At 59.4% G+C, this 115,343-nt stretch carries 98 protein-coding genes and 1 pseudogene (2 of these 99 running past the window's edge); 48 read left to right on the forward strand and 51 right to left on the reverse strand.

The genetic code is table 11. The annotated features are described in order from the left end of the window. The 8 genes from GSF27_RS06730 to queA form a co-directional block, all read right to left on the reverse strand. Positions 1–124: the start of an ABC transporter permease gene (locus GSF27_RS06730; protein ID WP_160966951.1), read on the reverse strand. The gene continues 590 nt to the left of window position 1, outside the view; only the first 124 of its 714 coding nucleotides appear in the window; its start codon is at positions 122–124; its stop codon lies beyond the left edge, outside the window. A gap of 17 nt (positions 125–141) precedes the next feature. Continuing rightward, on the reverse strand, positions 142–897 hold the full coding sequence (locus tag GSF27_RS06735; RefSeq protein ID WP_160966953.1) for a transporter substrate-binding domain-containing protein: 756 nt from the start codon (positions 895–897) through the stop codon (positions 142–144). Positions 898–931: 34 nt separating this feature from the next. Continuing rightward, positions 932–1,705 (reverse strand): ABC transporter ATP-binding protein, encoded by a 774-nt coding sequence (locus GSF27_RS06740; RefSeq protein WP_160966955.1) that lies wholly within the window; start codon positions 1,703–1,705, stop codon positions 932–934. Between the two features lie 160 nt (positions 1,706–1,865). Then, positions 1,866–2,249, reverse strand: coding sequence for an ACT domain-containing protein (locus tag GSF27_RS06745; RefSeq protein WP_237457357.1), 384 nt, complete (start codon positions 2,247–2,249; stop codon positions 1,866–1,868). 698 nt (positions 2,250–2,947) lie between these two features. Then, the gene (secF, locus tag GSF27_RS06750; RefSeq protein WP_160966959.1) at positions 2,948–3,871 is read right to left on the reverse strand and encodes a protein translocase subunit SecF; all 924 of its coding nucleotides are present in this window, start codon (positions 3,869–3,871) and stop codon (positions 2,948–2,950) included. 34 nt (positions 3,872–3,905) lie between these two features. Continuing rightward, entirely contained in the window at positions 3,906–5,777 is a 1,872-nt protein-coding gene (gene secD / locus GSF27_RS06755; RefSeq protein WP_160966961.1) for a protein translocase subunit SecD, read from the reverse strand. 127 nt (positions 5,778–5,904) lie between these two features. Then, positions 5,905–7,017 (reverse strand): tRNA guanosine(34) transglycosylase Tgt, encoded by a 1,113-nt coding sequence (tgt, locus tag GSF27_RS06760; protein WP_160967562.1) that lies wholly within the window; start codon positions 7,015–7,017, stop codon positions 5,905–5,907. Positions 7,018–7,045: 28 nt separating this feature from the next. Then, positions 7,046–8,113 carry a tRNA preQ1(34) S-adenosylmethionine ribosyltransferase-isomerase QueA gene (queA, locus tag GSF27_RS06765; protein ID WP_160966963.1) on the reverse strand — a complete coding sequence of 356 codons (1,068 nt, stop codon included), beginning with the start codon at positions 8,111–8,113 and terminating at the stop codon, positions 7,046–7,048. 204 nt (positions 8,114–8,317) lie between these two features. Between queA and GSF27_RS06770 the strand changes: the two genes are divergently transcribed. Continuing rightward, positions 8,318–9,340 (forward strand): AraC family transcriptional regulator, encoded by a 1,023-nt coding sequence (locus GSF27_RS06770; RefSeq protein ID WP_160966965.1) that lies wholly within the window; start codon positions 8,318–8,320, stop codon positions 9,338–9,340. A 27-nt stretch (positions 9,341–9,367) separates the two neighbouring features. Here the strand turns inward: GSF27_RS06770 and glk are convergent, their stop codons facing one another. From glk to GSF27_RS06785, 3 genes are all read right to left on the reverse strand, one after another. After that, positions 9,368–10,354 (reverse strand): glucokinase, encoded by a 987-nt coding sequence (gene glk, locus GSF27_RS06775; RefSeq protein ID WP_160966967.1) that lies wholly within the window; start codon positions 10,352–10,354, stop codon positions 9,368–9,370. A gap of 33 nt (positions 10,355–10,387) precedes the next feature. After that, entirely contained in the window at positions 10,388–11,056 is a 669-nt protein-coding gene (locus GSF27_RS06780; protein ID WP_160966969.1) for a porin family protein, read from the reverse strand. Positions 11,057–11,182: 126 nt separating this feature from the next. Beyond that, entirely contained in the window at positions 11,183–12,307 is a 1,125-nt protein-coding gene (locus GSF27_RS06785; protein WP_160966971.1) for a phosphoribosylaminoimidazolesuccinocarboxamide synthase, read from the reverse strand. Positions 12,308–12,570: 263 nt separating this feature from the next. On the opposite strand from GSF27_RS06785, the gene GSF27_RS06790 reads away from it, so the two are divergent. Continuing rightward, on the forward strand, positions 12,571–15,405 hold the full coding sequence (locus tag GSF27_RS06790) for a valine--tRNA ligase (RefSeq protein ID WP_160966974.1): 2,835 nt from the start codon (positions 12,571–12,573) through the stop codon (positions 15,403–15,405). Between the two features lie 174 nt (positions 15,406–15,579). Here GSF27_RS06790 and GSF27_RS06795 read toward each other — a convergent pair whose 3' ends face one another. The 4 genes from GSF27_RS06795 to GSF27_RS06810 form a co-directional block, all read right to left on the reverse strand. Next, positions 15,580–16,602, reverse strand: a complete 1,023-nt coding sequence (locus tag GSF27_RS06795; RefSeq protein WP_202410278.1) for an alpha/beta hydrolase — start codon at positions 16,600–16,602, stop codon at positions 15,580–15,582. 187 nt (positions 16,603–16,789) lie between these two features. Then, positions 16,790–17,227 (reverse strand): OsmC family protein, encoded by a 438-nt coding sequence (locus GSF27_RS06800; RefSeq protein WP_160966976.1) that lies wholly within the window; start codon positions 17,225–17,227, stop codon positions 16,790–16,792. 116 nt (positions 17,228–17,343) lie between these two features. After that, positions 17,344–18,519, reverse strand: coding sequence for an acyltransferase (locus GSF27_RS06805; RefSeq protein WP_160966978.1), 1,176 nt, complete (start codon positions 18,517–18,519; stop codon positions 17,344–17,346). A gap of 395 nt (positions 18,520–18,914) precedes the next feature. Then, complete coding sequence (locus GSF27_RS06810) at positions 18,915–19,862, reverse strand: alpha/beta hydrolase (RefSeq protein ID WP_160966980.1); 948 nt, start codon at positions 19,860–19,862, stop codon at positions 18,915–18,917. A 108-nt stretch (positions 19,863–19,970) separates the two neighbouring features. Between GSF27_RS06810 and imuA the strand changes: the two genes are divergently transcribed. The 9 genes from imuA to moaE all read left to right on the forward strand — a co-directional run bounded on the left by imuA (position 19,971) and on the right by moaE (position 29,731). Continuing rightward, positions 19,971–20,753: a translesion DNA synthesis-associated protein ImuA gene (gene imuA, locus GSF27_RS06815; protein ID WP_160966982.1), complete on the forward strand. Its 783-nt coding sequence runs from the start codon at positions 19,971–19,973 to the stop codon at positions 20,751–20,753. A gap of 2 nt (positions 20,754–20,755) precedes the next feature. Next, the gene (locus tag GSF27_RS06820; protein ID WP_160966984.1) at positions 20,756–22,264 is read left to right on the forward strand and encodes a DNA polymerase Y family protein; all 1,509 of its coding nucleotides are present in this window, start codon (positions 20,756–20,758) and stop codon (positions 22,262–22,264) included. A 23-nt stretch (positions 22,265–22,287) separates the two neighbouring features. Then, the gene (locus tag GSF27_RS06825) at positions 22,288–25,410 is read left to right on the forward strand and encodes an error-prone DNA polymerase (RefSeq protein ID WP_160966986.1); all 3,123 of its coding nucleotides are present in this window, start codon (positions 22,288–22,290) and stop codon (positions 25,408–25,410) included. 193 nt (positions 25,411–25,603) lie between these two features. Further along, positions 25,604–26,170: a porin family protein gene (locus GSF27_RS06830; RefSeq protein ID WP_160966988.1), complete on the forward strand. Its 567-nt coding sequence runs from the start codon at positions 25,604–25,606 to the stop codon at positions 26,168–26,170. A 164-nt stretch (positions 26,171–26,334) separates the two neighbouring features. Then, positions 26,335–26,928: a YceI family protein gene (locus GSF27_RS06835; protein WP_160966990.1), complete on the forward strand. Its 594-nt coding sequence runs from the start codon at positions 26,335–26,337 to the stop codon at positions 26,926–26,928. A 115-nt stretch (positions 26,929–27,043) separates the two neighbouring features. Then, complete coding sequence (hemN, locus tag GSF27_RS06840; protein WP_160966992.1) at positions 27,044–28,429, forward strand: oxygen-independent coproporphyrinogen III oxidase; 1,386 nt, start codon at positions 27,044–27,046, stop codon at positions 28,427–28,429. Positions 28,430–28,513: 84 nt separating this feature from the next. Further along, positions 28,514–29,005: a cyclic pyranopterin monophosphate synthase MoaC gene (gene moaC, locus GSF27_RS06845; RefSeq protein ID WP_160966995.1), complete on the forward strand. Its 492-nt coding sequence runs from the start codon at positions 28,514–28,516 to the stop codon at positions 29,003–29,005. Then, positions 29,002–29,256 (forward strand): molybdopterin converting factor subunit 1, encoded by a 255-nt coding sequence (moaD, locus tag GSF27_RS06850; protein WP_160966998.1) that lies wholly within the window; start codon positions 29,002–29,004, stop codon positions 29,254–29,256. The genes moaC and moaD overlap by 4 nt, the downstream gene beginning before the upstream one ends. 1 nt (position 29,257) lies before the next feature. Continuing rightward, on the forward strand, positions 29,258–29,731 hold the full coding sequence (moaE, locus tag GSF27_RS06855; protein WP_160967000.1) for a molybdopterin synthase catalytic subunit MoaE: 474 nt from the start codon (positions 29,258–29,260) through the stop codon (positions 29,729–29,731). Between the two features lie 6 nt (positions 29,732–29,737). On the opposite strand, the gene GSF27_RS06860 is transcribed toward moaE, so the two are convergent. Beyond that, the gene (locus GSF27_RS06860) at positions 29,738–30,916 is read right to left on the reverse strand and encodes an amino acid aminotransferase (protein WP_160967002.1); all 1,179 of its coding nucleotides are present in this window, start codon (positions 30,914–30,916) and stop codon (positions 29,738–29,740) included. 333 nt (positions 30,917–31,249) lie between these two features. Here GSF27_RS06860 and GSF27_RS06865 point away from each other — a divergent pair, with 333 nt between their 5' ends. Beyond that, positions 31,250–31,741: an Lrp/AsnC family transcriptional regulator gene (locus GSF27_RS06865; protein WP_160967004.1), complete on the forward strand. Its 492-nt coding sequence runs from the start codon at positions 31,250–31,252 to the stop codon at positions 31,739–31,741. Between the two features lie 4 nt (positions 31,742–31,745). On the opposite strand, the gene GSF27_RS06870 is transcribed toward GSF27_RS06865, so the two are convergent. Continuing rightward, positions 31,746–32,267, reverse strand: coding sequence for a shikimate kinase (locus GSF27_RS06870; protein WP_160967006.1), 522 nt, complete (start codon positions 32,265–32,267; stop codon positions 31,746–31,748). 494 nt (positions 32,268–32,761) lie between these two features. On the opposite strand from GSF27_RS06870, the gene GSF27_RS06875 reads away from it, so the two are divergent. Then, complete coding sequence (locus GSF27_RS06875; protein ID WP_160967008.1) at positions 32,762–32,974, forward strand: cold-shock protein; 213 nt, start codon at positions 32,762–32,764, stop codon at positions 32,972–32,974. Between the two features lie 214 nt (positions 32,975–33,188). Here GSF27_RS06875 and GSF27_RS06880 read toward each other — a convergent pair whose 3' ends face one another. From GSF27_RS06880 to pdxH, 3 genes are all read right to left on the reverse strand, one after another. After that, entirely contained in the window at positions 33,189–34,376 is a 1,188-nt protein-coding gene (locus tag GSF27_RS06880; RefSeq protein ID WP_160967010.1) for an acetyl-CoA C-acyltransferase family protein, read from the reverse strand. 235 nt (positions 34,377–34,611) lie between these two features. Further along, positions 34,612–35,601, reverse strand: coding sequence for an NAD(P)H-quinone oxidoreductase (locus GSF27_RS06885; RefSeq protein ID WP_160967012.1), 990 nt, complete (start codon positions 35,599–35,601; stop codon positions 34,612–34,614). Positions 35,602–35,630: 29 nt separating this feature from the next. Then, positions 35,631–36,266, reverse strand: a complete 636-nt coding sequence (gene pdxH, locus GSF27_RS06890; protein WP_160967566.1) for a pyridoxamine 5'-phosphate oxidase — start codon at positions 36,264–36,266, stop codon at positions 35,631–35,633. A gap of 109 nt (positions 36,267–36,375) precedes the next feature. On the opposite strand from pdxH, the gene GSF27_RS06895 reads away from it, so the two are divergent. Then, positions 36,376–36,996: a molybdenum cofactor guanylyltransferase gene (locus tag GSF27_RS06895; RefSeq protein WP_255493711.1), complete on the forward strand. Its 621-nt coding sequence runs from the start codon at positions 36,376–36,378 to the stop codon at positions 36,994–36,996. 5 nt (positions 36,997–37,001) lie between these two features. Here the strand turns inward: GSF27_RS06895 and GSF27_RS06900 are convergent, their stop codons facing one another. From GSF27_RS06900 to GSF27_RS06940, 9 genes are all read right to left on the reverse strand, one after another. After that, complete coding sequence (locus GSF27_RS06900) at positions 37,002–38,753, reverse strand: bifunctional protein-serine/threonine kinase/phosphatase (protein WP_202410279.1); 1,752 nt, start codon at positions 38,751–38,753, stop codon at positions 37,002–37,004. 106 nt (positions 38,754–38,859) lie between these two features. Next, a complete protein-coding gene (locus tag GSF27_RS06905; RefSeq protein WP_160967016.1) occupies positions 38,860–40,335 on the reverse strand; it encodes a NarK family nitrate/nitrite MFS transporter in 1,476 nt (491 codons plus the stop codon). A 242-nt stretch (positions 40,336–40,577) separates the two neighbouring features. Beyond that, positions 40,578–41,933 (reverse strand): dicarboxylate/amino acid:cation symporter, encoded by a 1,356-nt coding sequence (locus tag GSF27_RS06910; protein WP_370462573.1) that lies wholly within the window; start codon positions 41,931–41,933, stop codon positions 40,578–40,580. Positions 41,934–42,068: 135 nt separating this feature from the next. Continuing rightward, positions 42,069–43,487 carry a pyruvate kinase gene (pyk, locus tag GSF27_RS06915; protein ID WP_160967018.1) on the reverse strand — a complete coding sequence of 473 codons (1,419 nt, stop codon included), beginning with the start codon at positions 43,485–43,487 and terminating at the stop codon, positions 42,069–42,071. 90 nt (positions 43,488–43,577) lie between these two features. Then, positions 43,578–43,886: a lipid asymmetry maintenance protein MlaB gene (locus GSF27_RS06920; protein WP_160967020.1), complete on the reverse strand. Its 309-nt coding sequence runs from the start codon at positions 43,884–43,886 to the stop codon at positions 43,578–43,580. After that, positions 43,886–44,620 carry a phospholipid-binding protein MlaC gene (locus tag GSF27_RS06925; RefSeq protein ID WP_160967022.1) on the reverse strand — a complete coding sequence of 245 codons (735 nt, stop codon included), beginning with the start codon at positions 44,618–44,620 and terminating at the stop codon, positions 43,886–43,888. The genes GSF27_RS06920 and GSF27_RS06925 overlap by 1 nt, the downstream gene beginning before the upstream one ends. After that, on the reverse strand, positions 44,620–45,084 hold the full coding sequence (gene mlaD, locus GSF27_RS06930) for an outer membrane lipid asymmetry maintenance protein MlaD (RefSeq protein WP_160967024.1): 465 nt from the start codon (positions 45,082–45,084) through the stop codon (positions 44,620–44,622). The genes GSF27_RS06925 and mlaD overlap by 1 nt, the downstream gene beginning before the upstream one ends. Then, positions 45,085–45,867, reverse strand: coding sequence for a lipid asymmetry maintenance ABC transporter permease subunit MlaE (gene mlaE, locus GSF27_RS06935; protein ID WP_160967026.1), 783 nt, complete (start codon positions 45,865–45,867; stop codon positions 45,085–45,087). Continuing rightward, the gene (locus GSF27_RS06940) at positions 45,868–46,692 is read right to left on the reverse strand and encodes an ATP-binding cassette domain-containing protein (RefSeq protein WP_160967028.1); all 825 of its coding nucleotides are present in this window, start codon (positions 46,690–46,692) and stop codon (positions 45,868–45,870) included. It abuts the gene before it with no gap. Positions 46,693–47,002: 310 nt separating this feature from the next. Between GSF27_RS06940 and GSF27_RS06945 the strand changes: the two genes are divergently transcribed. Next, entirely contained in the window at positions 47,003–47,200 is a 198-nt protein-coding gene (locus GSF27_RS06945; protein ID WP_237457358.1) for a DUF2892 domain-containing protein, read from the forward strand. 101 nt (positions 47,201–47,301) lie between these two features. Here GSF27_RS06945 and GSF27_RS06950 read toward each other — a convergent pair whose 3' ends face one another. From GSF27_RS06950 to cobA, 5 genes are all read right to left on the reverse strand, one after another. Further along, positions 47,302–47,754, reverse strand: a complete 453-nt coding sequence (locus GSF27_RS06950; protein ID WP_160967030.1) for a DUF2721 domain-containing protein — start codon at positions 47,752–47,754, stop codon at positions 47,302–47,304. 532 nt (positions 47,755–48,286) lie between these two features. Then, positions 48,287–49,006, reverse strand: coding sequence for a hypothetical protein (locus GSF27_RS06955; protein WP_160967032.1), 720 nt, complete (start codon positions 49,004–49,006; stop codon positions 48,287–48,289). An 88-nt stretch (positions 49,007–49,094) separates the two neighbouring features. After that, complete coding sequence (gene nirD, locus GSF27_RS06960) at positions 49,095–49,424, reverse strand: nitrite reductase small subunit NirD (RefSeq protein WP_160967034.1); 330 nt, start codon at positions 49,422–49,424, stop codon at positions 49,095–49,097. Positions 49,425–49,555: 131 nt separating this feature from the next. After that, on the reverse strand, positions 49,556–52,090 hold the full coding sequence (gene nirB, locus GSF27_RS06965; protein ID WP_160967036.1) for a nitrite reductase large subunit NirB: 2,535 nt from the start codon (positions 52,088–52,090) through the stop codon (positions 49,556–49,558). Positions 52,091–52,107: 17 nt separating this feature from the next. Then, positions 52,108–52,938 carry a uroporphyrinogen-III C-methyltransferase gene (cobA, locus tag GSF27_RS06970; RefSeq protein WP_202410280.1) on the reverse strand — a complete coding sequence of 277 codons (831 nt, stop codon included), beginning with the start codon at positions 52,936–52,938 and terminating at the stop codon, positions 52,108–52,110. A 555-nt stretch (positions 52,939–53,493) separates the two neighbouring features. On the opposite strand from cobA, the gene GSF27_RS18085 reads away from it, so the two are divergent. From GSF27_RS18085 to GSF27_RS07005, 7 genes are all read left to right on the forward strand, one after another. Beyond that, positions 53,494–56,178 (forward strand): nitrate reductase, encoded by a 2,685-nt coding sequence (locus tag GSF27_RS18085; RefSeq protein WP_160967040.1) that lies wholly within the window; start codon positions 53,494–53,496, stop codon positions 56,176–56,178. 178 nt (positions 56,179–56,356) lie between these two features. Continuing rightward, entirely contained in the window at positions 56,357–57,343 is a 987-nt protein-coding gene (gene moaA / locus GSF27_RS06980) for a GTP 3',8-cyclase MoaA (protein WP_160967042.1), read from the forward strand. A gap of 34 nt (positions 57,344–57,377) precedes the next feature. Next, positions 57,378–57,920 (forward strand): molybdopterin-guanine dinucleotide biosynthesis protein B, encoded by a 543-nt coding sequence (gene mobB / locus GSF27_RS06985; RefSeq protein ID WP_370462574.1) that lies wholly within the window; start codon positions 57,378–57,380, stop codon positions 57,918–57,920. A 30-nt stretch (positions 57,921–57,950) separates the two neighbouring features. Then, positions 57,951–58,454: a molybdenum cofactor biosynthesis protein B gene (gene moaB, locus GSF27_RS06990; protein ID WP_160967044.1), complete on the forward strand. Its 504-nt coding sequence runs from the start codon at positions 57,951–57,953 to the stop codon at positions 58,452–58,454. A gap of 96 nt (positions 58,455–58,550) precedes the next feature. Next, complete coding sequence (locus GSF27_RS06995) at positions 58,551–59,015, forward strand: hypothetical protein (protein ID WP_160967046.1); 465 nt, start codon at positions 58,551–58,553, stop codon at positions 59,013–59,015. Between the two features lie 72 nt (positions 59,016–59,087). After that, entirely contained in the window at positions 59,088–59,837 is a 750-nt protein-coding gene (locus GSF27_RS07000) for a DUF4126 domain-containing protein (RefSeq protein WP_160967048.1), read from the forward strand. Between the two features lie 9 nt (positions 59,838–59,846). Continuing rightward, on the forward strand, positions 59,847–60,518 hold the full coding sequence (locus GSF27_RS07005) for a ceramidase domain-containing protein (protein ID WP_160967050.1): 672 nt from the start codon (positions 59,847–59,849) through the stop codon (positions 60,516–60,518). 60 nt (positions 60,519–60,578) lie between these two features. Here GSF27_RS07005 and GSF27_RS07010 read toward each other — a convergent pair whose 3' ends face one another. Then, positions 60,579–60,860 (reverse strand): hypothetical protein, encoded by a 282-nt coding sequence (locus tag GSF27_RS07010; protein WP_160967052.1) that lies wholly within the window; start codon positions 60,858–60,860, stop codon positions 60,579–60,581. A gap of 142 nt (positions 60,861–61,002) precedes the next feature. On the opposite strand from GSF27_RS07010, the gene GSF27_RS07015 reads away from it, so the two are divergent. From GSF27_RS07015 to GSF27_RS07030, 4 genes are all read left to right on the forward strand, one after another. Further along, positions 61,003–62,016: an oxidoreductase family protein gene (locus GSF27_RS07015; RefSeq protein WP_160967054.1), complete on the forward strand. Its 1,014-nt coding sequence runs from the start codon at positions 61,003–61,005 to the stop codon at positions 62,014–62,016. A 356-nt stretch (positions 62,017–62,372) separates the two neighbouring features. Beyond that, the gene (locus GSF27_RS07020) at positions 62,373–63,119 is read left to right on the forward strand and encodes a glycosyl hydrolase 108 family protein (protein ID WP_160967056.1); all 747 of its coding nucleotides are present in this window, start codon (positions 62,373–62,375) and stop codon (positions 63,117–63,119) included. A 16-nt stretch (positions 63,120–63,135) separates the two neighbouring features. Beyond that, the gene (locus tag GSF27_RS07025) at positions 63,136–64,239 is read left to right on the forward strand and encodes a hypothetical protein (protein WP_160967058.1); all 1,104 of its coding nucleotides are present in this window, start codon (positions 63,136–63,138) and stop codon (positions 64,237–64,239) included. A gap of 39 nt (positions 64,240–64,278) precedes the next feature. Continuing rightward, on the forward strand, positions 64,279–67,128 hold the full coding sequence (locus GSF27_RS07030) for a hypothetical protein (protein ID WP_160967060.1): 2,850 nt from the start codon (positions 64,279–64,281) through the stop codon (positions 67,126–67,128). Positions 67,129–67,260: 132 nt separating this feature from the next. Here GSF27_RS07030 and GSF27_RS07035 read toward each other — a convergent pair whose 3' ends face one another. Together GSF27_RS07035 and radA are read right to left on the reverse strand one after the other, a co-directional pair. After that, positions 67,261–67,785: a VC2662 family protein gene (locus GSF27_RS07035; protein ID WP_160967062.1), complete on the reverse strand. Its 525-nt coding sequence runs from the start codon at positions 67,783–67,785 to the stop codon at positions 67,261–67,263. Between the two features lie 184 nt (positions 67,786–67,969). Further along, positions 67,970–69,346, reverse strand: a complete 1,377-nt coding sequence (gene radA, locus GSF27_RS07040) for a DNA repair protein RadA (protein WP_160967064.1) — start codon at positions 69,344–69,346, stop codon at positions 67,970–67,972. A gap of 199 nt (positions 69,347–69,545) precedes the next feature. Between radA and GSF27_RS07045 the strand changes: the two genes are divergently transcribed. Both GSF27_RS07045 and GSF27_RS07050 read left to right on the forward strand, forming a co-directional pair. Beyond that, positions 69,546–70,667 carry a DnaT-like ssDNA-binding domain-containing protein gene (locus GSF27_RS07045; protein WP_160967066.1) on the forward strand — a complete coding sequence of 374 codons (1,122 nt, stop codon included), beginning with the start codon at positions 69,546–69,548 and terminating at the stop codon, positions 70,665–70,667. A 28-nt stretch (positions 70,668–70,695) separates the two neighbouring features. After that, positions 70,696–71,259: a replication protein P gene (locus GSF27_RS07050; RefSeq protein ID WP_237457359.1), complete on the forward strand. Its 564-nt coding sequence runs from the start codon at positions 70,696–70,698 to the stop codon at positions 71,257–71,259. A gap of 151 nt (positions 71,260–71,410) precedes the next feature. Here the strand turns inward: GSF27_RS07050 and GSF27_RS07055 are convergent, their stop codons facing one another. The 3 genes from GSF27_RS07055 to GSF27_RS07065 form a co-directional block, all read right to left on the reverse strand. Then, positions 71,411–72,529, reverse strand: a complete 1,119-nt coding sequence (locus GSF27_RS07055; RefSeq protein ID WP_160967070.1) for an alkaline phosphatase PhoX — start codon at positions 72,527–72,529, stop codon at positions 71,411–71,413. Beyond that, complete coding sequence (locus GSF27_RS07060) at positions 72,526–74,454, reverse strand: phytase (RefSeq protein WP_160967072.1); 1,929 nt, start codon at positions 74,452–74,454, stop codon at positions 72,526–72,528. Before GSF27_RS07060 ends, GSF27_RS07055 begins: the two co-directional genes overlap by 4 nt. 127 nt (positions 74,455–74,581) lie before the next feature. After that, positions 74,582–77,122 carry a TonB-dependent receptor gene (locus GSF27_RS07065; RefSeq protein ID WP_202410282.1) on the reverse strand — a complete coding sequence of 847 codons (2,541 nt, stop codon included), beginning with the start codon at positions 77,120–77,122 and terminating at the stop codon, positions 74,582–74,584. A 398-nt stretch (positions 77,123–77,520) separates the two neighbouring features. On the opposite strand from GSF27_RS07065, the gene GSF27_RS07070 reads away from it, so the two are divergent. The 6 genes from GSF27_RS07070 (at position 77,521) to GSF27_RS07095 (ending at position 82,946) form a co-directional block, all read left to right on the forward strand. Then, complete coding sequence (locus tag GSF27_RS07070) at positions 77,521–78,429, forward strand: GGDEF domain-containing protein (protein WP_160967074.1); 909 nt, start codon at positions 77,521–77,523, stop codon at positions 78,427–78,429. A gap of 14 nt (positions 78,430–78,443) precedes the next feature. Further along, positions 78,444–79,484 (forward strand): AraC family transcriptional regulator, encoded by a 1,041-nt coding sequence (locus GSF27_RS07075; protein ID WP_160967076.1) that lies wholly within the window; start codon positions 78,444–78,446, stop codon positions 79,482–79,484. A 251-nt stretch (positions 79,485–79,735) separates the two neighbouring features. Next, complete coding sequence (locus GSF27_RS07080; RefSeq protein ID WP_160967078.1) at positions 79,736–80,224, forward strand: helix-turn-helix domain-containing protein; 489 nt, start codon at positions 79,736–79,738, stop codon at positions 80,222–80,224. Between the two features lie 23 nt (positions 80,225–80,247). Further along, a complete protein-coding gene (locus GSF27_RS07085; RefSeq protein ID WP_160967080.1) occupies positions 80,248–81,549 on the forward strand; it encodes a Rieske 2Fe-2S domain-containing protein in 1,302 nt (433 codons plus the stop codon). Positions 81,550–81,551: 2 nt separating this feature from the next. After that, positions 81,552–82,100, forward strand: coding sequence for an aromatic-ring-hydroxylating dioxygenase subunit beta (locus GSF27_RS07090; RefSeq protein ID WP_160967082.1), 549 nt, complete (start codon positions 81,552–81,554; stop codon positions 82,098–82,100). 12 nt (positions 82,101–82,112) lie between these two features. After that, positions 82,113–82,946 (forward strand): SDR family oxidoreductase, encoded by an 834-nt coding sequence (locus GSF27_RS07095; RefSeq protein WP_160967084.1) that lies wholly within the window; start codon positions 82,113–82,115, stop codon positions 82,944–82,946. Between the two features lie 18 nt (positions 82,947–82,964). On the opposite strand, the gene GSF27_RS07100 is transcribed toward GSF27_RS07095, so the two are convergent. The 3 genes from GSF27_RS07100 to GSF27_RS07110 form a co-directional block, all read right to left on the reverse strand. Then, complete coding sequence (locus GSF27_RS07100; RefSeq protein WP_160967086.1) at positions 82,965–84,056, reverse strand: polysaccharide deacetylase family protein; 1,092 nt, start codon at positions 84,054–84,056, stop codon at positions 82,965–82,967. Positions 84,057–84,060: 4 nt separating this feature from the next. Continuing rightward, the gene (gene parC / locus GSF27_RS07105; protein ID WP_160967088.1) at positions 84,061–86,310 is read right to left on the reverse strand and encodes a DNA topoisomerase IV subunit A; all 2,250 of its coding nucleotides are present in this window, start codon (positions 86,308–86,310) and stop codon (positions 84,061–84,063) included. Between the two features lie 311 nt (positions 86,311–86,621). After that, complete coding sequence (locus GSF27_RS07110) at positions 86,622–87,797, reverse strand: acetyl-CoA C-acyltransferase (protein WP_160967090.1); 1,176 nt, start codon at positions 87,795–87,797, stop codon at positions 86,622–86,624. Between the two features lie 207 nt (positions 87,798–88,004). On the opposite strand from GSF27_RS07110, the gene GSF27_RS07115 reads away from it, so the two are divergent. The 3 genes from GSF27_RS07115 to GSF27_RS07125 all read left to right on the forward strand — a co-directional run bounded on the left by GSF27_RS07115 (position 88,005) and on the right by GSF27_RS07125 (position 93,454). Beyond that, positions 88,005–88,601: a LemA family protein gene (locus GSF27_RS07115; RefSeq protein ID WP_160967093.1), complete on the forward strand. Its 597-nt coding sequence runs from the start codon at positions 88,005–88,007 to the stop codon at positions 88,599–88,601. A gap of 60 nt (positions 88,602–88,661) precedes the next feature. Further along, on the forward strand, positions 88,662–90,590 hold the full coding sequence (locus tag GSF27_RS07120) for a M48 family metallopeptidase (RefSeq protein ID WP_160967095.1): 1,929 nt from the start codon (positions 88,662–88,664) through the stop codon (positions 90,588–90,590). A 128-nt stretch (positions 90,591–90,718) separates the two neighbouring features. Continuing rightward, positions 90,719–93,454 (forward strand): ATP-binding protein, encoded by a 2,736-nt coding sequence (locus GSF27_RS07125; protein ID WP_160967097.1) that lies wholly within the window; start codon positions 90,719–90,721, stop codon positions 93,452–93,454. Here the strand turns inward: GSF27_RS07125 and GSF27_RS07130 are convergent. From GSF27_RS07130 to GSF27_RS07145, 4 genes are all read right to left on the reverse strand, one after another. Further along, complete coding sequence (locus tag GSF27_RS07130; RefSeq protein ID WP_160967099.1) at positions 93,442–95,568, reverse strand: TonB-dependent receptor; 2,127 nt, start codon at positions 95,566–95,568, stop codon at positions 93,442–93,444. The two genes, GSF27_RS07125 and GSF27_RS07130, sit on opposite strands and share 13 nt — an antisense overlap. Before the next feature lie 216 nt (positions 95,569–95,784). After that, complete coding sequence (gene bfr, locus GSF27_RS07135; protein WP_160967101.1) at positions 95,785–96,267, reverse strand: bacterioferritin; 483 nt, start codon at positions 96,265–96,267, stop codon at positions 95,785–95,787. Between the two features lie 4 nt (positions 96,268–96,271). Next, positions 96,272–96,742, reverse strand: a complete 471-nt coding sequence (bfr, locus tag GSF27_RS07140) for a bacterioferritin (protein ID WP_160967103.1) — start codon at positions 96,740–96,742, stop codon at positions 96,272–96,274. A 257-nt stretch (positions 96,743–96,999) separates the two neighbouring features. After that, positions 97,000–98,358 (reverse strand): MATE family efflux transporter, encoded by a 1,359-nt coding sequence (locus GSF27_RS07145; RefSeq protein ID WP_160967105.1) that lies wholly within the window; start codon positions 98,356–98,358, stop codon positions 97,000–97,002. Positions 98,359–98,484: 126 nt separating this feature from the next. Between GSF27_RS07145 and glp the strand changes: the two genes are divergently transcribed. Genes glp through GSF27_RS07160 form a run of 3 tightly spaced genes read left to right on the forward strand, consistent with a single transcriptional unit; the run spans position 98,485 to position 100,999 of the window. Beyond that, positions 98,485–99,783, forward strand: coding sequence for a gephyrin-like molybdotransferase Glp (glp, locus tag GSF27_RS07150; protein ID WP_237457360.1), 1,299 nt, complete (start codon positions 98,485–98,487; stop codon positions 99,781–99,783). Between the two features lie 35 nt (positions 99,784–99,818). Continuing rightward, entirely contained in the window at positions 99,819–100,112 is a 294-nt protein-coding gene (locus tag GSF27_RS07155; RefSeq protein WP_160967107.1) for a DUF1244 domain-containing protein, read from the forward strand. Positions 100,113–100,141: 29 nt separating this feature from the next. Next, entirely contained in the window at positions 100,142–100,999 is an 858-nt protein-coding gene (locus GSF27_RS07160) for an MOSC domain-containing protein (protein ID WP_160967109.1), read from the forward strand. A 73-nt stretch (positions 101,000–101,072) separates the two neighbouring features. On the opposite strand, the gene GSF27_RS07165 is transcribed toward GSF27_RS07160, so the two are convergent. Further along, entirely contained in the window at positions 101,073–101,348 is a 276-nt protein-coding gene (locus GSF27_RS07165; RefSeq protein WP_160967111.1) for a hypothetical protein, read from the reverse strand. A gap of 205 nt (positions 101,349–101,553) precedes the next feature. Here GSF27_RS07165 and GSF27_RS07170 point away from each other — a divergent pair, with 205 nt between their 5' ends. Continuing rightward, positions 101,554–104,607, forward strand: a complete 3,054-nt coding sequence (locus tag GSF27_RS07170) for an FAD-binding and (Fe-S)-binding domain-containing protein (RefSeq protein WP_160967113.1) — start codon at positions 101,554–101,556, stop codon at positions 104,605–104,607. Positions 104,608–104,724: 117 nt separating this feature from the next. On the opposite strand, the gene GSF27_RS07175 is transcribed toward GSF27_RS07170, so the two are convergent. Further along, positions 104,725–105,222 (reverse strand): DUF1772 domain-containing protein, encoded by a 498-nt coding sequence (locus GSF27_RS07175; RefSeq protein WP_160967115.1) that lies wholly within the window; start codon positions 105,220–105,222, stop codon positions 104,725–104,727. 130 nt (positions 105,223–105,352) lie between these two features. Here GSF27_RS07175 and GSF27_RS07180 point away from each other — a divergent pair, with 130 nt between their 5' ends. From GSF27_RS07180 to GSF27_RS07210, 7 genes and pseudogenes are all read left to right on the forward strand, one after another. Continuing rightward, positions 105,353–106,240 (forward strand): DMT family transporter, encoded by an 888-nt coding sequence (locus tag GSF27_RS07180; RefSeq protein ID WP_160967117.1) that lies wholly within the window; start codon positions 105,353–105,355, stop codon positions 106,238–106,240. A 258-nt stretch (positions 106,241–106,498) separates the two neighbouring features. Beyond that, positions 106,499–109,294: a monovalent cation/H+ antiporter subunit A gene (locus tag GSF27_RS07185; RefSeq protein WP_160967119.1), complete on the forward strand. Its 2,796-nt coding sequence runs from the start codon at positions 106,499–106,501 to the stop codon at positions 109,292–109,294. After that, a pseudogene (locus tag GSF27_RS07190) lies at positions 109,294–109,611 on the forward strand (Na+/H+ antiporter subunit C); the annotation flags it as partial. The gene GSF27_RS07185 and the pseudogene GSF27_RS07190, both read left to right, overlap by 1 nt. A 116-nt stretch (positions 109,612–109,727) precedes the next feature. After that, positions 109,728–111,233 carry a monovalent cation/H+ antiporter subunit D gene (locus GSF27_RS07195; protein WP_160967123.1) on the forward strand — a complete coding sequence of 502 codons (1,506 nt, stop codon included), beginning with the start codon at positions 109,728–109,730 and terminating at the stop codon, positions 111,231–111,233. Continuing rightward, positions 111,226–111,714 carry a Na+/H+ antiporter subunit E gene (locus tag GSF27_RS07200; protein ID WP_202410283.1) on the forward strand — a complete coding sequence of 163 codons (489 nt, stop codon included), beginning with the start codon at positions 111,226–111,228 and terminating at the stop codon, positions 111,712–111,714. Before GSF27_RS07195 ends, GSF27_RS07200 begins: the two co-directional genes overlap by 8 nt. Beyond that, the gene (locus tag GSF27_RS07205; protein WP_160967127.1) at positions 111,708–111,977 is read left to right on the forward strand and encodes a K+/H+ antiporter subunit F; all 270 of its coding nucleotides are present in this window, start codon (positions 111,708–111,710) and stop codon (positions 111,975–111,977) included. Before GSF27_RS07200 ends, GSF27_RS07205 begins: the two co-directional genes overlap by 7 nt. Before the next feature lie 46 nt (positions 111,978–112,023). Next, entirely contained in the window at positions 112,024–112,377 is a 354-nt protein-coding gene (locus GSF27_RS07210; RefSeq protein WP_202410284.1) for a Na+/H+ antiporter subunit G, read from the forward strand. 395 nt (positions 112,378–112,772) lie between these two features. On the opposite strand, the gene GSF27_RS07215 is transcribed toward GSF27_RS07210, so the two are convergent. Both GSF27_RS07215 and GSF27_RS07220 read right to left on the reverse strand, forming a co-directional pair. Next, the gene (locus GSF27_RS07215) at positions 112,773–114,548 is read right to left on the reverse strand and encodes a sugar phosphorylase (RefSeq protein ID WP_160967131.1); all 1,776 of its coding nucleotides are present in this window, start codon (positions 114,546–114,548) and stop codon (positions 112,773–112,775) included. Beyond that, positions 114,545–115,343: the 3' portion of a glycosyl transferase gene (locus tag GSF27_RS07220; RefSeq protein WP_160967133.1), read on the reverse strand. 428 nt of this gene lie beyond the right edge of the window; the window shows 799 of its 1,227 coding nt (coding positions 429–1,227); its start codon lies off the right edge, out of view; the stop codon is at positions 114,545–114,547. The genes GSF27_RS07215 and GSF27_RS07220 overlap by 4 nt, the downstream gene beginning before the upstream one ends.

A 115,343-nucleotide genomic window follows, 5' to 3' on the forward strand; every position in this document is an offset into this window, starting at 1 on the left:
TCAATTTGGCCAGTGCGCCGGCCAGCCCCAGTACCACTGCCAGCAGCAGTGACAGCAGCGCCACCTGGATGGTCAGCCAGGCACCGCCGAGAATTGAGGGGCCGTAACCGTGCAGATCCAGCATCAGACTCTGTTCCAGCCTCAGACTTTAATATCGTAGGCGAAGTACTTCGCACGGATCTGGTCGTAGACGCCATTGCTTTTTACGGTTTCAAACGCGGCATCCAGTTTGGCCTTAAGCTCGGCATCATCCTTGCGGACGGCAACACCGACACCCTCGCCAATTTGCAGCATGGCACCGGCCTGACCGTACTCACTGCCCTTATCACCGTTGAGGATGGTGCTCTCACCCACAGGGAAGTCCAGCAGTACTGCATCCAGGCGACCGCCGTAGAGATCAATCACCAGTTCATCGGCGGTAGCGTAACGCAGGATTTCAGTGTCCGGCAGATTCTTGGTGGCGTAGTCATCCTGCACCGTACCGCGCTGCACACCGACTTTCTTGCCAGCCATGCCCGCAGGGCTGGTCACATCCAGCTCAGCACCGGCCTTGGCGAACCAGGCAGACGGGGTGTTGTAGTAGGCCTTGGAGAACAGCACCTTTTCCCGGCGCTCGTCGTTGATCGACATGGACGACATGATCATGTCGTATTTGAATGCCAGCAGGCCCGGAATAATACCGTCCCAACCCTGCACCACCCACTCACACTTGATCGCCATCTCCGCACATACTGCATTACCGAGATCGATTTCAAAGCCGGTCAGGCTGCCATCCGGGGCCTTGAACTCAAATGGCTCATAGGGCACATCCACCCCGATTTTCAGCACCGGCTCGGATTCCTGCTGTGAACAGGCCGCCAGGAAAACGACACACAGACCAGCGATAACCTTCTTCATGTTGCACCTCGTATATGCAATTGCAATGGAAAATTCAGCGGTTCTGGGCCGCCATAAACTGTCTCACACGTTCCGAATCCGGATTGGTAAAGATCTTTCCGGGATCACCCTGCTCTTCAATTTTGCCTTGGTGCAGGAACAGGACCTTATTCGAAACATCCCGTGCGAAGTCCATCTCATGCGTCACCAGGATCATGGTACGCCCCTCTTCCGCCAACCCGCGCATCACGCGCAGCACTTCGTTGACCAGTTCGGGATCGAGCGCCGAAGTGGGCTCGTCAAACAACAGCACCTCCGGATCCATTGCCAGCGCGCGGGCAATGGCGGCACGCTGTTGTTGCCCGCCGGAGAGGTGATTGGGGTAGTAGTTTTTGCGCTGCAGCAGACCAACCTTATCGAGCAGCGCCTCGGCCTTTTCGATAGCCTGCTTTTTGGGTTGACCGAGGACGTGAACCGGAGCCTCAATGACATTTTCCAGTACCGTCATGTGGGACCAGAGATTGAACCCCTGGAACACCATGGCCAGGCGTGAACGGAAATTCTGTACTTGCTGGGGGCTGGTCGGCACGCGTTCACCGCGCACCATACGGAAGCGCACTGGCTCACCGCGCAGTATTACTTCGCCCTGTGTGGGAATTTCCAGCAGGTTAATGCAGCGCAATAAGGTGCTCTTGCCGGACCCGGATGAACCGATAAGGGTGATCACTTCACCGCTCATGGCATCGAACGAAATACCCTTGAGCACTTCGTTGTCACCGAATGTTTTATGGATATTGGATACCGACAGCTGAGGTGACTGGACCTCCATCTATACGCCCTTATTTCTCTGATTCATGAAACTTGTTGTATTGCCTGGACCCAAGGCGTGTACCCGTAACCCGGACTCGCTGCGACAGCCCCAAAGGCGATGCCCGGCTTTTAACGGCTGTAAAGACCAAAAGTATAGAGCATATACCCAACCTGCCAAATCAGCCCCCCAGTTCCCGCAAGGCCTGCAGGGCCTCTTCTGCACGCGCGGCCGGGACAAAAATATGGTCGTGATAATAGGCCGCTATCACATTGGCACTGATCCCCCTGGCTGCCAGCTGGGCCGAGACCGACGCCGTCAGCCCCACTGCCTGCAGGTTGGAGTGCACCCGCAAGGTAATCTGCCGGAACACCCCGTCAAACACCAGGCCGGCCAGCTCCGCCTCCTGTTTCGGCAATACCAGGGTCAGCCCCTCCCGCTCACGGAAAGTGGCAACCGGCTGCAATCCCCGGGAATCTGTCCACGCCAGAGCAACACTGCAGAACACAAACTCGCCGGCGACCAGCTCCGGGTCCAACGACGCCAGCAGCTGCTTCAGATCCATAATCCCCGGCATCCGATTTAGTCCTGTTGGTCATCCTGATAATCTGCGACTGAGCCCCGGAGGGAATGAAAACCTGAGGCCTGCCAGCTGCTGCATTCTAGCAAGAGGCGCACCAATATTCTTGACACTTTTAGCTTCTCGTCAAAAATATTTGACGAATCTCTCGCCGGACCACCCGTAACCGGCTCCAGCGCCGCCAGAGGTTTTTGGCCAGGCAAAAAAATAGCCCCGACAGGCGGGGCTAAAGCTCAGAGAGATCTACGTTAAGCCTGTCGCTGACCAGGCGGATGAGCAGACCAGCGACGTTTGCAATTCAGTACCTGGCGTTACAGCACAGGTCTCGCAGGCATCCGGCGAAAAAGCTGCCCTGCCGAAGCAGGGCCACAAGCTCAGAGAGTCATGGCCGGCGGTCAACCCCGGAGAGGCTGGCCGCAGATCATGTGCCTACACGTTTAATAGAGCAAAGCCTGTGCCAAGTTGTAAATCGCGCTATCGGGGCCGGTCCGGCCGTTTCCACCGCCACAGATTGCACCACCACTGACCACCCGCTCAAAACAGGGCATTTATGCAGCACCAGTTCAGGGCGCGGCTGCGGCAGGCGAAAACCGCCCCCCCAAAAGCAAAACACCCCCTGGGCTGCTAGCCGAGGGGGTGTCGGGGCGAGTCCTGCGGGACTCTGATCCTTTTGTGAGCTGCGCTTAAGGCACCTCGTCCAGCTCGGCGTTCTCTTTCACCGGCGGCATCAAATCCTCTTTGCTGATATGCATCAGCAGCAGGATATTACTGGCCACGTAGATGGAGGAGTAGGTACCCACAAAAACACCAATCAGCAGCGCCGTGGCAAAGCCGTGAATCAGCTCACCGCCAAAGTAGAACAGGGCTACCAGCACCAGAATGGTGGTCAAGGAGGTAATCAAGGTACGACCCAGCGTCTGGCTGAGGGAGATGTTAATGACATCCAGCGGCTCTTCGCCCCGCAACTTGCGGAAGTTTTCACGGATGCGGTCAGCCACGACGATGGTGTCGTTGAGGGAGTAACCGATCACCGCCAGCACCGCTGCCAGTACGGTCAGGTCGAACTCCAGATGGGCAATGGAGAAAATACCCAGCACGATGATCACGTCGTGGATCAACGCTGCCACTGCACCAATAGAGAACTTGTACTGGAAGCGCATGGCCACGTAGCCCATCACCACCACCAGCGCGAACAGCATGCCGATACCACCTTCATCGCGCAGCTCCTCGCCCACCTGAGGGCCAACAAACTCTACCCGGCGCAACTCAATAGCTCCCGCCTCTCCCTGTTGCAGGGCCGCCAGGATCTGATCACCCAGGCCCGGCTCAAAGCCCCGCTGCAGGCGAATCAGAACATCGGTCTCAGCGCCGAAGTAGACCACAACGGCCCCTTCAAAACCGGCACCGGAGAGTTTCTCCCGCACACTGGCCAGGTCCGCCGCCTGCGGGTAGCCCACTTCGATCTGGGTACCACCGGTAAAGTCCAGGCCAAATTGCAGACCGTTCACCGCCAGCGAGCCAATGGAGGCCAGCAGCAGCAGGACAGAGAAGGCAGCGGCTATTTTGCGCCAGCCCATGAAATTAATGATTTTGTCTTCTTGTGCCATGTTCAATTCCTCTCAAATCGTCTCGTGTGCCCGCTTAAATCCACAGTTTTTCTACGCGGGCGCGACGACCGTAAATGAGGTTAATGATCGCGCGGGTGCCAACAATGGCAGTAAACATAGAGGTCAGGATGCCGATGGAAAGCGTGACCGCAAAGCCCTGCACCGGACCGGAGCCAATGGCGTAAAGAATCACCGCCACAATCAGGGTGGTGATGTTGGCATCCAGGATGGTGGTGAAGGCGCGATCAAAACCGGCACTGATAGCTGACTGTGGCGGCATGCCATTGGCCAGCTCCTCCCGTATGCGGGAGAAGATCAGCACGTTGGCATCCACCGCCATACCCACCGTCAAGACAATACCGGCGATACCCGGCAGCGTCAGGGTGGCGCCGAGGATCGACATGCAACCCACCAGCAGCACCAGGTTCAGAACCAGCGCCACGTTGGCGGCAATACCAAACACCTTGTAGTAGAGCAGCATAAAGATCAGTACCAGCGCCAGGCCGATCTGTACCGACTTCACACCCACCTCGATGTTATCCGCACCCAGTGATGGACCGATGGTACGCTCTTCCACGAAATACATAGGCGCCGCCAAGGCACCGGCGCGCAGCAGCAGCGCCAACTCGGAGGCCTCTGCCGGGTTATCCAGGCCGGTAATGCGGAACTGCACACCCAGTGCACTCTGGATGGTGGCCAGGCTGATCACCTTGCGCTCCACCACCTGATGCGGCACCGCCACCTGCTCGCCCTGCTCGTTGGTGACGTAGTCCATGCGGGTCTTGTACTCAATAAAGAGCACACCCATACGACGGCCCACGTTGTTGCGGGTAGCGCGGTGCATCTTGGTACCACCAACGCTGTCGAGGGTAATGTTCACCTGCGGCTGCGACGTCTGGCTGTCGAAACTGGACTGGGCGTTGGCGACGTGGTCGCCGGTGAGGATCATGCTCTTCTCCAGCCAGGCGTCGCCAAAGCGACGCTGGTCCAGCTCGCTGCGGAAGCCGAAAGCCTCCTTGCGGGTCACCAGCTCGGAGGGCTTGGCCTCCAGGCGGAACTCCAGGTTGGCAGTCTTACCAATGATGCGCTTGGCTTCGGCAGTGTCCTGCACACCCGGTAATTCAACCACCACGCGATTGCGCCCCTGGCGCTGCACGATAGGTTCGGACACACCCAGCTCATTAACCCGATTGCGCAGAGTGGTGAGGTTCTGGCTGACGGCGTAGTCTTCAATCTCGCGGATTGAGGCTTCGCTCATGGTCATCTCGATCAGGAAACGTTCGCCGTCGGCTTTTTCTTCGCGCACCAGCTGCGGATAGTCACTGCGCAGCAGTGCACTGGCCTGATCGCGGGTTTCGGCATCGCCAAACACCGCGGTGACCACATTGTTCTCATCCAGCCGTACCGACATGTAGCGCAACTTGGCCTTGCGCAGCGCCGATTTCATGTCATCGACCGTGGATTCAAGACGCTTGGCCACCGCCGACTGGGTATCCACTTCCAGCAGGAAGTGCACACCACCGGCCAGGTCCAGGCCCAGCTTCATGGGCTCGGCGCCCATACTGCGCAGCCACTCCGGTGTGGTCGGCGCCAGGTTGAGAGCCACCACGTAGTTGTACCCCATGGCGCTCTGGATCGCCTGCTTGGCGGCCAGTTGCTGCTCGGTCTCCTTCAACCGCAACAGCGCACTCTTGCCATTGTGCTCTTCACCGAAATAGGCGATGCCCGCCTCATCCAGTGACTTGGTGGCCATGGAGAGCGCGCGCTCATCAATCACCGTGGCGCTGGACTGGCCGGAGATCTGGATCGCCGGATCCGGGGCGTAGAGGTTGGGGGCGGAATAGATGATGCCGAGAGTGGCGATTATCACCACCAGCAAATATTTCCAGAGGGGAAAACGATTCATAAAACTTTCCAGAGGGGCTTGTGGCCCGATTGCTTTGCTGTACGTTTGCCGTGCTTATTATTGAGTCAGCGCCAAGGCTCTATCATTAGGCCCGCTGGCTGAAAGTGGGCCATTGTACACAGGATTGTTACAACGGCGGTACTTCAAGCCCCTGCAGGGCATAAAACTCAGTCACATACTCATCCAACTGCTGGTTGGCAATCGCCTCCCGCAGACCCGCCATCAGATTCTGGTAAAAACGCAGGTTGTGGATGGTGTTGAGCTGGGCACCGAGGATCTCGCCGCACTTGTCCAGGTGGTGCAGGTAGCTGCGGCTGAAGTTGGTGCAGGTGTAGCAGTCGCAGCGGCTGTCCAGCGGCGAGGTGTCGTGACGGTGTTTGGCATTACGGATCTTGATCACCCCTTCCGAGGTAAACAGGTGGCCATTGCGGGCGTTGCGGGTGGGCATCACGCAGTCAAACATGTCGATGCCCCGGCGCACGGCTTCAACGATATCCGCAGGCTTGCCCACCCCCATTAAGTAGCGGGGTTTGTCCGCCGGCAGTTCGCTCGCCAGGTTGTCGAGGATGCGGATCATGTCCTCTTTGGGCTCACCCACCGACAGGCCGCCGATGGCGTAGCCGTCAAAGCCGATCTTCTCCAGCCCCTGCAGCGACTCGCGGCGCAGGTGCTCGTACATACCACCCTGCACAATACCGAACAGCGCCGAGGGACTCGCTCCGTGAGCGTCCTTGCTGCGCTGTGCCCAGCGCAGGGAGAGCTCCATGGAGTCGCGGGCCTGCTTTTCGGTAGCGGGGTACGGGGTGCACTCGTCAAAAATCATCACCACGTCAGAGCCCAGGTCGCGCTGTACCGCGATGGCCTTCTCCGGGTTCAGCTCCACCTTGCTGCCATCAATGGGCGAGCGGAAGGTGACACCCTCTTCGGTGATCTTGCGCATTTTGCCCAGGCTGAACACCTGGAAACCGCCGGAATCGGTGAGGATCGGTTTCTGCCACTGGGTAAAGTCGTGCAGGTCGCCGTGCTCCTTAATAACCTCGGTGCCGGGACGCAGCATCAGGTGGAAGGTGTTGCCGAGAATAATGTGGGCACCGATCTCTTCGATATCCCGTGGCAACATGCCTTTGACGGTGCCGTAGGTGCCCACCGGCATAAACGCCGGCGTTTCCACCACACCGCGGGGGAATTTCAGACGCCCGCGACGGGCCTTGCCCTGGGTGGTATCCAGTTCGAAGTCCATAAAACAGGACTCGCGCTTGTGTGACGCATCAGCGCTCAAGACCAATCTCCTCGGTAGTGGCATTGGGGTTGCGGGTAATAAACATGGCATCGCCATAACTGAAGAAACGGTAGCGCTCGGCCACCGCTTCGTCGTAGGCCGCCATGGCATAGCGGTAACCGGCAAAGGCGGACACCAACATCAGCAGGGTGGATTCCGGCAGGTGAAAATTGGTCACCAGCGCATCCACAATCCGGTACTGATAGCTGGGGTAGATAAAGATGTTGGTCTCCCCCTGATAGGGCCGGATCTCGCCGCTTTGGGACGCGGTCTCCAGGCAGCGCACGCTGGTGGTTCCCACGGCCACCACGCGCCCACCGCGGGCTTTGGTGCGCTGCACCTGCTCACACACGGTGGCGTCCAGCTCCATGATCTCGCTGTGCATGTGGTGTTCTGTGATGTTGTCCACCCGCACCGGCTGGAAGGTGCCGGCCCCCACATGCAGGGTTACGAAGGCCATTTCGACGCCCTTGAGGCGCAATTGTTCCAGCAACGGCTCATCAAAATGCAGCCCGGCTGTAGGTGCCGCTACGGCGCCGGCCTTGCCCGGGTCACTGTAGACCGTCTGGTAGCGTTCGCGATCACCCAGGTCGTCCTCGCGGTCGATGTAGGGCGGCAAGGGCATATGACCGATGGCCTCCAGCACCTGCAGGGCCGGTTTGTCGGCGGGGAATTCCAGTTCGAACAGGGCTTCCTGGCGTGCGCTGACAGTCACCGCGGTGTCATCTTCCAGCAGGATCTGACTGCCCACCTTGGGGGAGCGGCTGGCGCGGGTATGGGCCAGCACCCGATGGCTGTCCAGCACCCGCTCCACCAGGATCTCCACCTTGCCGCCGGAGGGCTTCTGGCCATAGACCCGGGCGGGGATCACGCGGGTGTTATTGAACACCAGCAGGTCACCGGCATTGAGCCAGTGCAACAGATCCGGGAACTGCCCGTGCTGCATGGCGCCGGTCTCACCCTCCAGACGCAGCAACCGACTGCCACTGCGCTCAGCCGCAGGCTGGCGGGCGATCAATTCATCCGGCAGATCATAGTAAAAATCCTGGCGACGCATCCCGTGAATACCCTGTAATACCTTGTGAAGGCCCTGTGATTTCAAGGGCTGCAAGGGTATAGGAAAACCGCCTCAGAGGCCATTCGGAGGGGCCGTTTTGTAGCCGTGGAATTTTTGCTTGCTGGCCAGATTCGACGCGGGTAAGGTTGGCGTATAAATAAACAATAATAAGAATGGCGACCGCACCGGCCCGCCCTCCCAGCTATGCGTGAATCACTCCCAGACCACTTTGCCATCACCCTTGCCCGGGTTGTCTCCAGCTTTGGAACCTCCCTGGAGCGACTGTTGCGCGAAGCGCCACTGGCCACCCCATTGCCGGTACCTACGCCCAGCCCGGCCGAACTGGAGTGTACCGCCGATGAATTCGCGGCGTTGCTGCAAACCGCCATCCAACTGACCGGCCACCGGGCACTGGCCCTGCACACCGGCCTGCAGATCCCCCTGACCCGGCGCAGCGCCTTCAGCTACGCCCTGCTCCACTGCAACAACCTGGAGCAGGCACTGGATATGACCCTGCACCTCTACGAGCCACTGATCGGTCGGGCGCAGAGCAGCCGCCAGGGCAACCTGCTGCTGGTGTCCTTCAGCAGGCCGGCGTCGCTGCAACTCAAAAGACTCTCGTCCGAGTGGTTCTACAGCGGGCTGGTGAGCGTACTCAAGCACTGCAGCGGCCGCCCCCTTACCGGGGTGCAATTACAGCTGGACTACCCCGCCCCCACTTACCGCGCGGCCTACCAGTCACTGCTGGACTGCAGTGTCAGCTTTGATGCCAGCTACTCCCGCCTCTGTATTCCCGTTGACCTGCTGCAGCGACCACCGCAGCTGGGGGCAGCCATACTGCCCATCTACCAGCAGCAGTGCGAAGCCATTGAACGCCATCTGGCGCAACACAGTACCAACATCGCCCCCGGCTCCCTCAGCGCCAGGGTGCGCAGCCACCTGATTTACAGCACCCGGTTTCCAACCCTGGAAGAGTGCGCCAGCCAACTGTTGATGAGTGCACGCACCTTCCGGCGCCACCTGCAGAAAGAGGGCAACAGCTACCAGCAAGTGCTGGATCAGGTGCGTCTGGGACTGGCGGGCATCTATCTGCGCCATGCCGCTATCAGTGTCCGGCACACCGCCAGCCTGTTGGGATTTCACGACACCGCCAATTTCCGCCGTGCCTTTATTGGCTGGTCAGGTCAGTCACCCGCCAGTTATCGACGCCAGCAACAGGCCGGCTAAGCCTCGCGCCCCGCCTGCCGGATGGCATCAGCCGTTGGCATTGACCAACTGTTGCTGCAGCCAGGCAGCGGCGCCGAGAAAGGCCGGGTATGGATGGGTAATCAGGAACACCGGAATATCGGCCATAAACGCCGTCTGGCGGCCCCGCTCCCGCAAGCGTTTCTCAAACCCGGTGCGGACGAGGAAGTCCGCAATACGCGGCACAATGCCCCCGCCCAGATAAATGCCCCCCTTGGCGCCATAGAGCAGCGCCGCGCTACCGACAGCGGTGCCGAGGCTATCGCAGAACATCTGTAACGCTTCCAGCGCCAGCGGCTGCTGCTGTTGCAGCGCCAGATCCACCACCTCTGCCGCCTCGCTGGCACGCTCCGCCAGACCATCGATTTCCGCCAGGCTGTTGTAGGTGAGTACCAGACCTCCTCCGGAGACCAGGGCCTCGGTATAGAGGTACATGCGCGGCTGCAACAACGCCGCCACCGCCAGCTCGCGGGGTGACTGTGGTGCGTAGGCGGTGAAGCCCCCCTCCCCCGGCACCGGCCACCAGCCCACCGGCGTGTACACCAGCGCCGCCACCCCCAGCCCGGTACCCGGGCCGACAATGGCCTTGGCTGCCCGGGGCACAACCGTGCCGGGTAATAATGGCTGCATATCCGCATCGGCGAGGTGGGGCATGGAGCAGGCCAGCGCGGCAAAATCGTTCAGCAGGCACAGCTGATTCCAGCCCAGTTGCTGCTGCAACGCGGAGCGGGACAAGTGCCAGTCGAGATTGGTAAAGGAGACCTGATCCCCCACCACCGGTCCCGCCATGGCAATGCAGCCGGCACAGACGGATTTGCTGAGCGCAGCCGGCAACTGTGCCAGGTAAGCCTGCAGGCAATCCTCAAAGCGGAGGTAGCCTGCGGTGGGCAGGGTTTGGGTGTGTTCAAATTGAAAGCCGCTGCCATCCTCTGCAGTAACCAGGCTGAAGCGTGCATTGGTGCCGCCAACATCGGCGACCAACCATGGGAATGTCATTGTTATTATCCTGAATGTATCCGAATTACAGCCTCAGCGACGCCAGACAAATTCCAGCAGGCCCACATAGCTATCGACCGTTTTGTCCACCCGGTCGAGGTCCATCCAGCGCTGGTTGATACTGGCCTTGAGAGAGAAACTGGAGCCCATATCCCAGCGCAGGCCGGCGCCAAGGTTGTAGCTGAAGGAGGTTTCGGAATAGGTGGAGTAGTAGTTGGAGCAGACGTAGCCCCACCAGGGGTCCCACCAGCAGACCACGCCGCTATCACCATCGGAGACATTGCTGTCCAGGTCGCTCCAGCCCAGTCCCGCCGTGACAAACGGTGTCAGCTCACGGGCCAGCAGGTGGTAGGTCATATTGAGGGCGAAGGTGTCGTTGGTGAGTTTGTGATTCAGGGTTGTGGCGGGCCCGGCCGGGTCCTGGGGGACAATGGTGAGATCGTAGGACTGGTAGTTGTGGGTAAAGCCAAAACCAAAATTGAGATGTTCGTTGACGTTATAGCCCACGGAGAAACCCCAGCCGGTATCCGCATCAACGTCGACAGAGGAACCGTTTTCCCCGGACACCTCCCAGTCGCCCATGCGGTTCACCAGCAGACCCAGCTCCCAGGTGTTGGCGCGATCCGATGGCTGCCCCAATTCCAGAGACCAGCAGGTACTGGTCAGTGACAACAACACCATCGTCATCAGGATCTGCTTCATGGTTTGTTCTTCCTCCGTTGAATGGTCCACACACCCAATCGCCGTGCCGCAGGAGCCCGGTCCCTAGTCCCTAGTCCCTAGTCCCTAGTCCCTAGTCCCTAGTCCCTAGTCCCTAGTCCCTAGTCCCTAGTCTACAAGACCATACTGCTCCCGCAGCACCTCGACAATCTCCGCCTTGGGGTTGTCCGACAGCACGATCTTCTGGCCGGTGATTTTCTCGGCAATGCCGGTGTAGGTGGCCGACACTGCCAGCAGCGACTCCAGCGGCAGCTCGTTATCTCGGGCCAGGGCGCTGCGCTCCGGCATGCGATCCTTGTTGAGCAGGATATCCGGATCGGGGAAGTGGTTGAGCAGGAACTGGCGGAAGCCCTCCTTGGAGTTCTCCACAATCTTGCCGTCGCGGTAGCTGGGGCCATCCCAGATGCGGGAGGAGTCCGGCGTTCCCACCTCATCCATATAGATCAGCTTTTCGTTGCCCGCCTTGTCGGTGACAAAACCGAACTCAAACTTGGTGTCCACAAACACCTGGTCCAGTTGGGCCAGGTCGCCGCTGATCACGCCGAAGCCCTCTTTCAACAGCTTCTCGTAGGTGGCCACATCGTCGGCACTGCGGAAGTTGAAGGCGGCAAAATTATTGGTGATGTCCGCGCGGGTAATGTTCACATCGTCCGCCTCCGGCACGCCGGGGATACCGCGCAGGATGCCCTTGGTGGAGGGGGTAATCAGCAGCTCCGGCAGCTGCTGGTCTTTCTGCAGGCCGTCGGGCAGCTGGATACCGCAGAACTCGCGCTCGCCCTTGCTGTAGGCGCGCCACATGGAGCCGGTGATGTACTGACGGGCGATGGCCTCGATCATCACCGGTCTGGCTTTCTGCACAATCCACACAAACGGGTGCGGGATATCGAGGATGTGGCTGTCCGCCAGCCCCTCTTCACGGAAGCGGCGGAACCAGTGGTTGGAGATAGCGTTGAGAGCCGCGCCCTTGCCCGGCACACCGGCCACCCCACCCTCACCGCGCCAGATGCAGTCAAAGGCGGAGATTCGGTCGCTGATTACCATGATCGCCAGCGGCGCATCGGCGGCCACGTCGTAGCCCTTCTCTTCGATCAGGCGACGACTGTCAGCCTCGGTCAACCAGTAGACGGAACGCACCTTGCCGCTGTGCACCGGCTTGTCGGTGCGGATGGGCAGGTCATCGTTCACGGCCAAAACCGTGTCTTTCAGGCGTTGCGGGTCGGCGGCCAGGCTCATATAAGGCAGTTCCTTGACAGGTAATACCCCATGGCAGCAAAAGCCCCGGGGCAGGAAAGCTGGCTATTCTACCAGAAGCCCTCCCCCTGAGAAGACAAACCGGGCAGAGGAGGAAGGCCACCCCTGCCGCTGTCACGGCCGCCTTTACCCTCCCAACCCCCGGCCGAGGCATGTATAATCCCGCCTCTTTTACCCCTTTATTTATCCGTGGCCACCGCCAACCGCAACGGTCACCACAAGACAACCGGCAGATTGTTGATCCTATGGACAAAACCTACCAACCCAGCGCGATAGAAACCCAGTGGTACAAGACCTGGGAGGAGAAAGGCTATTTCAAGCCTTCCGGCGACGGTGCCCCCTACTGCATCATGATTCCGCCGCCGAACGTCACCGGCAGCCTGCACATGGGCCACGGCTTCAACAACGCCATTATGGATACCCTGGTGCGCTACCACCGCATGAAGGGCCACAACACCCTGTGGCAGGTGGGTACCGACCACGCCGGTATCGCCACCCAGATGGTGGTGGAGCGTCAGTTGAGTGCGCAGGGCGTCTCCCGCCACGACCTGGGGCGCGAGAATTTCCTCGATAAAGTATGGGAGTGGAAAGCGGAGTCCGGCGGTAACATCACCCGCCAGCTGCGTCGCCTCGGCTCCTCCGTGGACTGGAGCCGTGAGCGTTTCACCATGGACCCGGGCCTCTCCGACGCGGTACAGGAAGTGTTCGTACGCCTCTATGACGAAGGCCTGATCTACCGCGGCAAGCGTCTGGTGAACTGGGACCCCAAATTCAACACCGCCATCTCCGACCTGGAGGTGATCAGCGAGGATGAGCAGGGCTCCATGTGGCACTTCCGCTACCCGCTGGAAGACGGCTCCGGTCACCTGGTGGTGGCCACCACCCGTCCGGAAACCATGCTCGGCGATACCGCCGTAGCGGTCGACCCGGAAGATGAACGCTACCAGCATCTGGTGGGCAAAAATATTGTGCTGCCCATCACCGGGCGCATCATTCCCATTATTGCGGATGAATACGTCGACAAAGAGTTCGGTACCGGCTGCGTGAAGATCACCCCGGCCCATGACTTCAACGACTACGAAGTGGGCAAGCGCCACAACCTGCCGCTGATCAACGTCTTCGACCGCAACGCCCACATCCTCGGCGAGTTCACCGTACTCACCTTCGATGGCTACGAGAGCAGCCACGGCGAGAAGGCGCCTGAGTCCTACGTGGGTGTGGAGCGTTTTGCCGCACGCAAGCAGATCGTTGCCGAGATGGAATCCCTCGGCCTGCTGGAGAAGATCGAGCCGCACACCCTGAAAGTCCCCCGCGGCGACCGCTCCGGCGATGTGATCGAGCCGTGGCTCACCGACCAGTGGTACGTGAAAACCGCCGACCTGGCCAAGCCTGCCATCGAGGCGGTGGAAGACGGTCGCATCCAGTTTGTGCCCAAGCAGTACGAGAACATGTACTTCTCCTGGATGCGGGACATCCAGGACTGGTGTATCTCCCGCCAGCTGTGGTGGGGCCACCGCATTCCCGCCTGGTACGACAACCACGGCAACGTTTACGTCGGCCGCGATGAAGCCGAAGTGCGCAGTAAATACAGCCTCGGTGACGACGTCAGCCTGCAGCAGGACGACGACGTTCTGGACACCTGGTTCAGCTCCGCCCTGTGGACCTTCTCCACCCTGGGCTGGCCCGAGCAGACGCCGGAACTGAAAACCTTCCACCCCACTGACGTGCTGGTGACCGGTTTTGACATCATCTTCTTCTGGGTGGCGCGCATGATCATGATGACCATGCACTTCATGAAGAATGAGGATGGCACGCCGCAGATTCCGTTCAAGACCGTTTACGTACACGGTCTGGTGCGCGACTCCCAGGGACAGAAGATGTCCAAGTCCAAGGGCAACGTGCTGGATCCCATCGACCTGATCGACGGCATCGACCTGGAAGCACTGGTGGCCAAGCGCACCAGTGGCATGATGCAGCCGCAGCTGGCGCAGAAGATCGAGAAGCAGACCCGCAAGGAGTTCGCCGATGGTATCGCCGCCTACGGCACCGATGCCCTGCGCTTCACCTTCTGTTCGCTGGCCGCCACCGGTCGCGACATCAAGTTCGACCTGGGCCGTATCGAAGGCTACCGTAACTTCTGCAACAAGATCTGGAACGCCACCCGCTATGTGCTGATGAACTGTGAAGATCAGGATTGCGCGCAGGATGGCAGTGACGACTTTGAGCTGACTGTGGCCGATCGCTGGATCATCAGCCAGCTGCAGGAGACCGAGACCGCCGTTGCCCACGCCATCGAAACCTTCCGTTTTGACCTGGCCTCACAGGCCCTCTACGAGTTTGTCTGGAACCAGTACTGCGACTGGTACCTGGAACTTTCCAAACCGGTACTGTGGGACGAAAGCGCGTCCGAGACACTGAAGAAAGGCACCCGTCGCACCCTCATCCGCGTGCTGGAAGCGATCCTGCGCATGGCCCACCCGATGATGCCATTCATCACCGAAGAGATCTGGCAGACCATCAAGGGTCTGGCGGGCAAGAGTGGCGACTCCATCATGCTGCAGCCTTTCCCACGTGGCGAACTGGGCAAGGTGGATGCCGAAGCGGTGGAAAACATCGAGTGGCTGAAACACGTCATCGTCGGCCTGCGCAACATTCGCGGTGAAATGAAAATCGCCGACAGCCGCAAGATCACCACCCTGTTCCGCAACGGCAGTGCCGCGGATCAACAGAGACTGGAAACCAACCGCCAGTTCCTGACCCGTCTCGCCAACCTGGAAGAAGCCACCTGGCTGGAGGCTTCTGCCGAGGCACCGCTGTCCGCCACCGCGCTGGTGGGCGACATGGAGATCCTGGTGCCCATGGCGGGCCTGATCGATGTGGCCGCCGAAACCGCACGACTCACCAAAGAGATCGACAAGCTGCAGAAAGACATGGCGCGGGTGGAAGGCAAGCTCAACAACCCGGGCTTTGTCGACAAGGCGCCGGCGGAAGTGGTGCAGAAAGAGAAAGACAAGCTGGCCGACATGAGCAGCACCGTCGGCAAGCTGGAAGAGCAGGTCGCCAAATTAGCGGAGCTTTAATTCCGGCGGCATTGGCTGCAACTCTTGCTACAAATAAAAAAGGGACAGAGCGCAAGCCTGCCCCTTTTTTATTGGCAATCTGCACCGCAGTTCAAAGCAAGCCACGCGGCTTCAGCCAAGCCCTGTAGGAGCCCGCTCCCGCAGGCGATCTCTTACCTGTCAACGACTGATCGTTTATTCACGCAGAATACTGCTCTTGCGCCTCTCATCACCCGGGAAGGCACGACCCGACAGGATGCATTCAAAGATGTGCTGAAACACCAGCCCCGGCTTGCCCTTTTCCGTACCCGAGCGGAAGTAGGAGTGTCCCTTGGGAAAGTCGTACAGGTTGTTCACATCGTCACAGTCCACTGAATATACGTTGGCCGGAGTCTTGTTCATATCCTCCGGCCCGGTATGCCCCAGACGCCTTGAGGCGATCTTGTTTTTCAGGTTCGAGACCTTGCTGGCCCGCAGTGCCAGGTCGTCCGAGGCGTGATAGACAATCACATTGCGCGAGGCGTGGCTGATCAGCTCTCCGGGATGGCCGTGGTGCAGGGATTCATTAACAATATCCGCCGCCACCAGAAAAGTATTGCGGAACAGCAACGGCACACCGTCGGCCAGGTCGTAGCGATTCCAGACACTCAGGGTTTCCCGCAGCACCCGGTTGCCCATGGAGTGGGCCAGCACATTGATGCGTTTCAGGCAGGGATCGTCCTGCGGGTTCTGCTTGTCGGAGCTGCGCCACTCCAGGAACTTGCCCAGCACCCGGGCAAAGGAGAAGGCACTGGAGTCGGCCGCCTTCTGGTCGTCCCAGTAATCCTCCACAATGCCGCGGTCGTTGTCGCAGGGCCAGATCATCGGCACCACCAGTACTTCGTTGGCTCTGGCCTTGTCACACAACTTCTGAAACTCCTCCACCGCATCAAACACATCCTCCGGCAGGTTGGAAAAGCCGTGAATGTAGATCAGCAACTGCCGGTAACCGGACGACTTCAGACGCGCCATAAAAGGTGTGCTGCCCAGCTCGACGCAGTTTTTTCCCCCCACCTGCTCGCAGAAAAATACCGAGTTACTGGAGGCGTTGTTATCGAGATCAAAATCGAATTTGCGCCCGCTGCGGGAGCGAATACTCTGCTTGGGGAAACGGTTGGTGATAAACAGCATGACACTCTCCTCCCTGAGAAACAGCACGATAGCCTGTGTCATTAACATAGATGGTGCCGGGAAAAATGCACAGCCGGCACACGGAGGCAGATTAGATTTTTTGGTTTTATCAGCGGTTTTAAACTGCACTTTTCAGGCAAGACTTCTGCCACCGGCCAACACCGGCAGCCACACAGGCCCGATATAAAAAAGGGCGACTACAGTCGCCCTTTCTTCTGTGGCCGGTCACTGGCGCTTAACCCTCAGTCTGCACATCCATCTCCAGATGCACAGGGCAGTTGAGGGTGTTACTTACCAGACAACTGTCCTCGGCTTTCTGCAACAGTCTCTTACCTTTTTCGATATCAACACCAGCCGGCAGTACCAGCTTCACCCGGGAGGTCATACTAGTGAACTTGATGGTGCGCTCCTCCTTGTCCAGGGTACCCTCGGTGGCACACTGCAGGGAGACCCACTCCAGGCGTGACGCCCTGGCGATGGCCCGGAACGAGAGCGCCAGGCAGTTGGCGGTAGCAGCCAGCAGCAGGTCCTCGGGCGACCAGTCACCACCCTCACCCCCAAACTGTGGCGGTGGCGAGGTCAGCAGTTCTGGTACATCGTGGCCGGTAGTGGACAGCTTGCCTTCCGGTGCAGCGGTCACTGACACCGCATAGTGGTGTGGTAAAGGTTGCATAACATCTCCCCTGCAATAACGAATATCGGAATCAATTCAAAACGGCGCGTAGTGTAACACCATTGCCCGGAACCGTGCCGGTTTGGCCAAACCAGCGGCGTCTGCTGCCCCGCTGCTCACGGCAGGTGATCAGACTCACTGCGGGACAGACCGTCATCACCGGCCCGGGGATGATGCCGTCCTGCCGGCAATACCTGCTTTTGCATCCGGATGTACCTTTGGCTCATAAAGGGGCGCTCCACCCACAGGTAAAACAGGTAACACAGGAACAGTGTGCCCCCTATACTCAGCACACCAAAGATCACCGTGTTTTCATCCACCACTTGCCGCACAAACATGGCCGGTAAGCGAAACAGGTTAACGTGCAGCAGATACACCGAGTAGGACATGGCCCCCAGGGCAACACCTCCCTCCAATACCCAGTAGGAAACCGAACCACGCCTCTGCTTGACCCGTTCCAGCAACGCCTCCAACGGAGCAATAAACCATAGTAACAGCGCAAACAGTCCGGCAAACAACAGCCCACCAAACTCATCACTGAGGTTTTTGGAAGCAAGCCAGACAACGATCACGCCCCCCACAGAGGAAGCCACACAGAGTGATTTACCGGCAAGCAGATTGCGCACAACATAACCGCGCTTAAACAGCCATGCCAGCAACATACCCAACGCAAACGAGGGCCAGTAGTAAAGAAACAATCCCTGGTGCACCCCCAGGGGATAGAGCAGGTTGACCATGGCAAACAGAGTCAGCACCGTGAGCGCCGGGCGAAAGTACCTGCCGGTATACATCAAGGCACAGACGACAAGGTAAAACTGGAATTCGATGGCAATACTCCAGTACACCGCGCTGATTGCGCTGAACTGGGCCTGCAGGTCGCCCCCCTCGGCGTAAAACACCTTGGTCAGCAGCAGAAAGTGCACCCACTCACCGGGGCTGTAGCTCGCCAGCAGATTCTCCGGAGCCTGAAAACTGCCGGATTTGATCGCACTCACCACCTCCAGGACACCAGGCAGCAGCAGAGCCACCGCTACCGACGCCCAGAACACGGGGTAAATCCGTAAAAAACGCCGTTTGAGAAAACCGAGCGGGCTCTTTCCGGCGTTGAGCGTGGACTCCGCCGAATAGGTAATCACAAACCCGGAGATCACAAAGAACATGGGCACGCCCATGTAACCATAACTGGCCAGCTGATAAAGCGGCTCGCAGACACCGGAGAAATATCGTTTGGTATGGAACAGAAACACCCAGAGCGCCGCCAGGCCGCGTGCAATTTCCAGCACAATAACCATGTCAGCCCCCAGCCGCGACCGGCTCACCATCCCGGCCATCGGCAAGACCGGAGTCAGGCAAGGAGAGACGTTGTCTGGTTGGCAAAGTGTGGCAGAGAGCGGACACCCTGTGTGATCTGGCACGATCGAAACCGGCCAATGGCCACGGCGGGCAAAATCCTTTTTTCACCGGCAATTCCTTTGAACAGTGGGATAACGAAGACAACCCGCTGAGCCTGTCGCAGCTTCCGATTTACAGCGCAGCCCTCTCACCAGGGAGATCAGGCAACTGAGTCCGGATAAACCAGAAGGCGCTACGACCCCAGCCACCCTGCGGGGAAACCTCAGTCTGACCCTTGCCGCCCCGGAAGTAAACTTGATCTGCGATCCGCTGAACCAGCCTCCTCCCACCGTTATCAGGGCAACGGGCACTCCAGCACCCGCGCCAGAAACGCACGATAGGAGCTGATCATCACCTGCGACACCGGCGCCTTGGGCACAATAATGTCGTAGGCGTGAGGAGCCTGCGGGCCGACCAATACCTCGCACGCCACATCAGCGGCCTGCAGCCGGCGCACATAGGCAATATCTTCCTCGTAAAACAGGTCCAGCTCGCCTACCCCCAGCCAGGTCTCGGGCAGGCCGGAGAGATCCCGCCGGCGCCCGGGGGCAGCGTAATCCGGTAACTCGGCCGCACCCGCCGGCTGCCCCAGGTACCAGCTCCAGGCGGCGCGGTTGTTTTTATTACTCCACAGCTTGTGACCCATAGGATCCAGCGCGCGGTTAGCGCCGGTACGGTCATCCAGCATGGGGTACATCAGTACCTGCGCCGCCGGCTGCTGACCACCACCATCGGCGATACGCTGCACCAGCCCCGCCGCCAGACCACCGCCGGCACTCTGGCCGGCAATGGCAATACGGGCGGGATCGATGCCCAGCTCCGCTGCGTTATCGAGCATCCACTGCCAGGCTTCAAAGCAGTCATCCAGCGGCGCCGGGAAAGGGTGTTTGGGGGCCAGGCGATACTCAACTGACACCACCGCCACCCCCAGCTTCTTCACCAATCCGACACACTCGCGGTCGTTGGTGGAGACATTACCGATGATGTAACCGCCGCCGTGGATCCACAGGACTGCGGCGCCATTACCCGCCTGTCCGCCCCCCGGCTCCGGCCGATAAACCCGTACCAGGCCGTGACTCAGGGGACGGTCCTCAATGCGTATACCGGGCACCGGTCTGATCTTGTTGGGCATCAGTTTCTGCAACAGGCTGATCACCGTGTAGATAACGCGATTGTGAAACGGCACCGCGGGGATACGGCCGTAGGCCTGGCGCAGTTCCGGGTGCAATTGTTCTATTTCCATATGAATCAATAGCCTGCAGTAAAAGCCGGTAACTCTATAACACTGCCATGCAATGCAACACCCCTCCCCAACTTGAACACTGTACATACATACAGTATAAATATACCTATGAACGAGACTCTCCCCGACCCGATTGCCCGCCTGCTGCAGCACCCCCTGGTGTGGCAAGGGCGCCATACCCCCAGCCACCAGCACAGCCGCTCTACCGGCCACCCGGCGCTGGACGATGCCCTGCACCTGCATGGCTGGCCACTGGGGGCCAGTAGTGAGCTGTTGCTGACACACCCCTGCGGCGGCGAGCTCAGCCTGCTATGGCCACTGTTGCAACAGTGCCATGAACGCTGGATCTGCCTGATCGACCCACCACAACTGCCGTTTGCCCCGGCCTGGGAGCGTCTCGGCATCAACACCCGTCAGCTGCTGCTGGTGCACTCCCGCAGCCAGCAGGAGCAGCTGTGGAGCAGTCGCCAGGCGCTGCTCTCCGGCGCCTGCGAGGTGGTGATCAGCTGGAATCGCTACCGCCAAATCCGCAACCGCGAACAGCGCCAGCTGCAACAGGCGGCGGCGGATGGCCGCAGTATTCATGTACAGGTCAGTCCACAGCAGTACCGGTACAATCCCTCTCCCTGTGCCCTGCGCCTGCTGTTGCAACCGCTCCCGGGATCAGAACCACAACAGTTGCAGATCACCGTGCTGAAACAGCGCGGCGGCTGGAGCGGGCAGACACTGCAGATCCCCCTCCACCATGGACAGCGGCCCTCACACCGGATTGCCAGCGCCCCCCGGAGTGGTCCCTTTGCCCTGCCCAACCCCTGGCATCCGGGGCAGGCTACCTACCCCGCCGCGCCGAACGTGGCTATACCACCGTCCAGCTCTGCTCCCGGCCACTGACCATGCCCCACACCCGGCCCCCGCGCCAGTTGTGGCTCTGCCTGCGCTTTCCCCACTGGCCTCTCGATCTTCTCCCCGCCACGCCCGGCCAGCCCCGGGTCGTGGTAGAGCAGCAGCAATTGCGCTGGCTCTGCCCACAGGCGTTGGCGCTGGGACTGGAGCCGGGCCAGAGTGTCAGCAACGCCCTGCTATTACTGGACGACCCGCAAGCCCTGCAACTGCACCAGCGCGATCGCGAACTGGAACTGCAGGCCCTGCGGGGAGTGGCACAGCTCTGCTACGACTTCACCCCCCATGTCAGCCTCTGGCCCCAACACAGTGACAGGCGGGACAGCGATTTACTGGAGTGCCACCAGCTGCAGCTGGAGATCAGCCGTAGCCTGAAGTTGTTTCACGGGCTCCCCTCTCTGTTGCAGCAACTGCGGGATCACCTGCAACAGCGCGGCTTTACGCCACTGGCCAACCTGGGCCACAGCCCCAAGGCCGCCTGGCTGCTGGGGCAGGAGCACGACCTATCCTGGCCTGCAGCAGAGACAGTACCCACCGAAGACGACTTTATGCGGCAGTTGCAGGACCTGCCCCTGCAGTCACTGGCGCCCCTGCACCCCACAGCCCGCCAGTGGCTGCCACGGCTGCAACAGGTCGGTATTCACTCGCTCCGGCAGCTGCTGGAACAACCGCGCCGGGAGCTGGGCCAGCGTTACGGTACCGGCCTGCTACAGTGCCTGGATGAGATCAGTGGCACACGCCCGGAGCCGCAACTGGAGTTCCAGCCGCCGCTGCGCTTCAGCTGCCAGCGACAGCTCAACTTCGCCGTCGACAACTGGTCCCTGCTCAACTATCCGATGGAAGCGATGCTGGAAGAGCTGCAGCAGTTCCTGCGCCAGCGGCAACTGCACTGCAACGGCCTGCAGTGGCGCTTCCTGCACACCGATCGCAGCTGCAGTGAGCGGCAACTGCAACTGTCGGAGCCACTGAACATTACCGCCCCGCTGCTGCGCCTGAGCCAGCTGCGACTGGAACAACAACCCCTTCCCCGGGCGGTGGAGAGCCTGATACTCGAGAGCGAACAGCTGCACTACAGTGCCCTGCTCAACCACAGCCTGTTTCGCGAACTGGGAACCGCCAGCAACTGCAGCATTAACCCGTTACTGGACCTGCTCAGCGCCAAGCTGGGACGGGAACAGCTGAGCCAGCTGCAGCTGCTGGATGAACACCTGCCCGAGTGCCAACAGCAGCTGATTGACGCCGGCACACCTCTGCCGGCCAATAGCCACACACTGCCGGCGCCCCTGCCTCTGCCCCTGTGGCTGCGGTCACAACCACAAGCGGTAGCCGCTCCCTGGCGCGGTGGCCCGACCCTGCTGAGTGATCCGCTGCGGCTGGAGAGCCACTGGTGGCAAACACCACAGCAACGCGACTACTTCGTCGCCCGCGACCAGCGCGGCCTGCACTGGGTCTATTGCGACCGCCACACCGGCCAGTGGTTTATCCACGGCCACTTCGGCTGACCCTGTAGACGCGAGGTACCTGCATGAGCTGCGATTACGCCGAACTGCACTGCGTCAGCCATTACACTTTCCTGCGCGGCATCTCCAGCCCCGCCGAGCTGGTGACACGCGCCGCCGAGCTGGGTTACCGCGCCCTGGCGCTCACCGACGAGTGCTCGCTGGCGGGCGTGGTGAAAGCACACGTGGCGGCGAAGGAGCACAACCTGCACCTGATTATCGGCAGCCAGTTTTTTCTCGATGACGACACAGAAGAACGCACTTGCCAGCTGGTGCTGCTGGCCCCGGACAAACGTGCCTACCAGGAGCTGTCGCTGCTGATCACCAAGGGCCGTCGCCGCAGCGCCAAGGGCGAATACCAGTTGAGTCTGGCGGACCTGCAGTTCGGCACCCAACACTGCCTCGCCATCTGGCTGCCGGACAACGACCGGCAGCCACTGAACGACAAACACGCCCAAACCCTGAGCCGTTACTTCCGCCAGCGCCTGTGGCTGGGCGTGACGCTGTTGCAACAGGGCAGCGACAGCAACCACTACGCCCACTGCCACCAACTCAGCCAGCAACACCACCTCCCCATGCTGGCCTGCAACCAGGTTCACATGCACTGCTGCAGCCGCCAGCCGCTGCAGGACACCGTCACCGCCATTCGCCTTGGTACACCGGTACAACTGCTGGGACGGCAGCGCTCTGCCAACGCCGAACGCCACCTGCGTCCGCTGCCGCATCTGCAACAGCTCTACCCGTCTGCACTGCTGGCCGAGAGCTGGCGGCTGGCACAGCGCTGTCATTTTTCCCTCGACGAATTGCGTCACGACTACCCCCGCGAGCTGGTGCCGGCATCCCTCAGCGCCAGCGAACACCTGCGCAACCTCGCCCTGCAGGGCGCACAGCAGCGCTGGCCCCACGGCACCCCGAAGAAAGTCGCGCAGCAGTTGCAGAAGGAACTGCTGGTGATTGAGGAGCTGGGCTATGAGCACTATTTTTTAACCGTGGCGGACGTGGTGCACTTCGCCCGGCAACAGAACATCCTCTGTCAGGGGCGCGGCTCGGCGGCCAACTCGGTGGTCTGCTTCTGCCTGTTTATTACCGAGGTGGACCCGGAACACAGCTCGCTGCTGTTTGAACGCTTTATCTCCCGCGAGCGCAACGAGCCGCCGGACATTGATGTGGACTTCGAGCACGAGCGACGCGAAGAGGTGATCCAGTACATCTACCGCAAATACAGTCGCAAACGCACGGCACTGACCGCCACCGTCATCAGCTACAGGCTGCGCAGCGCAGTGCGCGATGTGGGCAAGGCACTGGGGTTGGACGACCTCATGCTGCAGCGCCTGTGCAGTGACCTGAGCGGCTGGGACCGGCCGGCGCAGTGGCTGCAGCGGGTACAACAACAGGGTGGCCTCTCCCATCAACTGGGGCAGCGTTTTCACTCGCTGGTGCAGCAGCTGCTGGGCACCCCCCGTCACCTGTCGCAGCATGTGGGCGGTTTTCTCATGACCGAGTCCCCCATCAGCAACCTGGTGCCGGTGGAAAACGCGGCCATGCCGGAGCGCACCATCATCCAGTGGGACAAGGACGACATTGAAAGTCTTGGCCTGCTGAAAGTGGATGTACTGGCACTGGGTATGCTCACCGCCATCCGCAAAACCCTGCGACTTGTAAGCGACTACAGTGGCCAACCCATGGGGCTGGCAGACATTCCCAACAGCGATCCCGGCACCTATCACATGCTCTGTCAGGGCGACAGCATGGGCGTGTTCCAGGTGGAGTCGCGGGCACAGATGTCCATGCTGCCGCGGCTGAAACCGCGCTGCTATTACGACCTGGTGGTGCAGGTGGCCATTGTCCGCCCCGGTCCGATACAGGGGGATATGGTGCACCCCTACCTGAAGCGTCGTAACGGCGAGGAAGCGGTGCACTACCCCAACGCAGCGGTAAAAGGCGTACTGGAACGCACCCTCGGCGTACCCATCTTTCAGGAGCAGGTGATCCAGCTGGCAATGGTGGCGGCCGGGTTCAGCGGCGGCGAGGCGGACCAGCTGCGCCGCGCCATGGCCAGCTGGAAACGCCATGGCGACCTGCAGCGCTTCCGGCAAAAGCTGATCGACGGCATGCTGGCCCGCGGCCACGACGCCGACTTTGCCGAGCGCCTGTTTAACCAGATTCTCGGCTTCGGCGACTACGGTTTTCCCGAATCCCACGCCGCCAGTTTTGCCCTGCTGGTGTACGCCTCCGCCTGGCTCAAGTGCCACCACCCGGCGGCCTTTTACTGTGGCCTGCTCAACAGCCTGCCCATGGGTTTCTATTCTGCGTCGCAACTGGTGCAGGACGCCCGCCGCCATGACATTGAGGTACGCCCCATTGATGTGGCCCACAGTGGCTGGGATCACCGGCTGGAGCCTTTTACAGCCCGCTGCGGCGATACCCACTACGCCCTGCGGCTGGGACTGCGGCAGGTGAAAGGGTTGCGACGGGAAGCGGCGCAGCGTATTGAACAGTGCCAGCAGCAGACGCCTCTGCCAGACACCATTGCCCGCTGGGCGGCACAGGCACAACTGCGCGACGACGACCTGCAGCAGCTGGCCGCCGCCAGCGCCTTTGCCGGACTCAGTGCCCACCGTCGCCACGCCCACTGGCAGGTGCAGGAGGTGGAACCCTGGACGCCCCTGTTTCAGCGCAACGAACAGGAGACCAATAGCAGCGATGTACTCACTCGCCTGCCGCCCCCCTCCGATGAAGAGAATACGCTGGAGGATTACCGCGTTACCGGTTTAACCCTCAACCAGCACCCCATGTCCCTGCTGCGCCAGCGCCCGGCCTTTCAGCGCTGTAAAAGAGCCATTGACCTGCTGCAGGTGGAGCACGGCCGCTTTGTGCGCATTGCCGGCGTTGTCACCGGCCGCCAGCGCCCCGGCACCGCCAGCGGCGCCCTGTTTATGACGCTGGAAGACGAGACCGGCAACATCAACGTGATCCTCTGGCGTGCGCTGCAGGAGCGCCAGCGACAGGAGGTGCTGCGCAGCCGGGTGCTGATTATCAAAGGGGTGCTGGAGAGAAAGGAGAACGTGGTGCATGTGATTGCCGGCCATTTGCAGGACATGAGCGATGAGCTGGCACAGCTGCAGCCCCACTCACGGGACTTTCATTGAAAACTGTCACTGAAAAAAGATTGTCTCTAAAACAGAAGCTATCGCCCGGTGCCCACTGCATCACCACTCCCCCGAGTGCAGGACCAAGGTTGTTATGGCACATTTTTCTTTATAGCATACCTGCGCCTGCACAAGGCGCCCGCACCAGACTGCGCCGTGCAGGCAGGAAAAAAACAACATTAAAGGAAGATCCATGAAAGCAACAAAGACCGTCACCCTTGGAGCCCTGCTCTCTCTTCTCACCGCTACTCCGGCCCTGGCCCTGGATTCCGGCTGGTACGCCGGCGCCAGCTACGCCCAAACCAGCTACAAGGAGAGCGGCTTGTCCGAGCTGGACCTCTCTGCGCTCCAGGCACAGGGAGGCTATCGCCTGACTCCGCACCTGGCACTGGAGACACGCTTGGGCCTGGGCGTTGGCGATGACAGTACCCGTGAATCCATTTACGGCGAGCGGGTCGACGCCACGGCGGAGATTGATTACGTGGTCTCCGGATTCGCCAAAGCCATCCTGCCACTGGACGCCGTTGAGCTCTACGTGATCGCCGGCGTGACCTACGCCAGTATTGAGTACGATGTACGCTTGGTTGACTACGGCTATTCCGCCAGTGGCGACGACTCCGGCAGCGACTTCTCCTATGGGGCAGGCCTGGCAGTCAATCCCAACGACAACGTCAGTGTCTTTATCGAGTACGTCAACTACTACGACAAGGACGAGGTAGAAATCGACGGTTACAACGTCGGCGTCAACTTCTATTTCTGATCAATTCCCGGCCCGCGCACGCGGGCCAACCCATCCTCACTTCCCACCTCCGGCAAGCGGATACAGCGCAAATCACAATAGCACCTGACGCTCCCCCACCACTGCGCTATGATCAACGCCGATAGCCAACAGAATACGGCCTGGATTGATAACAAGGAGCCTCTATGAATTACCGCCGCACACTCAAACACGCCGCCGCCCTCTCCCTTAGCCTGCTGGCAGCCAGCAGCTGGGCCGATTGGATTCTCGACAACAAGCAGACCAGTCTCAATTTTGTCTCCATCAAAAAAGGCTTTATCGGTGAAGTGCACAGCTTCAAAGCCCTGCAGGGAACCGTCAGTAAATCCGGAGCCGTCACTCTCACCATCGACCTCAGCAGCGTGGCCACCAATATCGATATCCGCGACCAGCGCATGAGCGATATGCTGTTTGAAGTAGATCAGTTTCCAAACGCCACCATCACCGCGCAACTGGACCCGAAAAGCTTCAAGGACCTGGACGACGGCGACACCACACTGCTGCCGGTGGAGCTGAGCCTCAACCTGCACGGCGTAACCAAAGTACTGCCCGCTACGTTGCGTATTACCGGCCTGGACGATGATGCCCTGCTGGTGACCACCGAACAGCCTATTGTCATCAACGCCACCGACTTCAATCTGGTGAATGGTATTGAGCAGCTGCGTGAAGTCGCAGGCCTGCCTTCCATTGCCATCGCCGTGCCTGTCACTGCTTCCATGGTGTTCAGCGAAAGTCCCTGATAACCCGGGGCCTGCCAACCTCCTGCGGCACCCACCCGGGTGCCGTTGACGCACATCAAGGCGCTCCCCGCCCACCCCTCTACAATGCCTCGCTGAACCTGTTGCCGAGGCGCCTATGTCAATCTCCAAGCTGCAATGGAACCAGGCCATGATCCAACGCTACGATCTGGCCGGCCCCCGTTACACCTCCTACCCCACCGCCCCGCAGTTCGTGGAGAGCTACCCGGCAGGCGAAGTGGAGGCAGCCATCCATCGCAGCAACGAGGCAGCACGCCCGCTGTCGCTCTATTTCCATATCCCCTTCTGCGACACCATCTGCTACTACTGCGGCTGCAACAAGATTGTCACCGCCAACCGCAAACGCGCCCGTCCCTACCTGGACAGTCTGTTTAAAGAGATCGAACTGCGTGCGGCGCAGTTTGATCGCAGCCGCCCGGTGCACCAGTTGCACTGGGGCGGCGGTACCCCCACCTACATCAGCGACACCGAAAAACGTGAGCTGATGGCGGAGACCCGCAAGCACTTCACCCTGCTGGACGACGACAGCGGTGAGTACTCCATCGAGATTCACCCCGGCGGCCTCAGCCCCGACACCCTGGCGGTGCTGCGGGAGCTGGGCTTCAACCGCCTGAGCATGGGTGTGCAGGACTTCAACCCGCAGGTGCAGAAAGCGGTCAACCGCTTTAACAGCGTCGAAGAAGTGGCGGCCCTGAGTGAGCGTGCCCGGGCTGAGGGTTTCCACTCCCTGAGCATGGACCTGATCTACGGCCTGCCCCACCAGACCGAAGAGACCGTGGCCGCCACCCTGGAGCAGGTAATCGAGCTGGGCCCCCAGCGCCTGTCACTGTTCAACTACGCCCACCTGCCCCACCTGTTCAAGAGCCAGAAGCAGATGGACGCCTCGGCGCTGCCGGAGCCCCAGGTGAAGCTCAATATCCTGCGCCACGCCATCGAACGCCTGCAGGCTGCCGGCTACGTCTACATCGGCATGGATCACTTCGCCAAACCCGACGACCCGCTGGCCATCGCCCAGGAACAGGGCCTGCTGCAACGCAACTTCCAGGGCTACGCCACCCACGGTAACTGCGACCTGCTGGCCTTTGGTGTCTCCTCCATCAGCGCCATCGACTCCATCTTTGTGCAGAACTACAAGGATATTCCCAGCTACACTGCCGCTCTCGACGCCGGCCGCGCCCCCTCTTTCAAGGGACTGACCCTGACCGACGACGATCTGTTGCGGCAGGCGGTGATCAACCAGCTGATCTGTCACTTTGAGCTGGACTTCCACCCCTTCGAACACGCCTACGGGATCAATTTCCGCGATTACTTCGCCGGTGCCCTGCAGGAGCTCAAGCCGCTGGCAGACGATGGCCTGATTACCCTGCACGAGCAGGGTCTTCAGGTCTGCAGTGAGGGTCGCCTGCTGATCCGCCGTATCTGCATGGCCTTTGACGCCTACCTCAAGGCACCGCAGCCGGTCAGCTACTCGCGCATACTCTGAACCAGCCCTATCGCCCGGCCCTTACCTCGAATTGCAACAGGGCATGGGCTATGATGGCCGCTCATTCAGACCGTGCTGTTAACTATGAGCAAACTTACCCATCTGGACGAGCAGGGCCAGGCCCACATGGTGGATGTGGGCCACAAACTCCCCAGCCAGCGTGAAGCCACCGCTGAAGGCTTCGTCACCATGCAGCCCGCCACGCTGCAGCTGATCCTTGAAGGCGGCCACAAGAAAGGCGATGTACTGGCTGTAGCCCGAATCGCCGGCATCCAGGCCGCCAAGAAGTGTTCCGACCTTATCCCGCTGTGCCACCCCCTGATGCTGAGTGGTATTAAGGTGGAGCTGGAGCCCCAGCCCGAACACAGCCGTGTACGCATCGAAGCCACCTGCAAACTCAGCGGCCAGACCGGGGTGGAAATGGAGGCCCTGACCGCCGTCTCCGTCGCTGCCCTCACCCTCTATGACATGTGCAAGGCCGTCGACAAGGGCATGGTAATCGGCGACCTGCGATTGCTGGAAAAGATCGGTGGTAAATCCGGTCACTGGCAGGCTGACGGGAGCACCCCGGCATGAACCTGACAATCCTCTACTTCGCCCGCCTGCGGGATGAACTCGGCCTGGGCGAGGAGCAGCTGGAGTTTACCCCCGCCATCCGCACCCTGGGCGCCCTGCGCGACCAGCTCTGTGAACGCGGCCCCCAGTGGCGCAACTCATTGCGGGCCGACGGCATCTTTGCCGCGGTAAACCAGGGCATCGCCGACTGGGACACCCCTTTACAGGGCGGTGAAGAGGTTGCTTTCTTCCCCCCGGTCACCGGAGGTTGAGATGAGCCAGAGTGAAGCCTGCCACATTGAGGTGATGGTACAGAGCGCCGATTTCTCCCAGGCGGAGCTGTACGAACGCCTGCGCGCCGACAGCCCGGCCATCGGTGCCATCTGCAGCTTTGTGGGTCTGATGCGTGACTTCAACCAGGCCAGTGAAGTGCGCTCCATGTTTCTGGAGCACTACCCCGGCATGACTGAGAAGGTGTTGCAGGATATCGCCAGGCAGGCCAGCGAACGCTGGCAGCTGCGACGTATTGTGATCCTGCACCGGGTGGGGGAACTCCTGCCCTCGGACCAGATTGTGTTCGTGGGGGTTTCCGGCACCCACCGCGGTGAAGCCTTTGCCGCCTGCGAATTCATCATGGACTTTCTCAAGACCAAAGCCCCCTTCTGGAAGCGGGAGCAGACTGACAATGGCCAGCGCTGGGTGGATGCCCGCGACAGCGACCAGCAGGCCGCCGATCGCTGGCGATAGACCTTCTTACAACACCTTGCCAATTGACTCAGCCAGGTACGGCAGGTTGGCGGCGTTGATGCCTGCCAGGTTGACGCGGCTGGAGCCCACCATATAGACACTGAATTCCTGTTGCAGGCGCTGCACCTGGGCTTCGCTCAGGCCAAGGAAAGAGAACATACCGCGCTGCTGGGGAATGAAATCAAAGTCGCCATAGGGACGCAGGGCATCGGCCAGCTGGTGGCGCAGGCTGTGAATACGCTCACGCATGCCCTGTACCTCCAACTGCCACTGCTGGCGCAGTGCGCTGTCCGACAAAATCATCTCCACCAGCGACGCGCCGTGCGCCGGCGGCATGGAATAGATACCACGGGCGATACTTTGCAAATGGGTGAAGGTGTTTTGCGCCTGGGTTTCGTTGGCTCCCATCACGGCAATGGCGCCGGTACGCTCGCGGTAGAGGGCAAAGTTTTTCGAGCAGGAACTGGCCACCAGCATCTCCGGCACCTGGGCCGCCAGCAGGCGCACGCCATAGGCGTCCTCATCCAGCCCATCGCCAAAGCCCTGATAGGCCAGGTCGACAAAGGGAGTGAAGCCCTGGCGATTGGCCATGTCGGCGATCTGCTGCCAATCGTCGTGGCTGAGGTCGGCACCACAGGGGTTGTGACAGCAGCCGTGCAGCAGCACCAGGTCACCCGCCGGCACCTGCGCCAGGGTCGCCATCATCTCGTCCCGCTTGAGACCTTTGGTGTCAGGGTCGTAATAGGGGTAGGTACGAATCTGCAGACCGGCACTGCCCAGCAACGGAATGTGGTTGGCCCAGGTGGGGTCGCTGACCCAGATGGTAGCGTCGGGACTGGCTTTCACAATCAGCTCCGCCGCCACCCGTAATGCGCCGCAACCACCGGGAGTCTGCAGGGTACGGATGCGGGCTTGCTGTGGGCTGTCAGCGCCGAAGATCAGCGCCTGCAGCAGGGCATTGAACTGCACGTTGCCCGCCGGGCCCTGGTAGCTCTTGGTTTCTTCCGCCTCGTGCAGTCGCAATTGGGCGATACTCACACTCTCCAGTACCGGCGTGCGCCCCGCTTCATCCTTGTAGACCCCTACGCCCAGATCCACCTTGTGCGGGTTGGTATCCTGTTGGTAGGCGAGGGAAAGACCCAGAATCGGGTCGGCAGGCAGGGGCTGAAACACGTCAAATAACATAGCAAGTTCTCTGCGAAGCGGAAGATAAGGCGCCGGCAAGCTCCTGGCGTCGAGGCCGCGTATCTTACACCATCCCTCCACCATCCGCTGCCTGCCCTGCCACGCAAACCGCCCTCCCGGACACCCCCTATCCGTCGCCAGACACAACGCCGGATAAAGCTCTGTCCTCCCGCAGAGAAGATCTCGGGGATACTTTACCGGACAGCGTCTATACTAAGCTGCAGCAGAGTTCGCTTACTGCCCGCCAATGGCGGCAGACACAACTCCTTCTATACTCAGACTCTGTCAGGGCCGGCGCATACGGTCAGCTCACCAGACAATAAGAGGCACCCCATGGCTGACACCCACCAGCTGGATGATTTTGACATCAAGATCCTGCGCGCACTGCAGGAGAACGCCGACTACTCCATGAACGAGCTGGGGGATTTGGTCGGTCTTTCCCACACTCCTTGCTGGAGGCGGATCAAACGACTCGAGAATGACGGTTTTATCCGCGGCAAAGTCACCCTGCTGGATGCCAAGATGTTACGCCTGGGCGTCACCGTGCATGCCTACCTGACCATCAAGAGCCACGACGAAACCTCCCTCAACGCCTTTGAGACAGCCGTGCAGGAGGTGCGGGAAATTGTCGAATGCTACTCCACCACCGGCGACAAGGATTACATGCTGCGTGTAGTAGTAGAAAGCGTAGATCACTATGAGCAGCTGCTTAAGCAAACGCTGGTACACCTGCCCAACGTGGCCTCCATCAATTCCACCTTTGCGCTGAAACAAGTCAAGTACACCACTGCGCTGCCGCTGGAATCCGCCAGCCGTAACAACTGATGCCTCAAGCCCTGGCCTGGAGTTCCGCCAGCACCCGCTGCAGGGCCTCCTGCTGGGAACAGTCCCCAACGTCAACGGTGATATCGGCAAAACGTTGATAGAGCCGCTGTCGCTCGGCGAACAGATCGGCAAAGGGCTGACCCGGTAGCGCCGCGATACCCCGGGTCTCGTAATCGGTGATACGACGGCGCAGCTCCCCGATAGGCACCTGCAGGTAAACCAGTACTCCGGTGCGCGCCAGATGCTCCATGGCAGCTTCGCTGTAGACGGCACTGCCGCCGGTTGCTACCACCTGATTGTGAAACTGGTGTGATAACAGGGTCTCTGCTTCCAGTTGCCGCAGTACCAGATAACCCTCTTCATCGAGAATTGACTGCAATGTTTTACCGGCCCGGTTCTGGATCAGAAGATCGGTATCGACAAAATCCTTGGCCAGGGTCTTGGCCAGCATCACACCCAACGTACTCTTGCCGGCACCGGGCATACCAATCAGGACAACACAGCTTTTTTCCACCGCCTGCTGCATGCTTTTTTTACCTCCAACGGTGTCCGGATAACACCATATAGCGCTTCATTATAAATTACTCGTTTTAGCACCGTTTTTGATCGAACAAAACGTGCTAAAAACTGATCATATTCTAACTAGGCAAATCCATATTTCTCTTGCTACGATCTTTCGGGAGAATTATTGGTTTTGCGAACAGCAATTCTGCTACCAACAAAATCGGTTCTCGTGAAATCTTTTCCCAGAAAGTTTGGTTGGTAAGAAAAGCTGCGCCGTTATCTATGCTAGCTGTGTTAAAGAAGCACCGATCAGCGACACGCAAGACCGAAGCCTCTGCCCGCAGATTCTCCGGCTCTTTTTGCAGTGGTCGTCTGACACTCCCCGTTAAAACACGACCTCCTGCAGCGCCGTTCGGCACCTTCTTGTCTCGCTCTTCTGATTTCCACCCTGTTTTCCTGGTTTTACCCCTGCGGCTCGCTGCAGGATTCTTGATAGCTACATTCGAGAGTTAAGTTATGGCAACAACACACACCGGACAAGTGAAATGGTTTAACGAAGCCAAGGGATTTGGATTTATTGCCCAGGAATCCGGCCCGGACGTTTTCGTCCACTTCAGCGCAATTCAGTCCGACGGGTTCAAAACCCTGGCCGAAGGTCAGAAAGTCGCATTCAACATCACTGAGGGCAAAAAAGGCCCGCAGGCAGAGAACGTCGTTGCCATAAAATAACGTTCAAACCTGATCACCCACCACCTGGCGTTTGCACGCCGGGTGGTGGCGTACACCTCTGAGAAGCAGACGTTGACTGCGGCCCCTTGCGGTTGCAGGTAGGCTGTTGTGGGCTTCTGCAGATCGTCGGATCTGTCTCACTGACAGGTTCACTGGCGCAGCTCGTTGACATGCACCAGTGAAGCCGGGCATTAACACCGCGCCGGCTGGTCCATCAGGCCACGCTCTCGAACAGCGCCGCAATCCCCTGACCGCCGCCGATACACATGGTTACCACTGCGTAACGACCACCGATACGCTGTAACTCATAGAGCGCCTTGATACTGATAATGGCACCCGTGGCACCGATAGGATGGCCCAGTGAAATCCCCGAGCCGTTGGGGTTGAGCTTGTCCGCCGGAATCTGCAGATCTTTGGCCACCGCCAACGCCTGCGCCGCAAAGGCTTCGTTAACCTCCCAGGTATCGATATCCGCGACACTGAGCCCGGCCTTGTCCAGCAATGTCTTAACTGCCGGCACCGGACCGATGCCCATATATTTGGGTTCCACACCGGCAAACGCATAACCTTTCAATTTGGCAATGGGCTTCAGACCCCTGGCTGCCGCCACCGAAGCCTCCATCAGCACCAGCGCCGCTGCCGCATCGTTGAGGCCGGAAGCATTGCCCGCGGTTACAGAGCCATCTTTTTTGAACACCGGCCGCAAGCTCGCCATATCCTCTGCCGTCGCATCAAAGCGGACATGTTCATCCACCTCAAATTTCACCATGCCTCGACGTGTCTTCACCTCAACCGGCAGAATCTGGCTGGCAAAATAGTTCTGCTCGATGGCGTTCTGTGCACGGTTGTGACTGGTTGCTGCCAACTGATCCTGCTCTTCACGGGAGACACCCCATTTTTCCGCCACATTTTCGGCGGTAATACCCATATGGGTATCACCCATGGGACAGGTCAGCGCCGCGGTCATGGCGTCCACCATGGCCCCGTCACCCATGCGCGCGCCCCAGCGGGCCGCCGGCAACCAGTAAGGAACACGGCTCATGGACTCGGCCCCGCCGGCCACCGTGGCCTCGGCATCGCCCAGCAAGATAAATTGCGCGGCCGAGATAATGGCCTGCAGACCGGATCCACAGAGACGATTCACCGTCAGTGCCGGTGTGGATTCCGGCACACCGCCCTTGAGCCCCGCCACCCGGCTCATATACATGTCACGCCGGTCGGAGTGGGTCACATTCCCCATCACCACATGACCAATGTCACTGCCGCTGACACCGGCGCGCTCCAAAGCCTCCTTCACCACCAGCCCGGCCAGGTCCGTAGGCGGGATATCCTTGAGACTGCCACCAAAGGTGCCTACGGCGGTGCGTACACCACTCAGTACAACTACTTCACGTTGTTCCATGGTCTGACCTCACTGTCTGATACGTGTTTTGAATTCGGGATTTACAATACCCGTGCGTCCGGATCACTCTGCCGGGCGCAGGAAGCCGGCGCACAGTCCCGACCCACGGGGCTGGTGCAGTGCGCCAAAACGGTCAGGTGTGAGCCCCGAAAATGGCTGGCCACCCACAAACCGCGCTGTAAACAGAAAAACCTGCAAAGCCTCTGCCAGACTATCTAAAGCCTTAGCCAGAGACTCAACCCGCGACGGGCATCTCCAGCACCAGCTTACCAATCAGATCGTGGCTTTCCATCAGGCGGTGGGCATCGGCCACTCGCTGCAGCGGAAAGACGCCTGCCATGCACGGCGCCAGCTCGCCCGCGGCCAGCTTCGGCCAGATCTGTTGCTGCAGGGCAGCAGCAATAGCGGCCTTGGCCTGCAGGGACTGCGAACGCAAGGTAGAGCCGGTCAGCGTCAACCGCTTCAGCATCACCGGCATCAGGTTGATCTCCACTTTGGAGCCACGCAGGTAGGCAATGTTGATAATGCGACCTTCCACTGCCGCCGTTTTCAGGTTGCGGGCAATGTAGTCGCCACCCACCATATCCAGTATGACATCCGCGCCGCGGCCATCGGTAAACGACTTCACCTCTTCGACAAAATCGTGGGTGCTGTAGTTGATGGCGAGATCGGCGCCCAGCTCACTGCAGGCATCGCACTTGGTCCGGGAACTGGCGGTAACGATCACCCTCGCCCCCATCACTCTCGCCATCTGGATGGCGGTGGTGCCGATGCCACTGGCACCGCCGTGTATCAGCAGGGTCTCACCGGGCTGCAAGCGGCCGCGCTCGAAGACATTGCTCCAAACAGTAAAAAACGTCTCGGGAATGGCGGCTGCCTGCTGTAACGACAGGCCCTCCGGAACCGGCAGGCACTGACTGGCAGCCACCGCCACCTGCTCCGCATAGCCACCGCCATTGGTAAGTGCACAGACGCGGTCACCCACACTGAAGGCTGTCACGCCTGCACCCACGGCACAGACCTGGCCCGACACTTCCAGCCCCAATACCGGCGACGCGCCTGGGGGCGCCGGATAACCGCCCTGCCGTTGCAGTACATCCGGGCGGTTGACGCCGGCAAAGGCGACCCGGATCACCACTTCACCGGCAGCCGGCTGCGGTGCCTCCATCTCATCCAGTTGCAGGACTTCCGGACCGCCGGTGCCTGTCATGGACACATAACGCATAACATGATTCCTCTGCACAACGATGCCGCTCAGGGCGCCAGCCGTTCGATCTGCCAGCCATCGCCAGCGCGCGTGTATTGAAAGCGGTCGTGCAGGCGGTTGGACCCACCCTGCCAGAACTCGATAGAGCTCGGCACCACGCGAAATCCACCCCAGAAATCCGGCAGCGGAATCTGGCCGTGGCTGAACTTCTCTTTCATAGCATTGAATTGTTGCAGCAACAGCTGGCGCGACGAAATAGGCCGGCTCTGGGCCGAGGCCCAGGCCGCCAGCTGGCTCTCCTTGGGTCGCGAGGCGAAATACTTCAGCGACTCAGCGGTACTCACCTTCTGCGCCCGACCGCAGATCTTTACCTGCCGCTCCAGCGGGTGCCAGGGGAAGTGCAGGCTGATCAACGGGTTTTGCTCCAGGTCTTTGGCCTTGTGGCTGCCGTAATTGGTAAAAAACACAAAGCCCGCCGTATCGACGTGTTTGAGCAGCACAATACGCTGACTGGGTTGTCCATCCGGCGCTACCGTCGCTACGGTCATGGCGGTCGGATCCGGCAGGCCGGCATCAATGGCCTGGCGCAACCATTTCTCGAACTGTTGAATGGGGCAATCAGCCAAATCATTGCGACGCAGGCCACCCTGCAGATAATCGCGGCGTATTTGTTCGAGATCCATCATGGGCAAAGCACCGACAGGAAAGTAAAAACAGGCGAAAATTGTACTCCTATTCCCCGTCAAAATCAGGCGTGGTTAAATGGCTGGTGCACCCGCAATGACCAGAGCTATGAGCCCTTCCCCCCCCCCTCCGTCACCAGACAATACCTCTGCCCTGCTGCTGGCCGGGGGCCGGTCGCGCCGCATGGGCAGCAACAAAGCGCTGCTGGCCTGGGGTAACGTGCGACTGGTGGATCATCTTCTGGGCCTGCTGCAAAGCCAATGCAGGCAGGTGCTTGTCAGCACCAATACCGTCATTGACGCCCTGCCCGCAACCGTGCCGCAGCTGAGCGACACCATCACTGATGCCGGTCCGCTGGGCGGTGTACTGACAGGACTGGAGTGGTTACAGCAATACTCCACGGATGAGTGGCTGCTGAGCTGCGCCGTGGATACCCCCGGTATACCGGCGGACCTGCTGGCGAGCCTGATCAGGGCGTGGGAGAGTGGCAGCGGCGTGGTGGTGCCGGTGTACCAACAGCGCCTGCATCCGACCTGCAGCCTCTGGCACCGCTCTGTGGCATCACAGCTGCGGCGCTATCTGGAGGACGGCGAGCGCCGCATGCTGCGTTTTCTGGACAGCACGTCACACAGCCTGGCGGCCTTTGATGATCGGGACGGGGATCCGTTTATCAACCTCAACACGCCGGAAGAGCTGGCCGGACAGCAGTCACAGCCTCACCGTCCCTGACAGGCTCAGCGTAAAATCCACCAGGCCTCCAGCAGGACGATCACCAACAACAGCCCTGCCACCCACTGCCAGAAGAGCACCGGGTTGCGCTGCATCAGCGGCGCGGCATGGCGCGTCTGCAGCAGTGAGGTGTTGGGGGTTTTCAGGTCCGCCATAAATTCGGACATCACGCTGTAGCGGGCTGGCAATGAGGCCGCGCAGGCTTTCTCCAGCGCCAGGTCCATCCACTCCGGCAGGTCACTCCGAAAGCTGCGCGCCGACAGGTAGGTCCAGTCCTGGTAGCGCTGCGGGTTGCGCTGTTGCGCGGCGGACGTGCGGTACGGCAGATGACCGGTGAGCATTTCATACACAATGACACCGATCGAGAAAATGTCCGACTGATGAACCCCCGCCTCACCACGCAGGTACTCCGGCGCGATGTAGTCCACGGAACCTACCGGCACCTCGTCCTCAAGCGGGCTGGCAATCTCCTCCAGGCCGTCCACCTTTACCGTACCAAAATCCAGAATCACCACTTCGCCCTGCGGTGTCAGCATGATGTTCTCCGGCTTCAGGTCGCGATGCACCATACCCATACGCTGGAATACCCGCACGCCGCGAACAATAGAATCGGCGATATTACGCACGGTTTCGAGTGCCGGCTGCGGATGATCAATCATCCACTGGCGCAGGGTCTGCCCTTCAACGAAATCACACAAGTGATAGAGAAAACGGGAGTCAGCCGGACGCTCGTGAATTTTCATCACCCGCGGACTGTTGAGCCGCCGCCCCACCCACTGCTCGCGGATAAAACCCTCAAGATACTGCGGGTCTTCGGCAAAATTGGCGGAAGGCGCCTTGAGCACAAAGCGGCGCCCATTGCGGCTGGACTTCACCAGGTAGAGATGGCTGCGGGTCCCGCTATAGAGCACCCGCAGCACTTCAAACTCATCAATGCGGTTACCCACGTCCATCACCGGCGGGATCACCAGTTCGGTCAGCTGCCGGTGCACTTCATCCACATCCGCCTGCGGCAACTCGCACACCCGCAGCAGCAGGCAGCTGAGATTATCGTCACTGCCGGCGGCCAGGGCCTGTTCAACAATATATTGCGCCAACTGCTCCAGTGACTCACAGGGCTGCTGCAGCAACTGCTGTAAACGTTCCGGAGAGAGGAACTCATGCACACCGTCGGTGGTAAAGAGCAGCAGGTCTCCCACTTCGAGCAGCTCGGTGGAATAGTCCACCTCCAGGTGACTGTCCATGCCCAGCGCCCGCGTAATAAAACTCTTGCCGCCGCGGTTGGCGTGGGCGTGGTCGCGGGTCAACAACTGCAACTGACCATCCCGCAAACACCAGATACGACTGTCACCAGCGTGCAGCAGATGCACGGTATTGGATTTCAGAACCGCCGCCGAAAAGGTGGTCACCAAACCGTTGTGGCGCTGCGATCCCTGCTGGCCATGGAAATACAACCAACTGTTGAGGGAGGTGAGAACCCGGGCGGCAGATTTACGTACACTCCAGCTGTCCGGCGTACTGTAGTAATCCTCGATAAATTGCGTAACGCTGGTAATGCTGGCCTGCTGGGCGCGATCACTGCAACTCACGCCATCCGCGATACAGGCCACAATACCCTTGTAGACCACCGCCGACTGACTGACCGGCAGCTTGGCCGCAAAGGCATCTTCATTGCGCTCTTTGGGCCCGGGGCTACTGAAGCCACCGACCTCCGCCCGCAGCACCCCGGCCGGTGCCACCGCCTGCTCCATCGTCATGCAGCTTCCATCCAGAACTGTTTCCTTCACAAACGAAAGCGGCCATCAGTGATGGCCGCTCCGTAAATTCACTCTGCACCCTCAACAGGTGCGAGCTTGCTCAGACTCAGGCTTTTGCCACATCAATCAGAGCAACGGTACCATCTTCATTCACTTCAGCAATCTGCCCGGACGGCTCTTCCATAAAGAGCAGGGTAACAAAGCCAACCACTGCTGTACCGGCGATCACGTAGAAGAAGGTGCTGTAATCCACCAGCGACAAAACCGTCAGATAAACCACCGCACCCACGTTACCATAGGCACCGGTCATGCCGGCAATCTGACCGGTGAGACGACGCTTGATCAACGGCACTACCGCAAACACAGCACCTTCACCGGATTGCACGAAGAAAGAACAGGCCATGGCGGCAAACACGGCCAGCCACAGCGGCCAGGAGCTGTCCACTTGCCCCATCATGAAGTAACCCACGGCCAGGCCTGCAGTGAGAATCAGCAGGGTTGGCTTGCGCCCGAACTTGTCGGACAACCAGCCACCGCCCGGGCGGGACATCAGGTTCATAAAGGCATAGGCAGACGCCACCATACCTGCCATCACCGGGGTCAGCTCGAAGGTTTCCGAGAAGAACAGCGGCAACATGGAAACCACTGCCAGCTCGGAGCCAAAGGTGGCGAAGTAAAGGATATTCAACACCGCTACCTGCTTGAAGCTGTAGCGCTGAATTTCAGGCACCGGCTCCTTGAAAATATTCTTGTTCACCCGCCACACGTGGGAGAGATCGTAGAGGTAGAGGCACGTCAGACCAATGTAGATGGCGTTTACCACACCATCACTCAACAACTTGACGCCGGCAGGAGAGAGCTTCCAGGCCAGCAGAGCCAGGGCCGCGTACATCGGCACCTTCATGATCAACAGGAAGAAGAAATCGCCTTTGGAAGTCACTTCCATCGCACCCAGGTTTTTGGGGCGGAAGTAAGTGGAACCCTTGGGAGTATCGGAAACCGAGTTGTAGAAGACGAAGGCAAACAGCAGGCTCATGACACCGGTAATACCGATGGCATAGCGCCAGCCGTCATCACCGCCAAACATCAACGCAACGGTAGGCAGGGTAAAGGCCGCCGCCGCGGAGCCAAAGTTACCCCAGCCACCATAGACGCCTTCCGCGGTACCCAGCTCGTTGTGGGGGAACCACTCCGACACCAGGCGAATCCCGATCACAAAGCCGGCACCGATAAAGCCGAGGGCAAAACGGGCAATGGCCGCCTGCACAAAGTTATCAGCCACCGCGAACATGAAACAGGGTATGGAGCAGACCGCCAGCAGCGCGGAGTAGACCAGCCGCGGGCCATATTTGTCCGTGAGCATACCGATCAGCACACGGGCCGGGATGGTAAATGCCACATTGAGAATCAACAGGGTTTTGATCTCAGCGGTGGTCAGACCCAGGGAGGTCTTGATGGACTGCAACAGCGGTGCGGCGTTAAACCACACCACGAAGGTAATAAAAAATGCCATCCAGCTGAGATGAAGTATTTTCATCTTGCCGGTGAACGAGAACAGGTTGAACTTCTCTGCTGTACTCATAACGCCAATCTCCAGTTTACGTCACGCCTGACGCCCACAAAGCAGAGATCATGCCAAAGTAAAACTCCCTTTCTTATCAATAGGTTATAAAATTACACCATCCATCAAAGAAAAATAAGGCACACATAGAGTGCAATAGCGCACCATATAAACACACAAACCAGCAGAAGCAGGTTCAGCCATCTGCCAAAAAACCATGAGCCTCATCCGTCGCCGCACCACCATAGAGCACGATACTACTATTACTCCACTGGAACCGCTTTCACCGCCGGCACCTTGAGTCGCACATTGCGCAAAAGCAGGCAGGCACACAGGTCGCCCATCACATTAACCACCGTACGCACCATATCGAGGATGCGATCCACGCCAAGCAGCAGTGCTACGCCCACGGAAGGTATGCCGACGGACTCCAGAATCATGGCCAGGATGACAATGCCTGCACCGGGTGTCGCCGGTGAACCCACCGCCGCGGCCACACTCATAAACACCACCAGCACCAGGCTCATCACATCCAGGTCCACCGCAAACACCTGCGACAGGAACACCACAGCCACACCCTGGTAGAGCGCCGTGCCGGTCATATTCACCGTAGCTCCCAGGGGGATCACAAACTTGGTGACCTGCTCCGGAACCTTCAGGCGACTCTCCGCCGTCTGCAGGGAGAGCGGCATCACCGCCGCCGAACTGGAGGTGGAAAACGCCAGCAACAGTAACTCCCGGGTCTCCTGCAGGAACACACGGGCCGTCATCCCGCTGAGTAACCGGACAATCAGCAGGTAGATCAATGCCAGCAACAGCAGACCCAGCACCACCGTCACCATGTACACCAGCATGCCGGTGAGAATATCCAGCCCCACCATCGCCGTCAGCCGGGCCACCAATCCAAAAACCGCATAGGGCGCCAGCTTCATGGCCCAGGAGACCACCTTCATGCACAACTCCTGCACCGCCACCACCAGGCTGAAAATCGGCCCGCTCTTGTCGGTATCCATGGATATCAGGGCGATACCCACGATCACAGCAAACAGGATCACCTGCAGCATCTCGCCATTGACCATGGATTGCAGGGGGTTGGCAGGCAACAGCCCCATCAGCCGGGTCGGCACCTCCCCCAGTGACGGCAAGGCAAACGCTGCCACATCCGCAGTCACCGCTTCCTGCTCCACCAGATGCTGCATCGCTTCACGATCCACGTAGTGGCCGGGATTAATCAGGCCGGCCAAACTCAATCCGATCAGGGATGCCAGCACCGTCATCGCCAGGAAGAAAAGGCCGCTGCGCAAGCCCATCTGCTTGAGCAGGTTGATGTCCGAAGAGGCGGTCAGCCCACGCACAATAGAGGCGAACACCAGCGGCACCACGATCATCTGCACCAACGCCAGGAACAGCTTGCCCGGCAGCGCCAGCCAGTTGGCCACCACCATAGCGGTATCCTGCGACACCAGCGCCAGGTCTGGCCCCAGCAGCACGCCGGTGATCACACCCAGCCCGAGGCCGATCAACACCTTCACCCACAGATGCCCCTGCACCAGTCGATCGAGGCCGGCGGAGAGGGATTTCAGGGACGGTAACTGCCTTTCCAGTTGATTGAGATGCACAGCCGATCCTCCATGTTCAGCAAGGTCTTACCAGAGTCTGAACACAAATCGCCCGGCTGCAAGGCCGGGCGACGTGTTCAGTTCGAAGCGGTTTCCGTGTGGTTGCGGAAACCGCTGGTCAACGCACCGAATCTCTCACTCGGTATCGTGGCACAGCTCCCGCACCTGGATGGCATCCACCCCGCTGCCGGATACCCCCAGCGCATCAGAGATCACCACCACTTGATCCCCCTCATGAAATCCCGACTGCTCCAGCAGCGACGCGAAGGCCTTGCTGAGGGTTTTTTCCGGGTCGCGACTGAAGGAGAGCTTGTGGGCGTAAACATTGCGGTTCAGCGCCAGCTGCCGGCGGGTACGGCCATCGTTGGTAAAGGCGTGAATACTCGGTGTCACCGGGTGACAGTTGGTGACATAGTTGGCCATGCGCCCGCGACGGGTAATCACCACAATGGCCTTCACCCCCAGTGAATCGGCCAAATGCACCGCACTGGCAGCCAGATTCTGTTTGGGGTGGTTTTTAAGCAGCCCGTCGGTAAAACGCAGACCGCGATGGCGCTCGATACTGGCGGCGATCCGGGCCATATTCTCCACGCACTTGACCGGGTACTTGCCCACGGTGGTCTCACCGGAGAGCATCACCGCATCCGCCTCTTCATAGACCGCGTTGGCCACATCGGTCACTTCGGCGCGGGTGGGCATGGGGTTGTCGATCATCGACTCCAGCAGGTGAGTGGCAACAATCACCCGCTTGCCCTGCATGGCGCACTTGCGCACGATGCGGCGCTGGATATTGGGCAACTCCCAGAAATCCACCTCCACACCCAGGTCGCCGCGCGCCACCATAATGCCATCGGCCTTGTCGATGATGTCATCGATATTGCGCACACCCTCCTGGTCCTCGATCTTGGCGATCACCTTGACCTTGTCGCACTTGCTGCCCAGCAGTTCATGCAACTGCTCGATATCCTGGGCCTCACGCACAAACGACAGGGCGATATAGTCCACGTCCATCTCCAGCCCGAAGGCGATGTCGGCGCGATCCTTTTCAGTAATCGCCGGCAGGTTCACCCGGATGCCCGGCAGGTTCACGTGACGCTTGCTCTTCAGCACGCCGCCATCCACCACCTTGCAGCGCATGACACGGTGATCCTTCTCCAGGATCTCCAGGTTGATCAGGCCGTTGTCCACGGTCAGCTTGTCGCCCACCTGCATGTCTTCAATGAGGTTTTCGTAGTTGACCATCAAGGAGTGCTCTTCCACATCCTCGGCACCACGTGCCACCACGGAGATAACATCACCCTGCTTCAGGTCGAGGCTGCTGTCGCGCTCACCGGTGCGAATTTCCGGCCCCTGGGTATCCAGCAGGATCGCCACCGGGTAATTGAGGCGGGTGTTGAGGGTCTGGATGCGCTTGATAACTTCGGCGTGCGCCTCATGGCTGCCGTGGGACATGTTGAGACGGGCCACATTCATGCCCGCCTGCGCCAGCTTCTCCAGCATCTCGTAACTTTCGGTTGCCGGTCCGATGGTGCAGATAATTTTGGTTTTGCGCATCCGTTGGTCTCCAGTTTACTGCCTTGCGGAAGTGCATCTTACTGCAAGCAGAGAAGGAATGGGCAGGCAATCTGACGGCGTTGTTGCAGTTTACCCGGCGGCAGGTACCAGATCCTGCAGCCCGCCCAGATCCATCAGGGATCGCAGGCGTTCAGGCAACGCACTGACCCGCACCTGCTTATCAACGTCTGCAGCCGTTCGCAGCCAGCTCAACAACAGGGTAGTGGCTGCACTGTTACAGGAAGTGATACGGGAGAAGTCCAGCTGGCAGCTGGGCGGCGCTTGCTGTCGCAACCAGTCGTTGCCGGCGTGCAGCAGAGCTACCACAGAATGGAAATCCACCACCCCCTGCACGTAGAGTGTGTCACCACCAAATTCAAGGCTGGCAACAGCGTTCATCAACCCCCCTGCCCTGCACTGTCCTGCTGCGGAGACTTACTGCCCGACTTGCTGCGGGCAGCCTGACCCATCAGGGACTGCCAGTTATCCACCACATAATCGACGTCGCCGCCGTTACGCTCTACGGCGTCGGCAAACTGGGAGCGATAGGTCGCCCCCATATTGACCCCTTCCACCACCACATTGTAGATCTGCCATTCGCCACCCTTGTTGCGGTAAGCGCTGTATTGCACCACGTAGGCGTTGCCCTCTTTGGTATAGATGGTCTGCTGCACCCTGGCCTTGCCGGTACTGATATCATCGCCCGGCACCAGCACCACATCGATACGCTCCCCCTCAAAGGTGAGCAGCACATCGGCGTAGGTCTCAATCAGCACCCGCTCCATGGTATCGGCGAAACGACTCACCCGTGCCTTGAACGCCTCCCGCTCCGCATCGCTGCCGAGGGATTTGTAGACCCGGGCGCTGGCGTAGGTGGCCATCACACCGCGGGCAAAATATTCCGTGTCGATCACCGGGTGCAGCACACCGGACACTTCATGGTAGTAACGGGGTTTGTCTGCCGGGGCGTAACTGCGGGCATCACGCGCCAACTGCAACAGCGACTCGGTGGCCTGCTGCACCATCGCCACCGGATCCTTGCGATCGATATCCGCGGCGCGGGCAACCGTCGCCAGGCAGAGAAGCAACAACGGTGCGGCCAGAAGCCGTTTCCAGCAATGGTGTGCCATCATTATTTCTCCCCTCCCATGGTTGTTAACATCTTGCCCACCAGGTCCTCCAGTACCAGCGCCGACTGGGTATCGGTAATGGCACCACCGTCTTCCAGCACATCCGGCGCCCCGCCCACGGCAATACTGACATACTGCTCACCCAGTACGCCGGCGGTTTTGATGGCGGCGATACTGTCACTGGTGAGGTAGTCGACGTCATTATCAATCGCCATCACCACTTCTGCCCGCACACTCAGTGGGTCGAGGCGAATCGCCGTCACCTGCCCCACCGTCACCCCGGCGATACTCACCTTGGCGCGCGGCGTAAGGCCTCCGACGTTATTGAATTTGGCGGTCACCTGATAGGTATCACGGGCCGCGGATTTCACGCTCAGGCCACTCACCTGGATGGCGAGAAAGGCCAGCGCCACCATCCCCAGCAGGATAAAGGCTCCCACCACGATCTCAATTTTGCGCGAGTACATTCACTTTACTCCGAACATGACTGCTGTGAGCAGAAAATCCATGGCCAGCACCGCCAGGGAGGAATAGACCACCGTGCGGGTGGTGGCAGTGCTGATCCCCTCCGAGGTGGGCACGGCATCGTACCCCTGGAACACCGCGATCCAGGTCACCACGATGCCAAACACCACTGCCTTGATGGCGCCGTTGAGTACGTCCTCACGAAACTCAACCGTATTCTGCATATTGGACCAGAAGGAACCGGCATCCACACCCAGCCAGCTCACACCCACGGCCACCGCGCCCCAGATGGCCACCATGTTAAAAACCTGCGCCAGAATGGGCATGGAGATAATGCCCGCCCACAGGCGCGGCCGGATGACCCGTTTCAGGGGGTCGACACCGATCATCTCCATGGCCGCCAATTGATCGGTCGCCTTCATCAGGCCGATCTCGGCAGTCACCGCCGAACCCGCGCGCCCCACAAACAGCAAAGCTGCCACCACCGGTCCCATCTCCCGCAGCAGGGTCAGGGACACGAACTGCCCCAGGGCCGCTTCGGCGCCAAACCGAACCAATACGGTGTAGCCCTGCAGTGCCAGCACCATGCCTATCAGCACACCGGACACCGCAATGATGATGAGCGAGTAGACACCGACAAAATAGAGTTGGCGCAACAGCAATCCCGGACCGGCGCGCAGGTCAGGCCAGCCCCAGAGTGCCTGCCAGAAGAGTATGCCCGCCCGACCAAAGCCGGAGGCCACATCCATACCCTGGCGGCCGAGGCGCTGCAGGTAATCCAGCATTCAGCGCCCTCCTTCCTGTTGCAAACTCCCGCGCAGATGCAGGTCCTGATGGTAATCCATGGCCGGATAGTGGAAAGGCACAGGACCGTCCGGCAGTCCCTGCAGAAACTGGCGCACGTGCTCGTTATCACTGTTGATGACGGTTTCCGGTTCGCCATGGCCAATCACCCGGCCGTCTGCCAGTACATACATGTAATCGGAGATAGAGAGCGTCTCCTTGATATCGTGGGAGACGATAATGCAGGTGCAACCCATGGTCTGGTTGATGCGCCGGATCAGGTGCTGCAGCAGGCCGACAAAGATCGGGTCCTGGCCGGTAAAAGGCTCGTCGTACATGATCAGGTCAGGGTCGAGGACAATGGCCCGGGCCAGCGCTGCCCGCCGAGCCATGCCGCCGGAGAGCTCAGCCGGCATCAGATCCCGCGCGCCGCGCAAGCCGACGGCATGCAGCTTCATCAACACCAGATCCCGGATCATGCTCTCCGGCAGATTGGTGTGCACCCGTAACGGGAAGGCGACGTTTTCAAATACGGAAAGATCGGTAAACAGGGCGCCGGTCTGAAACATCATGCCCATGCGGCGCCGCTGGCGGAACAGCTCACCCCGCTCGAGCCTGCTGATCTCGGCCCCCCCCACCCGGATAGTACCGGACGAGGGCCGCAACTGGCTGCTTATCAGGCGCAGGAGGGTAGTTTTGCCACAGCCACTGGGGCCCATAATGGCGGTTACCTTGCCCCTGGGAATGGCGACATCAACACCTTCGAGGATTTTACGGGGGCCGTGACTGAAGTGCAGATCGTTAATTTCTATCCAGTTTTCTGACATGTAACTCCTGTTGAGCCATCGGCTGGCCTCCGGGAGGAGGAGAGCACACTGCGCACAGCGGTAGCATTGGACAGCACACCGACGACACGGTTTCCATCCGCGCAGCAGTCTTCAGAACTGGCCTCAATACTAAAGAGACATTGCCTGCCAATGCAATCACCATCCGGCACACCGGGCAGCACCACTACCAGACAGCTTAGATTATCCCGGCCACACCCGTACCCGAGCTGATGTAAATCAATGGTCACAGCGCACAACCACCTTACACTGTTGTATACGCCGCCCTGCCCGGGCATCCACCGAGGAACAGATGATGAAAGCCAACGAAGGAACCGCCGACCGGATTATTCGTGTGATTGCAGGCCTGGCCCTGCTCAGCCTGACCGTAGCCGGCCCGCAAAGCCTGTGGGGATTGGTGGGACTGGTGCCACTGATTACAGGGGTGGTGGGATTTTGCCCCCTCTACAAGTTGGTGGGCCTGAACACCTGCCCCCTGAACAAGTCCTGAGTCAGGGTAATCAGCGTCCGTCACGCCGACAACGGCAGAGGGGCGCCCAGATCAGGCCGGCAAGAGCTGCAGTGCGGCCCCGGATCTCGCATCCGGGAAATTCAGCTGCGGCGCTCCCGGTGCTGGCGCAAGGTGCGGATCGCCAGATGAGTCTCTTTCAGGAACAGTACCAGCGCCACAATCAGTGACATCATCGCCAGCACAAAAAAGAGCACAATGCCGGCGCGGATATTGATTCCCCAGTAACCACCCACAAACAGGGTCGTTACCAGCAGGCAGATCAGCAGGCCCGACAGGATACAGAAGCCGATGGACCAGTTGTTCAACCCCATGCGGCGCTGCAGTAACTTCAGCTCCGCCTCGGCGCGCTCCGCCATCTTCTCTTCGAGGCAGGCATCCAACCGCTCTTCCAGTACCCGAGACCGATCCACGATACGCCCCAGACGGCCTGTCATCACGTTGAGGAAACCCGCAATACCCGCCAGCAGGAATACCGGCGCTACCGCCAGCTGGATAATGTGAGAAAGGTCGGGGATGCTCAATACTGAAGCCATGAGGCGCTAACTCCGCAGATTCCGGGACCGCAAGGTTAGCATTCGGCAGTGGCGAGTGACAGCAATGCATACAGCCATCGTCATTGCGAGCACAGCGAAGCAATCCATCTCCGCACTTTGGCCTGCACCAAGGTGCCAGGCATGGATCGCCGCGGCGCAAAAGACACGCCTCGCGATGACGGAGTAAGGAGTGAGTGGCGAGTGGCGAGTGGCGAGTGGCAGCAATGCATACAGCCATCGTCATTGCGAGCACAGCGAAGCAATCCATCTCCGCACTTTGGCCTGCTCCAAGGTGCCAGGCATGGATCGCCGCGGCGCAAAAGACACGCCTCGCGATGACGGAGTAAGGAGTGAGTGGCGAGTGGCAGCAATGCATACAGCAATCCTCATTGCGAGCACAGCGAAGCAATCCATCTCCGCACTTTGGCCTGCTCCAAGGTGCCAGGCATGGATCGCCGCGGCGCAAAAGACACGCCTCGCGATGGCGGGGTAAGGAGTGAGTGGCGAGTGGCAGCAATGCATACAGCAATCCTCATTGCGAGCACAGCGAAGCAATCCATCTCCGTACTTTGGCCTGCTCCAAGGTGCCAGGCATGGATCGCCGCGGCGCAAAAAACACGCCTCGCGATGACGGGGTAAGGAGTGAGTGGTGAGTGGTGAGTGGTGAGTGGTGAGTGGTGAGTGGTGAGTGGTGAGTGGTGAGTGGTGAGTGGTGAGTGGTGAGTGGTGAGTGGTGAGTGGTGAGTGGTGAGTGGTGAGTGGTGAGTGGTGAGTGGTGAGTGGTGAGTGGTGAGTGGTGAGTGGTGAGTGGTGAGTGGTGAGTGGTGAGTGGTGAGTGGTGAGTGGTGAGTGGTGAGTGGTGAGTGGTGAGTGGTGAGTGGTGAGTGGTGAGTGGTGAGTGGTGAGTGGTGAGTGGTGAGTGGTGAGTGGTGAGTGGTGAGTGGTGAGTGGTGAGTGGTGAGTGGTGAGTGGTGAGTGGTGAGTGGTGAGTGGTGAGTGGTGAGTGGTGAGTGGTGAGTGGTGAGTGGTGAGTGGTGAGTGGTGAGTGGTGAGTGGTGAGTGGTGAGTGGTGAGTGGTGAGTGGTGAGTGGTGAGTGGTGAGTGGTGAGTGGTGAGTGGTGAGTGGTGAGTGGTGAGTGGTGAGTGGTGAGTGGTGAGTGGTGAGTGGTGAGTGGTGAGTGGTGAGTGGTGAGTGGTGAGTGGTGAGTGGTGAGTGGTGAGTCAGTAATGGGCTCCCGGGTGTGTTGTGCAACTATTTTCTGACGATGCCCACCCTGGCAAAAAAAAAGGGGCGCAAAGGCGCCCCAAAGTGCAGAGAACAACTTAAATGCTCGATCAGGTCAAGCGGCCTGCATCTGAACCTCACCCTCGTGCAGACGCACCGGGTAAGTCTTCAGCTTATGCTCGGTATCCTCCAGACACTCACCGGTCTCGAGATTGAAATGTTGCTTGTACAGAGGTGACGCCACCACGGTGGCCTCGCCAATTGAACCCATAATGCCTCGGCTCAGCACATTGGCTTCGCCTATAGGGTCATAGTTGGAAACCGCAAACAGCTTGCGGGTTTTGCCGCAGTAAAAAACAGCCACCTGCTCACCACCCAGCAGCGCGCAGAGGCCAGTGTTGGGGGTCAGGTCACTTTCACTGCACACAGTAATCCAGTCGCTCATGTGTTAGCTCCGTTCACTTGCGGATGACCCACCCGGGCCCGGTCCGCGATGAAGGGGCAGCTCACTGCCCCGTTCAGGTTATTTGTTTAGGTTCAGGTAATTGCTTCAATGGTTTCCGGGGACAAGCCGGCTCAGTCCACCAGCTCCACCAGTTGCACCCGCTCCTCTTTGGTAGCCGGACGACGCTGACCGCGCTCCAGCACATAGGCCAGACTGTTGTCCGCCTCATCGGAGTTGATGAAGTGCTTGAAGCGCTTGAGACGCTCAGGGTTCTCAACGGTGGTCTTCCACTCGCACTGGTAGTTGGCAATATTGGCGGCCATATCGGCTTCCAGTTCTTCAGCAATACCCAGCTTGTCGTTGATGATCACGTCACGCAGGTACTCCAGGCCACCTTCCAGGTTTTCCAGCCACACCGAGGTACGCTGCAGGCGATCGGCGGTACGCACATAGAACATCAGGAAGCGATCCACATACTTGATCAGGGTTTCGCGATCCAGGTCGGAAGCAAACAGGTCAGCGTGACGTGGACGCATACCGCCGTTACCGCAGACGTAGAGGTTCCAGCCGTTTTCGGTGGCGATGACACCCACATCCTTACACTGCGCCTCGGCACACTCACGGGTACAACCGGACACCGCAAACTTGAGTTTGTGCGGCGAACGCAGGCCCTTGTAGCGGTCTTCGATATCGATGGCGAAACCGACGCTGTCGTCGACGCCGTAGCGGCACCAGGTGCTACCCACACAGGATTTCACGGTACGCACAGACTTGCCGTAGGCGTGACCGGTTTCGAAACCGGCATCCACCAGACGCTTCCAGATCAGCGGCAGCTCGTGCAACTGGGCACCGAAAAGGTCGATACGCTGGCCACCGGTGATCTTGGTGTAGAGGTTGTACTCCTTCGCCACCTCGCCCAGTACGATCAGTTTTTCCGGCGTAATCTCGCCACCAGCCACACGCGGTACGATGGAGTAGGTACCATCTTTCTGCATGTTACCGAGGAAGATATCGTTGGTGTCCTGCAGACCGATGTGCTCATCTTTCAGCACATAGTCGTTCCAGAAAGACGCCAGGATAGAGCCCACGGCAGGCTTACAGATTTCGCATCCCAGGCCGTGACCGTGGCTTTCCAGCAGCTCGTCAAAGGTTTTGATTTGCTTCACGCGAACGATATCGGCCAGCTCCTTGCGGGAGTAGGCGAAGTGCTCACAGATATCGTTCTTCACTTCGTAACCGAGGCTGGCCAGTTCGGCATCCATCACCTGCTTGGCCAGCGCCGCACAACCACCACAACCGGTGGAAGCCTTGGTGGCAGACTTGATGCCGCCCATGTCGGTACAACCGGCGGCGACGGCGGCCTTGATATCAGCCTTGGTGACGTCGTAGCAGGAGCAGATCTGGGCGCTGTCCGGCAACGCGTCCACACCCAGGCCCACGGAGGCGGAATCTCCGGTGGACGGCAGGATAAGGGCCGCCGGATTCTCGGGCAGGGCCATGTCGTTAAGCATCATCTGCAGCAGGTTGCCGTAGGCGTCGACATCACCCACCAGTACCGCACCCACGACGCGGGTGCCGTCTTCGGAGATGATCAAACGCTTGTAGACCTGCTCAATCTCGTCGTTGTAGGTGTAGGACTGGGCACCGGGGGTATTACCATGGGCATCGCCAATGCTGGCCACGTCCACACCCATCAGCTTCAGCTTGGTGCTCATGTCGGCACCCTGGAACAGCTCATCACCGCCGGTGATCTGCGATACCGCCACCTTGGCCATGGTGTAGCCGGGAGCCACCAGACCAAAGATACGACCGCCCCAGAGGGCGCACTCGCCAATGGCGTAGATGTCCTTGTCGTTGGTCTGGCAGTTATCGTTCACAACGATACCGCCACGCTCACCCACTTCCAGTTCAAACTTGCGCGCCAGCTCATCCTGCGGACGGATACCGGCGGAGAAGAGGATCATGTCGGTTTCCAGGTGGCTGCCATCGGCAAAATTCATGCGATAGCGACACTCTTTACCAACCACAATTTCAGTGGTGGCCTTCTCGGTGTGTACCTTCACACCCAGATCTTCAATCTTGCGACGCAGCAGCTTGCCGCCGCCTTCGTCCAGCTGCACGGCCATCAGGCGCGGCGCGAATTCCACCACGTGGGTTTCCAGCCCCAGGTTCTTGATGGCATTGGCCGCTTCCAGGCCCAGCAGGCCTCCACCCACAACCACACCCACCTTGCTCTCTTTGGCAGAGGCCTTGATCATGCCCAGATCGTCGATGGTGCGGTACACCAGGCAATGCTCTTTGTCGTTACCGGGAATCGGCGGCACGAACGGGAAGGAACCGGTAGCCAGCACCAGCTTGTCGTAGGGCTCCTTGCGACCGCTTTCGGTGACCACTACCTTGGCAGCGCGATCAATCTCTACCACCTTGTCACTGAGAACAAAGTTCACGCCGTTGTCGCGATAGTACTCGCGATCGGTCAACGCCAGATCGGCTGCTGTGGCGCCACTGAAGTAGCTGCTCAGCTGCACCCGATCATAGGCCAGACGTGACTCTTCGGAGAAAGTCACAATTTCATACTGATCGGCCTTTTCGTGGTTTATCAGGTTATCGATAAACTTGTGACCAACCATGCCGTTTCCAACGACTACGACGCGCTGCTTACTCATAACTCGTCCTCTGCAAATCAAGCTGTCAATTTTTGAATTTCGGTTGAAGCTGCGGGGTAACCTGTGTCGCCCTGGAACCAGTCCAGCTGGTCCGCCAGGCGGGTCACATCCCCCACCACAATCAGGGCTGGCGACTGCACTTCGTGCCTGGCCACCAGCTCCTCAAGCTCCTGCAAACTGCCGCGAATCACGCGCTGCTCAGGACAGCAGCCGCGCTCGATCAGCGCTGCAGGGGTGTTGTTATTCATGCCGGCAGCAATCAGCTCGCTGCTGATCATGCCGGCGCGGCTCAGGCCCATATAGAACACCAGGGTGTGCTGCAGGCCAGCCAGGGATTGCCAGTTCACATCCAGCGACTTTTCGCCGTGAGCCGTCACCAGGGTGCAGCCCTGGGAGATGCCGCGGTGAGTCAGCGGGATACCGGCGTAGCTGGTGCAGCCGGCAGCTGCGGTAATACCGGGAACCAGTTCCACTTCTATGCCAGCCTGCTTCAGACGCAGCATCTCTTCACCGCCGCGACCAAAGACGAACGGGTCACCACCCTTAATGCGACAGACCTTCAGTCCCTGGCGAGCCTTTTCCACCAACAACTCATTAAGCAGCTCCTGGGGAATGGAGTGGGCGTCCTTGATCTTGCCGACGTACAGGGCTCTGGTTGCGGCCGGGAACAGCGCGCGAATCTCTTCGCTCACAAGGTTGTCAAACAAAATCAGGTCCGCCTGCTGAATGACACGGAGGGCCTTTACCGTCAGCAGATCCGGGTCGCCCGGACCGGCACCCACCAGCCACACCTTGCCCACGGCGTGCGCGGCGGAGGCTGGCAGTTTTACGATTTCTGGGCTTGGCATACTCATTCGCTCTCTGCGGTTGAGCCCTGCTGGCAGCGGCTCCGGAGGAAGTTCCGGGAAGCCTGTGCACCGGCAGGGCCGATCAATTGCGTTCACGGACAGTAGAGCAAGGAGGATGCCAATCCTCCAAACTGGTGCATAAAAAATATTTTATTCTTGAAAATCAGACAGTTAAAAAACCAGAGGCCCTGAGCGGCATTTCTCCTTTGCACCGGGAAATGCCAAAACTGCACCATAAAAACGATTCAATTTGGTGCGATATGCACCACAAGTGAACCTAATTCGGAGCACGATTACTCAAATGACAAAATTTAAATGCCTAGACAATTTAATAAAACGCACCATAAAAGATCACAAAAACAGGGCATCTGTACAAATAGCGATCAAAAACAGGGGCTTAGGCGCCACAATCAAGGCCCTCCCCTCCAGAAGCCGCCAACCAGCCATAAACAACAGAAGTTGGCTCGCTTATTGCTCAAACTGGGTATTGCTGCCCAGAGCAGCCACTAATTAAACAGAACAGCTCAGAGATTGAATTTTTAACGGAGTCCAACTGTGTCAACGTCAGCCTGGATAAAAAGTACCTGCGCCTACTGCGGAGTCGGCTGTGGTATCGAAGCGCGCCCCGCGGCCAATGGTCTGCTGGAAATTCGCGGCGATCAGGAACACCCCGCCAACTTTGGTCGCCTCTGCTCCAAAGGCATGGCCCTGGGAGAAACCGTAATCCCCGACGGTCGCCTGCTGCACCCGTCTATAAAGGGTGCCCGTACCGACTGGGCCACCGCCCTGGACCACGTTGCCAAAAGCTTCCTCGACACCATGGAGAAATACGGTCCGGATTCCGTGGCCTTTTATGTCTCCGGCCAGATCCTCACCGAGGATTACTACGTCGCCAATAAACTGATGAAAGGCTTTATTGGCTCAGGCAACATCGACACCAACTCACGCCTGTGCATGTCCTCCAGCGTTGCCGGCCACAAGCGCGCTTTCGGCACCGACACCGTGCCCGGCTGCTACAGCGATATGGAGCAGGCGGACATGCTGGTCATCACCGGCTCCAACCTGGCCTGGTGCCACCCGGTGCTCTATCAGCGGATCAAGGCCGCCAAGCTGCAGCGCCCGCAATTGAAGGTGGTGGTAATCGATCCTCGCCGCACGGATACCTGCGAGATTGCCGACCTGCACCTGGCCATCCAGCCTGGCACCGATGTCGCCCTGTTCAACGGCCTGCTCAGCTACCTCGCCAACCACCAGAAGGTGGACGAGGAGTATGTGTCCAAATACACCGACGGCTTTAACGGTGCGCTGATGTGTGCCATGGATGATGGCAGCGACCTTGAACAGCTGGCCGGTGTTCTCGGCTGCGACCAGGAAGCGCTGAAGCAGTTCTACAGCTGGTTCGCCCACACTGACAAGGTCATGACCCTCTACTCCCAGGGAGTGAACCAATCCACTTCCGGGGCCGACAAGGTCAACAGCATTATCAACTGCCACCTGGCCACCGGCCGTATCGGCAAGCCTGGCTGTGGGCCGTTTTCCGTTACCGGCCAGCCCAACGCCATGGGCGGGCGCGAGGTGGGCGGGCTGTCCAACACCCTCGCCTGCCACATGGAGTTCGACAACCCTGAACACCAGCGCCTGATCAGCCGCTTCTGGAATACCGACCGCCTGACACCCAAACCGGGACTGAAAGCCGTCGATATGTTCGATGCCATTGATCGCGGCGACATCAAGGCGGTGTGGATCATGGCCACCAACCCGGTGGTAAGCCTGCCGGATGCAGACAAGATCCGCCGCGCACTGCAAAACTGCCCGCTGGTAGTGGTCTCAGACTGTATTGCCGATACCGACACCACCCGCTGTGCCGATGTGTTGCTGCCAGCCCAGGGCTGGAGTGAGAAGTCCGGCACCGTCACCAACTCCGAGCGTCGTATCTCACGCCAGCGCCGTCTGCTCCCCACTCCCGGCGAAGGCAAGCCCGACTGGTGGATCATGTGTGAAGTCGCCAAACGCATGGGCTTTGGCGAGGCGTTTAACTACCTGCACGAAGGTGAAGTATTTGACGAGTACGCCCGCATGACCGGGCTCGACAATCGTGACAGCCGCCAGCGCCCCAAGCGTGACCTGGACCTGACCGGACTGGTAGGGATGACGGGCAGCGAGTACAACCAGCTCGCCCCCCAACAGTGGCCGGTGACCCGCCGCGACACAGGCATTGAACACAAGCGCCTGTTTGGCGACGGCCGTTTTTTCACCCCCAGCGGCAAAGCCCACTTTGTGGCCGTACGCCACCGCGCACCCGCCTCGGCCATCAGCAAGCAGTACCCCCTGAGCCTCAACAGCGGCCGCATCCGCGATCAGTGGCACACCATGACCCGCACCGGTTTGTCGGCGCGACTGGGGGCCCACCTGCCGGAACCCTATGTCACCGTTAACCCCGCCGACGCTCATACCTATGGGCTGCAGAACGGGCGCATCGCCACCCTGCGCAACGAGTGGGGCGAAGCCTGCATCCGGGTCGATGTGTCGGAAAAGGTGAACCGTGGCCAGCTGTTTATGCCCATCCACTGGACCGGGGTGATGTCCAGCGCCGGAAGGGTCTGCTCACTGGTGAGCCCGGATACCGATGCAGTCTCAGGCCAGCCGGAGTTTAAATTCACCCCGGTAGCCATTGCCGCCTGGCAGTACCGCAGCGAAGCCCTGCTGCTGACACCGGTGGTGCTGGACACCAGCGCCCTGGACTACTGGGTACGCCAGAAAGTGAAGGGCGGCTACCTGTACCGCATTGCCAGCCAGCAGAGCCCGGAAGTACTGCAGGCCAGCCTGCAACCCTGGTGCGAGAATCTGGGCCAGGGCCGCCAGCTCAACTTCAGCAGCCCCGCTCACGGCCAGTTCCGCTGTGCCGTTATCCACCAGTCACGCCTGCAGGCCGGTTACCTGATCGCGCCCAACCTGCAGGACCAGGACTTTGAATGGGTTCAAAACCTGCTGGATGAGCAAGTGGATGAACATGTGGAACGCTCCATCCTCACCGGTGTGGCCGAGGGGCGTCTGGCACAGGGCAAACTGGTATGCGCCTGCAAGCGAGTGGGGAAAACCACCATTTGTAACGCCATCCGCGAGCAAGGCCTGGACAGCGTCAGTGGCATCAGTGAAACCACCCTCGCCGGCACCGGTTGCGGCTCCTGCGTGCCGGAATTGCAGCAGATCCTGGATGAAGAACTGGCGTATCAGGTGTAACCAGAGGACGCTTCTCTACAGGTGATCCCGCCCCCCTCCTGTAGCGAAGCGTCCTGAATCCTGTAGCAACGCGTCCTGTAGCGCAGCGTCCTGAACCCTGTAGCGGAGCGTCCTGTAGCGCAGCGCCCTGAATCCTGTAGCGTAGCGCCCAGCCCCCTCCTTAAGGCACAATAGCCCCATGCACCTGACAGATGGCTTCGGCCGCCAAATTACCTACCTGCGCCTGTCGGTCACTGACCGCTGTGACTTCCGCTGTGTCTACTGTATGGCGGAGGAGATGCAGTTCCTGCCCCGTGCGCAGGTATTAACGCTGGAAGAGAGCGCCGCCATCTGCCGGGCTTTTGTGGCACTGGGCGTCAAACGCATTCGCCTCACCGGTGGTGAACCCCTGGTGCGGCGGGGCATTGAGAACCTGCTGCCGCAGCTGGGTAATCTCGACGGCCTGCAGGAATTGACCCTTACCACCAACGGCTCCCAGCTGCGCAAGTTCGCGCCGGCACTGGTAGCCGCAGGAGTGAGGCGCATCAATGTTAGCCTCGACAGCCTGGATGCCGACCAATTCCGCGAGCTGACCCGCGTCGGCGACCTGCATCAGGTGCTGGACGGCATTCAGGCAGCCCGCGACGCCGGGATTGAGAGAATCAAGCTCAACGCGGTGATCCTGCGCCAGCGCAACCTCCCGCAAGTTCTGCCGCTGGTGGATTTTGCCCTGCAGCAGGGTCTGGATATCAGCTTTATCGAAGAGATGCCCCTTGGCCAGGTCACCGAGCACCAGCGCCATGAAGAGCTCTGCACCAGCGCCGAACTGCGACAACTGATTTCCCGACATCACGAAATTCACCCCAGCGACTATCGCACCGGCGGCCCATCCCGTTACTGGCAGATCACCGGCAGCGACAGCCGGATTGGCTTTATCTCCCCCCACAGCGATAACTTCTGCGGCAGCTGTAACCGGGTGCGGGTAACCGCCGAGGGCAAACTGCTGCTGTGCCTGGGCAATGAAAACGCTGTCGACCTGAAAGCCGTCATCCGCGCCCACCCGGGTGACGATGAGCGGCTGCAACAGACCATCGTGAATGCCCTGAGCCACAAGCCGGAACGACACCACTTCTACCAGGACGACAGCCCCCAGATCGTGCGTTTCATGAACGCTACCGGTGGTTGAGAACCGATACAACCACAGCAGAGTGAGCCAGCCCGTGATCACCCCCTTTCCCCTCCCCGGCCCCGTTTTCGGCATTACCGGCTGGAAAAACAGCGGCAAAACCACCCTGGTGGCCGAGCTGGTGAGCTGGTTCACCGAGCGTGGCTTCAAGGTCGCCACCATCAAGCACGCCCACTGCGACGTTGAGTTTGATCGCCCGGGCAGCGACAGCTTTCGCCACAAGCAAGCCGGCGCGCAACAAGTCCTGCTCTCCTCCAGCAAGCGCTGGGCGCTGATGACAGAAGTGGAAGGGCCTGAACTGGAGCTCGATGACCTGCTGGTGCAGCTGGATCCGGCCGACCTGATTCTGGTAGAGGGTTTCAAGCGCGGCCCCCATCGCAAGCTGCAGGTGGTGCGCCTGGACCACAACCCCCGGCCGCTGGATGATGAGGCAGAGCACCTGGTAGCCATCGCCAGTGATGTGCCTGTTAACCCCGCCGACTATCGCTGCGAAGGCCCCTGGTTGCCACTTAATCATGTGGACACCATTGCCCGCTTTATCGCCCGTAAATGCGGCCTGCAACTGACCGATGAATAACGACAAACCAGAACTCACCAGGACAACGCCATGAGCGACTTTACCCCCCTCAACCTCACCGTGCTGACGGTCTCCGATACCCGCACTGAAGCCACCGACACCTCCGGCCAGCTGCTGCGTCACGCGTTGCACGAAGCCGGTCACAGCTGCGTCGATCACGCCATCGTCAAGGATGATATCTACCAGATCCGCGCCGTGGCCTCACGCTGGATTGCCGATGAACTGGTACACGGTATTCTGATTACCGGCGGCACCGGCTTTCACGGCCGCGACAGCACCCCGGAGGCGATGCTGCCACTGTTCGACAAGACCATTGACGGCTTTGGTGAGCTGTTCCGCCAGGTCTCCTTTGAGCAGATTGGCAGCTCCACCATCCAATCCCGCTGTGTCGGCGGCATCGCCAACCGCACAGTCATTTTTTGCCTGCCGGGTTCCAATAACGCCTGTCAGACCGGCTGGGACCAAATTATTAAGCCGCAGCTGGACAGCCGCCAGAAGCCCTGCAATTTTGTTGGCCTGATCACCCAGCGCTGAGCCATCACCTCCCGCTGCGGTTGATGTCGTCACTGTTCAGACAAGGTTCAGCGCTGCCCCTGCAGACTGGACCTGTCCGATCAGAGGAGACCTGTCATGAACAGATCAACCACAGCAACCCCCTCCCGCCACCACCGCTTGCTGCCCAGAGGCAAGAGCCTGCTTGCAGCGTTGCTGTGCCTGGCCAGCTTTGGCGCGGCAGCCCATGGCTACAATGACCGCAGCGGTATTGATGGTTACAGTGTCGACCTGCATTTTTCCGGTGGCGAGCGCCTGAGCCTGCAATCGGGACCCGGCTACACCTATCGCCGCTACTCCGGCTACCCTCAGCACAAGCACTACCCGCCGGCCTATGGGAAGTACTGGAACAAGCACGGTAAAGACACCTACCACAAACACAAGTACAAGGATGACCGCGGCCACCATCACAAATCGTGGTCAAAAGGGCACGACGGTTACAAGCGCCCACCCAAGCACTACTACACCAACAACTGGAACAAACCGGGCAAGAACCACGATCGCCACGATGGCAAGCGATTCCATGATGGCGGGCGCCACTGATACACTGGTTGACGGCTTATGCCGGCGCCCCGCATTGCGGGGCGTTAACAGGATCTCAAGCTAAGGCACACTATGGAAACCTATCAGGCCCTGCTCAGTACCCTCGCCCTCACCATGGGCGTCTCCTGGGCCAGCGGCATTAATCTCTACGCCGCACTACTGGTACTTGGCATTGGCGGCGCTACAGGCAATATCGACCTGCCCCCCGGCCTGCAGACACTGGCCGATCCCATGGTGATCTTCGCCGCCGGGTTAATGTATTTCGTGGAGTTTTTTGTCGACAAGACACCGGGAGTCGATACCGGCTGGGACACCTTGCACACGTTTATCCGGATTCCCGCTGGCGCCATGCTGGCCGCCGGCGCAGTAGGTGACGTTACTCCGGCACTGGAAATCGCCGCCGGCATTATGGGCGGCGGACTGGCTGCCACCAGCCACCTGACCAAGGCGGGTACCCGCGCCGTCATCAATACGTCACCGGAGCCTTTTACCAACTGGGGGGCCTCCATTGGTGAAGACCTGCTGGTGTTGGCCGGACTCTGGACCGCTCTCAATCACCCTCTGCTATTCCTGGTCCTGCTGGTCATGTTTATCCTGCTGGCTATCTGGCTGCTGCCAAAAATCTGGCGAGTGCTGAAGGCTATCGTGCGCAAGATCGGCCAGTGGCTGGGCATGAGCCAACCTCCCGCCACCGATCCTCAACAACCGGTGAACGACCAGCAGTTACAACAATTGCTGGCCCTGCAAACCCTCAAGGATGCGGGCAGCCTGACCGAGGACGAGTTTGCCGCGACCAAAAAGAAGATTCTGGGAACGAGTTGATCCGCATACATGGACTGGACACAATCACTGGATGAATACTGCGAGCGGCTGACAGCGGAGTTCTGGGCAGAGCCGCTCAACGCACTTTCCAACATCAGTTTTCTTATCGCCGCCGTGGCTGCCTGGCACTGGGGCCACAAGCGTCAACAGCACACCACTTCCAGCTACTGGCTGGTGTTGCTGCTGCTTATGGTAGGTATCGGCAGCTTTCTGTACCACACCTTTGCCGATCGCTGGAGTCGGGTCGCAGACCTGCTGCCGATCTATCTCTACCAACTCAGCTTTATCACCGTCTACAGTCTTGCCCTGGCACGTCGAGCCGGGCTGGCGCCACTGCCCACCAGTTCGCTGACGTTAACCGCCTTTGTTGCGATTACCCTCTTGTTTGGGTTGCTGCCAAAGCACTGGCTGAACGGCTCCGTCACCTATCTGTCTGCCTGGCTGTTTCTGCTGGGAATCGCTGTGGCTCATCGACGGCTGGCCTCCAGCGGACGCAACCTGATGCTGGCTGCGGTTGGCCTCTTCACCCTGTCACTGACGTTTCGCTCACTGGATATGGTGCTGTGTGACCAATGGCCGGCAGGCACCCACTTTCTCTGGCACCTGGTTAATGGCCTGATGCTCTATCTCACTCTGCGCAGTTATCTGGCAATGCAGCAATCCAATCAGCAACATAAATGACAGACATAAAAAAGCCGGCCTGAAAAGGCCGGCAAGTACTGGAGCATCTGATACCAGAGATCAGAAGTTGTAGCGGAAGTTAATACCAAATTCCCGCGGTGAATTGAGTTTAATGCCGCGGTAGTCAGAAGTCCGCTGCACCTCGGCAAAGCCGGCAGTAGCATCCCGGTAGCTGGCCAGGTAAGGCGTCGCCTCACGACTGATCACACGCTCGGTATCAAACAGGTTTTTACCGTAGAACATCACTTCCCATATGCCCTCAGAGTCACGTACACCTGCGACGCCATCGCCCGCAATCTGGGGACTACCCACGAATATGTGCATGTAGAACTGCATCAGCATGGCAAGATCCTGGATCCCGGCTATCTCTTCCAGGTGCATAACCGCCCGCTATCGCAAACTGCCTTACCCTAAGCTGGAGCCCCGGGCAGGGCTTGTTATACTGCCTTCCTGTCCCACCTACCGCCGGCACTGCCCTACTACCATGCTCTCCCCTACCCAACTGATCGCGCAAACCTTTGCCCTCGACAGCACCCAGGTTTCGGCTCCACTACCGCTGCAAACCCTGTGGAGTGGTTATGGCCAGATTGAACGCTATCACCTGCATAGCAGCGATCCCAAAGTTCCCGACAGCCTCATTGCCAAACGGATAGAACCACCCACGCGCAGGAGCCACCCGAGAGGCTGGAACAGCAACCTCGGCCACCAGCGCAAGCTGCACTCCTATGAGGTGGAAAGCCACTGGTACGGCGAGTGGTCAAAGGAACTGCCTGACTCACCCCGCACAGCCCACTGCTATGCCCGGCACACTGTAGACAACTCGCACCTGCTGCTGTTGGAAGACCTGGATGCCGCCGGCTATCCCCAGCGCCGCCAACAGCTCGCTGCGTCGGAGTGCGAACCCTGCCTGCACTGGTTGGCGCAGCTGCATGGGCATTTCCTGCAGTACCGACCTGCAAGCGGCTGGCAGAAACAGCTGTGGTCGTCCGGCACCTACTGGCACCTGCAGACACGACCCGACGAGTGGCAACAGATGGCCGAAGGCCCGCTGAAACAACTGGCACCGGCAATCGACCAGGAACTGAACAGCAGCGACTACACCACACTGGTGCATGGTGATGCCAAGGTCGCCAATTTCTGCTTCAGTGCCGACGGATCCCGGGTGGCGGCGGTGGACTTCCAGTACATCGGAGCCGGCTGTGGCATGAAGGACGTGGCCTATTTTATGGGCAGCTGCTTGAGCGAAGACGCCTGTGAGTCACAGTGGGAAAATCTGTTGGACAGCTATTTTTCCGCTCTCCACGCTGTCATCAGAAAACGGCAGCTGCCATTCCCCACGGGCGACCTGGAGCTTCAGTGGCGAAACCTGTTCCCGATGGCATGGGCTGACTTTGAGAGATTCCTTATGGGCTGGGAGCCGGAGCACCACAAACTGACGCACTTCAGCCGTCAAATGACCCGGACAGCTCTGGCAACCCTTCAGCATAAGGGCATCTGAGAAGAGACGAATACAACTGAAGTTATTGCCAGATACAGGTGTATCTCATCAGTTATTGCCGCATATTTTTTTGACTGGCACATAAAACCCTCGACGCCTGAAAATATAGGGCTACCCTGAATAATCAAGGATGACAGACCGGCATAGGATGTGCGTCAACCAATCCTCCTTGTCCCCTCTGGATTGTTTCCCGTGGATTGGTACCCCTGAATTTCTCCGGCGCCCCCAATAAAGCCACCTCTGACTCCATGGCTTGCCCCTTGGCAGCGAACACGGGCCAGCCCTGCATTTCATCAATCCCCTCCACAGCTATAGCGATACAGCTGTGGGTGTCCAAAACGGATAGCGGAGATGCCATGAAAGACAATTTTGTATCGTCACTCCAACATGTCCTGGCTCATGAGGGAGGCTGGTCTGATCACCCGGAGGATCCCGGCGGCGCCACCATGAAAGGGGTAACCCTGGCCACCTACCGTCGAGTCATGAACAAACCCAAAGCCAGCAAGAATGATCTGAAAGCAATTTCGGATGAGGAGCTGCAACGTATTTACAGCAAGGAGTATTGGCACAAGTGCCATTGCGATGAACTGCCAAACGGCGTTGATTACGTGGTCTTCGATGCCGCCGTCAATTCCGGTCCTGGCCGCAGTGCCGGCTGGCTGCAACTGACGGTAGGAGCGACAAAAGATGGTCATATCGGTCCCAAAACCCTGGAGAAAACCCGGCGAAAGAACATAGGGCTTGTTATTGATGAGTTGTGTGACCTGCGCCTGAAATTTCTGCAAAGCCTGTCCACCTGGGGCACCTTCGGACGCGGCTGGGAACGCCGGGTGGAGGGGGTCAGGAGTCACGGCTTTGAACTGGCCAATCTGGGAATGGATGGCGTAGCCGGCATATCACCCGACGTTGACTATGAAGTTGTCAAAGCCGGCAGCAAAGGTGAGTGGGTTTCCAAAGTACAGAAAGTCCTGAAAATCCGGGTCGACGGCGTCTTCGGTAACAAGACAAAACAGGCTCTCTTGGATTGGCAGAAAAATAACGGCCTCGTGGCCGATGGCATAGCCGGACGAAGCACCTATCGCGCCATGGGGTTAATTTTCTGACACAGGGATAGCCGCGATGAATAACATTATTGGTAGCCTTCAATCGTTACTCACAAACCCTCCGGTCATCCCGCTGGTCCAGTTTATTAACTTCGCCTATTTCGCCACCCTTTGTGCCGCGGGCTGGCAACTCCTGCCTACCCTAGCTTTTAAAATCTTTGCGCTGATCCTTCTTGCTGCAATATGGCTGTTCATTGCCCACTTTCTCGCCCGCATCAGCAACGCACACAACCGACTGCTAAGCAAAGAGCGTCATGCGGGGTTGAGCCACAACCATGTCGTGTTCAATGCCTCAGCCATTACTCTGTACATTACCGCGGCGTTCTTTATATACCTGGGATACGAGTCACTACAAAAGGCCGATACAGAAAACGATGGCATGTACCAAATGCTGCACATTCTGTGTCAGGCGGCGCTGTTTATACTGACTGTCATCAGCCTGATTTTTACCGGAAGGCCTACCTCATCAAACATGCGGCTGATCTTTATCTTTGGCTACTCCACCAGTCTGACCAGTTTGATGATCCCGTTTTTACTGACCATGTGGATTGGAACAGATCCGATTCAAACCAGTATGACCAAGAGTCCCATAGGCATCATCAGAGGGTGCCAGACCGGAACAGACAACAAGGCGTTGATCGCCTGCAGAAAAAATGAAAAAAACAGAGAGACTCAGTCCTGGGTATTCAATATCGGCGGTTTTGTCCAGGCCGAATGCACAAGCAAGGCAGACTCATGTGAACCGGACGATAGCAGTTACCGGATCAGCGGCGGCCTTGTCACTCCGCTATATATCTTATTACTGTCCGCCATTGGCGGCAGTGTGGGTTTTATGCGCCGCCTGCCGGAGATTCAGCGCCGCTACTGGCGGGACCGGGAAAAGGACAGCAGCACCTATGGCGCAGCCTACATGGCCAGGGAAGAGGTGATATTTCAGTTTATGCAGGTGGCGTCCGCCCCGCTCATTGCCATTATTGGCTATCACACCATCCAACCTGACGGTGATGCCGGCGCCATTGCGCTGGCGTTTATATCCGGCTTCGCGTCGGAAATCATCCTGTTAAGAATCAGGCAATTTGGCGACACTCTGGCCGGCCCCAAAGCGCTGAAGAGTGACTAACTGACAACCAAACCCTACAGACTGGAAGGCGGACCGGGCATGAAAAATCTGGATCAGATGGGCAACCTCAAGGTACTGGCCGAGGCATCATCCGCACTGACATCCATATTGTCGGAGCTGGGCGTTGAAGGTCCTGCCCAGGCACTTGAAATGATTGCCAATGAACAATTCGGGGAAGATTTGCAAGCCAGAATCACTGCGGCTTTACACCCCATAGTCCCTACCCAATTGACCACTATTTGGGAGTCGCTGGAAGGCTGGGTTAACGGCAGTGTGAAAAGTTATATTTCACCCTTTCTCCAGAGCATCGGTGACGCCTGCGACAGCGTCGGGACTCAATCCGTCAGCCGGGAATGGCCGCTGCGGATTGACAACGACTGGACGTTACCGAAAGGTTCGGCGGCGTTTTTATTTTCCTACGACCTCAGTCATGCGATTGCCCTGAGAGCATTTTCAGGAAAGAGTGAAGAAATCCCGGATTCGCAGGTTCATGAAGACAGTGCATTTATATCCGTGGATCTGGACGCCCATGCCAAATCTGACACCAGCGCCACCCTGCCCTTCTCCTGTGGGAGCTTTGAGCTTGGGGGAAATTTTTCAGCTGCCCTCAACACCGACCTCTATTTCCGGCACCAGAAAACCGAAAATCTGGCGCTCTCCCTGGCCAACGACCTGTCTGCATTGCCCAACCCCTTCTCCACTGACAGCCTGCTCCAGTATCTGGCCCTGCGCAAGAATCTGCACGCCTTTACCTTCTCCCTTGACGGCGACTTACAGACTTACGCCAATCTATCCCTGAGCACCCCGGCCATTAATGGCTCCAGCGTTTTGGAAAACCTTGGCCTCGGCATTCAAGCCAGCGCCAGAATCAGTGGCTTGTACAACCTGCAACTCTTTCCCAGACATCATGCCGGGGCCCTGCAGGATATCCGGGTTGTCATCAGTCGAACGGATCAATCCCGGCGAGAGCTGGGGGTTAATGTTGGCCTGGAAATCAACGCGCGCAAACAGGCAGCCATGATCAGTGAGGCTTTATTCGCCTCTTTGGGAGAGGCGCGGGAGTTGATTGGCAGGCTGCAATCCGAATGGACCTTTACCGACAGTTTTATGGATGAACTGAAGGTTATCCTCACTCAGGTAAGTGATGAGCCGGATTGGCAGGCGTATGTGGAGTCTGTCTTCTCCGGCGAGAACCCTGCGGATTTTGGCGAACGCTGGGCCAACGCTACCACGGCCCTGGCAAGCGGCAGAACAAACAACTGGGTTGAGGCGGTTATACAGGTTCTGGACGCCGAGCTCACCCGGGCAACGAGCAGTAACATTGCCGACGATTCAAAGTGGAATCCTCTGATGAATATCGCCAAGGCATCCCTTGCTGACTGGGTTCGCAGTGAAGCAGAGGATTTCCTCACCTCAGCCCGGAATTCGATAGAAGACACCGTCACAACCGTTGTACACAAGGGAAACCAGCAGGTTGTATCCCGCGCCCTGAGCAAACTGGAGGAACATGACAACACCCTTGCCTCTGCACAGACCAAGGCTATCCGATATTTACGCCGCTACATTCAGGCAGTCGAAAAATTAATGCCCTTTGTAGAGGCTGCCAGTGTTGCCAATATCGAGATGGGCCTGTCCCACCAACGCAAACAGTCAGAAGGCAGGGAGTGCATGCTGGACGTCACCTTTTCGGCTGCAGCACTTACCGAACACAAAGCGGAATTCGGGGAAATCCTCACGGGAAACACCAACAGCCTGACCCGGCTTACAGCAAAGCGCCCCCCCGGAATACACCTTAACAGCGGCCTGATAAAGAGCAGGAAGGCCACGGAAAGCGGTCTTGAAATAAGTGCCGTCGTCCTCGACTTTAACATTGGTAACCAGTCGTTACTCAGCACCGATGTCATTATTGAGCACGACCTGCTGAACGGTCGAATCAGCATTATCAACGAAGCCAGAGTATCCCGTAAAGGCCACCGCATCACCCACGAACGCCGCATTGAACTCATCAACATCATCCAGCTTTCCAATGCCCGCAATTTGGGTCTTGCCAGCCTCTCACTCAACATCTGTCGTAAGGAAGAGGAGCTTACACGCACAGAATTAAATGTGTTCCTTGAAAGCCTGGGCAAAGCCGGACTTATATCAACCACGGAGATAGCCAACGCAATGAAAATTGCGTTCAGCCAGTCCGGCAGCGGCGACAAGCTGCTTGAGGATGCGCAGATCAACGCCGGATTCCGCCTGGGAAATGAGGATATGGAACAACTGCTTCAGTTGGCAAAACCCCACATTGACAGGGACCTGATTATCACCCGGTTGGCAGAAGTGCTGGAAACCCTGGGAGTGTTTGACGAGGAGGATTTTGAGTACCTTGCGCGCAAGGATAATATCGATTCCGTTCTTGAACTGCTCTGTTTTTACCTGTCCCCCAAGGGAAAGTCCCGTCAGGCAGCTCTGCAACAGGAAAAGCGCAACTCGATTGGCAAAGGCAAAAAAGGCTGGTCATCAAGCAAGAGAAAGGCAAAAACTGCGCTGCGCAAAGCCGAAAAGTGGTGCGAGCTGGCCGAAAACCTTGCCCTGGGCCTGTCCGCAATCCGAACCGTCTATGAAAGTGATGCCAACCGTAAAGACGCAGATTTTCTCACCCAGGCACAGGAACGAATAAACTCCTGTTTTAAACCGTGGCTGCAGCTGGCTTCCGGCCTGCAAAGCTTTATAGCGCTTTTCAGTGACGGCAGCGACGACGAAGTGAAAGGCGAGCCGCTTGCCCTGATGGCTGTCTTATCCAGGCTCTGCGCATCCCCGGGTACCAATAAGCCCGCAGACCTGTCCATCCTTATGAGTCTTGAACGCAACGGCAGACTGCGAGCGGTGGATCTGTTGGATTAACTCTCTGTGGCAGCCCCGCTTCCGCAGACATCCACAACTTAGTGACAGATCTCCCGGCTCCGGACAGCCGGGAGAGGTGAGACAACCGGGCAAAACACACCTGCACAGGCGAGCCTTTCAAAACGGTAAAAATCACTTGCCAAAATTAAACAGGATAAAGCAGGGCAGGAAGCCATTTTTGGCACAGTTGATCAGTCCCAGCTGCAATCCCTCCAGGCGCTCCGTTTTATTGAAAACTCCCAGATCAAACGTGGTGGACTCGCGGTTCAGGTTGACCAGGGCAATGTTGGCGCCTCTGACCCGGGTAGTGATGTTCACCGCCCCCATATTCAGTCCGGTGGTTTGGCCCTTGTTCCAGTTCCACAAGCCAAATGCCACACCCTTCATACTGCTGTTGGTGTGATTCGCACCGAACAGCAGTAAAGGCAGTTGCACCCCCACGAACTCATCGGTCTCCGCCAGCGCAATCAGATGCAGGTCTATGCCATGCACAGAGCCGGTTTTACCGTAGAGAAACGGGAATCGGACCCCGCGGACATTTTCATCCGCAGGTGCATTGAGATTGATGGTTGAAAACTGGATCGGTGTATCCGCCAGGGAGACAGTGGAGATACCGAGCCACAGGCCTGCGATGACACAAAATCCAATGATTTTCATAGCTGAAACCCCTTGTGGTTTTTTGGTTAAGCACAGGCGGGCCAGGCATGGCGTCAGCACCTGCACTGCTGCAGGAAATATGGTTCAAGCTGCCGGATTAAGCCAATTCCGGCGGTGGACGCCCTATAGTCTGCCCAAATTGTCGTTTGTTTTTGCATTTTCCCTGCTTTAACCCACGCCACCATCACCCCTGATCAATTGCTGCCAGTGCTTCCTGCAGGGTTTTCACCGCCACGACTTCCATACCCGCAACACCACCTTTGGGCGCGTTACCCGCCGGCACAATCGCTTTTTTGAAACCGTGCTTGGAGGCCTCCCGCAAACGCTCCTGACCACTGGGCACCGGGCGGATCTCTCCCGACAAGCCCACTTCACCAAACACCATCAGGTCGTGGCCCAGGGGCCGGTCGCGAAAGCTGGAAACCACCGCCAGCAACAGAGCCAGGTCAGCACTGGTCTCACCCACCCGTACGCCACCCACCACGTTGATAAACACATCCTGATCACCAATAAACAGCCCGCCGTGACGGTGCAGCACCGCCAACAGCATATTGAGGCGGTTGTGATCGAGCCCCACCGCCACGCGCTTGGGATGCCCCTGGTTGCTGTCATCCACCAGCGCCTGGATCTCCACCAGCAGCGGACGGGTGCCCTCCCACACCACCATCACCACAGAGCCGGCGGCGATCTCGTCAGCCCGCTGCAGGAAGATGGCTGAGGGGTTGTTTACCTCACGCAGTCCCTGCTCGGTCATGGCAAACACCCCCAGTTCGTTGACGGCACCAAAGCGATTCTTGTTGCCACGCAGGGTACGGAAGCGGGAGTCGTGGGAGCCGTCCAGCAGGATGGAGCAGTCGATCATATGCTCCAGCACCTTGGGGCCGGCGAGACTGCCATCCTTGGTAACGTGTCCCACCAGTATCAGCACGGTACCGGTCTGTTTGGCAAAGCGGGTGAGATAGGCGGCACTTTCACGCACCTGGGACACCGAGCCCGGGGCGGACTGTATATCCGCCATGTGCATCACCTGGATGGAATCCACCACCATTACCTTGGGCTGGATCTGCTGGACAATGGCAACCAGCGATTCCACGCTGGTCTCGGAGAGCATCTTCAGTTTGTCGGTGGGCAGGCCCAGGCGCTTGGCCCGCATCGCCACCTGCTGCAGGGATTCCTCGCCGGTACAGTAGAGGGCCTCCATATCCCGGGCCAGATAACACATAGTCTGCAGCAACAGTGTGGACTTACCCGCCCCGGGGTTACCGCCCACCAGCACCACCGAGCCGGGCACCAGGCCACCACCCAGCACGCGATCGAACTCACCGGTACCGGAGGAGAAGCGTGGCAGTGTCTGCAGGTCGATCTCCGCCAGGGTCTGCACCTGGGCCGCACCGGCAGCACCGGCGTAACCGCTGAACTTCTCCGTGCGCTGGGATGGTGTGGGACCGAGACGCACCTCGCTGAGGCTATTCCAGGCACCACATTCGCTGCACTGCCCCTGCCACTTGGTGAAATCCGCCCCGCACTCGTTACAGACAAACGCTGATTTAGCCTTGGCCACAGGCCTTTCTCCCCCGGAAAAATAAAGGGCTATGGTAACCGGAGGGGTTGGTGGGTGGCCATAACCCCGGAGGTCATGCCATATCGACCGATTGGCCCGTGGACAAGCTGAATTGACGAGCAATTAAACAACCGGATCACGCCTGCCGCGACCACCGCCCCTAGCGACTTACCCCGCCTTAAATGCTAAAGTTGCGGCCATGAGTTCTTCCCTGATTCCCGAACGTCCACTGGTTGTTTCCCCCTCTCTGGCCGCCACTATTGGCCTGGAGGAGGCCGCTATGCTCAGCGTGCTGGACGACCTGACCCGGGCCCTCGCCGGCCACCCCCACCAGGGCTGCGACTGGTATCAGTTGCCGGGCGAATTGCTGCAGGAGACTTTCCCTTTCTGGAATCAGCACGATATTGAGCGGGTCAGCCAGAGCCTGCGCGCCAAGGGTGTATTGCTGCTGCAATCCGCCCCCTTTACCCAGAGCGGTCAGCTGGTGTTTGCGTTCAATGAGCAGCGCCAGCCGCAGAGCGCCCCACAAACGTCACAACTACAGCATCGTCCGCAGCCACGGGCCATGGGGGCCACCCCCATTGCACCTAACTGGCAGCCGGACAGCGAAACCATAGCCCGTATCGCCCAGCACAACATCGACGAAGGCTTTATGCGGCAGCAGCTGCCGGAGTTCATCACCTTCTGGCGTGACAGCGGTGAATCACACCGCTCCTGGGGAGCAAAGTTTCACCAGCACGTGCTGCACCAGTGGCGCCAGCGGGAGACCTTTACTGCCCAGAAAGACGCCGAGGTGGCGATGAGCCCAGCCTGGCGCCCCAGTCAGGATGCGCTGGATGTGCTCTGCCGCCACGCCGCCATTCACCCCCAGTTTGTGCAGGACGCCATCCCGGAGTTTGTGCTCTACTGGGGCGAGCGAGGTGAGCGGTCACGCACCTGGAACAGCAAGTTTATCCAGCATGTGCGACGCCAATGGGCACGTTACACCTCGGCCCTGCAGCACGACACCGAGCCACGCCGGATTCCGGCCGACTGGCAGCCGGACAGCGATGTCTACGACATACTGCGTATGGCCAATATCGACCTGGCCTTCGCCCGGCAATTGCTGCCGGAGTTTATTGTCTTCTGGCGCGACAGCAACCAGGTGCACACCTCTTGGAACACCAAATTCCTGCAACACGTAAAACACCACTGGGCCAAGCGCCACGCGCTTGCAGCACCACAGGGTCAACAGCATGACGGACAACAAAACCAGACCACCAGCCGCACCCGCGACCGCTCGCTCGTCGACGACCTCAACGACCGCAGCTGGGCGTTCTGAGCAGACGGGAGCCAACCCGCAACGACCAATGCCGGAACTGGTGGACGCCATCAACCAGGTGTTCGCCCTGTTCCGGATTAACTACCACAACCAGTACCACAGCGCCTTTGGCGATGTGAATACGGTCAACCAGGCCAAGCGCCTGTGGGTGGAATCGCTGCAGCGTTTTGCGCCGGAAACCATCCTGCGCGCCGCCAAACAGGCGATTGAGCAATCCGACTACCTGCCCACCCTGCACAAGATGCTCACCTATTGCCAGGGTACCCCGCAGCAGCACGGGCTGCCGGATGTGCACTCCGCCTATATGGAAGCCTGCCGCGCCCCCAGCCCCAAGGCGGAACAGAAATGGAGCCACGCAGCGGTCTATCACGCCGGTCGCGAAAGTGACTGGTTCTTCCTCGCCAACAACCCGGAACGCATCACCTTCCCGGTGTTCCGCGAACACTACAAACGGCTGTGTGACCAGGTGGTAGCCGGCGAATCCCTGCCGGAGCCGGAAGTGAAGCGCCTGCCGGAGCAGAGCTCCACCACGCTCAGTAAAGAAGAGAACCTGGAGCGGCTGAATAAATTGCGGGAAGAGATGGGGCTTTAAACAAAGGTTACAGGACGCTGGCGCTACAGGATTCAGGACGCTTCGCTACAGAAAAGCAACTAAGAATCCAGGCTCTTACTGTAGCGAAGCGTCCTGTAGCAACGCGTCCTGTAGCGAAGCGTCCTGAATCCTGTAGCACAGCGTCCCGCCGTTAAGGCAACATCAACTCGTAAGTAATCCCGTCATACAACATCCCGCTGTAACCCCGCTGGGAGCTGAAGTAGAGCCGCTTGCCATCGGGACTGAAGGCGGGGCCGGTAATCTCTGACAGTTTCTGGTTGTGCAGCGTCAACAGAGGTACAGCGTCGCGAGTTTCGGTCAGGGCCACCAACTGCATATCACCGCCATCCTCGGCGATCAGTAACTCACCATTGGGCGTGACGGTGATGTTATCCACCCCGGTCAGCATCGGCACGGCACTGAGCGCCGCGTCATACACCACACTCAGTTTGCCACTGCGCAAATGCAATCCCCAGACACGGTTGTCGATCTTGGTGGTGAAATAGATATGCCCACCATGGCAGATAATGCCTTCACCACCGCGGAAGCGCGCGGCACGGGGCTGCTGGTAACGCAGCGGCTGCTTGTCCGCCAGCACATCGTTGATGGGCAGCCAGCTCACCAGCATGCCGGCAGCAATTGCCACCTCCAGCTGACCGCGACTGAGATCGCCTTTTGTTTCCGGCCGGAAACGATAGAGGCAACCGTCCGGTCGATCTTCCGTCAGGTAGAGGTAACCGGTGGCCGGGTCCATGGCCGCGGCCTCGTGATTGAACGCCCCTAATGAGGGCAGTTGCCGGGCCTCACGCTCTCCCCAGGGATCGCACTCGTAGACCAGGCCCTGCTCGTCATTCTCCTCACAGGAGAGCCAGGTACCCCACAGGGTTTTGCCTCCGGCGCAGTTGTCGGTCGTGCCTTTGAGAATGGAATAACTCGCTACCAGCTCGCCGTGCCTGTTAAAGCGCAGGGCGCCAGCGCCCCCTTGCTGCATGGGCAATTCGCTGTTGCTCACATAGGCCCAGCCGCCATCAGCATGGGCAAAACAGGCACCCCCGTCGGGGGCTCCATGCCAGGCATAGCTGCTGCCCGGGTGTGGCTGTTCGCCGGCCCGGGCGATAATGCGCAGGCTTGCCCCCTCCGGCATCGTGGCCTGCAACTGTTCGTCAAAGCGCGTTGCGCCACTATTGGTCTGGGCTCGCAGCTGCGGCACCATCGGCGCCAGGGCCAGCATTGCCAGCGCCTGACGCATGACTTGACGGCGATTGATCATGGTCTCTCCTCTTGCAACAGCGCCTCGATACCCGACCAGGGGATCAGTTTGAAATTCTGGGTAGCCTGGGGCAGACGGTTGCGACCGTCCTGCACCACCAGCAACCCCGTCGACCAGCCCCCTCCGAGATTGGCGGAAGTCACCTCCAGACCATCGGTTTCCGAGGCACCGTCGATACCGGCATCTCCATTTATACCGATACGGAAGTTGGCAAGCAATGAATATGGCGCCACGCTGTCCATCACCACATAGCTGTCATTGCCCTGGCTGGAAGCCACCAGCAGCGGCGACTGACCTGCGCCGCGGGTGTAGAGCGCGATACCCTCCACATCCGCTTTCAGTGTCTCTCCCACCGCCATCACCGGTTCCAGCTCCGTCGCAGCGTCTGCGTCTGCGCCCAGCACCCAGATACCGGTGTCCTCCTCGGCGATAAACAGTCGATGTCCCTCATCGTCTGCCACACATCCCTCTGGCTGGGTGTCCATTTTCCAGCGGCGCACCGCCTCGCTGTGGAAACCTTCAGCGTCCGCCTGCAGGCGATACTGAATCACCTCGCCTTCCTTGCTGTTGGCAAAGGCGTAGAGTTGATCCGCCGCCGGCTGATAGAGACAGATGCCATAGATCTCGGCCAGCTCGGTAGGCAGGTCCGCGGCATGCCGTACCCGACTGGTGAGCGGATCGATCACAAACAGGCTGAGACTGTTGTGGTCACGATGACTGGCTACCGCCAGGTCCAGCGACTCACCTTGCATCTGCACTCCCTGACGCACGTCAACATTGTTGAGGCGGCCAATGGCGAGAGACTGCAGCAGCTCTCCTTCGAGGTTGTAGACCTGCAACCCCTCCTTCTTGTTGGTGCCGAGGATCAGTGAACGATGAGGCGCCTTGTAGTCCACCCAAATGGCCGGGTCATCCGCCGCATCACCATGTCCACTGACAGGTTCGGTCTGCACCAGGGCAGCCACGTAGGGCAGTGATGTTGCCCCGCGTTCAGCGGAGTCCTGCCAGGCCACCTGATGCCGGTACCAGGCGCCGCTGTCGTCATCCCGCAGTGCCAATTGCAGCTGGTTGTCCGGTTGCATCCTCACCACCAACTGCTCCGGGTCATCAAGTCCCTCCAGCAGCAGAGAGGTCACCACGGACCAGTCGCCGTCCTCCTTGCGCAGCAGATGCAATTTCCCGGCCGCCACATCCACCAGCACCACACCACCGGGCACGACTGCCATATTGCCCACTTCATCGCCGAGGCTTCCATAGGGTGCCGCCAACGCCACCGGTTCACGGCTGGTGTCGGACTCGGCTGCCGCCGGATAAACCCACAGTCCCACTGACTCTTCATTGACGTAGAGTTCGCCGCGCTGGTCATCCACCGCGCAGAAACCTGCCTGCGGTGGCAGCGGCAACCGGCGCAGTGAAAGCGGCCTGGACAACAGCTGCCCTGCCCTTCCCACCAGCCACTGTTCACCGAAGCCATCTTCGCTGACCACAAACACAAAACTGTTGTCGTCATCGTCCTGGTAGAGGCACACCCCTTCCACCGAGTGATCCGCATCCGGCAGGGTCAGCGACGCCTTGAAACCAGGGGCGGCCCCGGACTCCAGCTGCAACAGGTCCACGCGCTGTGCAACCGGATCAATGGCCGCCAGCAACCAGCCATCACCCAACGGCCGTACATCCAGCGATTCGTAATAGCCCTTGCGCTCTGCCAGCAGGGCACCGTCGGCACTGCGCAGCTGCAAGCCGGCATCAGCGGTGGCCCACACCTGCAACTGATCAGTCAGGTCCGCAAAGTCGAGCAACTGTGCCGACTCGCTGCCGGACAGGATCAGCGGTTGCCAACGCCCCGCAGTTGGGGACGGCCCCTCGGCCTGGCATCCACCCAACAGCAGGGCGGCAGCCAAGGCGGTGAATATCGGAAATTTCATAGTTACCTTCTTTAAAAAGTTATCGTCATAAACAGCGTCTTTCGCCAGACGCCTATGGCGAGATCCATGGCAGCAGCCAGCCGGTCGTAACTGGCTGCCATGGTTCAGTGATTGCTGCCGGCAGCAATCACATCGACATCAGGGTGACACCCAGTTTGAAGGTAGGGCCATACTCCTCATACTGGGCATTAAAGCGGCTGGAACCGGTGTAGACGTAGTAGGCTTCATCAGTGATGTTCTGCGCCTCAAAGCTCAGCTGCAGCTGCGGCGTCAGGTACCAGCGGGCCGTCAGGTCAACAAAGGTCTGGTCGTCCACAAACAGGTCGTGTTGCGGATCGTCCACCGCCGCCACCTCCTGCAGGTAGGAGGACTTGTAGTTGGCAGAGAGACGAATGCTGAAGGTGTCGTTCTCCCACCCCACCATGGCGTTGGCTACCCGGTCGGACTGATAAGGCAAGTCGATATCACGCTCATCACCACCATCACCCACACTGGCATCGGAGCGACTCAGGGTGACATTGGCCCCCAGCAGCAAACCGTTCCAGGGCGCCGGCAGCGACGTCAGCTGCTGTGACCAGGCCAACTCGAGACCATACAGATCGGCGCTGTCGCCGTTGGCGAAGGTCTCGGCTTCATCGAACGTCGACCAGATGCCGGTGCCTGCAATGTCGGCCTGATAGACAAAATTGTCGATCGACTTGTAGAACACAAACGCCGACAACACCCCGGCGCGGCCGAGGAAGTGCTCAATACCCAGGTCGTAGTTGGCAGATTCCAGTGCCTCCAGCTGAGGGTTGCCGAAACTCGCCTCGTCGCCATCGATCACAAAACCGGGCGCCAATTGCTCAAACGAGGGACGCACCACAGTGTTGGTCCAGGCGGCGCGCACCTGTGTGTTGTCACCCAGCTCGTAACGCAGGTGGGCACCGGGCAGCCAGTGATCGTAATCACTTTCCACACTGATGCTTTCATAGTTGCCATCACGGACACCGGTACCATCAGTACTGAACTCCGTACCCTCATAGCGCACACCAACGATCAACTGCAGACGCTCCCAGGCCAGGGTATTCATCACATAGCCGGCGGTAATGTCTTCCTGCATATCGAAGTCTTCAATGCGGGACTCTTCCTCGTCGTAAAAATCCCCGGCATTGAGACCGCCAATAAGACGCTTGATACCCGTACTGTGAATACCCGGACCAAACTGTCCCAGACTGTAGTCCACCGGGCCGCCGCTGAAGTTGCCTAACAAACGCTGATCATCGGTGATGCCGTATGCGTCCAGGTCCTCGAACTTCCAGATATTGGTGTCATTCTCTTTTTCCCGACGGCTGAACTTGCCGCCGAATTTCACTTCACCTTCCGCAGCCTGCCATTGATAGGCACGGGCCAGGTCGAAGCGGACATTGTGTTCGGTATCGGTGGTCTTCTGCTCGGCCCACTCCACCTCTTCCAGTAAAAAGGCGTTCGGGTCGTAGAAGCTGCTGTCAGCGGTAAGCACTGGCTTGCGGCTGTTGTTGAAGCCGGCATCCACAAAATCGTTATCGCCTTCAAACACCGCGCCGGCAATATGGCCGGGAGTATCCTCCGACGAACGGCTGTAACCGGTCTGCGCATTGAGGGTCCAGTCACCGCGAATCCACTCGCCACCCAACACCACCGAAGTGATTTTCTGGGTCTCTTCCCGATCTTTTAATTCGCGCCAACCTTCGGCATCGCCACGCTCGCCGGCCAACTGCGCGTCGGCAAACTCCATCCCGGCAGCGTTGCGAATCTCCTTGTCAGTAAACTCACTGTACAGGGAGCGCAGGTAGACGCTGCTGTTATCACTGAAACGGTAGTCGAGGTTAACCCCCAGGCCGGTACGATCGCGGGTGATGGCGTAATCGCGCATCTCCGACTCTTCCAGCCGCGGGCCGTTATCAAAATCCCAGCCGCCGCCAGTCTCCACATTGTCGGAACCAAAATCCCGCTCCTGCCAGCTGAACGCCAGCGCCACACCCAGATTGTCTGTGCCGCCACCAATACTGAAAATATCACTGTAAGCACCGGAGAATTTGGGACTGGTCTCTTCCACGTTGTCGTCGTAACTGGCTTCGGCGGTGACACTGTAAAAGCGCCCATCGCGGTCAAACGCCGACAGACTCTCCACTTCCACACTACCACCCAGCGAGTTGGCATCCATATCCGGCGTGACCGCCTTAACCACCGACAGTGTTTCCACCAACTCTGATGGCACCACATCCAGGGCGACGGCGCGGGTATCGCTGTTGGGCGACGGGATCACGGTACCGTTGATCTGCACACTGTTCAGGTCCGGGCCGAGGCCACGCACGCTGACGAAGCGCCCTTCGCCCTGATCCCGCTCGACGGAAACACCGGGCAGGCGCTGCACGGCTTCCGCCACATTCTCATCCGGTAATTGCGCCACCGCGTCGGCACTGACCACGCTCTTGATGCTGTCGGCGCGACGCTGCTCCCGCAACGCCTTATCCAGGCTGGCAGCCTGGCCCACCACCAGCATCTGCTCAACGCTTTGGGCCGGCGTCTCACTCGCCTGTGCCAATACCTGCGGTGCGGTTGCACACACCAGCGGCAGGGCTGTCAGGGCCAGCGCCCTGAACAGCGGGTTGTATCGGATTGCCACGGAGGCGCCTTTCATATTCATGTCGTTATCTTCCCCATCGATCACGCTTGCAAAGGATTCACCGGTTGGTGAGCTGCAGGGGATGCTAGGAAGCCCGTGTGACAGATTGGTGACGCTTTTTTGACGGTGGCCGCTGACGGGCCTTTTACCAGCCATAACAAGGCTGCAATGAGCTGAATTGACTCTCGAGCCCGGGCGGTGGAGCGGATATCGCAGCGACACAGTCAGCCGGGAACCAGCCATAGCGCGAGGCGCCAGCCCGGAGGTGCAGACCAGGCCGTCATCAAGAGAAGATTTTTGGCAGGGTTGTGTGAGCTGATTTGCCACCCCCGACTGTCATCAAACTGTCACCGGCGTCTGCTGAGCTACACCCAAACCACCTGTTGCCAGCCATCTGACCCAACCGAAACCGCACTGCCATGCCCAGTTTTTTCCGTCTCCACACCGCCAAACTGCTCGCCCTGCTGGCGCTCGCCAACGCCCTGCTGCTGCTCTACCTGGGAGCCGGGGATTTGAAGAGCCTGCAACAGTGGTCCTGGGCTGACATCAGCGGTGAAGGTGGTTCGGCCGTACTGACACTGCTGTGGCTGTGCCTGATCCTCAACAGTCGTCCGGCGGGTCGTATCACCACCCTGCTGACTCTGGGGCTGGGGCTGATGTTTCTGGCCTGGTGGGTGGATACCCTGGACGAATTTATTCAACTGCCGCCCGCCATCCACTGGGATCACTGGCTGGAGTCGGTGCCCATGTCCTGCGGACTGTTGCTGCTGACCTACGGTCTCTATCACTGGCACCACGAACAGCTGGCCATCAGCGCGCAATTGCAGAAACGGGAACGACTGTTTCGCGAGCACCGCTATTTTGATCGTGTGACGCCCCTGTCCGGGGCGCAGTACCTGCGCCGGCAGATCGATCTTACCCTGCAGGCCAACGAGCAAAAGCCTACCTCCCTGATCGCCCTTGATGTGGATGACTTTGACGCGGTCAATCAACACTATGGCCACAGCGAAGGCGACCGGGTGTTGCAGGCGCTGAGCCAGCTGCTGCTGTTGAACCTGCGCCCGCAGGACCTGCTCTGCCGCCTGGCCGGCGATCGCTTTGTCATACTCCTGCCCCACACCGGCGAAGCGGTGGCCAGCAACATTGCCACAGAACTGCAGCAGGCCGTCAGCAGCTTCGCCTATCGCAGCAGCGAGCAGGGAGAACGTATCCGGCTGCAAGTCAGTGTCGCCGTGGTGATGGCCGGCAGCGAGACCCCGGAGCAGTTACTGGAGCGCCTGCAACTGGCCCTGTGCCGGGTCAGGCAACCCCTCGCCCTGCGCGCCTGAGCGGTAACCCGGTCATGCAGTGGTACAGCCGCGACACCCGTCTGCTGCCCGCCCAGGGCCTGCCCCTGCTGGTGCTCGACTTCTGCCTGCAACAACAACTGGATTGCCACCGCCTGTTGCGGGGCACGCGCCTGTTTCTCGACGACGTCCTGCAGCACAACCCCGCCGTCACCCCGGAACAACTCCAGCGCCTGCTGGACAATGCCCTGCAACTGCTGCGCAGCGACGACACCCCCTTCCTGCTGGGGCAGCGCCTGCTGCCAGGTCACCACGGCAGCACCAGCCAGGCGCTGGCGCTGGCTCCCAACCTCTATGGCGCACTGGAACTGCTGACGGAACTGCAACCACTGCTGACACCGCTGCTGACACCCAAGTTCTGCATGGACGAGCACTACGGCTACCTCTATTGGCTCGACAGTTGCGGCGCCGGCAAGCTGGAGTCGACACTGGTGGAGATGTACACCGTGGCCATCATCGCCTTCAGCCGCCGCCAGCAGGGGCAGCACCTGCCCTGGGAAGTGAGTTTTCGCCACAGCAAACCCGCCCACATTGAACAGTACTGGGTTCACATCGGCGAACAGCTGCAGTTCGACCAGCCCTGTAACCTGCTGCGCATCCCGCGCCAGCAGCTCTTCAACAACTGGCAGGACAGCGGCATTACCGCCCGGCTGGCCAGACAACAGGCGCAGCAACAGCTGCAGCAGCTGCCCGCCTGTCACTCACTGCTGGAAACCGTCTACCGCCTGATCATGGAGGCCCTCAGCAGCCCGGATCAGGGCAGGCCGCTGCAGCTGGAGGGGCTGGCCCAGAACATGGGGCTGAGCCCAGCCACCCTCAAGCGTCACCTGAAAAAGCACGGCACCCACTTCCAGCAGCAGCTGGACCTGGTGCGCCTGCACCGGGCCCTCTACCTGTTCCACAGCCGCCGCCTCTCCACCGACGCTGTCGCCCGCGAACTGGGCTTCCACGACAGCGCCGGCCTGCGCCGCTCCTTCAAACGCTGGACAGGCACCACCCCATCACACCTTCTGACCCTCTGGGCGCCTGCCGACTAAAAGCGTCACCTGAGCTGAGGCCAGCCAACAAACCAAACGAAACCACCTAATAAATTACAAATTTAAGCAATGTAATTTGCATTTACACTCCCTGATACGAAGTAAATCTTGACCAAATATTCCATTTTGTAACATAAATACCAAAACGGAACACGAGTTCCGAATTTGTCGGTGTCGCCAGGATTCCAATCACCGGACCCCTGCGCCAGAACGCCAGTCACCAGACACTTTTACTCAAAGAAGCACTGCTTATGCATGTCACAGAAAACCCTTTGGTAATGCTGATCGAAGAAGCCATCCACCTGCGGGACAGCGCCCAGGAGATTCTCTCGGTCACCCTCGGAGGCCCAGCGCTGAGCCGGCTGGAGGGGTTGGTACTGCTCGCCATTATAGAAGCCGGTCATCCCCTGACGGCGCCACAGGTGGGCCGAAACCTGGGCCACTCCCGGCAGGTGATCCAGCGCATTGCCAATCAGCTGGTGGACCTGGGTCTGTTGCGCAAGCTCCCCAATCCGGACCACAAAACCGCCGCCCTGCTGGAAGCGACCGATACCGGCAAGGTACTGCATGAGAACACCGGCAGGGCCATGCTGGCGACGGTTAACACCCTCTTCAGCGAGCAGGACCAGATGAAATGCCTGCAGCTGAGTCGCGACCTGAGAAAGATCCGCTCCATCATCGAGTCCTGGCATACGGACTCGGAAGCGTCAGCCCTGCAAGCTGCGATCACCAAAACCTGAATTCACCTAACGAGAACAGCAACATGAACGAACCACTCTCCCTCAGCCAAACCGGTCTTCTGCGTGCAGAAGATCTCCTCAGCGCTGACTGCAGTGAAGTGAGCCGCGAGGTCTTCACCAGCGAAGCGCTCTATCGCCGCGAGCAGCAGCGCATCTTCAATCGCAACTGGTGTTACCTGGCCCACGAAAGCCAGCTGAAAAACCCCGGCGATTTCGTCACCGCCTATATCGGTGAAGTGCCCATCATTGTGGCCAGGGGTGGCGACGGCAAGATCACTGCCAGCATCAACAGCTGCCCGCACCGCGGCCTGAAAGTGTGCCGCTCCGACAGCGGTAATACCGCGCGCTTTGTCTGTCCCTACCACACCTGGACCTTCAAGGTGACCGGCGAGCTGGTGGGCATTCCGCAGGAGAAGAAAATTGGCCACGCGGTGGACAAGTCCAATCTGGGCCTGAAGCAGGTGCCGCGCCTGGAAAGTATGTTCGGCCTGATTTTTGGCTCCCTCAATGCCGACATCGAGCCGCTGGCGGACTACCTGGGCGATATGCGTTTTTACATGGAAGCGTTTTTCGATCGCTTCCCCGGCGGCCTGGAAGTGGTGGGGCCGGCACACAAGTGGCAGCTGGACTGCAACTGGAAACTGCCGGTGGAAAACATGCTCGGCGATATCGGTCACGCCCCTTACCTGCACGGCTCGCTGGTGTCCCCGCAGTCAGAACAGGCTGTGGAGATTGAGGATTACGCCGTCACGGCGGTGCCCCGTCCCGGCCACGCCTCGGCCCTGCGCCTGATGCCCGCAGATACCAAAGCGGAAGACCTGTGCAACGACGACCCCAGCAGCCCACCAGAGCTGAAGGAGTTTCTCACCGAAGTACAGAAGACCATGGCCGACCGTCTGTCGCCGGTACAGGCGCGTATCAAGGGCATGGCGCTGGGGGTCTACCCCAACCTGTCGCTGCTGTGGGGCCAGTCCACCCTGCGCGTCAGCCATCCCCGTGCTCCCGGCCAGATCGAATACTGGTCCTGGTGGCTCTCCCCCATTGAAGCGCCGGATCACATCAAGGCCATGCTGCGCGGCAAGTACAACTTCCCCTTTGGCCCCGCCGGTATGCTGGAACAGGAGGACTCCTACGCCTGGAGCCGCCAGTACCAGGGCTCCGCTATCAGCTACCTGAACGACCGTCCCTACTATTACGGCCTTGGCGTCGGTGAGGAGTCCTTACACCCGGAACTGCCCGGCACTATCGGCCGCTGTTACAACGAACACTACGCCCGCAGTTTCTACGATCGCTGGCGCAGCGACATGTTTGGCGAGGAGCAATAATCATGAGTCACGACTACCAACTGATCAGCGACATCGAGCAGTTTTACTACCGCGAAGCCCGCCTGCTGGACGAGCGCTGCTTCCAGCAGTGGCTGGCCATTGTGGACCAGTCCATCGAGTACTCCATGCCGGCGCGTCACATTCCGCACCCGGATCCCAAGGCGCAGGACACCGAGGCCTACCTGTCCGTAGAGCGGGAACTGGATCGCGCCGACGGAGGCAAGGGTTCACCCCTGCGCCAGGACGGTTACCTGCAAACCTTTGTACGCACCTTCCGCCCCTACAAATCCACCGCCTGGGCTGAAAGTCCGGCACCCCGCACCCGCCGCTCCATCACCAATGTGGAGTTGGAAAGTGTGAACGACGACGAGTACCACGTGCGCTCCAACTTTTTCATGTACTACAGCCACGAAGGCAAGGACAACCACACCTACAGTGGCGGCCGTAAGGATGTACTGAAAAAGGTGGAAGGTGAGTTCAAGCTGTTCAAACGGGAAGTGATCATCGACTGGGACATCATCACCGTTCCCTCCCTGGCGCTGATTTTTTAAGGAGCACGCAGCATGGCAGATAACAATAAGAAGCCCACGCTGCTTGTGACCGGCGCCAGTGGCGGCATGGGGCGCGCCTGCGCCCTGCTTGCCGCCGGCAAGGGCTACGACCTGATTCTCTCGGACCTGCACAGTGACAAGCTGGCGCAGCTGGCAAAGGAGTGTGTCGCCCGCGGCGCCACAACCCGATGCCTGCCACTGGATCTGGCGGACGCCGATGCCATCCGGCGCTTCGCGGCGGAACTGGGCTCAACCGAGCTGGACGCCATCATTCACACCGCCGGACTGTCGCCGCGGATGGCAGACTGGCAAAAGGTGGTGCAGGTGGACCTGATCGCTGCGGTCGACCTGCTGGAACAGCTGCGCCCCATCCTGCTCCCCGGAGGCTGCGCCCTGGCCATATCCTCCATGAGCGGTCACATGGTGCCACCCAATCCATCACTGGAGCAGTTGCTGGGCCAGCCGCTCAACCCGTTACTTCTGCAGCAATTGGAGGAACAGCAAAGCCAGGTGCTGAACATTCCCGGACTGGGTTACGCCTACGCCAAACGCGCCCTGACCACCTGGGTCAAAGGTACCGCTATGGCCTGGGGTAAGGAGGGCAAGCGACTGGTCTCCCTGTCACCGGGGTTAATCGACACCCCCATGGGGCAACTGGAAGCCGAAGGTGATCCCCAAGGCCATCTGGGAAGACTGGGACTGGTATCGCTGGGACGGGAGGGCCAACCGCGGGAGATCGCGGCAGCCGCACTGTTTCTGGTATCCCCCGATGCGTCCTACATCAGTGGTTGTGACCTGCTGGTGGATGGCGGCTGCGTCGGCACGCTGCAGACGCGCCAGCCGTAATGGCGCAAATCCGCCGTATTATTCCGCCGGCCAGCTGCCATCGGCCGCCGGAATGTACAGCGGTTGCGAAAACCAGTAGAAGCGACCTTCAGGGCCGGGTGACGTGCAGTTGATACGATTGCGCCCGGCACCCAGGGGGCTCTTCAAGGAAACCTCAAACCAGCTCTCTTCCGCTGAAGACAGCGGCTTCACCTCCACCGCCCCCTGACCACTGGCAAAACAGTTCAGCGGCATGGCTTGCGCCAGCTGCAGCTGCACGCGGGGCTTACGGTTGTCCGCAGACAGTTGCGGCAAGCGGTCATCACTCTCTGCCAGGCGTACCGCCGTTACCGGCAGTGGCCGGCTCTTTACCTTCACCGCAAAATCACTGATATCGCCGTAATTACCACCGAAAGGAAAGCGCGGCAGAGCCTGCAGGGACTCGCTCGGCCCCAGGGCACCGGACTGCTGACCGAAGGCGACATAGCCCATCCCTGCCAGCATCTCCATCACCTGCTGATCGTGCTCCCCAAAAGGATAAGCCAGCAGCTTCGGCACGTCGCCCAGCTCCGCCTTCAGCCGCGCCTGAGCCTTCTCCACATCGCCCCGTACCTGCTGCAACAATTCGTCACGACTGCTGCCGGCAGGAATACGACTGAAATGCATATGGCTGTGACTGTGATTGGCCAGGGTGGCACCGTTGGCCGCCATCTCCCGCAACTGATCCCAGCTGACGAATCCGCGCAAGTGACTGTCGAGAGGCTCGGAGTTAACGAAGACGGTGAAAGGCCAGCCGCGCTCTTTCAGCAGCGGGTAGGCTTCGGTGTAGACACTGCTATAGGCATCGTCGAAGGTGATGGCAACCCGCTTGGCGCTGAGCGGCTCCTGCTGACCGTCGCGCACCTCCTGTACCAGCTGGAGTAACGGCACTACCTCGAAACCCTTCTGCTGCAGGTAGTCCATGTGTTGGCGAAACAGCTGCGGCGTGACCGAGGTGGAGGCCGGCGACGACTCACTGACGTGGTGGTACTGCAACACCACCGCGGCCCGGGCCGGCAGCCATCCCGCCCCCAGCAGCAGGGTTATCAGGGAGACCAATAATCTGTGCAGGGAACGGGATGCGATTGTCATGGGATTACCTTTTTACTTCGGCGCCGTCGACCTTCTGGAATCCCCGCGGCAATTTATTGCCGCGGCGACCGCGTTCACCGCGGTAGTGGTCGAGATCGCTGCCCTTGAGAGTCAGGTGGCGTTTACCGGAGAAGATCACCAACTCTTCACCGGGTGCAACCACCTCCAGTGCCACCAGATACTCCTCCCGCGCCTGTGAGCGTGCGGATGGAATATTCATAATCTTGTTGCCCTTGCCGCGGGCCAGCTCCGGCAGTTCCGCCACCGGGAACACCAGCAGGCGCCCCTCGTTACTGATGGCGGCCAGCAGATCCGAGTCCTGTCCCTGCAGCACCTTGGGTTGCATGACTTTGGCGCTGGTGGGCAGGGTCAGCAACGCTTTACCCGCCTTGTTCTTGGCCTGCATATCACCCAGCTTGCCGATAAAGCCGTAGCCGGCGTCGGAGGCCAGCAGTAGCTTCTGCTCATCCGGCCCCATCAGTGCACCCTCGAAACTGGCACCACTGGGCGGGTTGAGACGACCACTGATAGGCTCGCCCTGGCCCCGCGCCGAAGGCAGTGTGTGTGCCGGCAGGGAGTAACTGCGGCCGGTGGAGTCCAGCAGGATTACCTGCTGGTTGCTCTTGCCCTGCACCGCCAGCTTGAACTTGTCACCGGATTTGTAACTGAGAGCCGCGGGATCAATGTCGTGGCCCTTGGCGGCGCGGATCCAGCTCTTGTCGGAGATCACCACGGTTACCGGGTCGGAGCCCAGCAGGTCGGTCTCGCTGAAGGCCTGGGCTTCGGCCCGGGAGACGATGGGCGAGCGGCGATCATCGCCAAACTCTTCTGCCGCTTCCAGCAGCTCCTTGCGCACCAGGGTTTTCAGGCGACGGGCAGAGTCCAGCGTCTGCATGAGGTTCTCACGCTCCTTCTCCAGCGCCTCCTGCTCCTCCTTGATCTTCATCTCCTCCAGGCGCGCCAACTGGCGCAACTTGGTATCGAGGATGTATTCGGCCTGTGCCTCGTTGAGGTTAAAGCGCTCCATCAACACAGGCTTGGGGTGATCCTCATTGCGAATGATACGGATCACCTCATCCACATTGAGGAACACGATCATCAACGCTGCCAAACGCTCCAGGCGCTCCTCCACCTTGGAGAGGCGGTGCTGTAGACGACGACGCACGGTCACTGTGCGGAAGCTGAGCCACTCGCGCAGGATCTTGTCCAGCGACTTCACCTGCGGCAGGCCGTCGATACCGATCATGTTGAGGTTGACGCGGTAGGTGCGCTCCAGGTCGGTGGTGGCGAACAGATGGTTCATCATCGCCTCCAGGTCAATGCGGTTGGAGCGCGGCACAATCACCAGGCGGGTGGGGTTTTCGTGGTCCGACTCGTCGCGCAGGTCGGCCACCATGGGCAGCTTCTTGGCCTGCATCTGGGCGGCGATCTGCTCCAGCACCTTGGCGCCACTCACCTGATGCGGCAGCGCCGTCACTACCACATCGCCCTGCTCTTTGGTCCACACAGCACGCATGCGCACACTGCCGCGACCGCTCTGGTACATCTTCAGCATTTCTTCGCGGGGAGTAATGATCTCCGCGTCGGTGGGCATGTCGGGGCCGGGTACAAACTGCACCAGGTCCTCGACTGTCGCATCCGGGTTTTCCAGCAGGTGTATGGTGGCGCTCACCACCTCACGCAGGTTGTGGGGCGGAATATCGGTAGCCATACCCACGGCAATACCGGTGGTGCCATTAAGCAGCACATTGGGCACCCGTGCCGGCAGCACAGCAGGCTCGTCCATGGTGCCATCGAAATTGGGGGTCCAGTTGACCGTGCCCTGCCCCAGCTCTGACAGCAGGGTTTCACTGTAGCGGGTCAGGCGCGACTCGGTGTAACGCATGGCGGCGAAGGACTTGGGATCGTCCGGCGACCCCCAGTTACCCTGACCGTCCACCAATGGATAGCGGTAGGAGAACGGCTGCGCCATCAACACCATCGCCTCATAGGCGGCGGAGTCACCGTGCGGGTGGAACTTACCGATCACGTCACCGACGGTACGGGCGGACTTCTTGAACTTGGCGCTGGCTTTCAGCCCCAGCTCGCTCATGGCGTAGACAATGCGGCGCTGCACCGGCTTCAGGCCGTCGCCGATATTGGGCAGGGCGCGGTCGAGAATGACGTACATGGAGTAATCCAGGTAGGCCTTCTCGGCATAGGCTTTTAGGGAAATTACTTCGTCGGAATCCGGGGGCAGTACCTCGGTGGTCATAAAACGTCCTGATTGGTGCCTGTTAGAGCGGCGCTGGTGTCTGTGACTATGGCACAGGGGCCGTGTTCGTTATTGAAAGGCAGCTTATACCAAAATTGGGGGAATGGCTTCAAGGAGGGGGAAAAGCTGAGCACGCTGCGCTACAGGGGCGAGGACACTGCGTTACAGGACGCTTCGCTACAGGTAGAAAGAGGAGAGAAAATTGGGGAAGGACGCTGCGCTACAGAACGCTACGCTACAGAAGGGGATCCCTGCGACCTGTAGCGAAGCGTCCTGAAATCTGAATCCTGTAGCGCCAGCGTCCTGAAGTCTTATCGCTCGATGGCCACAGCGGTCGCTTCACCACCGGCCAGACAGATACCGGCCATACCGGTCTTCAGGTCGTAGGTTTCCAGAGCGGCCAGCAGGGTCACCAGGATACGGGCACCGGAAGCACCCAGCGGGTGACCCAGGGCACAGGCACCGCCGTGGACGTTCATCTTGTCACGAGGGATGTTCAGCTCTTTCATGGCAGCCATAGGTACTACTGCGAAAGCCTCGTTCACTTCGTACAGGTCGACGCTGTCGGAGGTCCAGCCCAGACGGTCGTAGAGCTTGGTAAAGGCACCCACAGGTGCGGTGGTAAACCAGGCTGGCTCCTGCGCAAACTGGGAGTGACCCTTGATGGTGGCCAGTACCTTGAGGCCGCGCTTCTCGGCTTCGGATTTGCGCATCAGCACCAGAGCGGCAGCACCGTCAGAGATGGAACTGGCGTTGGCCGGGGTGACAGTACCGTCTTTCTTGAAAGCGGGCTTCAGGGTTGGAATCTTGTCGATTTTGGCGTTGCCTGGCTGCTCGTCGGTGTCGATGACAGCCTCACCCTTGCGGGAGGTGACGGTAACCGGGGTAATTTCACGCTTGAACTTGCCGGCTGCAATGGCGTCGTTGGCACGGTTGAGGGAGCCGATGGCGAACTCATCCTGGTCTTCACGGGTGAAACCGAAGTGGTCGGCACACAGCTCGCCGAACAGGCCCATGGGGTTGCCGCTGTAGGGATCCTGCAGGCCGTCGTAGAGCATGTGGTCCCAGATTTGGGCGTGGCCAAAACGGTAGCCGCTGCGGCCCTGGGGAACCAGGTAAGGGGCGTTGGTCATGCTCTCCATGCCGCCGGCAACAACGATGCTGGCACTGCCGGTGAGAATGGCGTCGTGGGCCATCATCACGGTCTTCATACCGGAGCCACACACCTTGTTCACAGTGGTACAGGGAGCGTGAACAGGGACACCAGCCTTCAGTGCCGCCTGGCGTGCCGGGGCCTGACCCAGGCCGGCAGGCAGTACGCAGCCCATCAGCACTTCATCTACATCATCAGCCGCGACACCCGCATCAGCCAGCGCGCCTTCGATGGCTTTGGCGCCAAGCTCAATGGAGGACAGGCCGGCAAACATACCCTGCATACCACCCATCGGGGTACGGGAAATCCCTACGATTACTACTGGATCAGACATGACAGAACTCTCTTTTATTTGATTCACTCAACCCGTCGATTATAAGGCGCCGCCGCCTCTGGCGAAACCCTGCCCGCTCCCGGCCTTGTTCGGGGGCCTGATTGCGGCTTTACAAGAGGAAGATCTGAATGCCAGTATGGGCGCGCCTCCGGCGCCCGGCGAGCGGGTCAGGAGCACAGTCATTGGAACTGCCGTTAAGGAATCAACATGTCTATTTCCTCCATCATTTTCCTGGTGCTGCTGGCGGGAGCGCTGCTCTACATCATCGGCATCTTCAATCAGCTGGTGGCCCTGAAAAACCGCTATGAGAACGCCTTTGCGCAGATCGAGGTGCAGCTCAAACGCCGCTACGACCTGATTCCCAACCTGGTGGAAACCGCCAAGGGTTACCTGAAACACGAGAGCGAGACCCTGGAAGCGGTGATTGCCGCGCGTAACAGCGCCATGGCCGGCCTGCAAGCCGCCGCCAGTTCACCCGGCGACAGTGGCGCCATGGCCACCCTGGGCGGAGCCGAAGGGGCCCTGGCAGGAGCCCTTGGACGACTCAATGTGGTGATGGAAGCCTACCCTGACCTGAAGGCCAACCAGAACATGATGCAGGTGTCCGAAGAGCTCACCAGCACCGAGAACAAGGTGGCCTTTGCCCGCCAGGCCTTTAACGACTCGGTTACCGCCTACAACAGCTACAAGCAGAGCTTCCCACCAGTCTTCTTTGCCGGTTTCTTCGGTCACCGCAAGGACGCCGGCCTGCTGCAATTTGAGGACTCGGCACAGCTGCAGGACGCCCCCAAGATCTCTTTCTGATCTCCCTGAACGCGGGCCTGCCGGCCCGCCCCGCCCAATCGCCGCTGCCGTGACCTCCCCATGAATTTTTTTGAACACCAGGACCAGGCCCGCAGGTACACCCGCCGGTTACTGTTGCTGTTCGCCCTGGCGGTGATCAGCCTGATTACCATCACCACACTGTTTGTCGCCGTGCTGCTGTGGTTCAGCGACGCCTACACCGGTCAGGCGGGCTCCCACATCAGTTCCGGGGGCCCCCTGTTATGGCAATTGCTCAACACCAAACTGGCACTCAGTGTGGCGGCGGTGGTGCTGACCGTGGTCGCTATGGGCAGTCTCTACAAGTGGATACAACTCTCCGGTGGCGGCGAGCGGGTGGCCGCCAGTCTTGGCGGTCGACGCCTGCAGCCCTCCAGTGAGGAGCCCTCGGAGCGCCAGCTGCTCAACGTGGTGGAGGAGATGGCCATTGCCTCCGGCACGCCGGTACCGCCGGTCTACCTGCTGGAAGAGTCCGGCATCAACGCCTTTGCCGCCGGTGACAGCATCGACGATGCCGTTATTGGCGTGACCCGCGGCTGTATGGAGCTGCTGAGCCGGGACGAGCTGCAAGGGGTTATCGCCCACGAATTCAGCCATATCCTGCATGGCGACATGCGCATCAACCTGCGTCTTATCGGCGTCCTGCACGGCATTCTGGTGATCGGCCTGATCGGCTCCATGCTGATGCGCGGCGGCTTCTATTCCAGCGGCTACAATCGCCGCAACAACCGTGATAACGGCGGCATCGTCATGCTGGGCTTGGGGCTGGTGGTGATCGGCTATTGCGGTACCTTCTTTGGCAAGCTGATCAAATCCGCTGTCAGTCGCCAGCGGGAATTTCTCGCCGATGCCTCTGCGGTACAGTACACGCGCAACCCGCCGGGTATCAGCGGCGCGCTGCAAAAGATTGGAGGCTACAGCCAGGGCGCCCTGATCCATCGCGCCAACGCCGAAGAGTTCAGCCACATGTTCTTTGGTGACGGCCTCAGCACCGCCTTTGGCGGCTGGCTGGCCACACACCCGCCACTGGAGGAGCGCATCCGCCGCGTCACCCCCGAGTGGAACGGTCGCTTCCCGCTCATCCAGCGCAGCACCCGGGGTACCGTGCCCTCCATGGCCGACCACAAGGGCGCCCCGGTAGCCGCCATGGCCCCCGCAGCGGCAGCAACCATCACAACTGCCGCCACCGACGCGTCCCTGCAACATATGGGACAACCCACACCGGAACACCTCGCCCATGCCGCCCAACTGATCGCGGCCATTCCGCTCAACCTGCAGCAGGCCGCACGGGAACCGTTTGCCGCCCGCGCCCTGATTTACAACCTGCTGATACAGCCTGAACACCAGCAGGCCCAATGGCAGCGACTGCAGGAGCGGGCACACCCGGCGGTATTCAAGCTGGCCCGGGAGCTGCACACCTCGGTCACCTCACTGCCACAACAACAGCGCCTGCCGCTGGTGGAGCTGGCCATGCCGGCACTGAAACAGCTCTCCCCCACCCAGTACCAGGTGTTCCGCGACAATGTCATTGCGCTGATCAAAACTGACTCCCGGGTAGATGTGTTCGAGTGGGCCCTCTACCGGCTGCTGATGAACGCCCTTCAGCCTCGCTCCGCCGCCACGGATGGCACGGTCAAACTGCGACACCTGGCGGTGCCCTGCCAGCAGCTGCTGAGCACACTGGCTACTGCAGGCCACGACACGGAAGCCGCCGGCCTCGGCGCCTATCGGCAGGCCATGGCGGAACTGGGCTTTGCCAATCTGCCGCTGCTGGGGGACGGGCAACTCTCCCTGCCCATGCTCGACAGCGCCATACAGCAGCTGCAGCAATTGCATCCGCTGCAAAAGCCCACCCTGCTGAAGGCCATGCTCACCTGCATCCGCCACGATGGTCAGATAGCACCGCAGGAATATGAGTTGTTCCGCGCGGTGGCAGATTGCCTGCACTGCCCCATCCCCCCACTGCTCTGACCCCCGCGCAGCCGCCGCCGGGGACTACCCCGGTGGCAGGCTTGTGTATCTTCACAGCCGCTTTTCTTGTGGCCGCTGCTATGCTGAAATGAACGACATCTAATAACAAAAGGCGGCCAATCTTAACGATGAGAGCGCTCCTATTGCTGTTGTTCTGGCCGCTGGCCGCCCTCTGCCAGGATTCCATTCAGGTAGAGTTCGACGGCAACGAAACCCTTCTGCAACTGAGCCAGTGGCAAGAGCTGGACAGCCGGCAGCTGCCCTCCCCCGAGGATCTGGCCGCGCGTCCGGACGATTTTCACTGGTTACCCCTGAACCAGAAACCTCACACCTCCCAGTACGACACCAATTTCTTCCGCATCAACCTGCGAGTGACCTATGAGGGCAGCCAACAACCTTTACTGGTGACCCAATCGGCGTTCATTCCCCGCACTACCGTGGGGATAATCGCGGGCGACAAGGTTATCTACTGGAAGGAGCTGGGAGCCGAAGAGGAGGATGGGAAGAGCGGCACCAAAACCTACGGCCTGGCGCGCCTGCCCATTAACCAGCCGGGCGATTATCAGCTGCTGATTCGTGGCAGCATCGTCGCCAGTGCCTCACTACTGCGCTACAACAAGCTCTATCTGGAAGAGGACTACCTGTCCCGCATCTTTCCCCGGCATATTTCACGCACTGCCGGCCTGGCAGGAGCCATGGGTACCTTCCTGCTCTTCTGCCTGACCCTGCTCTATTACCACTATCGTCCGCACTACCTCTATGCACTGCTGTTTATGGCCGGTGCCTTCGGCAATATCATGATTCGCGAAGGGGTGCTGTTTTTCGAGTTTCCGCTGGATACCAGTTGGTGGGCTATCTACATCCTGCCACTGGCCATCGCCTTTACCTACGGTGGCGCGCTGCTCTATATACACGACCGCATCGAGTCACAGCGCTGGAAACCCCTGCGACGCCTGCTCTACGCCAGCGGCTGGATTGCACTGCTGGTGGGCTTTGTCAATTTTGCCTTTCCCATACGTGAAAACGTGATACTGGGTCTGACCGGGCTGTCGGTCAGCATGGCAGGATTCACTCTTGCCGCTCTGTTATTGCTGGAAAACGCCTGGCGCCACGGCAAACAGGAGAAGGTACTGGCCCTCAGCCTGGGTGTATTTATCGCTATATCAATGTGGCGCAGCCTGGAGGGAATCATTGGTGAAGTGCAGAGCAGTTCGCTGCTCTACTGGTATTTTGCCTGCGACCTGGTGGCCGCCTATGTGTTTATTGATTACCTGCTGGCCTACAGCAAACACTATATCGACGCCAAAACCCGTCTTACCGCCGACCTCACCCGCTTTGACCTGGTGAGCCGCTTCAGCCACGAGCTGCGCACACCACTCAACGCTGTCATTGGCCTGGCGGACCTGCTGCAGGACGCCCGTGACACCCACAAGGTGAAGAGCTACGCCGGCATGATCCAGAGCGCGGGCCACACCTTGCTGGACCTGGTCAATGACATCCTCGACTTTTCCAAGCTGGGCACCAGCTCCATACTGCTGGCCGAAAAGCCTTTCCGCATCGACCAGGCCGCCCACGCAGTGGCGACCGCCTTCCTGCCCCGCTGCCTGGAAGCAAACCTCTACCTGCAGGTGGCCATAGAGCCCCAGACCCCGCTCTACGTGATCGGCGACGAGCTGCGCCTGAAACAGATACTCAGCAACCTGATCAGCAACGCCATCAAGTTCAGCACGCCGGACTCACGCATTGTGGTTACCTTCAGTCCCGGTGCCTGTGAGGGCGATCAGGTAGAGCTTTGTATTACCGTCAGCGACAATGGCCGCGGCATTCCGGCCGACAAGATTGAAGGCATCTTTGAACCCTTTGCCCAGGTGGACGCCGGCGATGCTACCCAATACGGCGGTACCGGTCTGGGGCTGCCGATCTGCAAAATGCTGGTAGAACAGATGCGCGGGCAGATTCATCTCGACAGCTCCCCCGGCAGCGGAACCACCTTCCGTTTCAATGTCTGGATGCAGCACGACGCCAACAGCCCGGATATCAATCGCTACCTGCGCCACCTCAGCGGCCGCCGCATCCTGCTGGTGTCTCACCTGCCACCGCTCTACCAGACCTTCGTCAATATGCTGCAACACTGGGGCGCAGAGGTGGAAGTTGCCGAACACCCCGACCAGGCTCAACAGCCACATTACGACCTGATTCTGAGCGAATCACTGGCCACTGCGGATGCCACCTTCATACCCTGGCTCAACCAGCTGCCGGATTCACAGCCGGTGGAGATCTACCAGTTCACCGAGACCACCTGGAAGGAGGAGGTGACGCACCCGAACGTGCACTTTATCAATGTGCCGGCGCCGCTGCTCGACACCCTCACCACCATTGTGGAGCACATTACTGACATCCCTCCCCCGCAGAGGAGTGAATTAACCAACCCGGCGGCCCATGTCGACCGCCACCATCATGTGCTGGTGGTGGATGACAACAAGATTAACCTCATGGTGGCGGGCAAACTGCTGGAGAGCTTTGGCGTCAGCCACGACGAGGCCTGTGGCGGTCGCGAAGCGCTGGAGCGGCTGCACGGCAACAGCCACGGCTACAGCCTGGTGCTGCTGGATTGTGAAATGCCGGACATAGACGGCTTTGAAGTCTGCCGCAGCTGGCGCCGTTACGAGCTCAAATACGATCTCGACCGGCTGCCCATTGTCGCGCTCACCGCCCATGCCCTGAATGAAGTGCGCTCCGAGTGCCTGCTGGCCGGCATGGACGATATCATCTACAAGCCCGTTGGCAGGCCCGCTCTGGCCGAGATACTGTCCAACTACCCCGGCCTGTTGCAGGCGCGTCCGGACATCACTCAGAACTCGTAACGCAAACCCACATCCACCGAACGCCCCTGCCCGGGCAGTGCCACAAACGGCTGGCTGCGATCAGCAATCCAGCCGGAAAGATAGACGCCGCCCAACGGCAGGTCATAATCGCGATCCGTCAGGTTGCGCAGCGCCAGCGAGAGATTCAACTGACGCCACTGCCAGGCTGTACTGAGGTTCACCAGGGTATAGCTGGCGGTGGTATTTTCCAGCCGACGCTCATCCACCCGGTCTTTATCAGAGACCCATTCCACTTCCAGTTTGCTGCTCCAGTTGCGACGCTCATGTTCCAGCGCCACCGTGGCGTGCAGGGGCATGATGCGGTAGAGGTCGCTGTCGTCACGTTTGCGGCTGCCACGGGTGTAGGCACCGCGACTCAGGAGACGCACTGCGCCAATGCCTTCATCCTGGAACAAAAGCCGGCCGGCAGAAAATTCGGCACCGTAGAGCTCCGCATCCAGGTTGACCAGTTGCAGCGCTGCGCGATCGGCGGTGGGAGTCTGTCGCGGGTGCAGGGTGCCGATCACGTCGGCGTCGATGTAGTCATCCACATAGGTGTACCAGGGGGTCAGCGACAACTGCCAACTGCGAGGCTGCTGACCTTCGTAGTTAAGGGTAGTGCTGACGGTATGGGCAATCTCCGGTTGCAGGTCAATATTGCCGACATAACCATTGCCGTCACCAAACCAGCCGATCATGGTCATCGCCATGGTGTTGCGCCCCCAGGAGTAGCGCTCGTAGAGACTGGGGGAGCGGGTCTTGCGGGCGTAACCAAATTCGATGCTGGTAGCCGGAGACCAGTTGTAACGCCCCAGCAAAGTCGCGTCGAAGTTGTCGTCCACCTGCCGGCGATCACGGCTGTTAAATATGACCGCAGCCGCAGCATCGGCGTTGGGCATCATTCCCATGTTCATGGTGTTGTAAGGCTGCACGTCACCGGTGTCGGTCACAACCCGCTCATAGCGCACGCCCGCCCGAGCTTGCCAGGAAGGGGTAAATGTGAGGTCAGCTTCACCGTAGAGGGCGTAACGGCTGCGCTCTCCATCATTGATATTCACGTAATCATTCGGCCCCATCATCATGAAACCGTCGACGGCCGGCCACCAGTCATCGAGGGTAAAGCGATGCCCCTCGTTGCCGATGCGCAGGGTGACGCTGTCACTGACCGGCACTTCCGCCCGCAGCTTGTAACTGATATCACGCCCCTCTGTCTGCATTGGCATTACACCGGGTTTTTCATCCGTGAAAAAACCCATCTCATGCTTCACATCCTGCCAGTTCAGCAAGGTCTCAAGCGTGCCCCAACCGTAACGGTGGCGGTACTGCAGGTTTACGCCGTTGCTGACGTTGCCCACCATATCCATGTACTGGTTGGGGAAGCCCTGATAGGGAATCTCCTGGTGACTGAGTCGCAGTACCAGCTCCTGAACCTCTCCCCTGACACCCAGCGTGAGTGCATGATTTTCGCTGCGGTAGAGCGTGTCCAGCACCGTGTCACCATTGCCATCGCGGTAGCTCTCTGCCTTGTCATTGGAGCCACTGTAGCCGAGGCTGACGTTGGCGGTGGCCAGCCAGGCCGAAAGGGATTCCGCATAGTTGCGGTTATTGCTGCGGTAGAAAAGGCCCACTTCACCGCCACTGCTCCAGGCACCCGGCTGTTCCGCGTAGCGGGGAGGCTCGGAGTCCACGGCAATGGTGCCGGCGATACTGTCACCGCCGAGACTCACCGGGGCCAGGCCGGCTATGACCTCTACGGCAGCTACGCGACTGCCATCCATGTAAGAGAGCGCCGGATTCATGTGGTTGGCGCAGGCGGAGGTGGATTCGGCGCCGTTAATCAGCAACTTGATGCGGTCGTCGTTAAGGCCGCGCATGATGGGCAGGGACGAGACGCCTCCGCCGCTGGCGGCAACAATGCCTTCACTGCTCAGCAGCCGGGTAATGTCGCCGGTTTGCTTTTGATTCAGCAGTGGATACCCCACCACATCAATCTGCTCAATGGAGTCCTGCCCCGCCCACGCAATCGCACTGGCCAGAACAGTGGCTCCGGTCATTAACCCCCGCTGTACGGCGCGCATTGCTGCCTGGCGCCGGCTCCCCACAGTAATCGGCATAATGCCTTTCCCCTATATTATTAAGCGGGGATATTTTATGGGTTTGGCAGGGATGCGGGGATGCGACACAGTGTCGCACCGGCGGTGCGCCAGACACTCAGAAGCGGCATTACCGCAAGCCATAAAAAAACCCGGCACAAGCCGGGCTTTTTATCAGCGTAGCAGAGCTTATGGCCCGGCTTGATCCACTGGTACTGCTATCAGGTGGGACTGCTATCAGGTGGGGCTGCCGGACATCTGCGACTGGATGTAGTTGGGCAGGCCGATCAGCTTGATCAGGCCCACGTGCTGCTCCAGCCAGTAGATGTGATCCATCTCGGTGTCATTGAGCAGTGACTCCAGCATCTCGCGGGTCACGTAATCACGCTCCTCTTCACAGGCGGTGATGAGGTTACGCAGGTTTTCCGCCACTACCTTTTCGGCAGCCAGGTCATTTTCCAGCATCTCCTGCACGTTGCTGCCCACCTTGATAGGGTCGCGGGAAGCGGTGTCCGGCTTGCCTTCGAGGAAGAGAATGCGCTCGACAATACGGCGGGTGTGGTCCATCTCTTCTTCGATTTCATGGGTCAGCTGCGCATGCAGCTTTTCAATGCCCCAGTCCTCATACATCTTGGCGTGTGCCAGGTACTGGTCCATGGAGCTGAGTTCCATGGTCAGCTGCTTGTTCAGCATATCAATAATTCGTTGAACGCCCTGCATGGTGTCACTCCTCGATCATGGATTGCAGATAGTTTTCGATACCAACATTGGCGATCAGGAACTGCTGGGTCTCCAGCCAGTCCACATACTCCTCTTCGTACTCCAGGATCTCTTCCAGCAGCTCGCGGCTGACGTAGTCCTGCTCTTTCTCGCACAGCTCAATGGCATCTCGCAGAACCGGAATCTGGTCCAGCTGGAAAGCCAAATCGCATTTCAGCATCTCCTCGGAGTGCTCACCAATGCGCAGCTTGCCCAGGTCTTGCAGGTTCGGCAGCCCTTCGAGAAACAGGATACGTTCGATCAGGTCGTCCGCCTGCTTCATATCCTTGATCGATTTTTTGTAGGCTTTTTCGTTCAGCTCCTTGAGGCCCCAGTTGCGGAACATGCGAGCGTGCAGAAAGTACTGGTTGATGGAGGTTAACTCGTGAAAAAGCACCTTGTTGAGGGTACTGATCACGCTGCTGTTACCTTTCATGGAACATCTCCCTTGTCGAATCTGATGCGCGCTTGCCAACGTCTGCCGTGACGCCACCGCCAAGCCCTGGAGTTCGTGTAAGCATAGTACAACCGCGCGTGTGAACGGTATTATTTCACTCTCAGGAAAAAATACAATATTTCTTTATTTTTCAATTAGTTAGTAATGATATTAAGATGTAATCTTATTTAGCTTTGTATCTGGCATCGATTCCCGTTTCTGCGTTCCCGCAGCACGAAAACAGAGCAGTTCCAAACTCAGGCATGAGGACGCAGTGGCTGTCGTGCCAGCCACAAGAGACGACCGCCAAGCAGCAGGCAGGAGCCGGTCAGTCCCACCAACAATGCCAGCCAGAAACCGGCCGCCGCCATGGGCTCACCAAACCAGCCGGCGACGCCTGCGCCATAGCCCAGCGGCAACGCGATCAACCAGTAACAGATCAGTACCAGCCCCAGTGGCACTCGCGTGTCCTGATAACCCCGCAATATGGCATTGCAGGAGACCTGGATGTGATCCGGCAACTGATAACAGGCCATCCACACAAACAGTCCTGCCGCCAGCAGGTGTACCTCGGGATCGGTGGTGTACCAGTCGACAACCGTGTGCCGGAACAGCAGCAACAGACTCATGGAGATCAGCGCCAGCAGGATCGACGCCACCACCCCGGTAATGGCCACCGCGTTGGCGTGGCCTTGCCGCTGCTGCCCCAGGAAGTAACCGACACGGATGGTGAGCGCCTGCGCCAGACTGAGTGGCAACATAAAAATCAGGTAGGACGTACTCAGGGCAATCTGGTGACTGGCCACCGCCAGCGTACCCAGTGGTACCAGCATCAACGCGATGACAGAGAAGATGGATACCTCGGCGAATACCGCCAGCGCAATGGGCACCCCCAGCCTTGCGATAGCCCAGATTCGGGACGGGTGCGGCCAGCCCATGCCGGTGTGCCAACGCACCTGATCATAGCGGGCCGGTTTGCTGGTGTAGGCCAGCACCACCAGTGCCTGCACCCAGAGGCTGAACGCCGTGGCCCAGCCACAGCCGGCACCACCCAGCTCCGGCATTCCCCATTGCCCGTAGATCAGTGCGTAGTTGAGGGGAATATTAAGCAGGAAGGCCAACAGGCTGGCGAACATAAACGGGTAGGTGCGCCCCATCCCTTCGGAGAAGGCTCGCAGGCTGGCAAACAGGGCCGCTCCCGGGGCACCGACCGCCACTGCAGCCAGGTAATCGCTGCTGATGCCGATCAACCGCTCCTCCGCCTGCATCAGGCGCAACAGTGGCTCCACATTGCACAGCAGTACCATTGCCAGCGCCGCCACCAGCATGGCCAGCCACAGGCTCTGCTGCACAGTCTCCACAATCTGCTGTGGCTGCCGGGCGCCGTGATAACGGGCCACCATGGAGGTAGACGCGATCATCAGCCCGCACAAAAACAGGTAGATCGGCAGCCAGATGCTGTTGCCCACCGCCACCGCCGCCAGGTCGTCAGCGTGATAGTTACCGGACATCACCGTATCCACCACCCCCATGCCGGTGGTAAAAACCTGTGCCGCCAGCAGCGGGCTGGCGAGACGCACTAATTGACTCAGTTCGCGGCGAAAAACAGTAAACACGGGTACGGATCCGGAGTGACAGGCGGGCAAAGCGCTGCATTCTAGCAGCCACGCCTGCGGCGAGCACCGACTATCCGATTCCCCGGTTCTCTCCGCCGCCAGTCCAGCCACCTGCCCGCGCCAGCTTTGCTATACTCGCCCCTCGATCTGCCAACCCTGCCAGTGACGGCTGCAGCCACCGCCACCGGCCGTCACCATCCATTGCTGTGGAGTGCACCATCCAACATGTTGTCTGTCACCGAAGCCCTGCAGCAGATACTGCAGCACGCCGACCCCATCACTGACACCGAAAGCCTGGCCCTGCTGCAGGCCCACGGACGGGTATTGGCGGCACCACAATACTCCACCCTTGATGTGCCCCCCGCCGACAACAGCGCCATGGATGGCTATGCCTTCCGCTACGCCGATCACCACCAGCAGGGGCCGCAAACGTTTGCCGTTTCCCAGCGCATTACGGCCGGCAGCCCGCCGCAACCCCTGCAGACCGGTACCGCAGCCCGTATTTTTACCGGCGCCGAAATTCCCGCCGGCGCCGATACCGTGGTGATGCAGGAGCAGTGCGAAGCGGATAAAGACGCCGCCACCGTACAGGTGCCCGCGGGCGTGGAGCTGAACAACAATATCCGCCCCCGCGGCCAGGATATCCGCAGTGGCGCCGAAGTGGCCGCCGCGGGGGATCTGCTCACCCCGCAGCGCATGGGATTGCTGGCCTCCATTGGTGTCGCCGAGGTGCCTGTGTATCGCCGCCTGCGGGTGGCCATCATGTCCACCGGCGATGAGCTGACGGAACCGGGACAGCCGTTGTCAGCCGGTAAAATCTATAACTCCAACCGCTACCTGCTGGCGGGGCTGATTGCCAAAATGGGGATGGAGCTGGTTGACCTGGGCTGTGTGGCCGATAACGCCGCGGCCACGGAAGCAGCCCTGGAGCGCGCCGCCGCCAGCGCCGATGTGATTATCAGCTCCGGCGGGGTCTCCGTGGGCGAAGAGGATCACGTCAAAAACGCCGTGGAGAAGCTCGGCACCCTGCAACTGTGGAAGATCGCCATCAAGCCGGGCAAACCTGTGGCATTCGGAAAAATTGGCACTACCCCCTTCTTCGGCCTGCCCGGGAACCCGGTCTCCACCTTCATTACCTTTTTGCTGTTCGCGCGCCCGTTCCTGCAGCGCTTGCAGGGGCAGCAGCCAGTCGCCTTCCGGGGCCAACACTTCCCCGCAAGTTTCAACCGCCGTAAAGCCTCGGTCCGGCGGGAGTTTATGCGGGTCAGGATGGATGACGCAGGCCGGATGCACACTCACCCCAACCAGAGCTCCGGCGTACTCACCTCCACCAGCTGGTCCAACGGGCTGGCGGTACTGGAGGAGAACCGGGTGATTCAGGAAGGCGACCCCGTGGAAGTGATCTTCTACGACCAGCTGTTCTGACCCCGCCAGCCCCACATACCTTGAGGAGAACCACTATGGACCCCAAAACCCAAACCGAGCTGGAAGCCGCTGCGTTCCGCCGCCTGCTGCAACACCTGGATGAGCGCAAGGATGTCCAGAATATTGAGCTGATGAACCTGGCGGGTTTCTGCCGCAACTGCCTGAGCAAATGGCTGATGGCGGCGGCGGAAGATCGTGGCGTTGAGATGAATTACGACCAGGCCCGGGAGCAGGTCTACGGTATGCCCTACGACGAGTGGAAGGCCAAATACCAGAAGCCGGCCACCGAAGAACAGCTGGCGGCCTTTAACCAGCAAGAGAAGCACTGAGCAACCAGACGGCGACGGAGCGGCCTGCCATGAGCGAGATCCACATCGAGCAGCTGTACATCTATCCGGTCAAGTCCCTGCGCGGGATCGCGGTGAACAACTGGCCAGTGACACCGCAGGGGTTGCTGTACGACCGCCAGTGGATGCTGGTGATGCCCAACGGTCGCTTTGTGTCGCAGCGACAGCTGCCGCAGATGGCGCTGATCGATACAGCCCTGGAAGACGGCAGCCTGCTGCTCAGCCGCGATGGCCACGGGCAGGTCAGCCTGCCGCTCTCGCCCTCCGCGGAAGGACTCGTTCGTCCAGCCGCGGTGTGGGACGACAACTGCATCGTCACGGAAGCCTCGGCAGAGGCCTCTGCGTGGCTGACACAGGTACTGCAGGCGCCCCGGCCCCTGACACTGGTGCAGCTGGCGCCCGGCCACCAACGCCTGCAATCACAGCCAGAACGTTTCGGTGCAGATACCCACACACAGTTTGCCGATGCGGCACCCTTCCTGGTGGCTGCAAGCAGCTCCCTGGCGGCGCTCAACCAGACCCTGCAGCAACGCCAGCTGGCAGCCGTGGACATGCGCCGCTTCCGGCCCAACATTGTCCTCAGCGGCCTGCAGCCGTTCGAAGAACATCAACTCAGCCAGCTGCGCCATGGTGACGGCTCACGGCTGTGGCTGCGGGATCATTGCGAACGCTGCATTATCACCACCATCGACCCGGATACTGCGGTCAAAGATCCCCGGCGCGAGCCCTACCCGACCCTGGCATCCATTAATGCCATGCCCGGTAAGCCACGGGCGGCGGCATTTGGTGTTAACGCGACGGTGGAGGGGCTGGCGGCGGAGTGCCGCTGGCAGGCAGGAGACGCACTGAAGCCCCTGACAGCGGACTGAGCAGGGGCAAAAGCCTGGCTTTAGCGGAGACGTACCTTTAGCGGGGAACAGGTCGCGGCAACAGGGCCCGGAATCAGGCGCTGTCGCGGCGAATCGGGGCCGGGACTACCTCATCCCCCTGGTAGGTGGGGTCGAGAATCTGCAGGTAGGTGAGCCACTCCTGGTAGACATAGCGGGCCAGCTGTAGCCGGTCCAGCTCGGGGAAGCCATCCCGGTCCGGAGCCGTCAGGGGCTCCTTCTTTTCGTTCAGTCCCACCCAGCAACGGCTGACAGCTACATAAACCAGCTGACAGATGCCATAGCGGCGATGATAGATTTCGTGGACCTTGAGTCCGTACAGATCAGACATCCCTGTTTCCTTAGTGCTTACGGTGCTTACCATCTTCATGACAGCCGGTATTTACGTTCCGGCAACCTGATTACGCCGTGCTACAGCCCTCTTCCACGGCTGCTTCGATTGATAGTAGATCAATTTTCAGCCTCCCACCAGTCATGGCACCCCATCCGTCGAAACGCTAGAATGTGCATCCGAATTTGACGAGACACTGAGCAGTATGATCCCCGGTATTCGTGAAACCTCGCCCGTGCAGGCCAACTACCTGGCCTACCTGGAGGCGCTGCGCGCCTGTGGCTTTGAAGGTGACCTCAACCCTGACTACGCCAATCGCACGGTGCTGGCCACCGACAACTCCATTTATCAGGTGTTGCCCCAGGGGGTGGTCTACCCGAAAAACGCCGCCGACCTGGTGCGCCTGACCGAGCTCAGTAATCTCAAGCAGTTCCGGGATATCGTCCTCAGCCCCCGTGGCGGCGGCACCGGCACCAACGGCCAGTCCCTCACCGATGGCCTGATTGTGGACCTGTCCCGGCACATGAACAAAATCCTCGAGATCAACCCGAAGGAGCGCTGGGTCCGGGTGCAGTCCGGAGTGGTCAAGGATCAGCTCAACGCCGCCCTCAAGCCCCATGGCCTGTTTTTCGCGCCGGAACTATCCACCAGTAACCGCGCCACCATCGGCGGCATGATCAATACCGACGCCTCCGGCCAGGGCTCCTGCCTCTACGGCAAGACCCGCGACCATGTGCTGTCGCTGACCACCGTGTTTATGGACGGCAGCGAATGGACCTCCTCACCCCTGCCAGCGGAGGAGTTCAATGCCGTGGCCTCGCGCCAGGACCGGGTGGGCATGCTGCACCGCGTCGTCAACGATATCCAGCGCGAGCACGCCGGTGCCATTGCCGAGCGCTTCCCGAAGCTGAATCGCTGTCTCACCGGTTACGACCTGGCCCACATCCGCACTGACGACGGTCACTTCGACCTCAACAGCATCCTCTGCGGCAGTGAAGGCACCCTGGGCTTTATCACCGAGGCCAGGCTCAACCTGCTGCCGATTCCCAAGGTCTCGGCGCTGGTCAACGTCAAGTACGAAAACTTCAACGCCGCCCTGCGCGACGCCACCGAGCTGATGAAGTCCGGCCCCACCTCCATCGAGACGGTGGACTCCAAAGTGCTCAACCTGGCCATGAACGACATTGTCTGGAACAGCGTCGCCGACTTCTTCCCCGCCACCCCGGGCAAACAGGTCCAGGGCATCAACCTGGTGGAATTTACCGCCGACGATGAAGATCTGCTGAAAGACAATATCGCCCGCCTCACCGAACAGCTGGACCTGGCTGCCGCCGATGGCAGCGCCGTGAGCATTGGCTACTCGGTGGCCTGGGGCTCCGACGCCGTCAACAAGATCTGGGGCATGCGCAAAAAGGCCGTGGGCCTGCTGGGTAATGCGGAAGGTGAAGCGCGCCCTATTCCGTTTGTGGAAGACACCGCGGTGCCTCCGGAAAACCTCGCCGATTTTATTCTCGAGTTCCGCCAGCTACTGGACGAGAACAACCTGGCCTACGGCATGTTTGGCCATGTGGACGCCGGGGTGCTGCACGTACGCCCGGCCATCGACATGAAAGACCCGGAGCAGGAGAAGCTGGTTCGCACCATCTCCGATCGCGTCACCGCGCTGACCCGCAAGTACAACGGCCTGCTCTGGGGTGAACACGGCAAAGGCGTGCGCTCCGAGTACGCCCCGGAATTCTTTGGCGATCTCTACCCGCAGCTGCAACGCATCAAGTCCATCTGCGACCCGCGCAACCAGCTCAACCCGGGCAAGATCGCCACACCGGACAGCCGCTTTGAACTGGCCAGCATTGATGGCGTGACCACCAGAGGCCAGGAAGATCGCAAGATCCCGGTGCAGGTCTGGGAGGGCTACAGCGAGGGCATGTACTGCAACGGCAATGGTGTCTGCTACAACTGGAATCCCGACGACCCCATGTGCCCGTCGTGGAAAGCCACCCGCCAACGCATCCACTCGCCCAAGGGCCGCGCATCACTGATTCGTGAATGGCTGAAGCAGCTGAGTGAGCGTGGTGTGAACCCGCTGACCGAGAGCGCAGAGGTCAAACAGACCCCGTTTATCAGCTCCCTCTACCGTCGCACCCTCAACACCCTGGCCAAGCGCCGCGGCGAATACGACTTCTCCCATGAGGTGATGGAGTCCATGGCCGGCTGCCTGGCCTGTAAATCCTGTGTCGGCCAGTGCCCCATCAAAGTGGACGTACCCAGCTTCCGCAGCAAGTTTATGGAGCTCTACTACGGCCGCTACCTGCGCCCGCTGAAGGACTACTTTATCGGTGGCCTGGAGTTTATGGTGCCGGCGTTGTCGGAGGTGCCGTGGCTCTACAACGGCATCATGAAGTTCGCCCCCACCCGCTTCCTGCTGGATCGCGTGGCCGGCATGGTGGACAGTCCGCTGCTGTCCGGCGTGCGCCTGGACGCCCGCCTGCAGGAGTTGGGGGTGCACTACGCCATCGACGACCACATCAGTGAACTCTCTGAGGAAGAACGCCAGAGAGCGGTGATCGTGGTGCAGGATGCCTTTGTCAGCTATTTCGAAACCGGCCTGCTACTGGATCACCTGATGCTGCTCAAGCGCCTCGGTTTTATCCCGCTGCTGGCACCTTACAAGCCCAACGGCAAACCCCTGCATGTGCACGGTTTCCTGAAAGCGTTCGCCAAAACCGCCGGCAATACCGCTCAGTTCCTGCGGACACTGAACGACACCGGTATTCCCCTGATCGGTATAGAGCCTTCCATGACGCTGGCCTATCGCAGCGAGTATGAGAAAGTGCTGCCCGGCAAGGCACCAAAGGTTGAGCTGCTGCAGGAGTGGCTGGCACGCCAGGGCGAACAACTGCAGCAACACCGCGACAGTTTCGACGCCGGCGACTTCCGTCTGCTGGCCCACTGCACTGAGAAAACCAACGCCGCGGCATCGATGAAGGACTGGGGTACGGTGTTTACCGCACTGGGACAGACACTGGGCCAGGTGGACGTGGGCTGCTGCGGCATGGCCGGCACCTTCGGCCACGAGAGCCGCAACCTGCAGACCTCAAAGACCATCTTCCAGCAGTCCTGGGACAAGGTGGTAAGAGACCCTGCCAACCAGGGCAAACTGATGGCCACCGGTTACTCCTGCCGCAGCCAGGTCAAGCGCCTGGCGGATCTGCAAATGCCGCATCCGGTGCAGGTGCTGTTAAAGCAGCTGAAGGGATAAGAACCACAGCGGTCAAAGACAGTGAACACAAAGCGGGGGCCAATTGGCCCCCGCTTTGTATGGGTCGTAATGACCCGGCCCTATTCCTGCTGCCTCCATATCCTGAGCGGGACGCCCTCACAGCCGTGTCAAAAGAACGATCAACAGTACAGACACCCAGCAAGCTACCAGTGTCCTGATCACATTCGAATTGTTCCACCTCGATTCAAATTGAACGCGCGCAAGCCTGAGATCAGCATCACTCAATGCGTCCACATCCAATGCCTGCAACCTGTTGTTCAGCGGCACGTTGATCACTATCGTCGGCAGTTGAACGCCTGCAATGTACGCAACCGCAGCCAACACCAGCAGAAGAAAATCCACCCCATCCAATAGTCTGCCCCCCAGGAAAGCTGCGGCCACTACAGCTACCACTGAACCGACCCAGACCGAGATAAAGACCGGCTGGTTATTCTGGATAACACGGTCGGTCACCTGAAAGGCCCGAATAAAATCCCTGTCGCTCAGGCTTTTTATGCCTGGCATTACCACAACGGCGTACGCAAACAGAAAACCCGCAACCAGCGAACAGAGAAGAGTCGCCGTAATTAACGCCGCGTGAAATATACCCATCATCCTGTCCTGCTCCCTGGTCCTTTGACTGTCACACCCCAACGTCCTGCATAGGCACTCATATTCGCCATACCGGGTTCGCTATGCTATCTTGCGCGACCGTAAAATTATCTGAACACCTGTAAATTATATTATGAACAAAACAGCACACTTCTGGGCCTGGATGCTACTGTTCGTCAGTTTCGTCTGGGGGGTTGAGTTTTCCCTGGTGCACCAGGCACTCGACAAGCTGACCCCACACCTGTTCAACGCTGTTCGTTTTTTGATCGCCGTTATCACCCTGCAACTGTGGTGCCTGTGGCGGGGAACGCGCCTGACCTTGCTGGAAAATACTGACACGCTCAAACATGGCGTTGTGCTGGGTACCCTGCTCTACGCGGGATTTGCGACCCAAAGCATCGGTTTACAGTACACCACTGCCAGTAATGCCGGCTTTATCACCGGCCTGAATTGCGTGATGGTGCCTATCATTGCCGCCCTGTGGTTACGACAGAAGATGCGCTACTGGGTCTGGCTCGGTGTCGGCTCCGCCACCATGGGTACCTTTTTCCTGACCGGCGGCGTGTCAGGCTTCGGTGTTGGTGAATCCTGGGTCATGATCTGCGCCCTGTCGTTTGCCCTGCACATTGTCTATACCGGCATCTATACACAGGAAGCCGATGCCCTGTCCCTGTCACAAGTACAGCTGATCACCGTCACCGTACTCAGCGCCCTTTCGGCCATCATTTTTGAGCGCCCGGCGCTGACGGACGCAGCCGACATCCTTATTTTTAACCCACACTGGCAGCCCTGGATCGCCATCCTGATTGGCGGGATATTGGGAACCGGCCTGGCGTATGTGGCACAAACCATCGGCCAGAAGTTTCTTGAATCCTGGCGGGTCGCTCTCATCTACACCACCGAACCACTCTTTGCAGCCGTTGGCGGTGTATTGATACTGGGCGAATCGCTCAGTGCCCTGGCCTGGCTGGGTGGGCTCTTTATTCTGGCGGGGATGCTGGTAGCCGAGCTGATTGACTGATTGGAGTCGGAAGAACGCTGGCAGCCCCCTCTGTTTTTGATACCTGCGCCTCAGCCCTTCGGGTTGTGGCTGGAACGCCGCCAACCGGCGTTACCTGCCACTCATTCAGACACACGAAATGCATTCCTGCTTGCTGATTTGACTGTGTTTTAGCCGCAACAGTGATCGTCCAATTAGTGTGAACAGGCACTGGCATTCATGTTATCTTTCACGGCCTTCAAATAGAAACAATTGCGATTCCGCGAGGCCCTTGGTGGTATGAGTGTGTTTTGGATTCTGCTATTGCCGCTGGTTGGCATCCTGCTGCCGGTGTTGTTCGCCCGCGCTGGCCGTACCCCCGTCGCCTGGCTGACAGCATTGACACCTGCACTGGCACTGGCGGTACTGTTACAGCAGGCACCGGTTGTATTTTCCCACACGGTGCCGGTCTATTCCGCTCCCTGGGTGCCGTTACTGGGGCTGGAACTCTCGCTGCATCTGGACGGGTTGGCCTTTCTGTTTTGTCTGCTGATTCTCGGCATTGGCCTGCTGGTTATCCTGTACGCCCGCTACTACCTGTCGGACAGGGACAATATGCCTCTGTTCTACTCCTACCTGTTGTTCTTCATGGTGGCGATGCTGGGTGTGGTACTGTCCAGCAACCTGTTGCAGCTGTGGCTGTTCTGGGAGCTCACCAGTATCAGCTCCTTCCTGCTGATCAGCTTCTGGTGGCACCAGACTGAAGCCCGCAAGGGCGCGCGCATGGCCCTGACAGTAACCGGTTTCGGCGGCCTGGCACTGCTGGCCGCGCTGCTGCTGATCGGCCACGTCACCGGCACCTATGAGTTGCGCGAAGTGCTCACCATGGGTGAGGTGCTGCGCAACAGCGAATACTACTACGCGATTTTGGCCCTGTTCCTGTTGGGGGCTTTCACCAAGTCGGCCCAGTTCCCGTTCCACTTCTGGCTGCCCCACGCCATGGCGGCGCCCACTCCCGTATCTGCCTATCTCCACTCCGCCACCATGGTAAAGGCAGGTGTGTTCCTGCTGGCGCGTTTTTATCCGGCTCTGGCGGGCACCGAGGCCTGGTTTGTGGCGGTATCCCTGACGGGCATGGCCACCATGCTGGTGGGTGCCTACATCGCTCTCTTCAAGCACGATCTGAAAGGCCTGCTGGCCTATTCGACGGTCAGCCATCTGGGACTGATCACCCTGCTGCTGGGATTGGGTACCGATCTGGCGGCAGTGGCAGCGGTGTTCCACATCATCAATCACGCGGTGTTCAAGGCCTCGCTGTTTATGGCCGCCGGTATCATTGATCACGAATCCGGCACCCGTGACATGCGCAAGCTCAATGGCCTGTGGAAGTACATGCCCTGGACCGCCACGCTGGCGATGGTGGCGGCCTCTTCCATGGCCGGGGTGCCGCTGCTGAACGGCTTCCTCTCCAAGGAGATGCTGTTTTCCGAAACCCTGGATCAATCCACACTCGGCGCGCTCTCCTGGTGGATTCCGTTACTGGCGACGGCTGGTGGCGCCTTTGCGGTGGCTTACTCCCTGCGCTTTATGCACGACGTGTTCTTTAATGGTGAGCCCATCAACTTGCCCCGCACCCCCCATGAGCCACCGCGTTATATGCGGGTGCCGGTGGAAGTGCTGGTGGTGCTGTGTCTGCTGGTGGGGATCTTCCCCCAGTTTATGGTGGGGGATCTGCTGAATACCGCCTCCATGGCGGTGCTGCAAGGCACAGTGCCGCAATACAGCCTGGCGGTATGGCACGGCTTCAACTTCCCCCTGTTGATGAGTGCCCTGGCGATTGCCGGTGGTCTGACGCTCTACATTAACCGTCGTCACCTGTTCGATTTTCAGATGCTGTTTGTGGAGCATGATGCCAAGTATGTCTTTGACAACATGGTGAAAAGGCTGATTGCAGGCGTTACCCGCCTGCACCAGTGGCTGGACGATGGTTCCCTGCAGCGCTCCATGTTTCTGTTGATTCTGCTGGCTCTGCTGGTGAGCGCAGGCCCCCTGTTTGCGCTGGTGAATACCGTGGGCAGCCACCCACAGCTGCCCATCAACTGGGTGGTGGGTTTTTGCGCGATGATGCTGATTATCGCCACCTTTGTGACACTGTGGTGGAGCCACCTGCGCCTGGTGGCCCTGATCGCCCTGTCGGTCGTAGGGCTGATCGTCTCCATCGCCTTCGCCTATTTTTCTGCACCGGATCTGGCCTTGACCCAGCTGTCAGTGGAAGTAGTCACGATTCTGCTGTTTCTGTTGGCGCTGTTCTTTTTACCGCAGAAAAGTCCCACGCTCGACAGCAAGCTCACGATCATCGTGCGGGATTTCAGTGTCGCCGCCCTGTTCGGCAGTGTGATAGGCACAGTCTGCTACGCCATGCTGACCCGATCCCCCGACACCATTTCCGATTTCTTCGTGGAGAACAGCAAGCCCGGCGGCGGTGGCACCAATGTGGTGAATGTGATCCTGGTGGATTTTCGCGGTTTTGACACCCTGGGCGAAATCACCGTGCTGGGCATTGCGGCATTGGGCATCTATAAGCTGCTGGCACAGATGCTGGTGTACATGCCCTCGGCGGACAGCAAGGGCTTTCGCTGGTCCAAGGAGCGACACCCCTTCCTGCTGGCGGTGGTGTCCCAGAGTTTGCTGCCATTGGCGCTGCTGGTGTCGGCCTACATTTTCCTGCGTGGACACAACATGCCTGGCGGCGGCTTTATTGCCGGCCTGATTACCGCCATCGCCCTGATTCAACAATACGTGGCCCACGGTGTGGAGTGGATGAAAGAGCGCATGCCCATCAATTATCTGGGGCTGATTGCCAGCGGTCTGTTGATCGCCACCCTCTCCGGCCTGGGCAGCTGGGCCTTTGGCCGCAACTTCCTGACCACCTGGTTTGATTATTTCTACCTGCCGCTGGTGGGCAAGTTCGAGCTGGCCAGTGCCATGGTGTTTGATTTTGGTGTGTACCTCACGGTGATCGGAGCCACGCTGCTGATACTGGCCAACCTGGGCAAGCTCACCACCAGTGAGCGACTGAAGGTGGGGAGCAACTGATGGAATTTATTTTTGCAGTCAGTGTGGGGGTCATGACCACAGCGGGTATCTACCTGATGCTGCGGGCACAGACCTTCCCGGTGATCCTGGGCCTGACCCTGCTCTCTTACGCCGTGAACCTGTTTCTGTTTGCCAGTGGCCGGCTGACGGTTAACGGCGCAGCCATCGTGGGCCACAGTGAGCAGCTGGCGGACCCACTGCCACAGGCACTGGTATTGACCGCTATCGTGATCGGCTTTGCCATGACCGCCTTTGTGCTGATTCTGGCGATTCGCGCCCGTTCGGATCTGGGCAATGACCAGGTGGATGGCCGCGAGCTGCCACCTGAGCGCAGCGCCCTGGAAGAGGCGCTGGCCAATCGCGTGGAAAAACTGTCTGCGGTTCACAAAGCCCGTAACGACAAGCCAGCGCGCAATAAAAGGAAACCGAGTTGATGTTGCAGCATTTGCCTGTACTGCCGCTGTTGATTCCCCTGCTGGGCGGGATCCTGTTACTGCTGCCACCCCTTGCCGATGACCGTAACCGCCAGCGGATTATGGGGACAGTGCTGGCGCTGCTGCAGCTGATCGTCGCGGTGTACCTGTTGTGGACGGTGCATCAGCATGGCTCCCGGGTATACGCCATGGGGGACTGGCAGCCCCCCTTCGGCATCCTGCTGGTTGCCGATCGCCTGGCGACCTTGCTGCTGGTGCTCACCGCCATATTGTTACTGTGCGTGCAGCTGTTCAGCAGCGCGGGTGAAGATGAAAAAGGCAAGTTTTTCCATCCCTTGCTTATGTTCCAGACCCTCGGTATCCAGGGGGCTTTTCTCACCGGTGACCTGTTTAACCTGTTCGTCTTTTTTGAGGTGCTGCTGATCGCCTCCTATGCGCTGTTGATTCATGGCGGAGGCGCGCAGAAGACGCTGGCCAATGTGCACTATGTGAGCCTGAACCTGGCGGGTTCGGCCTTGTTCCTGTTTGCCCTGGGTATCATGTACGGGACTTTCGGTACGCTCAACATGGCCGATATGCAGCAGAAGGCGGCGCAGATCCACTCTGACGATATGCGTCTGGCCAGTGTGGGGGCCATGTTGCTGCTGGTGGTATTTGGCCTCAAGTCGGCCATGATGCCCCTGCACTTCTGGATGCCCAGAGCCTATGCCGTGGCACCGGCGCCGGTGGCAGCCCTGTTTGCCATTATGACCAAAGTGGGTATCTATAGCCTGTGGCGGGTGCACTCTGGCATCTTCGGCGACAACGCCGGTGAGCTGGCCAATATTGCCCAGCCCTGGCTATGGCCGCTGGCCTGGCTCACCGTGGTGATTGGCATCATCGCCACCCTGGCCAGCCAGACCCTGCGCGAACTCACCGCCAACCTGGTGATTATTTCGGTGGGCAGCCTGTTGCTGATGGTGGCATTGAACACCCCTGAAGCCACCGCCAGCGGCCTTTACTATCTGGTGCACAGCACCCTGGCGACGGCGCTGATGTTCCTGGTGGCCGGATTGATTGTAGAGCAGCGGGGTAAGGCCGAGGATCGTTTTGTACAGGCCCGCCCACTGGCACAACCGGTGCTGCTCGGTGCACTGTTCTTTATGGCGGCGTTGGCCCTGATCGGTATGCCGCCCGTGTCCGGCTTTATTGGCAAGGCGCTGATGCTGAAGGCTGCCCTGGCGGGGAATCAGGCCGCCTGGGTGTGGCCACCCATACTGCTGGCCAGCCTGGCAGCGCTGGTGATGCTGTCCCGTTCCGGCGGCACCCTGTTCTGGCGTGCCCGCGGCGATCATCCCGATGACACCCGCGCTCACCCTGCCCAGCTGGCCGCGGTAATCCTGCTGGCAATTATATTTCCGGTCATGGTGGTGTTTGCTGGCTGGATCACTGACTTTGCACAACTGGCAGCCGCAGAGATGCAACAGGGTATGGTGTTGAACCTGCCAGGAGGTGACGATGCTTAAGCGACTCTTTCCCATGCCGCTGCACACCGGCATTTTATTGGTGGTGTGGCTGCTGCTGAACAGCTTCACGGTGGGGCATCTGGTGTTGGGATTTATTCTGGCCACCATCATCCCCTGGCTGGCGGCGCCACTGAGTGATCCCCATGCCCGCGTTAAAAAGCCCCTGAAGGGCGCCCGTTATCTGTTGATGGTACTGTGGGATATTGTGGTCTCCAACTTCGAAGTGGCGGGTCGCATCCTGCGCTCCAACCGCCATTTGCGCCCGGGCCTGGTTGCCTTGCCACTGGACTTGCAAGGGCAGTTTCCATTGGCGGTGCTGGCCAGCACCATCTCTCTTACTCCCGGTACCGTGAGTGTGGATATTTCCGAAGATATGCAGTGGCTCTACATTCACGCCCTGCATGTGGACGATGAACAACGGTTGATTGATCGAATTAAAACGCGCTACGAAGCGCCGCTGCGGGAGATTTTCGCATGCTGAATATGGTATTGATGGCCGTGTCGGTCATGGTAGGGCTGGCACTGGTGCTGAACAGCATCCGCCTGCTGATCGGCCCCTCCTCCGCCGACCGTATCCTGGCGCTGGATACCCTTTATATCAACAGTATCGCGCTCATCGTATTGCTGGGGTTGTACTTTGCCAGTGACATGTACTTTGAGTCCGCCCTGCTGATTGCCATGCTGGGTTTTGTCAGTACCGCAGCACTGGCCAAGTACATGCTGCGCGGCGATATCATCGAATAGGCGCTGCGGCACAATACAATAGGAGAACCAGGCTGTGTTATTGGTTATGGAAGTACTTGCCTCTTTTCTGCTGATTATGGGCGGGGTGTTTATTCTGATCGGCGCCCTCGGCATGGTGAAGCTACCGGACTTCTACACCCGCCTGCACGCCCCCACCAAAGCCACGACACTGGGTATCGGCTGCATACTCATCGCCTCCATGGCACTGCATGCCCTGCGCGGCGATGGCCTCTCCATTCAGGAACTGGTTATCAGCCTGTTCCTGTTTATCACCGCGCCCGTATCCGCCTATATGGTGGCAAAAGCGGCACTGCAAAGACGCACCGCTTTTCTGGAGGGGACGCGCAACGCCGACATGAGCGAAGATATCCTGGAGCGGCGGGCCCCGGATAGCAGGTAGCGGGCAATAGGTAGCTGGTAATAGATAGCGGGTAATAAATAGCCACCGCAAAAAAGCGGCACGGCTGTGAGACATTTCCTACAAAAATCAGCGAACTTAGCCACTGGAGCCGATCCGGGCAGAGCGGCATACTGCCCCCCGAACGGAATGCTTCAGGGAAGAATAAAGGCCATGTAAGGCCAACGGATGCGACCGGGTCTCGCCGCAACGGCTACCAGGTACGGAAAATTTGAATGACGACGATGCCCACAGGGATCAGGCCACGGAGAGGCCGCAGCCGCTCAGGAACAGAGCACAGGGATACAGAAATCTGGCGATCGTTTGGTGAAGGATCACCGTAAAGGCCCGCATTTGCGGGCCTTTTTCTTTTCAACACCTTTTCTGTTCAACCCCCCTCAGGCACTGTCACAGAGATTGCTGATCCACAATGTCTGGTAGGGCTGCAACTGCAGGATCACATCCTGTTCCGGCAAGGCATCGCCAGTCACCAGGTCGAACCACTGGTCCGTCACAATCAGGTTAATGTCAGACAACTGCAGTGGCTGTATCTCGTCGGTAATGTTGCTGATGCAGAATATGCTCTGGCGCCGGTCCGCAGACTGCCGCCAGAACCCGAAGATCCCGTCACCCAGATGCAGGGTGAACTGGGTGGCGTTGGGGTGAAACGCCCGCTGCCGTCCGCGAATCGACAACAATCTCTTCAGCTCGCTGAATACCTGGTGGTGGGACGTCGCACTATCCCCCAGCACCTCTTCCAGCAGCGGGTAGCTCCACTGATGTCGATTGATGGAGCGATTCTGGCCGGTATGTTCCATGCGCTCATAGTCGTTGTGCGTGCCCAGCATGCTGTGTACATAGATGCCGGGTATACCCTCCAGCGCCAGCATGATGGCGTGGGCACAGATAAAGCGTCGCAGGCCATGGTGATCCGGGCCCTTCACCGTTCCCTGCAGCGCATCAAACAGCGAGATATTCATCTCGTAGGGTTTGGTGACGCCATTATCCAGCGCCCGCCAGGAGATGCGGCCACCGAAGTTCTGCATGGTCTCCGCCAGTAGCTGCGTCTCCTCATCGGAGAGCAGTCCCTCCACCGGACGCAAGCCAATCCCGTCGTGAGAGGCAATAAAATTGAAATAGGTGGTGCCGTGCTGTGCCGGCGGCATACTCATCATCCACAACTTCAGGTGATGACAACTGCCTGTGATGAGGGTGTTTACCAGCAGTGGCGGCAGGGAAAAGTTGTAAACACAGTGCGCCTCATTGGCATTACCAAAGTAGGAGAGGTTTTCCCGGTTGGGGATATTGGTTTCGGTAATGATCACCGCGTTCTGGTCGGCGTGCTCAATCAGCAGACGTAACAGGCGCACCACCATGTGGGTCTCTTCCAGGTTGATGCAGGGCGTGCCCGGTGTTTTCCACAAAAACGCTACCGCATCTAGGCGGAAGATCTGCACCCCCATATCCATATACTGGCGCACGATGGAGACGAACTGCTTCAGCACTTCGGTATTGGTAAAATCGAAATCCACCTGGTCGTGACTGAAGGTACACCAGACATACTCCGTACCTTTCGCCGTCTCCACCTCTTTCAGCAGGGGGCTGGTACGTGGCCGCACCACTTGTGACAGATCCAGTTCCGGTGAAGCGGTATAGAAGTAGTCGTGACCCGGGCCTTCGCTTTTGATGAAATTCTGGAACCAGAGGCTGCGGCTGGAGCAGTGGTTGATCACCAGGTCTCCCATCAGCCGGTACTTCTGCGAGATGTCATAGACGTGGCTCCAGTCGCCCAGCGACTCATTGACACTGGAGAAGTCGATTACCGCAAATCCGTCGTCCGAGCTGTAGGGAAAGAACGGCAGGATATGCACCCCCTTGATCAGCCCTTCGCAGTGCTCATCAAGAAAGTGCTTCAGTACCCGCAGCGGCTTTTCCTCAACCCCCTCCCCCGGCAAAAATGTATCGCCGTAGGTGATGAGGATGGCGTCTTCCTGAGTCCAGGGGTTGTGGTGCCGTGGCGGCTCCGGCGTCTCCGGATCCAGCCGCATCACCTGCAGCAGCTCGCCGGCCAGCCGGGTGTAGTCCGGCTGCACGTCCAGCCCGCCGTAGATGGATTGCAGCAGATGCTCAACCCGTGCGGTTAATGAATTTTCGACTTCAATTGTGTGCGTCATACACCCCGGTACTCCAGATAGTCCTCTTCGACGGCGGTTTGCAGTTTATCCAGCACATCCGGCATGGCGCTGATTACCCGGTTCCAGCTGGGAATAAACGGTGTTTCCATAGGCCGCTCCAGGAACGCCTGGCCGGCCTTCATAATATTCATCGCAAACATCTCCACCGCCTTCTCTTCCTGGTGGATATCCAGCGACAGTCCGTTCATCACCGCATCGTTGTGGTAGGTCTCGATAAAATCCAGCGCAATGCGGAAATAGGTGGCCTTCAGCGAGCGGAAGGTTTCGGTATTGAAGGTAATCCCCTGGGTTGCCAGTTTGCGGAACAGGGCCTTGGAGATATCAATGGACATCTTGGAAAGGCCGCCGTCGTCATTGTCCGATGACAACTCCTGGTGTTTGTGATCATAGGTGTGAGCGATGTCCACCTGGCACAGGCGGTTATTGGCGTAGTTGCGATGCATCTCCGACAACACTCCAATCTCCAGTCCCCAGTCACTGGGAATACGGATATCGTTGAGTACATCCTTGCGGAAGGAGAACTCACCGGCGAGGGAGTAACGGAAGCTGTCCATGTACTGCAGGTAATCGAGTTCACCGAACACTTTCTTCAGCGCCCGCAACAGCGGCGTCACCAGCAGGCGACAGACACGGCCGTTAATCTTCCCATCGGCGACCCGGGCATAGAAGCCCTTGCAGAATTCATAGTTGAAACGCGGGTTGGCCACCGGATAGATCAGCCGCGCCAGCAGCTCACGGTTGTAGGTGACGATGTCGCAATCGTGCAACGCCACC

Source organism: Pseudomaricurvus sp. HS19 (assembly GCF_009857815.1).
Classification (GTDB): domain Bacteria; phylum Pseudomonadota; class Gammaproteobacteria; order Pseudomonadales; family Cellvibrionaceae; genus Pseudomaricurvus.

Excerpts from the sequence above, each read along its gene's own strand:
- GSF27_RS06735 (WP_160966953.1), bottom strand. The coding sequence starts at position 897 with ATGAAGAAGGTTATCGCTGGTCTGTGTGTCGTTTTCCTGGCGGCCTGT.
- GSF27_RS06740 (WP_160966955.1), bottom strand. The coding sequence starts at position 1,705 with ATGGAGGTCCAGTCACCTCAGCTGTCGGTATCCAATATCCATAAAACA.
- GSF27_RS06745 (WP_237457357.1), bottom strand. The coding sequence starts at position 2,249 with ATGGATCTGAAGCAGCTGCTGGCGTCGTTGGACCCGGAGCTGGTCGCC.
- secF (WP_160966959.1), bottom strand. The coding sequence starts at position 3,871 with ATGGCACAAGAAGACAAAATCATTAATTTCATGGGCTGGCGCAAAATA.
- secD (WP_160966961.1), bottom strand. The coding sequence starts at position 5,777 with ATGAATCGTTTTCCCCTCTGGAAATATTTGCTGGTGGTGATAATCGCC.
- tgt (WP_160967562.1), bottom strand. The coding sequence starts at position 7,017 with ATGGACTTCGAACTGGATACCACCCAGGGCAAGGCCCGTCGCGGGCGT.
- queA (WP_160966963.1), bottom strand. The coding sequence starts at position 8,113 with ATGCGTCGCCAGGATTTTTACTATGATCTGCCGGATGAATTGATCGCC.
- GSF27_RS06770 (WP_160966965.1), top strand. The coding sequence starts at position 8,318 with ATGCGTGAATCACTCCCAGACCACTTTGCCATCACCCTTGCCCGGGTT.
- glk (WP_160966967.1), bottom strand. The coding sequence starts at position 10,354 with ATGACATTCCCATGGTTGGTCGCCGATGTTGGCGGCACCAATGCACGC.
- GSF27_RS06780 (WP_160966969.1), bottom strand. The coding sequence starts at position 11,056 with ATGAAGCAGATCCTGATGACGATGGTGTTGTTGTCACTGACCAGTACC.
- GSF27_RS06785 (WP_160966971.1), bottom strand. The coding sequence starts at position 12,307 with ATGAGCCTGGCCGCCGACCCGCAACGCCTGAAAGACACGGTTTTGGCC.
- GSF27_RS06790 (WP_160966974.1), top strand. The coding sequence starts at position 12,571 with ATGGACAAAACCTACCAACCCAGCGCGATAGAAACCCAGTGGTACAAG.
- GSF27_RS06795 (WP_202410278.1), bottom strand. The coding sequence starts at position 16,602 with ATGTTAATGACACAGGCTATCGTGCTGTTTCTCAGGGAGGAGAGTGTC.
- GSF27_RS06800 (WP_160966976.1), bottom strand. The coding sequence starts at position 17,227 with ATGCAACCTTTACCACACCACTATGCGGTGTCAGTGACCGCTGCACCG.
- GSF27_RS06805 (WP_160966978.1), bottom strand. The coding sequence starts at position 18,519 with ATGGTTATTGTGCTGGAAATTGCACGCGGCCTGGCGGCGCTCTGGGTG.
- GSF27_RS06810 (WP_160966980.1), bottom strand. The coding sequence starts at position 19,862 with ATGGAAATAGAACAATTGCACCCGGAACTGCGCCAGGCCTACGGCCGT.
- imuA (WP_160966982.1), top strand. The coding sequence starts at position 19,971 with ATGAACGAGACTCTCCCCGACCCGATTGCCCGCCTGCTGCAGCACCCC.
- GSF27_RS06820 (WP_160966984.1), top strand. The coding sequence starts at position 20,756 with ATGCCCCACACCCGGCCCCCGCGCCAGTTGTGGCTCTGCCTGCGCTTT.
- GSF27_RS06825 (WP_160966986.1), top strand. The coding sequence starts at position 22,288 with ATGAGCTGCGATTACGCCGAACTGCACTGCGTCAGCCATTACACTTTC.
- GSF27_RS06830 (WP_160966988.1), top strand. The coding sequence starts at position 25,604 with ATGAAAGCAACAAAGACCGTCACCCTTGGAGCCCTGCTCTCTCTTCTC.
- GSF27_RS06835 (WP_160966990.1), top strand. The coding sequence starts at position 26,335 with ATGAATTACCGCCGCACACTCAAACACGCCGCCGCCCTCTCCCTTAGC.
- hemN (WP_160966992.1), top strand. The coding sequence starts at position 27,044 with ATGTCAATCTCCAAGCTGCAATGGAACCAGGCCATGATCCAACGCTAC.
- moaC (WP_160966995.1), top strand. The coding sequence starts at position 28,514 with ATGAGCAAACTTACCCATCTGGACGAGCAGGGCCAGGCCCACATGGTG.
- moaD (WP_160966998.1), top strand. The coding sequence starts at position 29,002 with ATGAACCTGACAATCCTCTACTTCGCCCGCCTGCGGGATGAACTCGGC.
- moaE (WP_160967000.1), top strand. The coding sequence starts at position 29,258 with ATGAGCCAGAGTGAAGCCTGCCACATTGAGGTGATGGTACAGAGCGCC.
- GSF27_RS06860 (WP_160967002.1), bottom strand. The coding sequence starts at position 30,916 with ATGTTATTTGACGTGTTTCAGCCCCTGCCTGCCGACCCGATTCTGGGT.
- GSF27_RS06865 (WP_160967004.1), top strand. The coding sequence starts at position 31,250 with ATGGCTGACACCCACCAGCTGGATGATTTTGACATCAAGATCCTGCGC.
- GSF27_RS06870 (WP_160967006.1), bottom strand. The coding sequence starts at position 32,267 with ATGCAGCAGGCGGTGGAAAAAAGCTGTGTTGTCCTGATTGGTATGCCC.
- GSF27_RS06875 (WP_160967008.1), top strand. The coding sequence starts at position 32,762 with ATGGCAACAACACACACCGGACAAGTGAAATGGTTTAACGAAGCCAAG.
- GSF27_RS06880 (WP_160967010.1), bottom strand. The coding sequence starts at position 34,376 with ATGGAACAACGTGAAGTAGTTGTACTGAGTGGTGTACGCACCGCCGTA.
- GSF27_RS06885 (WP_160967012.1), bottom strand. The coding sequence starts at position 35,601 with ATGCGTTATGTGTCCATGACAGGCACCGGCGGTCCGGAAGTCCTGCAA.
- pdxH (WP_160967566.1), bottom strand. The coding sequence starts at position 36,266 with ATGGATCTCGAACAAATACGCCGCGATTATCTGCAGGGTGGCCTGCGT.
- GSF27_RS06895 (WP_255493711.1), top strand. The coding sequence starts at position 36,376 with ATGAGCCCTTCCCCCCCCCCTCCGTCACCAGACAATACCTCTGCCCTG.
- GSF27_RS06900 (WP_202410279.1), bottom strand. The coding sequence starts at position 38,753 with ATGACGATGGAGCAGGCGGTGGCACCGGCCGGGGTGCTGCGGGCGGAG.
- GSF27_RS06905 (WP_160967016.1), bottom strand. The coding sequence starts at position 40,335 with ATGAGTACAGCAGAGAAGTTCAACCTGTTCTCGTTCACCGGCAAGATG.
- pyk (WP_160967018.1), bottom strand. The coding sequence starts at position 43,487 with ATGCGCAAAACCAAAATTATCTGCACCATCGGACCGGCAACCGAAAGT.
- GSF27_RS06920 (WP_160967020.1), bottom strand. The coding sequence starts at position 43,886 with ATGAACGCTGTTGCCAGCCTTGAATTTGGTGGTGACACACTCTACGTG.
- GSF27_RS06925 (WP_160967022.1), bottom strand. The coding sequence starts at position 44,620 with ATGATGGCACACCATTGCTGGAAACGGCTTCTGGCCGCACCGTTGTTG.
- mlaD (WP_160967024.1), bottom strand. The coding sequence starts at position 45,084 with ATGTACTCGCGCAAAATTGAGATCGTGGTGGGAGCCTTTATCCTGCTG.
- mlaE (WP_160967026.1), bottom strand. The coding sequence starts at position 45,867 with ATGCTGGATTACCTGCAGCGCCTCGGCCGCCAGGGTATGGATGTGGCC.
- GSF27_RS06940 (WP_160967028.1), bottom strand. The coding sequence starts at position 46,692 with ATGTCAGAAAACTGGATAGAAATTAACGATCTGCACTTCAGTCACGGC.
- GSF27_RS06945 (WP_237457358.1), top strand. The coding sequence starts at position 47,003 with ATGATGAAAGCCAACGAAGGAACCGCCGACCGGATTATTCGTGTGATT.
- GSF27_RS06950 (WP_160967030.1), bottom strand. The coding sequence starts at position 47,754 with ATGGCTTCAGTATTGAGCATCCCCGACCTTTCTCACATTATCCAGCTG.
- nirD (WP_160967034.1), bottom strand. The coding sequence starts at position 49,424 with ATGAGCGACTGGATTACTGTGTGCAGTGAAAGTGACCTGACCCCCAAC.
- nirB (WP_160967036.1), bottom strand. The coding sequence starts at position 52,090 with ATGAGTAAGCAGCGCGTCGTAGTCGTTGGAAACGGCATGGTTGGTCAC.
- cobA (WP_202410280.1), bottom strand. The coding sequence starts at position 52,938 with ATGCCAAGCCCAGAAATCGTAAAACTGCCAGCCTCCGCCGCGCACGCC.
- moaA (WP_160967042.1), top strand. The coding sequence starts at position 56,357 with ATGCACCTGACAGATGGCTTCGGCCGCCAAATTACCTACCTGCGCCTG.
- moaB (WP_160967044.1), top strand. The coding sequence starts at position 57,951 with ATGAGCGACTTTACCCCCCTCAACCTCACCGTGCTGACGGTCTCCGAT.
- GSF27_RS06995 (WP_160967046.1), top strand. The coding sequence starts at position 58,551 with ATGAACAGATCAACCACAGCAACCCCCTCCCGCCACCACCGCTTGCTG.
- GSF27_RS07000 (WP_160967048.1), top strand. The coding sequence starts at position 59,088 with ATGGAAACCTATCAGGCCCTGCTCAGTACCCTCGCCCTCACCATGGGC.
- GSF27_RS07005 (WP_160967050.1), top strand. The coding sequence starts at position 59,847 with ATGGACTGGACACAATCACTGGATGAATACTGCGAGCGGCTGACAGCG.
- GSF27_RS07010 (WP_160967052.1), bottom strand. The coding sequence starts at position 60,860 with ATGCTGATGCAGTTCTACATGCACATATTCGTGGGTAGTCCCCAGATT.
- GSF27_RS07015 (WP_160967054.1), top strand. The coding sequence starts at position 61,003 with ATGCTCTCCCCTACCCAACTGATCGCGCAAACCTTTGCCCTCGACAGC.
- GSF27_RS07020 (WP_160967056.1), top strand. The coding sequence starts at position 62,373 with ATGAAAGACAATTTTGTATCGTCACTCCAACATGTCCTGGCTCATGAG.
- GSF27_RS07025 (WP_160967058.1), top strand. The coding sequence starts at position 63,136 with ATGAATAACATTATTGGTAGCCTTCAATCGTTACTCACAAACCCTCCG.
- GSF27_RS07030 (WP_160967060.1), top strand. The coding sequence starts at position 64,279 with ATGAAAAATCTGGATCAGATGGGCAACCTCAAGGTACTGGCCGAGGCA.
- GSF27_RS07035 (WP_160967062.1), bottom strand. The coding sequence starts at position 67,785 with ATGAAAATCATTGGATTTTGTGTCATCGCAGGCCTGTGGCTCGGTATC.
- GSF27_RS07045 (WP_160967066.1), top strand. The coding sequence starts at position 69,546 with ATGAGTTCTTCCCTGATTCCCGAACGTCCACTGGTTGTTTCCCCCTCT.
- GSF27_RS07050 (WP_237457359.1), top strand. The coding sequence starts at position 70,696 with ATGCCGGAACTGGTGGACGCCATCAACCAGGTGTTCGCCCTGTTCCGG.
- GSF27_RS07055 (WP_160967070.1), bottom strand. The coding sequence starts at position 72,529 with ATGATCAATCGCCGTCAAGTCATGCGTCAGGCGCTGGCAATGCTGGCC.
- GSF27_RS07060 (WP_160967072.1), bottom strand. The coding sequence starts at position 74,454 with ATGAAATTTCCGATATTCACCGCCTTGGCTGCCGCCCTGCTGTTGGGT.
- GSF27_RS07065 (WP_202410282.1), bottom strand. The coding sequence starts at position 77,122 with ATGAATATGAAAGGCGCCTCCGTGGCAATCCGATACAACCCGCTGTTC.
- GSF27_RS07070 (WP_160967074.1), top strand. The coding sequence starts at position 77,521 with ATGCCCAGTTTTTTCCGTCTCCACACCGCCAAACTGCTCGCCCTGCTG.
- GSF27_RS07075 (WP_160967076.1), top strand. The coding sequence starts at position 78,444 with ATGCAGTGGTACAGCCGCGACACCCGTCTGCTGCCCGCCCAGGGCCTG.
- GSF27_RS07080 (WP_160967078.1), top strand. The coding sequence starts at position 79,736 with ATGCATGTCACAGAAAACCCTTTGGTAATGCTGATCGAAGAAGCCATC.
- GSF27_RS07085 (WP_160967080.1), top strand. The coding sequence starts at position 80,248 with ATGAACGAACCACTCTCCCTCAGCCAAACCGGTCTTCTGCGTGCAGAA.
- GSF27_RS07090 (WP_160967082.1), top strand. The coding sequence starts at position 81,552 with ATGAGTCACGACTACCAACTGATCAGCGACATCGAGCAGTTTTACTAC.
- GSF27_RS07095 (WP_160967084.1), top strand. The coding sequence starts at position 82,113 with ATGGCAGATAACAATAAGAAGCCCACGCTGCTTGTGACCGGCGCCAGT.
- GSF27_RS07100 (WP_160967086.1), bottom strand. The coding sequence starts at position 84,056 with ATGACAATCGCATCCCGTTCCCTGCACAGATTATTGGTCTCCCTGATA.
- parC (WP_160967088.1), bottom strand. The coding sequence starts at position 86,310 with ATGACCACCGAGGTACTGCCCCCGGATTCCGACGAAGTAATTTCCCTA.
- GSF27_RS07110 (WP_160967090.1), bottom strand. The coding sequence starts at position 87,797 with ATGTCTGATCCAGTAGTAATCGTAGGGATTTCCCGTACCCCGATGGGT.
- GSF27_RS07115 (WP_160967093.1), top strand. The coding sequence starts at position 88,005 with ATGTCTATTTCCTCCATCATTTTCCTGGTGCTGCTGGCGGGAGCGCTG.
- GSF27_RS07120 (WP_160967095.1), top strand. The coding sequence starts at position 88,662 with ATGAATTTTTTTGAACACCAGGACCAGGCCCGCAGGTACACCCGCCGG.
- GSF27_RS07125 (WP_160967097.1), top strand. The coding sequence starts at position 90,719 with ATGAGAGCGCTCCTATTGCTGTTGTTCTGGCCGCTGGCCGCCCTCTGC.
- GSF27_RS07130 (WP_160967099.1), bottom strand. The coding sequence starts at position 95,568 with ATGCCGATTACTGTGGGGAGCCGGCGCCAGGCAGCAATGCGCGCCGTA.
- bfr (WP_160967101.1), bottom strand. The coding sequence starts at position 96,267 with ATGCAGGGCGTTCAACGAATTATTGATATGCTGAACAAGCAGCTGACC.
- bfr (WP_160967103.1), bottom strand. The coding sequence starts at position 96,742 with ATGAAAGGTAACAGCAGCGTGATCAGTACCCTCAACAAGGTGCTTTTT.
- GSF27_RS07155 (WP_160967107.1), top strand. The coding sequence starts at position 99,819 with ATGGACCCCAAAACCCAAACCGAGCTGGAAGCCGCTGCGTTCCGCCGC.
- GSF27_RS07160 (WP_160967109.1), top strand. The coding sequence starts at position 100,142 with ATGAGCGAGATCCACATCGAGCAGCTGTACATCTATCCGGTCAAGTCC.
- GSF27_RS07165 (WP_160967111.1), bottom strand. The coding sequence starts at position 101,348 with ATGTCTGATCTGTACGGACTCAAGGTCCACGAAATCTATCATCGCCGC.
- GSF27_RS07170 (WP_160967113.1), top strand. The coding sequence starts at position 101,554 with ATGATCCCCGGTATTCGTGAAACCTCGCCCGTGCAGGCCAACTACCTG.
- GSF27_RS07175 (WP_160967115.1), bottom strand. The coding sequence starts at position 105,222 with ATGATGGGTATATTTCACGCGGCGTTAATTACGGCGACTCTTCTCTGT.
- GSF27_RS07180 (WP_160967117.1), top strand. The coding sequence starts at position 105,353 with ATGAACAAAACAGCACACTTCTGGGCCTGGATGCTACTGTTCGTCAGT.
- GSF27_RS07185 (WP_160967119.1), top strand. The coding sequence starts at position 106,499 with ATGAGTGTGTTTTGGATTCTGCTATTGCCGCTGGTTGGCATCCTGCTG.
- GSF27_RS07195 (WP_160967123.1), top strand. The coding sequence starts at position 109,728 with ATGTTGCAGCATTTGCCTGTACTGCCGCTGTTGATTCCCCTGCTGGGC.
- GSF27_RS07200 (WP_202410283.1), top strand. The coding sequence starts at position 111,226 with ATGCTTAAGCGACTCTTTCCCATGCCGCTGCACACCGGCATTTTATTG.
- GSF27_RS07205 (WP_160967127.1), top strand. The coding sequence starts at position 111,708 with ATGCTGAATATGGTATTGATGGCCGTGTCGGTCATGGTAGGGCTGGCA.
- GSF27_RS07210 (WP_202410284.1), top strand. The coding sequence starts at position 112,024 with ATGGAAGTACTTGCCTCTTTTCTGCTGATTATGGGCGGGGTGTTTATT.
- GSF27_RS07215 (WP_160967131.1), bottom strand. The coding sequence starts at position 114,548 with ATGACGCACACAATTGAAGTCGAAAATTCATTAACCGCACGGGTTGAG.